Consider the following 104,944-nt stretch of genomic DNA (forward strand, 5'->3'; position numbering starts at 1 on the left):
ATCCCGCAGGGCGCCTACTGGCGTGCCATCGACACCGCCAAGGACCTCACCGAGGCGGCGAAGGAGCTCGCGGCCCTGGGCCGCTAGAGACCGCGCCCCCGCACCCTTCCGGCCTCTCGGGAGCCGCCCACGCGCGGCACCCACGACGGCGGGGCCCCGCAACAGGAGTTGCGGGGCCCCGCCGTCGTGGCGTCCGGCCGGGGGCCGTCCGCGCGTGGGCGCTGCCTCAGCCCAGCAGACCGCCCACCAGGCCCGGCTGGCCGGTCGACGAATTCCCGCCGGAGGTACCGCTCCCGGTGCCCGTGCCGCCGGTTCCGCCCGTGCCCCCGCCGCTGCCCCCGCTGCCGCCGCTTCCGCCGCCGCCGGTCGACGTGCCGCCGCTGCCGGAGGGGCCCGCGGTGGTGCTCGGGGCCCGGCCGACCGGCGCGGACTGCTGCGGCGGGGCCTGGCCGCTGCCCTGGGTCTGGCTGGGCTGCTGCTGCCCGCTGCCGGACGGCCCACCGGTCCCCTGGGTCGCGCCCGGCGTACCGGCCGTGTGCGACGGGGTCGCGGAGCTGCTGCGGGTGGGCGGGACGGAGGCCGAGGGGGTGGCCTTCCGGTGCCGCTCGCCGGGCGTCTCCGGGAGCGGGGAGCCGGGCAGTTCGTTGCGCGGGGCCTCGCCGGGGCCGGGGACGACGACCCGGCTGGAGTCGCGGACGGCGCCGCCGAGGAGCGAACCGATCAGCAGGGTCAGCCCGACGACGACGGCCGTGAGCAGGGCGCCGCGCCGCAGCACACGGGCCCGCAGGTCCCAGATGTCGGCGCGCGGACCGAGCGTCCGCCAGGCCTCACTGGAGAGCCGTCCGTCGGCGGAGTACACCGGGGCACCCGCGATGACCAGCGGGGACCAGGCGGCGAGGATGATGATGTCGGGCGCGTCGTAGACCGGCACCGTCTTCCAGCTGACGGTGACGATGAGCGCCGCCGACAGCATCGCGCCGACGACGGCCGCCACCCGCTGCCACAGCCCGAGGACGGTCAGGACGCCGACGATGACCTGGAAGAAGGCGATGACGAGTCCGGAGCCGATGGGGTGGTGGAGCGCGAACTGCCGCAGCGGCTCGGCGACTTCCCACGGGTGCAGCGTGTTGAGCCACTTCACCATGGAGCCGCGCTTGCCGCCGTCGAAGTAGACGGGGTCGCAGAGCTTGCCCATGCCGGCGTAGACGGAGATGAACCCGAGGAAGACGCGCAGCGGGAGCAGGACGACGCCGAGGTTCATCCGGCGTCCCGGGTGATAGGCGTGCCGGACCGAGTCGGAGCCGCGCCGCCTGACGGGGGCGGCGCCCGCCGTCTCGTCGAAGCGGTCGTCCCCGTAGCCGTCGTCGTCCCCGAAGTCGGCGTCCGTGTAGGCGTGTTCGCCGTAGGGCGGCTCGCCGTACCGCGGTTCGTCGTAGGCGCTGCCCACGCCGCGCGTCTGCGGCAGCAGCCGTTGCTCGTCGCCGAGGGGTGCGCGCTGGCTGCCGACGAGGGGGGTCCGGACCGTGTCGGCGGCCGGACCTCCCGCGTAGCCGGGCTGTCCGCCGATCCGTGGGATGACCTGGGTCGAACCGGCGTCGGCGGCCTGCCCGGCGGGGTCATGGGCCGCGCCCGCGCTCCGTGCGGCCTGGAGCAGGCGGTGGGCGCCGGTGTCGTCCGGCGCGGACCTCCCGCTCCAGACGACGGGCGCCCGGCGGCGGGCCCCGCCGGCCGGACCGGCCCCGCCCGCTCGGCCCGGCGCGCCGGCGCCGGGAGAGCCCGGGTGCCGCGCGATGCGCGGGGACTGGCCCCGTGACGCACCCGCCAACTGGACGCGGAAGCTGGCATGGTTGACGATGACCTGCGCCGGATCGCTCGGCACCTTCACCATGCTCAGCGCGGGAGCGTCGTCGAATCCCGACGAGCGGTCCCCCGTGGGTGTGCGGGGTGTTCTGGTGTCCACACTCATCTAACCGAGTGACGTGTGGTTAGGACACTGCTTTGACCGCGCCCAACTGTCCGGACCGCGTCAAGATCGTTACCGGCACCCCGGCCGCACCACGGGAGCGACCTCCCCGGCGCCCGTTCAGGCGCGGCGGCGCGCCGCCTCGTAGAGCACAACTCCCGCCGCCACACCGGCGTTCAGCGACTCGGCGCCACCGGGCATCGGGATCCGCACCCGGAAGTCGCAGGTCTCGCCGACGAGCCGGGACAGGCCCTTGCCCTCGCTGCCGACGACGATGACGACCGGGCCGCCGAGCGCCTCCAGGTCACCGACCTCGGCCTCGCCGTCCGCGGCCAGACCGACCACCACGAGACCGGCCTTCTTGTACGCCTCCAGGGCACGCGTCAGGTTGGCGGCGCGCGCGACGGGCGTGCGGGCGGCGGCACCGGCCGACGTCTTCCAGGCACCGGCGGTCATGCCGGCCGCGCGGCGCTCGGGCACGACCACGCCGTGGCCGCCGAACGCGGAGGCGGAACGGACGACCGCGCCGAGGTTGCGCGGGTCGGTCACCCCGTCGAGCGCGACGATCAGCGGGTCCTCGCCCTCGTCGTACGCGGCGGCGGCGAGGTCCTCGGGGTGCGCGTACTCGTACGGCGGGACCTGGAGGACGAGGCCCTGGTGGTTGAGCCCGTTGGTCATGCGGTCGAGCTCGGGGCGCGGGGCCTCCATCAGGTGGATGCCGCCGCGGTCGGCGACGAGCTGGAGCGCCTCGCGGACCCGCTCGTCGTTGTCGATGAACTGCTGGACGTAGAGCGTCGTCGCGGGGACGCCCTCGCGCAGCGCCTCGACGACGGGGTTGCGGCCGACGACCATCTCGGAGGTGCCCTTGCCGCCGCGGCCGCGGGGCGCGGGACGGCGGACGGCCTGCTTCGCCTTGGCGTTGGCGATGCGGTTCTTCTTGTGGCCCTTGCGCATCTCGGCGGGCGGGGTCGGGCCCTTGCCCTCCAGGCCCCGGCGCCGCTGGCCGCCACTGCCGACCTGCGCGCCCTTCTTGCCGGACATGCGGCGGTTGTTAGCAGCCATGACCTACCTGTCTGTGAGACGTGCGTACGTACGTACATGAAGTGTGCCGCCCGGAGGTCCGGGCGGCACAATCGATCAAGGCCGACCGGGGTCGGCCGGAATCACCGGAGCGGGTGCTCAGCGCGGTCCGAGCGTCCAGCGCGGCCCCTGCGGGCTGTCCTCGATGACCAGGCCGGACTGGTTGAGCTGGTCGCGGATGGCGTCCGCGGCGGCCCAGTCCTTGCGGGCGCGGGCGGCCTCGCGCTGGTCGAGGACCAGGTGGACGAGGGTGTCGACGACGCCGTGCAGATCGTCGCCGCGGTCGCCCTCCTCGGCCCACTGCGGGTCGAGCGGGTCGAGTCCGAGGACACCGAGCATGGCCCGTACCTCGGCGAGGCGTGCCACGGCGGCTTCCTTGTCGTCGGCGGCCAGGGCGGAGTTCCCCTGGCGGACCGTGGTGTGCACGATGGCCAGCGCCTGCGGCACGCCCAGGTCGTCGTCCATCGCCTCGGCGAACGCGGGCGGCACCTCGGCGGCGGGCTCGACGGCACCCGCCTTCTCCACCACCCGCTGCACGAAGCCCTCGATGCGCGCGAACGCCGACTCGGCGTCGCGCAGGGCCTCCTCGCTGTACTCGATCATGGAGCGGTAGTGCGGAGTGCCGAGGTAGTAGCGCAGCACGATCGGGCGCCAGTCCTTGACCATGTTGGAGACGAGGACCGAGTTCCCGAGGGACTTCGACATCTTCTCGCCCTTGAGGGTGACCCAGGCGTTGTGCACCCAGTACGTCGCGAACTCGTCCCCGAAGGCCTTGGCCTGCGCGATCTCGTTCTCGTGGTGCGGGAAGATCAGGTCGAGCCCGCCGCCGTGGATGTCGAAGGCGCTGCCCAGGTACTTGTGGGCCATCGCGGAGCACTCCAGGTGCCAGCCCGGACGGCCGCGGCCCCAGGGCGTCTCCCAGCTCGGCTCGCCCGGCTTCACGGCCTTCCACATGGCGAAGTCGCGCGGGTCGCGCTTGCCCGTCTCCCCTTCGCCGGACGGCTGGAGCAGGTTGTCGAGCTCCTGGTTGGAGAGCTTGAGGTAGCCGTCGAACGACCGCACGTCGAAGTAGACGTTCCCGTCGGCCGCGTACGCGTGACCGCGCTCGATGAGCCCGCGCATCATCTCGATCATCTCGGGGACGTGACCGGTGGCCCGGGGCTCGTACGTGGGCGGCAGGCAGCCGAGCACGTCGTAACCGTCGTTGAAGGCACGCTCGTTCTCGTAGCCGATGGACCACCAGGGACGGCCCTCCGTGGCCGACTTCTTGATGATCTTGTCGTCGATGTCCGTGACGTTCCTGATGAACGTCACGTCGTAGCCGCGGTAGGCGAACCAGCGGCGCATGATGTCGAAGTTGAGGCCCGAGCGGATGTGCCCGATGTGCGGTGCGGCCTGCACGGTGGCGCCGCACAGGTAGATCGAGACGCAACCCGGCACGAGCGGGGCGAAGTCACGGATCTGCCGGGCGCTGGTGTCGTACAGGCGAATAGTCACGAGTCCAGGGTAGTGGGCCCCGGGCAGTGCCCCGAGCCCCTTCCCCCAGCCTTGCCACGTATTCGTGACATACGGGGGAGCCAGGGGTGTATGGGGGAGCGCCCGGGGGACCGGCCGGTGGCCCCCGGCCACCCGGACGCCGGTGCTCCGGACGACCACTGCCTCCGATCACCCGGACGGCCGGTGCTCCCGATCACCCGGGCGACCGGTGCTCCCGGCCACCCGGACGGCCGGTGTCTCAGCCCGCCCGCACGACCAGTGCCGTGGCGACCGCCATCAGACCCTCGTCGCGGCCCGGGAACCCGAGCCCGTCCGTCGTGGCGCCCGACACCGAAACCGGCGCCCCCACCGCCTCCGACAGGATCTTCTGCGCCTCGTCCCGCCGCTTGCCGATCTTCGGACGGGGTCCGACGACCTGGACCGCGACGTTGCCGACCACGAAGCCGGCCTCGCGGACGATCCGCGCCGCCTCCCTCAGCAGCACGACCCCCGGCGCCCCGGACCACTCCGGGCGCCCGGTGCCGAAGTGGGCCCCGAGGTCACCGAGTCCCGCCGCCGAGAAGAGCGCGTTGCACGCGGCGTGCGCGACGACGTCGGCGTCGGAGTGCCCGGCGAGTCCGGGTCCCTCCCCCTCCCACTTCAGGCCGGCGCACCACAGCTCCCGCCCTTCCTCGAAGGCGTGGATGTCGGTGCCGATCCCGACCAGCGGGAGCACCGGGCCCGGGACCGGGCCCTGACCCTCCGTCCGCTCCGGTGTCTCAGAACCCATCGTTCAGCCTCCGCCGCGCGAGAACCGCCTCGGCCAGCACCAGGTCCAGCGGGCGCGTCACCTTGAACGCCTCCTCGTGGCCCGGCACGACCACGACCCGCACGCCCAGCTGCTCGACCATGCTCGCGTCGTCGGTCACGTCGTCGGTGACGGTCTCGTGGGCCCGCAGAAGGGTCTCGCGGTCGAAGCCCTGGGGCGTCTGCACGGCACGCAGCCGCGCCCGCTCGGGGGTGGCCACGACCGGCTCGACCTCCCCGGCGACGGCCGCGGGCTCGACCTCCTTGACGGTGTCGGCGAGCGGCAGCGCCGGCACGACGGCGGGAGCGCCGTCCCGTACGGCCTCGATGACGGCGTCGACCGTGTCGACGGGGACGAGCGGCCGGGCCGCGTCGTGCACCAGGACGATGTCGATACCGGGCGGCAGCACGTCGAGCCCGTACTTCACGGACTCCTGGCGGCTGTCACCGCCCGGGACGACGACGAAGTCGGTGCGGTCGGGCAGCGCGTGGGCGTCGAGCAGCGTCTTGACCTCGGCCGCGCCGTCCGGCGGGGCCACGACGACGACCAGGGAGACGGCGCGCGACGCGGCCATCGCACGGACCGCGTGGATGAGCATGGGCGTGCCGTTCAGCGCGCGGAGCGCCTTGGGGGCGCCCGGACCGAGGCGCACGCCTCGTCCGGCGGCCGGGATCACGGCCGCCGTGCGGGCTTCCGGCGGCGAAGGGAGCGAAACGTCAGACATCGGTTCCTGTCAGGTTTGTGTGCTCGACCGGGATGGGTATGGCCTGGGGGTACCCCCTGCTCGGAGAGCTGGGGGAGTGCCGGGCGCGACGCCTTGACCGGACCCTTCCGTGACATCCGGTCAGGTCGAGTGTCCGGATCGGCATCCCGAGTATCGGATACGCCGGTATACCTCGGGAAAGCCGATGCCGGATGAACGTCCGGTTTACCGAATGGGTGCGGGTACGAACATGCCGCAGCGCCCGGCGACAGCAATACGGTAATTGCGTCATCGGGCACCGCGGCATTTCATTGCGCTGCTGCGCGGGCTTGGGCGTACGTCAAGACGGTCCGCGTCTCGGCGACTGAGCCGGCGTCAGGACGCGAGGACCTCGTCGAGCAGGGCCTCGGCCTTGTCCTCGTTGGTGTTCTCCGCGAGGGCGAGCTCGCTCACCAGGATCTGGCGCGCCTTGGCGAGCATGCGCTTCTCACCCGCGGAGAGTCCGCGCTCGCGCTCACGACGCCACAGGTCACGCACGACTTCCGCGACCTTGATGACATCGCCGGAGGCGAGCTTCTCCAGATTTGCCTTGTAGCGACGCGACCAGTTCGTGGGCTCCTCGGCGTACGGCGCGCGCAGCACCTCGAAGACCCGGTCCAGCCCGTCCTGACCGACCACATCACGCACGCCGACGAACTCCGCATTGTCCGCTGGCACACGTACCGTCAGGTCACCCTGGGCGACCTTCAGCACCAAGTAGGTCTTGTCCACGCCTTTGATCTGACGAGTTTCGATGGCCTCGATCAGCGCGGCCCCGTGATGGGGATAGACCACGGTGTCGCCAACCTTGAACGTCATGTGACAGGTACCCCTTCCGTGGCTATCCAGAGTAACACGGAAACGGCGTCTTCTGAATGGCGTTTTCGCAGGTCAGGGCATATCTCGGGGCTTGACAACCGCAACAGGAACGTGCTGCGAGGGGCGAGCGGAAGAGGGTATTCGCAGGTCGGAGCGGCTGTCCATGCGGAGTGAAACGCGTACGTTACACACACCCGGAGCCCCCCGCCAGGGTGAAAACATCCCGTTTTGTCCTGCTCCAGGAGCGCGACTTCCGCTACTCCGTTCGACGGACGGAGTCGAGTGCGAGACGAATCTTGAATTGATCAAGGAGTTCGATGATCACCCGCTCATCGCCCCTCGATGACCTCGTGATCCTTTTCCTGGAGAGCCGGGCATTCATTCCACGAAATGCGCAAGCCGAAGTCGGTGGAACAGTCTGCGGAACTTATGTGAATGACGGACGGGCGCGATCAAAGTAGCGGACGCGCCGCCGGAGCGGGGCACGGCCGACGGGGCGCACACCCGGCGCAACGGAGCCCGCGGGCGCATGTCCCGCCGACCCGCCCGGCCGTCCCGGGCACCCCCGTTTCCCCTGGGGAGAGCAAAGTCGGCGGCTTGGGGAGGGTCGGGTGCGGTCGCGCGGGAACGGATCGGTAACCTAAGGCCGCTGACAGACCCTTAGGGCGGCTTTACACAGAGGCCGTCCCGATTCGCCCACGTTCAAGGAGTTGCCGCCGCCGTGAGCAGCAGCCTTCGACGCGGCACTCTCGCCGCCGCCGTCATCGCGTTCTCGATCGCCTCGCTCGCCGCGTGTGGTGCCGGCAACGACGCCCAGACGAACGAGATCAAGCCGGACAACGCGGCCACCTCCGTGGGCGCCATCAAGGTCCAGAACGCGCTCGTCATCACCCAGCCCGACGTGAAGGCCACCGGTCCGGCGGTGATCTCCGCGACGCTGTTCAACAACGGCACCACCGCGCAGACCCTGGACTCGATCAGCGTCGAGGGCGAGGGCACCGCCCAGCTCACGCCCGCGAGCGGCAAGGGCAAGCTGACCGTCCCGGCCGGCGGCTCGATCGTCCTCGGCGGCAAGGGCAACGCCTCCGCGGCGCTGTCCAGCCCCTCCCAGACCGTCCTGAACGGCAGCCTGCAGAAGGTCACCTTCTCCTTCAGCGAGACCGGTGACGTGAGCCTGGGCGCCTTCGTCGTCCCGGCCGAGAGCTACTTCACCAAGTGGGGCCCGAGCGACATCCCGTCGGCTCCGGCCTCCCCGTCCACCTCGCCCTCCGAGTCGGCCACGGGTTCCCCGTCGCCGTCGGAGTCCGCGTCGGGCAAGCCCGGCAGCACGGAGTCGTCCAGCGCCGGGGCCACCGCGTCGGAGTCCGCGGAGCAGTGACGCCGGGCGCGCGCCGAAGGCCCGTACACGGCCCGGCGCGCACCCGCCGCGCGGCTCGTGCGCACGCGCGGCAGTCCTACGCCGAAGGGCGGGACCCCCGGAAGAGGGGTCCCGCCCTTCGGCGTACCGCCGTGCCGTGCCGCCGGGCGACGGGGCCGGTCTACGGCTCGAACTTGTAACCGAGACCGCGGACCGTCACCAGGTAGCGGGGCGCGCCCGGGTCCGGCTCGATCTTCGCGCGCAGGCGCTTGACGTGGACGTCGAGGGTCTTGGTGTCGCCCACGTAGTCGGCGCCCCAGACCCGGTCGATGAGCTGCATCCGGGTCAGCACCCGGCCCGCGTTGCGCAGCAGCATCTCCAGGAGGTCGAACTCCTTCAGCGGCAGGTCGACCTTGCCGCCGGAGACGGTGACCACGTGACGGTCGACGTCCATCCGGACGGGACCGGCCTCCAGGGCGGCCGGGGCGACCTCCTCCGGCTCCCCGCGGCGGCGCAGGACGGCCCGGATGCGGGCGACCAGCTCACGGGAGGAGAAGGGCTTGGTGACGTAGTCGTCGGCTCCTATTTCGAGTCCGACGACCTTGTCGATCTCGCTGTCCTTGGCGGTGACCATGATCACCGGGACGTTGGAGCGGCCCCGCAGCTGACGGCAGACCTCGGTGCCGGGCAGCCCCGGCAGCATCAGGTCGAGGAGGACGAGGTCGGCGCCGTTGCGCTCGAACTCGTCCAGTCCGTCGGGCCCGGTGGTCGCGATGGCGACCTCGAAGCCCTCCTTGCGAAGCATGTACGACAGGGCGTCGGAGAACGACTCCTCGTCCTCGACGACGAGCACACGGGTCACGGAAGGACCTCCGGGGCAGGAAGCGGTTCGTACGGGGATGTGACGGTGGTCGTCCCGTCGGGCTGCCCGGTCTCGTCCTCTTCGTCGAGTCCGGGCATGTGGTGATCGGTGACGCGCTCGCGGGCCGCACTCGCCTCCGGCAGCCGCAGGGTGAACGTGGAGCCCTGACCCTCGGAGCTCCACACCGTGACCTCCCCGCCGTGCGAGGCGGCCACGTGCTTGACGATCGCCAGCCCGAGACCCGTGCCGCCGGTGGCGCGGGAGCGGGCGGGATCGACCCGGTAGAAGCGCTCGAAGATGCGCTCCTTGTCCTTGTCCGAGATGCCGATGCCCTGGTCGGTCACGGCGATCTCGATGTGCTCCCCGCCGGGCGCGGTCACCCGGCGGGCGGCTATCCCGACGCGGGTGCGGGCGGGTGAGTAGTTGACGGCGTTCTCGACGAGGTTGCCGAGGGCCGCGGCGAGCTGGCCCCGGTTCCCCCACAGGCTCAGGTCGGCGGTGCCGCCGGCGGCCATGGTGATCTGCTTCGTGCCGGCCTGGTGGCGGCAGCGGTCGATCGCCTCGGCCACCAGCTCGTCGACCCGGACCGGCTCGGCGTCCTCGAGGGGATCGTCGTTCTGCACCCTAGACAGGTCGATGAGCTCCTGGACGAGGTTGGTGAGCCGGGTGGCCTCTATCTGCATGCGTCCGGCGAAGCGCTCGACGGCCTCCGGGTCGTCCGAGGCGTCCATGACGGCCTCGGAGAGGAGGGAGAGCGCTCCGACGGGGGTCTTGAGCTCGTGGCTCACGTTCGCGACGAAGTCCCGCCGCACGGCCTCGATGCGGCGCGCCTCCGTCAGGTCCTCCACGAGGAGGAGGACGAGCCTGGAGCCGAGGGGAGCCACTCTGGCCGAGACGGCGAGTGCCTCGCCCCTGCCCGTTCCCCTTCTCGGCAGGTCCAGTTCCACCTGGCGTATCTCCCCGTCACGGCGGGTGTCACGCGCCATGTGGAGCATCGGTTCGACGGCCAGTTTCCCGCCGCGCACCAGTCCGAGGGCGTACGCCGCCGAGCTGGCCTTGACCACGGCGTCCGCTTCGTCGAGCACGACCGCCGAGGACCGGAGCACGGAGAGCACGGTGTCGACACCGGGCGGAAGCACCGCGTCCGTGTGCAGGGAGGTGCGGGTGGGGCGTTTCTGGTCGCGCTCGCTCCAGCGGAACGCCAGCATGGCGATGACGCCGGTGAGCACTCCGGCGATCGCTGCCGCTGCGGCGACCGCCGCGTTCACGTCCATGCATCCAGGTTAGGCACGGCGTAGCTCGTGCCCACAGCCATCAACGTGCGAGCTCGAACACTCGTCGCCCAGAGTTCACCCAGGAGCCAGTACCGATTCACTTGAGATGCCGGAAACGGACGCGTACGGCCCCGAACGTGGGAGCGTGGGGTTCACGGGTCCCTCCGGCGGCCGCGGCTGCCAGGTCCCGGACCCCGGACCCCGGAAGCTGACGTACGAGAGGGACGACCACATGCGTGACGCGTATCACGAGGAACTTGACTCGATCGGCGACGGCCTGGTCGAGATGGCCCGGCTCGTCGGGTCGGCGATCGGGCGCGCCACGACGGCCATACTCGACTCCGACCTGAAGCTGGCCGAGAGCGTGATCGCCGCGGACCAGAAGGTCGACGATCTCCAGCACGAGCTGGAGGCCCGCGCGATAGCCCTGCTGGCCCGCCAGCAGCCGGTGGCGACGGATCTGCGGATCGTCGTCACCTCGCTGCGGATGTCGGCCGACCTGGAGCGTTCCGGTGACCTGGCCCAGCACGTGGCCAAGCTGGCCCGGCTGCGTTTTCCCGAGCGCGCGGTCCCGCACGACCTGCACGCCACGATCCTGGAGATGGGCCAGCTCGCCCAGCGCCTGATGGCCAAGGCCGCCGAGGTCATCATCACCAAGGACGTCGACCTGGCGATGCAGCTGGAGCAGGACGACGACGAGATGGACCTCCTGCACCGCACGCTCTTCCAGCACCTGCTGGACGACAAGTGGCAGCACGGCATCGAGACCGCCGTCGACGTGACCCTCCTCGGCCGCTACTACGAGCGCTTCGCCGACCACGCCGTCTCGGTCGCCAAGCGCGTCGTCTACCTGGTCACGGGCGAACACGCCGACGAGCTCCAGTCGGACATCAAGCAGTAGCCCTTGCCGGGCGGGGACCAGGAGGGGGGCCTGCCCCTTGCCGGGTACCGAACGGGGGGAGTCCCGGCCCCGGCGGGCGCGGGCCGGAAGGGGTGCCTGCCCCCTGTCGGGCACTGACCGGGGGCCCGGCCCGGCGGACACAGACCGGGAAGGATCCTGACCTCGGCAGGCGCGGGCCGGGAGGAGTGCCTGCCCCTCGCGCCGGGCACTGACCGGGTTGCCCGGCCCGGCGGGCGCGGGCCGGAAGGGGTGTCTGCCCCTCGCCGGGCACTGAGCAGGGGAGCCCCGGCCCGGCGGGCGGGGACCAGGGAGTCCCGGACCCGGCAGGCCCGGGCCGGGCCGGGCCGGGAAGGATCCTGACCGCGCCGGGCACGGGCCGGAAAGGGTGCCTGCCCCTTGCCGGGCGCTGACCGGGGGAGGCCCGGCCCGCCGGGCGGGGACCGGGGGAGGCCCGGCCCCGGCGGGCGCGGACGGTGGGCGAGCCGTTCGGCGCCGGGCGTGGCAAGCCTGTCTCCGCCCGGGGGCACGGCTGTCCTCGTTCGTGGGCGTGGGCGGCAAGTCTCCGGGGGCGGTCCGGTCGGCGCGGGTGGGGGGTGGCGTGGTCCGGTTCCGGTCCGCCCGGCGCGGGATTCGCGTTCCGGGCGCGTGGGACGCCTCAGTGCGCCGTTGATGCGCCCGCCGGACAGGGCATGAGATGGGCGACAGGAGCCGTGCGGCGCGGGGTGCGCCGGACGCCCCGTGCCTGAAGGAGGGACCCATGGCCGAATCCCCCAGCACGCCCGACCCGACCCAGGACCGCGACACCCAACAGCCCGCCGAGATCAAGAGCCTCCCGTTGTTCGGCGCCTGCGGCTGCGGCTCAGGCTGCGGCTGCGGCTGCCAGTCGGGCAACCCCTGCCAGTGCGGCTGATCACCTACGTACGTCCGGAAGGGCCCCGCCGTCACGACGGGGCCCTTCTTCTTCGTCCGTTCCTCTTCGTCCGTTCCTCTTCTCCGCCCCTTCTCCCCGCTGGCGATCGGCCGGCTCGGCCTGACGTACGAAGAAAGGGCGCACGGGACCGGATCTGCCCGGAGCAGACCGAAATCTGCGCGATTGTGGAGCTGTTGTCCGATTGACCGTGGTCCGACCGGCGAACTCTGCTACCTCTGAGACAGGGGAGGCGGGCCCTGGCCCGCGGCGGCGCGAGGGGCGCCGTCAGGAGGGGACACACGTGAGCACGACACCACGGGACGCGGTCATCGCCATCGAGCAGAAGGCCGTCGACCGCGCCTACGACTGCTACGAGGCCCGGCTCGCGGAGATGACGTCACCGTCGGCGGCCACGGCTTCCGCCAGCGGCAAGGACGGCATCGCGGTCCGCGAGAAGGCGGAGAGCGCGGCGGAGGAGTACGGCGGCCTCGGGGGCGAGGCGCTGGTCATCAGCCGCGTCGACGTCCAGGAGGCGAACGGCGCCGGGGCGGAGACGTTCTACGTCGGACGACGCCACGTCTTCGACACCGAGACCCGCGACCAGGTGGTGGTCTCCTGGACGAACCCGATCGCCGTGAGCTGGCACAACGCCCGGCCGGAGACGCCGGGCGACGTGCTCCTGCGACGCCGGTTACGCTGCGCCGGCCGCCGCGTCGAGGACTTCCTGGACGAGATCACCCCGGCCGCGGACCCGTACGCCGGCTCGCCGGGACCCGGTCGGGAGGCCGCCCCGTCCCCCGCCTTCGAGGACGAACCCGCCCCGTCCGAGACCCCGGACCGCACCGGAGCCTCCGCGGCCCCCGAAGCCCCGGAAACCCCTGACGCTCCTGACGCTCCTGACGCCCTCGACGGTGAGGAACCCCCGGAGGAGGCGGAGGACGCCACCGCCCCGCCCGCCGGGGGCCGCCACGCACGGCCGCGCGCGATCCCGGCGCAGCGGCAGCCCGCCGGCCGGCGCCGTCAGAAGCCGCAGCCCGTCGACGAGTTCCTCCTGCGGGAGCTGCGCCGGTCCCGCAACGGCCGGATGCGCGACATCGTCGAGACGATCAGGCGGGACCAGATGGCGCTGGTCACCGGTTCCCCCGCGGACGTCCTCGTCGTCCAGGGCGGACCCGGCACCGGAAAGTCGGCGGTGGGTCTGCACCGGGTGACCTGGCTCGTCAACAACGACCACTTCCGCGCGCAGGACATCCTGGTCGTGGGACCGCACCAGAACTTCCTGGAGTACGTGGGGCGCGTACTGCCGACCCTCGGCACCCGGAACGTCACCGCCGTACAGCTGGCCCGCCTCTGGGAAGGGGACGTCCGGGGCTCGGACTCCACCGCCGCGCGGCTGGTGAAGTCCGGCGAACGGATGGCCGCCGTCCTGCGCAGGCGGGTGGAGGGCGAGTGCCGGCCCGAGGCCCTGGACGCCGTCGTCTCCGCTCCCTCCCACGCCCAGGACGAACCGGCCTTCGTCGTCGTCGTGGGCGGCGCTTCCCTGCGTCTGCCGCGCTCGGAGGTGCTCGGTCTCCTCCAGGACGCCCGGGAGGGCACCGAGGGCCACCGGGCGCGCAGGGACCGGTTCCGCACCCTGCTGGTGGACCGCCTGCTGGGTGAACTCGCCGGGATCGCCCCGCACCGAGGCAGGGACGCGACCGTACGCCGCGACCTGGAGCGCAACCGGCAGGTCACCACCCTCGTGGACCGGATCTGGCCCCCGTTGAGCCCCGAGGAGGCGCTGCGCGGTCTGCTCAACTCCCCCACCAGGCTGCGCGAGTGCGCCGACGGGATCCTCGACCGGGACGAACAGGCCTGTCTGCAGCGGCGGAAGGCGGACAGCGCCGCCGAAGAACCCTGGACGGCGGACGACTTGGTGTGCCTGGAGGAGCTGCGGTTCCTCATAGCGGGCGAGAGTCCGCGGAGGTACCGACACATCGTGGTCGACGAGGCGCAGGACCTCACCCCGATGCAGGCGCGGTCCCTGAGCAGACGGTGTCCGACCGGCTCGATGACCGTGCTCGGCGATCTGGCCCAGGCCACCGGACCGCATTCCCCCACCAGTTGGGAACAGCTCGGCGGAATCCTGTCCGGCCGGGGAGGGTGGCGCGTGGCCGAGCTGAACACCAGCTACCGCGTCCCCGCGGAGATCATGGAGTTCGTGGCGCCCCTGGCCCGGGCCGTCGCCCCCTCCCTGCCCTACCCGACCGCCGTACGGCGGGCCGGCGACGGGGCCGTGCGGCTCGTCTCCACGACTCCCTGGGAGCTGCTGGACGACGCGGCGACCCGCACGGCACGGCTCGCGGGCACGAACGACGGCCGCACCCCGCGGTCGATCGCCGTCATCGTTCCCGACGACTCCGACTGGCTGGAGGAGGTCCGCCGACGCGTCGACCTCGTGGACGGCATGACCGAGGAGACCCTGCGGACCGTGTCCGTGCTCCCCGCCGCCCAGGCCAAGGGCATGGAGTTCGACCACGTCCTGGTCCTGGAGCCGACGACCATCGCCGACCGGGGCCCCGCCGGGCTGCGCCAGCTGTACGTCGCCCTGTCCCGCAGCACCCAGACGCTGACGGTCCTCCACACGACACCGCTGCCGGCCGAACTCGGCGCGACGGCCGACGGCGCGGACGGTGAGACCGCCTCCGCCTACGCGTACGCGGCACCCGTCGCGGCGCTCCCGGAGGACGACATCGGAACCGGCGATTCCGACCCCCGCGCCTCCGCCGCCGACGGTTCCCGGGGGAACGGCTCCCCCGGCGACGACCTGCCGGTCGGCACGCCCGTCGAGGTGCGGGTGCTCGGTCCCGGCCCGGGTTCCCACCTGAAGGTGAAGGTCCTCTCCCCCGTCACGGAGCGGACCGTCCTCCTCGTCCTCCGCCACGGCGAACCCGCCCCCGCCACGGGCTCCCGGCTGGACGGCTGGGTGACCCGGAACGAGGGCCGGCTGAGCCTGGTCTCCGTGGGCGACTTCGGCCGTCGGCCCATCTCCGCCCGGACGGCTCCCCGTTACCAGGCCGCGCTCGGCGTCCTGCGGGACCTCGCGCACGGCGACGGCACGGCCCCGCCGGAGACGACGGCCCTCCTCTCCGAGCTGAAGGGCATGGCCGCCCGCTGCCTGAGGCGCGACCGGGTCGACTGGCTGAGCGTCTGGCGCCTGCTGGGTTCCGCCGACCGCGACCGGCTGGGCGATCTGGCGGACCTCGCCCGGCGCACCCGGCAGGCGGTCGGGGCGAACGATCCCGGCCTGCGCGCCGCCCTGGCGGACGACCCCGCGTTCCGGCACTGGGCCGACGCCCTCGACCGGGCCCGGGACGAACTCCGCGACCTGATCGGCACCGGACCGCGGACGGGGCGGACGGGGCCGGAGGCCGGGCCGGAACGGGAGTTGCCGGTGTCCGGGTCCAGGACCACACCCGAGCCCGGGACCACGTCCGGGCCCGGGACGATCACGGCCCCGTCCACCGGGCCGCGCGGAACACTCGAGCAGAAGGACACCGACCCCATGAACACTGCCGCTCTCCTGGAAACCGGCTCCTCCCCGTCCGAGGGACGGACGGCGTGGAGCGAGGCACTCGCGGGCCAACTGGCCGTCGAGGCGCAGACCGACCGGGACTGCAACACGCACGAGGCCGTGCGCTTCGAACTGAAGGCCGCGCTCCTGCGGGCGGGGCTGTGGCCTTCGGACTCCCGGATCTCCGACGCGGTCCTGGAGGGACCGGACGGTTTCTTCCGCTACGAGGTGCTCGGCACCGGCCGTTCCGACTACCCGCACCTGCGCGCGGGAGCCGTCCGCCTCATGGAACTCGACCGGGTGGAGACGCGCTCCGCGGACACCCGGTACCTGGTCCTGTCCGAGCCGCCCGCGGAGGACTGGGCTCCCGACGCGATCCGGGAGGCCTTCGGCGTGCACGTCGTGTGGCGGACGGCGGCGGGCTGGCACGGCCCGGACGTACGGACCGCCCTGCGCCTGACCGACGGACCGACGGACCGGGACCGACAGGCCGATCGACCGACGGATTGACCATGGATCGGCCGGCCGCTTGACTGGTCTGCCGGGGACGGCGGCCCGCCCTCCCCGGCAGACCAGGGAACCCACGATGGAACGCCCGATCCCGATCCTCTTCCTCGACGTCGACGGCCCCCTCATCCCGTTCGGCCCCTCGTACGACCGTCACGAGACCTCCGGCCCGGCGTCCGGCGCCGAAGCGCCCCCCGGCGGGGAGAATCCGCTGCTCGGTCGGCTCGACCCCGCCGTGGGCCCGTGTCTGACGGCGCTGGGGTGCGACCTGGTGTGGGCCACGACGTGGATGGACGAGGCGAACGAGTCCGTCGGCCCTCGGATCGGACTGCCCCGACTGCCCGTGCTGGAGTGGCCCGAGGGCCCCGCCGAAACGGGTCCGCGGGGGCTGCACTGGAAGACCCGCGCCCTCGTCGAACGGGCCGGCGGCCGCCCGTTCATCTGGGTCGACGACGAGATCGGCGCCATGGACCGGCTCTGGGTCGCCGCACAGCACGGGAGTCCCTTCCTGCTCCACCGCGTCGACCCGTCGAAGGGCCTGACCGAGAACGACTTCTCCGCGCTCACCCACTGGCTCCGGACCGCCGTACCGGACCGCTCGCGCGGAACGGACGGATAGGCCCCGGTCCACCGCGCCCGGACCTTCCGAGGACGACGCCGAAGGCGTACGCGCGACACCCGAGGTCCCGCACGGGACCCAGACCACGAAAACGCCCCCGCCCCGCGCCGTACGCGCAGGCCGGGGGCGTGGTCGCGAAACCTACTTCTTCTTGCCCTGGTTCTTGACCGCCTCGATCGCGGCCGCGGCCGCCTCCGGGTCGAGGTAGGTGCCGCCCGGGTTCACGGGCTTGAAGTCGGCGTCCAGCTCGTAGGAGAGCGGGATGCCGGTGGGGATGTTCAGGCCCGCGATGTCGGCGTCGGAGATGCCGTCGAGGTGCTTGACCAGAGCGCGCAGCGAGTTGCCGTGGGCCGCGACCAGGACCGTACGGCCGGTCAGCAGGTCCGGGACGATGCCGTCGAACCAGTACGGGAGCATGCGGACGACGACGTCCTTCAGGCACTCCGTCTGCGGGCGCAGCTCCGGCGGCAGCGAGGCGTAGCGCGCGTCGTCGAACTGGGAGTACTCGGAGTCGCGGTCGAGCGCCGGCGGCGGGGTGTCGTACGAGCGGCGCCACAGCATGAACTGCTCCTCGCCGAACTCGGCGAGCGTCTGGGCCTTGTCCTTGCCCTGGAGGGCGCCGTAGTGACGCTCGTTCAGGCGCCAGCTGCGGTGGACCGGGATCCAGTGGCGGTCGGCGGCCTCCAGGGCCAGCTGCGCGGTGCGGATCGCGCGCTTCTGGAGCGAGGTGTGGACGACGTCGGGCAGCAGGCCGGCGTCCTTGAGCAGCTCACCGCCGCGGACTGCCTCCTTCTCGCCCTTCTCGTTGAGGTTGACGTCCACCCATCCGGTGAACAGGTTCTTCGCGTTCCATTCGCTCTCGCCGTGGCGGAGGAGGATCAGCTTGTACGGTGCGTCGGCCATGACTCCGAGCGTAATCGAACCCCACGACCGCCCGCTCCTTCGGCCATCAGTCGGACACGAGAGGCCCCGTACGGCCGTCCCCCACCCGCTCCGGCGCCCTTCAGTTGACGGCATCTGTTAATCCAGTGGCTCTCGGACGAGGCTGGATCGTAAGTTGTGCCCACCGCCCGAGCCGCTTACATCTGTGGGGGATCCATGCCAGCCGCCGTCATGAGACGTGCCGTCCGGGAGACCGTCTCAGGGCTCCCCCGCGAGTTCTGGTGGCTGTGGACCAGCACCCTCGTCAACCGGCTCGGGGCCTTCGTCGCCACCTTCATGGCCCTGTACCTGACCCTCGACCGCGGCTACTCCGCCTCCTACGCGGGTCTGGTCGCCTCGCTGCACGGCCTCGGCGGGGTCGTCTCCTCGCTCGTCGCGGGTGTCATGACCGACCGGTTCGGGCGGCGCCCCACCCTGCTCGTCGCGCAGGTGTCGACGGCGGCCTCGGTCGCGCTGCTCGGCTTCATGCACGACCCGGTGGCCATCGCCGCGGTCGCCTTCCTCGTCGGCATGGCCAGCAACGCCTCCCGGCCCGCCGTGCAGGCGATGATGGCCGACATCGTCCGGCCCGAGGACCGGGTCCGCGCCTTCTCCCTCAACTACTGGGCCATCAACCTCGGTTTCGCCGTCTCCTCGATGGGAGCCGGCTTCATCGCCGAGTTCAGCTACTTCGCGGGCTTCCTCATCGAGGCCGGCATGACCCTCGCCTGCGCGCTCGTCGTCTTCGCGAAGCTCCCGGAGTCCAGGCCCGCGCAGGTCGCCAAGGAGACGGAACCCGCGGTCGGGCTCGGCACCGTGCTGCGCGACGGACGCTTCATGAGCGTGGTCGGGCTGTCGTTCCTCGTCGCCCTCGTCTTCCAGCAGGGCGCCGTGGGACTGCCGGTCGCCATGGGCAGGGCCGGTTTCACCCCGGCCGACTACGGCACGGCGATCGCCGTCAACGGCTTCATGATCGTCGCGCTCCAGATCCCGGTCGGCCGTTTCATCGAGCACCGGGACCCCAAGTGGCTGCTCGTGATCTCGTCGCTGCTCGCCGGGTACGGGTTCGGGCTCACCGCCCTCGCCGGGTCGGTCGGGGCCTTCACGCTCACCGTCTGCGTGTGGACCCTCGCCGAGATCGTCAACGCCCCGACGCAGACCGGTCTCGTCGTCCGCCTCTCGCCCGTCCACGGGCGGGGCCGCTACCAGGGGATGTACACCCTCTCCTGGGCCCTCGCCTCGCTCGTCGCCCCGGTGATGTCCGGCGTCGTCATCGACCGCTTCGGCGCGGCCTGGCTCTGGGGGCTGTGCGCGGTGGTCGGCACGGCGGCGGGGATCGGGTACGCGCTGCTCATGCGGGGGCTCCCGGCGGAGGAATCGGTACGGGAGTCCTCACGGGGAGCCGTCGGCTCCGGCGCCGGGCCCACCACCGGGAGCGCCGCGGGGACCGCCGCGACGGACACTCCCACCGGAACGCCCCGCACCGAGGTCACCCGGGCCTGACGGGTCCGGGACCTGGCAGGCACGGCCCCGGGCCCCAGGGGCACGGGTTCTACGGGCCCGGGCCCGACACAGGTCTCACGGGTCTCACGGGCACGAGCCTCGGTCCGAACGGTCCCCCGCCCGAGGGTCCCCGGCCCCGGGGAGACCGTCGGAAGCGTCGGTGTCCGCGGGCCCCGGACCACACGGGAGCCCCTCGCCGAGGGCTCGGAGGGCAGCCTCACGGATGCATCCGTGCCCCCTTCACCACCTTGTCCACCGCGTTCCGCGGCCCGTACACCGCGAGTCCCACCAGGTCCAGCTCTCCGGTCGGCACGGCCCGTACGGCCGCGCGGTTGTCCCGGTCGTTACCCGTGGCGAAGAGGTCCGAGGTGAAGACCGCCCGCGGCAGCGCCCGGGACAACGCGCGGCCGTGGGCGGCGGCCAGCGTCTCCTTCGAGGCCTCCAGGACCAGGACCGGCTGCCGGAACATCGGCAGGTAGGAGACCCCGTCGGCGTCCTCGTACGGCTCCCCGACCACCTCGGGGACGGTCGCCCCCAGGCCGCTGACGAGGAAGGCGGTCACATTGAGGCGCTGCCAGGGCTCCAGGTCGTCGCGCAGGACGACGGTGATCTTGGTGTCGAAGCGAACCGGTGCGGCGTCCGGGAGGCCCGCTCCGCCCACCGCGTCGTCGCCGGCGGGGCTCGTCTCGTTCTCGCTGTTCATGGGATGAGACTGCCGACCGGCGTCCGCCGTCGTCTTGTACGTTCTTTGCGTGACCCCTCAGCGTGAGATGTCCGCGTGGCGCCCGAGCGTCCCCGGCATCGTCGAGGTCTTCCACGCGCACTACACCGGGTACGCGTACCCGATGCACGTGCACGAGGCCTGGACCCTGCTGATCGTCGACGACGGCGCCGTCCGCTACGACCTCGACCGGCACGAGCACGGCACCCCGCGCGACACGGTGACGCTGCTGCCGCCGCACGTCCCCCACAACGGCGCCCCCGCCACCGAGCACGGCTTCCGCAAGCGGGTCCTCTACCTCGACGGCTCACGCCTGGCCGACGACCTCATCGGCCCCGCGGTGGACGGGCCCGCTCTGGCGGATCCCGTACTGCGGCGCCGGGTCGCCCGGTTGCACACGGCGCTCGCCCACCCCGGGGACGAGTTGGAGGCCGACAGCAGGCTGACGCTGATCTCGGACCGGCTGCGCGGGCTGCTCCGCCCCGAGGCGGCCCTCCGGACCCGGCACGCCGACCGGCCGCTCGCCCTCCGGCTGCGCGAACTCCTCGACGAACGGGTCGTGGAGGGGATCGCCCTGGAGGAGGCCGCCCGGCTCGTGCACGCCCATCCCGCGCACCTGGTCCGGGCGTTCAGCGGCGCGTTCGGCATCGCCCCGCACCAGTACCTGATGTCCCGTCGGGTGGACCGCGCCCGCCGCCTGCTCCTCGACGGACGGCCGCCGGGCGAGGTGGCCGCCCTGACCGGCTTCTGCGACCAGTCCCATCTCACCCGGCATTTCCGCCGGTTGGTGGGGGTGACCCCGGGGCGCTACGCACGGCCGTGAGCCGGGGAGCGCCTCGCCCGGTGCGCGGGGGTCAGGTGGTGGGGCGCCGGGTCAGGTTCGCGAACGCGTCCAGATTGCGGGTCGACTCGCCGCGGGACACCCGCCAGGCGTACTCCTTGCGGATCGCCGAGGCGAAACCGAGTTCCAGGAGGGTGTTGAAGGCGCCGTCGGCGGCTTCGAGGACGGACCCGAGGATGCGGTCCACCTCCTCCGGGGTGACGGCGGCCAGCGGCAGCTTGCCGGTCAGATAGACGTCCCCGAGGGGGTCGACCGCGTAGGCGACCCCGTAGAGCTTGAGATTGCGCTCCAGAAGCCAGCGGTGGACCGCTTCGTGGTTCTCGTCCGGGTGGCGGATCACGAACGCGTTCAGCGACAGGGAGTGCTTGCCGACGATCAGCGAGACCGTCGTCGAGAGCTTGCGGGTGCCGGGCAGTTTCACGACGTACGAGCCCGCCCCGGGGCTCTCCCACTCCAGCTCGGCCTCGGTGAGGACCCGCTCGATGATCGACGCTGCGTCAGCCATGGGCCGAGCGTACGCGACCCGTTCCGGGGGTGAGGCGTGCGGTCGGACGCCGGGAGGCCCGCGTCAGGCGTGGTGGGCCCGCAGACGGCGCCGGTGGTCCTGTGCCGCCGCCGTGTACACGTCCGCCGTGGCCGCCGCCGCGGTGTCCCAGCCGAAGCGCTCCGCGTGCCGCGCCGCGGCCGCCCCCATACGGGCCACGAGGGTCTCGTCGTCGGCGAACTCGCGCAGCACGCGCGCGTAGTCGGCGGGGTGGTGGCCGTGCACGAGGAAGCCGGTCTCCTCGTGGCGTACGGCCACCGGCAGGCCGCCGACCTCGGCCGCGAGCACCGGCGTACCGGCCGCCTGCGCCTCGATGGCGACCAGCCCGAAGGATTCGCTGTACGAGGGCATGACCAGCACGGACGCGGCCCGGAACCAGTCCGCGAGCTGGTCCTGTCCGACGGGCGGACGGAACCGCACGACGTCGGCGATGCCCAGCCGCGCGGCCAGCTTCTGGAGCCCTTCGGGCTTGGCGAGCCCGCTGCCGCTCGGACCGCCCACCACGGGGACGACGATCCGGCCGCGCAGCTCGGGCCGTTCGTCGAGCAGCACGGCGACCGCGCGCAGCAGCACGTCGGGGGCCTTCAGGGGCTGTATGCGGCCCGCGAAGAGGGGGATCAGGGCGTCCTGCGGGAGGCCGAGCCGCGCGCGGGCGGCGGCACGGCCGTCGGCGGGCCTGAAGCGGTCGAGGTTGACCCCCGGGTGGACGACGGCGACGCTGCCGGCCTCCGCCCCGTAGTGGCGCACGAGTTCGTCGGCCTCCTCCGCGGTGTTCGCGATGAGGCGGTCGGCGGCGCGCACGATCTGGGTCTCGCCGATGACACGGGCGGCGGGCTCTGGGGTGTCGCCCTCGGCCAGCGCCGCGTTCTTGACCTTGGCCATGGTGTGCATCGCGTGCACCAGGGGCGCCCCCCAGCGCTCGGCGGCCAGCCAGCCGACGTGGCCGGAGAGCCAGTAGTGCGAGTGCACGAGGTCGTAGTAGCCGGGGCGGTGACCGGCCCAGGCCTGCATGACGCCGTGGGTGAACGCGCACAGCTGGGCGGGGAGGTCCTCCTTGGCGAGGCCCTCGTAGGGACCCGCGTCGACGTGCCGGACGAGGACGCCCGGAGCCAGTTCGACGGCCGGCGGGAGCGCCCCGGTCGTGGCCCGCGTGAAGATCTCGACCTCGATGTTGATCGCGGCGAGCCGCTGGGCGAGTTCGACGATGTACACGTTCATGCCGCCCGCGTCGCCCGTGCCGGGCTGGTGCAGGGGCGAGGTGTGCACGGAGAGCATCGCGACGCGGCGGGGCCTGCGGTGCAGCCTGAGCCGCGAGGATGCCGTCGGGGAGCGGCGCCCGAGCCTGCTGACGTACTGGCTCACGTGGCGGTCCTCCTTGCTGCGGGCATGCCGGTCGGAGGACGTGTCACGCCCTCCACGAGGTGGAACGCCGGAGCCGTCCACCCCATTTCCCCTTTGCCGAATCATTGCCATCAGTCGCTCAACCGTTCGATCCGTGGATGCGTCTGCTTCCGTGCCCGGACTCCCCGTCCGTTCCCCTGCCAGGATTCCCCGTCCGTCCCGGTACACCGGGTTCTCCACAGCGGTCCGGGGGGCGGACGCAGGTTGTCCACAGGGTCACCAGGCCGGGCCGGGGCCGCCTACTCTCGTACGCATGACAGCCCGCACAGCGTCCCTCCCCCACTCTCGGCTTCGCTCGAGCGGGGGCACCCCCGTCGTGGGCACGGTGACGCGCGGGACGACGAACCCCAACCGCCTGCGCCGCATGGACCGCTGGATCGCGGCGGTGCACGGCGCCGAACTCCGCCGGACACCGGAGCCGGTGGCGGTGGACCTCGGTTACGGCGCCGCACCCTGGACCGCGGTCGAACTGCTGGCCCGTCTGCGCACCGCCGCGCCCCGCACCCATGTCTTCGGAGTCGAGATCGAACCGGCCCGGGTCGCCGCCGCCCTCCCGTACGAACGCGAGGGCCTCGCCTTCCTGCACGGCGGCTTCGAGGTCCCGGTGCCGGGCCGGCCGCACCTGATCCGGGCCGCGAACGTGCTGCGCCAGTACGACGAGGGGCAGGTGGCCGAGGTCTGGCGGCGGCTCTGCGCACGGCTGGCACCGGCGGGTCCCGGCTCCGGGGGCGGCCTGCTCGTCGAGGGGACCTGCGACGAGATCGGCCGTCGGCACGTCTGGGTCGCCCTCGGCCCGGAAGGCCCGCGCACGGTCACCTTCGCCACCCGGCTCGGCTCCCTGGACCGTCCGTCCGACCTGGCCGAGCGGCTGCCGAAGGCACTCATCCACCGCAACGTCCCGGGCGAGCCCGTCCACGCCTTCCTGCGCGACTTCGACCGCGCCTGGGCGGCCGCCGCGCCGTACGCCTCGTACGGCGCGAGGCAGCGCTGGATACGCACGGTCCGCGACCTGACGGCCGACTGGCCGGTCGTGGACGGGACCGCCCGCTGGCGCCAGGGCGAAGTGACGGTGCGCTGGGCGGCGTTGGCGCCCAGCGCCTGACGGGGCGCCGCGGGTCCGGCGGGTGGCGCCGACGAGTGACACCGACGGCCGGTACCGGGCCGACCGGACCCGTCCGGACCGATCCGGAAACGCTCGGCCCGGGTGACCCGGGTGACCCGGGCGGCCTGTGCGACCGGTAGGCGACCGGCATGTGACCCGCGGGGAACGATCTCGGTGAGTCGCACGTCACACAGGCGGGGAGATGGGATCGTCATGCCGGAGCGGGCACCGGGGAAGGGAATTCCTGCCTGCCTCGCGCGCGAGGAGAGGGGAGTTCCCGCCCGGCTCTGTCACATTGCGCGCCGACATGGCACGATCCCCCAGGCATCCGTATGTTACTGACGGTAAATCAGTTGGGGGGCGGAGTAATGGGATCCGGCAAGCGGAGCCTGACCACGGCGGCCATGGCCCTGGCCTGCGCATGCGTCTGCGCGGTACTGGCGTCATCGGGGACGGCCTACGCGAGTCCGGAACCCAGACCGGCGCCGACCAGAACCCCCTCGGCGACCCCGCCTCCCGTGAGCAACAAGGACCTTGAGGAGGTCCGCAAGAAGCTCGACAAGCTCTACCACGAAGCGGCGGTCGCCACGGACGCGTACAACGCCGCCGAGGAGAAGGCCGAGAAGCAGTCCGCCGAGATCGTCGGGCTGGCCCAGGAGATCGTCAAGGGCCAGGCGAAGCTGGACGAGTTGAAGGACCGCGCGGGTGCCGCGGCCCGCGCGCAGTACCGGGGCGGCGGGCTGCCGCCCGAGGCACGGCTGTGGCTGAGCGACGACCCGCAGGAGTTCCTGGACGGCGCGGGACGGGTGCGGCAGGGCGAGCACGCCACCGACGGACTGCTGGACGAGATGGCGCGCACCCAGCAGGACCTGCAGCAGTACGCGCAGGACGCCTCCGCGCAGTGGCGGAAGCTGGAGGCCGACCGCGAGACCAGGGCCGAGGCCAAGAAGAAGATCAAGCAGCGGATCTCCGAAGCCGAGAAGCTGGAGTCCCGGCTGGAGAAGAAGGAGAAGGAACGGCTCGCGAAGCTGGAGGAGGAGGCCGCGCGCCAGGCGCAGTCGGCATGGCTGGGCTCCGGCGTCCTCGCGGACATCAAGAGCGACGCCTCCGAACAGGGCAAGAAGGCCGTGAAGTACGCGACCGACCAGATCGGCAAGCCGTACGAGTGGGGCGCCGAGGGCCCGAGGACGTTCGACTGCTCGGGGCTCACCTCCCAGGCCTGGGCGGCCGCCGGTCACCCCATCCCCCGTACCTCGCAGGAGCAGTGGAAGCAGCTCCGGCACGTCGACATCAAGGACATGCGCCCCGGCGACCTGATCGTCTACTTCGACGACGCCAGCCACGTCGGGATGTACATAGGGGACGGCGCGATCGTGCACGCCCCGCGCCCCGGACGCACGGTGACGATCACGGGGGCGGGTTCGATGCAGATCCTGGGCGTCGTACGGCCCGACGCGTGAGCCGCCCCGCCGGGGCGTCCGACGCCGCGCGCCGCGGGAGGCGGCAGGTGTGACGGTTCGGGCGTGACCGCTTGAGCGTGACCGCGCGGGCACGGCACGGGCGTGACGGCACGGGCGTGACGCACCGCACGTGACCCACCGCACGGCCGCCCCGGCTCCCCGGAGCCGGGGACGTGACCTTCGTCATCCCCGGTGGGAGCGCGTCCTGTCCAAATGCGTTACGGGATGCGGCATATGACACGGGCCCTTTGCCCGACGCCGCGCCGTACGCCATTCCGCTGCGGCACCGGCGGGCGCTATGGTCCCCGTCGGTGGGTCGAGGTCCTTCGCCCACCACGCCCTCGGGGGGAGGGAAGGAACCCAGACGATGCCCGCACCCGTACCGCGGCAGAGAGCGATCCCGGCCGTGGAGAGTGGTCAGGCTCAAGCCGTGTTCTCACCCGGCGGCCCATCCGGAGACACCACCGGCGGCCCCGCCGGTCCGGCTCCGGAAGCCCGCGCCACGGCCCCGACCCCCGGCGCCACCCATCTGACCCTGCTCGTCATCGAGGACGACCCGGCGGGTTCGCTCGGCGTGCCCGAAATGCTCGACGCGGCCGGCAAGCCGGTCCGGGTCCGTACCGCCCGCAACCTCACCGAGGCCGAGCGGCTGCTCACCGACGACGTCCACTGCATCCTGCTCGACCTGGCGCTGCCCGCGCCCGGCCGGGCGGAGAGCGCCGACGAACTGGCGACGCTCAAGCACGTGCTGCGGCTCGCGCCCGGCCACGCCGTCCTCGCGCTCACCGCGTCCGGTGACGCCGAGCGCGGCACCGAGGCGGTGCGCGTCGGCGCCCAGGACTACCTCTTCCGTGACGAGCTGGACAGCCGGCTGCTGAGCCGTGCGATCCGGTACGCGGTGGAGCGGAAACGTTCCGACAAGGCCGAGCGGCGGCTCACCGAGTCCAAGCTCCGGGCCCAGGAGAACGCCCGCCTGGAGCGCGGCCTGCTGCCGACCCCGCTGCTGGAGGGCTCCCCGCTGCGCTTCGCCGCGCGCTACCGTCCGGGCCGCTCCCGCGCGCTGCTCGGCGGCGACTTCTACGACACCGTGCGCACGGCCGACGGCACGGTGCACGCGATGATCGGCGACGTCTGCGGACACGGACCCGACGAGGCGGCGCTCGGCGTGGAGCTGCGCATCGCCTGGCGTGCCCTGACGTTCGCGGGCCTGTGCGGGGACGAGCTCCTGTCCACGCTGCAGCAGGTCCTGGAGCACGAGCGCGAGAACGACGAGATCTTCGCGACGCTGTGCACGGTGGACATCGCGCCGGACGGCCGCCGCGCCGGGCTCTGCCTGGCCGGTCACCCGTCGCCGCTGATCGCCCGTCCGGGCCGGCCCGCCGAACTGCTGCCGTACGCCAACAACGGGCCCGCGCTCGGTCTGCTGCCGAACGCCCGCTGGCCGCGGATGCAGGTGGAGCTGGGTGCCGCGTGGAGCCTGATGCTCTACACCGACGGCCTGATCGAGGGTCACACCGGCGTGGGCAAGGAACGTCTGGGGCTGGACGGCATGGTGGACATGGTCCGGCGGCAGCTCGCGCAGGGGCTCCAGGGTGAGGACCTGTTGCGCGCGGCGGTGAACGAGGCGCGCGAACTCAACGGTGGGGAGCTGGCGGACGACGTGGCGGTCGTGTTGCTGGACCGGAATCCGTAGCGGGGTCGCTCGCGCGGGCCGTCGCGGGGGCGGTTCGGGTCCGGTGGGTGGGGGGTCGGGGCCGCGCCGGTACATCCGCCCGCATCCGAACGGATCCCGCCGGGGTCGAGAGGCGCGGGTCGGTTCCGATCCGTCCGGCCTGCGGGCATTCGATGTACCGGCACGCCCCCTCCCGCGCGTACCCGGCTGCGGGTGCGTCGTGGCGGCCGACCATTTCAGCCCCGGCCGGGGAAAGGTTCAGCCCCTCCGGCGTTTGAGGAGCGGGGTCTGGGGCGGAGCCCCAGGGGTGATGGGGGTCCCCCTGGTCGAGCGAAGCCGAGACCTTGGGGGAGGGTAGGGGCGAAAGACGCTGGGCCGGAGGGCTACCTGCCGCCGTTGTACGGGCCGTACGGGCCGTCGCTGCTGCTGCCGCCCCGGCGGCCGCCGCCGGAGACCTGGCGCAGCGCGGGGCGGACGTCGACGAAGAAGACGATCGTGGCGACCAGGCCCGCGAGCTGCAGGAAGAGCATCGGCACCAGCAGGTTCACCGCCACGGTGATGCCGAGGATGATCAGCCAGAACATCTTGTTCTGCTTGTCGGCGGCGCGATAGGCGTCCTCGCGCGCGACCGCGGCCAGGACGAACGCCACCACGGCGAGCACGAGGATGGCTGTGAAGATCAGCCACATCAGACCGCCGAATGCCGTCATCAGCACAATGCCCACCGCCCGGATCGAGTCGTCTCTACGGCCACCGTACCCGGAGAACGGGCCGGGAACTCAGAGAGTGCCCGGCCCGTCCGCGCACGGCGGAATCACTTTTCCCCACGCGCCTACTTCGCGGGCGGGGTCGTCTTCTTGGCGACCGGCTTGCGCGTCGTGGCCTTCTTCGCCGGGCTCTTCTTGGAGGGGGCGTCCTCGGCGGCGGCGACCGTCGGCTTCTCCTCTTCCTTGACCTCGACCGGCTCGGCGCTCGGCTCGACGGCGATGGCGAGCTCCTCGATCTCCTCGGCGGCCTCGCCGCGCCAGGTCCGTACGGTCTGCTCGCCGTGCTCGGCGACCTTCTCGTACGTCTCGCGCGCCTTGACGGCGTACTCGGCGGCGACGCCGACACCGCGCAGGGCGAGGTCCTGGGCGGACTCACCGAGCTTCTTCAGGTCGGTGTCGAGGGTGCTGAGGAGCTCCGTCACCTTGGCCTGCAGGCTCTCCTGCGCCACCTTGGCGCGGGCGGTGGCCTTCTCCTGGACGGCGTTGGGGTCGATGTTCTTCACGGTGTCGATCCGCCCCGGGGCCTCGGCGCGGATCTGCTCCACGATGCCGGGGACCTTCTTCGCCTGCTGCACGGCCAGGTCGGCGGTGCCGGCGAGGAAGTAGAGCGGGGTCGGGTCCGTGGCGGCCTTGCGGATGTCGTCGGTGATGGCCATGAGGATGGTCCTCCCGTAATCGCTTTCGGCTGAGGTTTCTGTGGTCCGCGAGGTGGTCAGCTCGCGGTCTGCTGCGGGCCGGCATCGCTGCCGTCGGCCGTGCGGGGGCCGCGGACGGCGGTGTCCTGCGAGGGCTGGGTGTCCGGTACGTCCTGAGCCCCGGGTATGCCGGTGCCGGGCGCCCCGACGCCGGGAGCGGTCTCGTCCGCCGACGCGACCTCGAATCCGTTCTCCTTGCGGAAGGACTCGTAGATCTGGAGCAGCACCTGCTTCTGCCGCTCGTTCAGCGTGGGATCGGCGAGGATGACGGCACGCGTCTCCACCTCGTCCCGGTCCCGTTCGGCGTCGAGGATGCCGGCTCGCACGTACAGCGTCTCGGCGGAGATCCGCAGTGCCTTGGCGACCTGCTGGAGCACCTCCGCGCTCGGCTTGCGCAGCCCGCGCTCGATCTGGCTCAGATACGGATTGGACACCCCGGCGGCGTCGGCGAGCTGCCGCAGGGACAGTTGCGCGGTGCGCCGCTGTTCCCGCAGGTACTCACCGAGATTGCCGACGTTGAGCGATGCCATGCCCCCACCTTGCCCCACCCTCGCTAACTTTTGCAAGCACCTGCTTGCAAAAGTGTTCCACGCCACGGAGGTACGGCGATGTGACTCGTGGTGAACCCGGCCGTCCGGGCATCCCCGTCAGCGGCCCCGGTCGCTCTTCGGCCCGACGCCTTCGGCCCCCGCCGGAGTCCCGTCCGGGGCGAACGAGCGGTGGAAGGTGAAGGCGTGCGGCGCGGGGCCGTGGGCGTGGAGGTGCTCCAGCCGGGAAACCCCGTCCTGCCAGACGGGTGTCACGTCGTCGCAGACCCACCAGAACACGTGAGCCGGGTACCCCGTCCTCTCGAACCAGTCGTGACGCCTGTTCAGCGCCTCACGGTGCAGGCCGGTGTAGACGGCGTCGAAGGCGGGGCGCAAGCCGGTCCAGAGCGAGAGGGTCGTGGCCAGGGCGGTGGTCTCCGCCGTACGGCCTTTGTCGTACCAGGCCGGTACGGCGAACTCTCCCCATGCGCCCCAGTCCGCCTCGAAGTGCGAGCCCCGGTCGCCCTCCGCCGCCACGGCGTGCGCGAGGTATCCGGGGTGCCCGCCGATCTCCCGGTAGACGGACTCACCGATGTCGTAGAACTCGTGCGTGAGAGGTGCGGGATCGGCGAGAGGCGACTTCAGGACGCCGAACGTGTACAGAGCAAGCTGGGGCATGCGTCTCTCCCTGGTCGGGGGTGCCTGGTACCGCCGCGGACCAGGTGAAGTTAGCCGCCTCCGCGGACCATGTCGAAGTTGCGTTTTCCCTGGACAAGTGGCCTCTCGTGCAGGTCATCGCGGGGCCGGCTCCCGCGCCGCCGCCGACCGCGTGACGCCGGGCCGTCCCGGCCGGGACGGCGGGTCGCGGATCAGGAGCGCCCCGTCGGTCCAGGTCTCCCGGGAACGGGTGGTCACCAGGGCAGCGGGCGGGCGTGGACCACGTCCAGGCGCGACACCGCGCGGGTCAGGACCACGTAGAGCCGGTGCAGTCCCCGTTCCTCGGCCTCCGCCACGGCCGCCGGTTCCACGACCACGACATGGTCGTACTCCAGCCCCTTGGCCAGACTCGCGGGCACCACCGCGATCCGGGCGCCCGGTTCGTCGGCTCCGGCGGCGTCGATGCCCGCGGCGCCGAGCGCCTCCCGCACCTTCGTGACGTCCGCGTCGGCAGCGATGACCCCGACGGCCCCCTCGTGCGCGAGCGCCTCCCGCACGGCGGCGACGGTCTCGGCCGACGGGTCGGTGGTCGGCCGGATCCTCAACTCGCCGTCCCCGCGCAGGGAGCGGGCCGGCGGGACGCCGACGTCCAGGCGGTCCAGCACCCGGTTGGCGAGTTCGACGATGACCCCGGGCACCCGGAAACCGGCGGTCAGGGGGACGACGGCCGCGTCCGGCTTGCCCAGGTGGGCGAGGAGTTCGCCCCACTCCCGCGCCGCCCAGGGGGTCGTGCCCTGCGCGAGGTCCCCGAGCACGGTCAGCGACCCGAAGGAGGCCCGCCGCGCGATGGCCCGGCACTCCATCGGTGACAGGTCCTGCGCCTCGTCGATCACCAAGTGCCCGTATCCCTCGGGGTGTTCGATCAGCCCGGCGATCTCGTCGAGGAGGACGAGATCGGCGGCCGACCACCGCGCCGACTTCCACGACCTCGGCGGCTTCGCCCACAGGAGCGCCTTCCGCTCGTCGGCGTCGAGGATCCCCTCGGCCACCCGCTCCAGCGCCCCGGCGTCGGTGAGGAGCCGGGCGAGCAGTTCCTCGGGGCGCACCCGGGGCCACACCGCGTCGACGTACGCGCCGACCGGCCGGGCCCGCGAGATCCGCTGCGCCCAGGCGTTCGTCTGCGGCCCGGCCCGCAGTTCGGCCCGCTCCCGCACGTAGCGCACGACCCGCGTGCGCACCCGCTCCCGCCCGACGGCGTACGGCGGCTCCTCGGCGCGCACGTCGTCCACGATGCGCCGCAGTACGGCGACGGGGACGCGCCAGCGGTACGTCCCGTCCGGCACGGCGAGGTCGTCGGCCGGTGCGCCGATGTTCCCGTACAGGGCCCGGCGCAGCACCCGCGCCATCCGGGCGTCGTGCTTGACGGCCGCGGCACGTTCGCCGTCCTCCCCGGTCACCGGAGGGCCGGCGATCTCCTCCCCGACGGTCGACTGGCGCACGCCGGTCTCCCCGAGCGCGGGCAGGACCTCCGCGATGTACGACAGGAAGGTGCGGTTGGGACCGAGGATCAGCAGGCCGCCGCGCCGGACGCGCTGCGGATGCGTGTAGAGGAGGTAGGCGGCCCGGTGCAGGCCGACGGCCGTCTTGCCGGTGCCCGGGGCGCCCTGCACACAGACCGAGGCCGCCAGATCGCCCCGTACGAGATCGTCCTGTTCGGGCTGGATGGTGGCGGCGATGTCCCGCATGGGGCCGACGCGGGGGCGCTCGATCTCCTCGGTGAGGATCGAGCCCGCCCGGGCGGCGGCCACGTCCTCGGCGGTCCCGGCTCCGGCCGGCTCCGCCCCGAGGGGTTCGTCCTCCAGTCCCGTGAGGTCGGCGGAGTCGCCGCGGCTGCCGGGGGCCCAGCCGAAGCGGCGGCGGACGGCGACGCCCTGGGGGTCGTGGGCGCCCGCCTGGTAGAAGGCGCGCGAGACGGGTGCCCGCCAGTCGACGACGAGGGGCGGGGCGGCGGGGTGTTCCCTGATCCGCAGCCGCCCGATGTGATAGCTCTGCCCGGCGTGGTCGCCGGCCGCCGGAGCCGAGTCCTGGAAGTCCAGCCGGCCGAAGAACAAGGGGCCCTGGGGCAGTTCCCGCATCTCCTTGGCCCGGCTGCGCAGCTGGTACCCGAGCACTTCGGCGTCGGCCCCGGAGGCGGAGACGTCCTCACCGGTGACGACCTGCTCCTCGGCGCCGTCGACCATCACGGCGAGGGCGGCACGGCAGGTGTCGTGGAAGGCGCGTTCGCGGGAGAGGGAGCGGGTGAGCGGCAGGTCCGGGGCGGGCTGGCGGGCGGGGTCGGGTGACGTCATTCCACCCAGGGTACCGGAATATTTAACTGAGTAATATTTTTAACCAGGTTGCATTCTCTTCGCACGCATCGATCGCGCGCACCGATCGCACGCACCGACGGCCCCGGGCGTTCCCGCCGGGTGGGCCCGCGGGCCCGGCGCTCATGTCGGCGAACCCGCCGCCCGGGGTCGGCCGAGGCCGGGGAACCCGGCCGCCAGCCGCGCGAAGGCCCGCTCGGCCGCCGCCTCGGCGTCCGGCCGTACGGCCGCCGGCCGCTCCCCCTCCGCGATCCGCCGCAGGTTCTCCTCGGCGAGGATGCGGCGCACGGCCGTGATCTGTCCGGCGGCGAGCCGTGCGTCGAGCCCTGCGCCCAGCGGCTCCGCGAGGGCTTCGGCGAGCGCGGCCTCGGACCGCTCCAGATATCCGTACATCCGCGCCACCAGCGACGGCGTCCCGTAGAGCAGCCGGTGGAAGGCGAGGACGCCGGGGTGGTCGTTGAGTCCGGTGACGGGGTCCTCCCGGCGCAGACCGTCCAGGAAGTGCTCGCGGAGCGCGTCGATCGCGGACCGCCCGGCCGCCCGGCCCTCCTCGACGACCCGCGCGGCCTCGGTCTCGTGGTCCGCGAACCGGTGCAGGACCAGGTCCTCCTTGGACGGGAAGTACCGGAACAGCGTCGGCTTGGAGATCTCGGCGGCGGCCGCGACCTCGGCGACGGACACGGCGTCGAACCCCTTCTCCAGGAAGAGGCCGATGGCGGTGTCGGAGACGGACTGGTACATCCGTCGCTTCTTGCGTTCGCGCAGTCCGGTGTCGCTCATGGTCACGAGCCTACGCACCGGCCGGGGCACGGGCCGCGCCGTGCGTCACGGACGCTTCGCACGCTCCTCGCGCCAGCCGTTCCTCGCGCCAGTCGCCGAGCGCGGCCGTGACGCCCTCCACGGTCGGCGCCGCGATCCCGAGCGGTTCCGTCGCGGCTCCCAGTACCTTCCGGAGCCCGTCGCCCGCCGCCGCGAGAACGCTCCGGCCGGACGCCCCCTCGGCCCCCTCGATCGACAGGGCCGTCCTGATGACGTCGGTGAAGACGGACTGGGCCCGCTTGAAGGCGAGCAGCTTCGGCAGATCCGTCTCCCAGCCGGCCGAACTGCCGGGGGCGACCCTCTCGACGGCCTCGCACCACTGCTTGGTCATCCAGCGCTCCTGGTCCGCCGGATACCGCATCAGATAGAGGTGGGTGGCCAGGTCGTACAACGGGTCGCCGAACATCGCCAGTTCCCAGTCGATCGTCCAGAGCCGCTTCTCCTCGTCGACCACGAAATTCTCGCGGTGGAGATCGGCGTGCAGGAGACAGAAAGGGCGGCCGGTCAATCCCGACACGTGCTCGCGGAGCTTTCCGAAGGAGGTGTCGTCCAGTCCGAGGTCATGGAACAGGCCCGCGAAGTCACGCATATTCCGTTGGTATACGTCCCGTTCCGTGAACAGGACGAGCCGCTCCAGAAAGCCGGCGGTGTCGCCTTCGGCGGGCCGGTCCTCGGGCGTGCACGTCCGGTCCACGGTGAGGGAATCGGCTTTGACGCGGGCCAGCTGCTCGAAAAGGGAGACGATCTGCTCGAAGAAGGCGTGGGGGATCTCGGTGCCGGATCCGTGCAGCGCCCCCAGCGTGCTCCCCTCGATGAACCGCTGGAGACCGGGGTGAACCGTTTCGGTGAGTTCGGGGATCAGACCGGGAATGCCCTCGATCCGTCCCTCCAGCGCACGCAGCAACTGCTCCTCGGACGCGAAACAGCGCCGGTCGAACCACAGCAGCCCGGGTCGCGGCTCACGGCATTTCCAGCGGACCTGTCCGGCTTCTCCTGCCACACCCGGCAGCGGGACGACATACGTCTCATGGTGGTAGCCATGAAGCGGTCCTTCGACCGCTCCCGCGTCGCCACTCAACTCAACGGCTCGCTTCAGAGCCGGGGAATCCGATTCGGGTGACATTGACCGTTCTCTCACACAGCCGCGAGCCAAGAACCAAGGTGTAAAGAGGGGAGAACGGTAACTCCACGCGCTCCGTCGCCACTCGTGAATCGGCATAATTCCAGAACGGCGACGACCATCGCGTGACCCGGCCCGTCGTTCACCCCCTCGGGGCAGCGCACGCCCCCTCAGCCCTGCCCCCGCAGCACCCGGAGCACCGTCTCCAGCGACACCACCACGTGCTCGGCCCCGGCGTCCCGGAGTTCCTTCTCCTTGTCCCCGTTACGCGCGTAGCCGAGGAACGGAACACCGGCCCGCTCGGCGGCGTACAGGTCCGAGGGGGTGTCGCCGATCATGAGCGCCTTCGACGGATCCGCGCCGAGGGCGTTCAGCGCCCGGTTGAGGCAGTTCGGGTCCGGCTTCAGATGGCGCAGCTCCTGGGTCCGGCCGTAGATGTGGGGCGCGAAGCAGTCGGCCAGCCCCCGGCCGTCCAGGTAACGGGCCGCGGTCAGGGGCGAGTTGTTGGTGGTGATGGCCAGCCTGGCGCCGACGGCCCTCCAGGTCCGTATCACCGCGTCGGCGTACGCGGTGGGCCAGGCCTTGTCCACCGCCTTGAGCTCCTGCTGGGTGAACCTCGCCTCCAGCTCGACCACCAGGTCGCTGCGCGGGCGCCGCCGGTCGACCGCGTGCAGAACCACCAGCGGATCGGGGTGCCGACGCTCCTCCGAGGTCAACAGGCCGCGCATTCCCTGCCGTTCGAGCCACTCGACCAGGTCCTTGGCCACCCTCTCGGCGGCGTGCCCCGCGTACAGCCGGCAGACCGGCCCGTCGAAGTCGAAGAGCACGTAGCGCGCTCGGGTGATCGTGTCCCGCAGGTTCTCCGTCTGTGTCGCCACCACATCAGTCTGCGTCGTATCAGAAGTCACTAGGAGAGTTTCAGGTCCGTGGTGATGGTTTCCCAGAGGGCGTCGAACCACTTCTGGGACTCGTCCACGAACACGGCGTCCCGGCCACCGGTCAGCTTCTCGAAGGAGAAGAGCAGGGACTCGGCACCGAGGGTGTCGTACATGTCCAGCGTCTCGTCGTCCGAGATCTCCTCCTCCCGTCTGGCGATCATGTAGTAGGCGATCAGCGCCTCCGTCCCGTTGAGCAGGTACAGCTTCACCGGCGGGGTGAACGGCAGTGCCCGGAAGGTCACGTGGACGTCGATGCCGTGGGAGGAGCGCAGGGCCTGGAGGTTGTGGCGCAGGACGTGGCCCTGGGCGTTGCGCTGCTCCAGCCAGCGCTTGTGGACCGGGTCCTCGTCGCCGCCGGCGTCGACGGAGACGGGGAACGCCAGGTTGATGTCCCTGCTGGGCAGGAGGATCCGGACGTCGATGCGCTCCGGGCGGATGCTTCCGTCGTGGATCTGGCGGACCGGCTCGCTGAGCGCCATCATCAGCGTCTCCGCGGTGAGGCAGGCCGCGTCGATGCGTACACGGGGTACGGAGAACGCCTCGGCGAGACGCGGGGCGAGGCCCACCATGGTCGGCTGCGGCCCGTTGCGCCGGTGAGTGACGTCCGCGATCCGGGGCGGGCTGCCCTTGCTGACGTCGCTGAGCAGTCCGCCTTCCTGCAGTTCGCGCAGGGCGAGGCGGACCGTGCCGCGCTCGACGCCGAACTCCACGGCCAGCTCCGCCTGAGTGGGCAGACGGTCCCCCGCCTTCAGCTCGCCGGTACGGATGCGCTCCCGCAGGACGTCGGCGATCTCCTGGGGCGGACGCCTTCTGGTGCTGTCACTCGCCACAACGTTCTCCTGAGTCACGACCAAACGGTACAACTCTCCCCCATCTTTGGGGAGTTACTCGAAAGTTGTTTATGGATACTTACCAAGTGGGGACAACATAACCAGAGTTGGTTACCAACTCGGCCAAGATGGCGGAAGTTTTGCCTCCCCCTCGCCCATCCATGGCAGCGATCGTCCCGAGCACGTCACCGAAGAGAAGCAGGAGGAACCACCATGCCCGCCATCACCCTCCTCTCCGCCGTCTTCGTCGTCGGCTTCGAGCAACTCGTCCACTGGCGGTACGGACCGACGGGCGTCGTCGGACTGCTGCTGCTCGGCATCGGGATCAAGGCGAAGAACGCGACGTGCAGCTCCATCGGGGCCGTCGTCCTGGCCCTGCTGGTCGCGGGGCCGGCCGTCAGTTCGTGATCAGCAGCTCCGAGCTGATGGTCTCCCACAGCGAGTCGAACCAGAGGCGGGACTGCTCCACGAACACGGTGTCGCGCGGTCCCGCCCCCTGGCCGAAGGGGAACAGCATCGACTGCGTGCCCTCGGCGTCGTACATCTCCAGGTACTCGTGGTCGATCTCCTCGCCCCGCCGCGTGAGCGTGTAGTACGCGAAGAGCGCCTCCGACCCGTTGAGCAGGTACAGCTTCACGGGCGGGGTGAAGGGCAGCGCGCGGAAGGAGACCCGCACGTCGATGCCGTGCGTGGCCCGCAGCGCCAGCAGGTTGTGCCGCAGCACCCGCACCTGGGCGTTGCGGTGGACCAGCCAGCGACGGCGCGGACGGTCGTCCGCCAGGTCGTCGACCAGCGCGGGGAACGCGAGGTCGATGTCCCGGCTGGGAAGCAGCACCCGGACGTCGACCTTGGCCGGTTCTATGCGCCCCGCGTGAATCTCGCGCAACGGCTCGCCCATGGCGAGGGTGAGCGACACCGCGGTCAGGCACAGCGCGTCGATCCGCACGTGCGGGGCCTCGAAGGCCGCCGTGATCCGCGGGGCGAGCGCGACCATGGTGGACCGCGGCAGGGCCTCGGGTCCGGCCGGATCCCTCTCGGGACGGTCCGCGACCGTCGCCGGGCTGCCCTTGGACACGTTGACGAGCAGGCGCTCCGACTGGAGGATGCGCAGCGCCCGGCGCACCGTGCCCCGCTCGACGCCGAACTCGTGGGCCAGTTCCGCCTGGGTCGGCATGCGCCGGCCGGCCGGCAGCTGACCGGACCTGATCCGGCTGCGCAGCTCGTCGGCCACCTCGCGGTGCGACCTCGGCGGCCGTGGTGACCCGTTCCGTCCGTTGACGACGGAGTGCTTCGGCTCCACAACCAGAACCCTACAACTTCCCGCCATCTTTTGGCAGTTGCCGGACCGGTGGTTATGAGTCGCCCCAACACGGAAATAACTAGAAGCAAGTTGGTCGCCAACTTGCACAACATGGTCAAACTTCAGGAGGGTTGGCCGCCGAAGCGCCGCCTGGACACCAGGTGAAGGGGCGGACGGTCCTCACAGCGGAGGTCCGCCTCCCTGTCCCGAGGAGGGACCGTCATGCCACTCGTCGCCCTCACCGTCGCCGCCCTGGCCATCGGATTCGAACAACTCGTCCAGTGGGAGTACGGGCCGATGGGCATCATCGCGTTCGTCGCGCTGTCCGTCGGGCTCAAGGCCCGGAACACCACCGTCAGCGGCATCGGGGCCGTGATCCTCGTGATGCTGCTCGCCCAGTCCGGCTGACCGGACGCCACCGTCCGGCCGGTCCGGCTGACCGCGCTCCCTTCCGGAGGGGAGCCGGGAGCCCGGTCAGTCCGCACCACCACAACCGAATCGCTACGGATCGACAGTCTCGGCAGTCGGCACCCGCGCCCGCACGAAAGGAGAACCTCCCTACAGACAGCGGCAGTTCAGAAGATGTCCGGGCACCACGGTCGCCTGGACGTCCGCAGCAGGGCGTCGGCCAGCGCGGCGGCGCCCTCTTGTCGTTCCCGGACCCGGCCCAGCGCCGCCAGCCGTACCGCGGACTCGTCCCCGAGCCACAGCGTCGCCAGATCGGCGATGGACAGCGACAGGTCCGCCTCCTCGGTGGCCGGCACGCAGGTCGCCGTGCCGTCCGGCGCGGCCCGGAGCCGGAAGCGGCCTCCGTCCGGCCCGCTCTCGTCCGTCACGTCCAGCACGAGCGTCCCGGCGGCCCCGTACGTCCGCGCCTCCAGAGCCCGTACGACGTCCAGGATCCGCACCCAGAGCCAGTCCGACTGGTTGGTGAGACGGGCGGCACGCGGGTCCGGCAGGAAGTGCGGCAGCAGGTCGTCGGGGGCCAGACGGCCCGACTTGACCCGGGTGACCCAGTCGATCGAGCAGAGGTAGCTCCACAGGGCGCGCTCGGCCGTCGGCGTCACCGCGAGCAGCCACTTCACCTCCGCCGTGTTCCGGGGCTGGTTGGAGTCTCCCCAGTCGTCGTCGGCCGTGTAGGAGACGAGGCCCTCGACCTCGCCCGAGGCCGAGCGGTACGCGGCGTAGAACGGCTCCTTCCAGGGGCCGTTGCCGATTCTCAGCAGGCCGGTGTTGATCTGCCACCACCGGTCGTCGCGGTCGATCACGCCGGGCCGGCCGCGCCGGAGCCGCTCGTGCAGTTCGGGGCCCGCCTTGCGCACGTCCTCGGCATCTATGAGGTCGATGCGGCCACCGTCGGCCGGACCCGCCCAGCGGGGGTCGAGTCCGGTGCGCGGTACGTCGACGGTCCACTCGGTGGCGGTGGTGGCGGGGCCGAAGCCGTAGCGGCCGTAGATCGGGTACTCGGCGGCGATGAGCGTCGCGACGACGTCGCCGCGCTCCCTGGCCGCCGCGAGGTCGGCCTTCATCATGCGGGTGAGCAGGCCGCGGCGGCGGTGCGTGGGCGAGACGGTCACGCTGGAGATCGCGTCGGCGGGGACGGCCGCTCCGCCGACCGCGGTGAGCTCCTGCGGGAACGACCGGAACGTCGCCACGCAGCGGGAGCCGTCGAACGCGCCCAGGGTTCTCGCCGGGATGACCCCCGGCGCCCGCTTCTCGACCTCCTGGTCGGAGACGGCCGGCTGCTGCAGGAACCCCGTCTTCACGGCGCGCAGCCAGTCGGGGAGTTCGGAGAGGGTGATCGGCCGTACGTCGATCGGGTCGGCGGCGGCCGTGCCGTCCACGCCGCTGGCATCGCTGGCATCGTGCGGGGTCATGGGCCCACGCTAGGCGGCCCCCGGCCGGGGTGTCGCGCGGATTTCCACCCGCCCTCCCCGACCGGTCCCCCGCTCACCACACCCTGGCCCCGGACACCCGCCCCGGTCCGGGGGGCGGGCCCAGCCCGACCCGGGGGCAGCACTCGGTCCGGTTCGGGGAGCCCGGGTTCGGTGACGGGGGCCGACCTGGTTCAGAGGCGGCACCCGGCCCGGTTCAGGGGACACCCCCAGTCCGACCCAGGTATGACGCCCGGCCCGGTCGGAGGCGGTGTCCGTATCGGTCCGGACGCCGTTCCCGGCCCGACCCGGACACCGTGGCCGGATCCGGCCCGGGCACTACGGCCGGACCCGGTCCGGTGCCCCGGCGGTACCGGTCCCCGGCGGTTCCGCGTGGCCGGTTCAGAAGGCCGCCCGGATCTCTCCCACCTCGCGGCCGCCGCCCAGCAGGGGCGCGCTGCCGATCCTCGTCACCACCGGCGCGTCGACGCCCAGGAGACCCAGCCCGCGGGCCAGGACGGGGCCCAGTGCCCGGCCCCCGCCGTCGTCGATCTTGAAGGCGAGGGCGCGGCCGTCGGGCAGCGCGACCGCCTGGACGGCCTCGGCGCCCATCTTGGAGAGGGCGCCCGGGACCTCGCGCATCAGCCAGGTGTCGGGACGCCGGGTGCCGGCGACGTACTCGGGGTGGGCGCGCATGGCGTCGGCCACCCGGCGTTCGGCGGAGCCGGGGGCCGCGAGGACGAAGGAGCGGAAGGCACGGGCGAGGCCCGTGAGGGTGATGGCCATCAGGGGCGCCCCGCAGCCGTCCGTGCCGACCGCCGCGACGGGCTCCCCGGCGGCCTCCTCGACCACGGAGTGGATCAGCTGCTGGAGGGGGTGCCCGGGATCGAGGTACGACTCGGTGGGCCAGCCGCGCCGCGCGCACACCGCGAGCATCGCCGTGTGCTTGCCGGAGCAGTTCATGGTGACCCGGTCGCGGACGGCACCGGAGGCGAGGTAGGTCTCGGCCTCGACGGGGTCCAGCGGCAGGTCCGGCGGGCACTGGAGCTGTCCGGCGTCCAGCCCGTGCTCGACGAGCATCTTCTGGACCAGGTCGCGGTGGAAGATCTCGCCGGAGTGGCTCGCGGCGGCGAGGGCCAGGCGTTCCCCGGCCAGGTCCAGGCCGGCGCGCAGGACGCCGGCCGCCTGCATGGGCTTGTTCGACGAGCGCGGGAAGACCGGCGCCGTCACCTCGCCGAGCGCCAACTCGACCGTGCCGTCCGCGGCCAGCACCACCAGGCTGCCGCGGTGGCGCCCCTCGACGAAGCCGGAACGCACGATCTCGGCGAGGACCGGGAGCACGCCGGGGGCTCCGGTCCCGCCAGGGGAGCCGGTCCCGCCGGGGGTTCCGGAGACGCCCGGCGCACCGGTCGCGCCCGGTATACCCGGTATGCCGTCGGACAGGGGCGGGCCTTCGGGGGTGCGGGGAGCTGCGGACATCGGCGGTGGCCTTCCGGAACGGGGACCCGCTCCGAAGGCCGCGGCCGGGTCGTGCCCCGGGCCGCGCCCCCGCCCGCGCGGAACGGAAGCGCGCCTCCTGGATTCCGGCACGTTCCCCGGCCCCGGGATCGCCGGGGCCGCCACGTCACATGAGCAGGTCGTCTACTTGTGCTTCCCCTTCACGGTACCTGCGGGCGATCTCGGCACTGCAATCGTCGGCCGTGCGCTGGAGCTGCTGGCGCCGCCGGGAGACCTGCTGCTCGTAGCGGACGAGACGGCCGAGCCCCGCGCCCAGCTCGTCGTCCGTGCGGGCGTCCAGGTCCGACAGCTCCACCTCGGCGAGCATCTCGGCGGCCAGCGCCCGGTACTCCTCGCCGTGCGGCGTGCCCACGGTCACGTGGCGGGCCGAGGAGCGGTACCGGGCCGGCGCGTCCGTCAGGATCTCCGAGAGCCGCTCGACGACGGAGGGCTTGGCCCGGTCCACGGGCGAGAGGTGTCCGGAGACCGGGTGGGGCGTCCGGCGCTCCCCGCGGCGGGCGAGCTCCGCGCGCAGGATGTCGATGCGCCCCTGGAGCAGCCGCCGGACGTAGCTGAGGTCGGCCTCGTCCCGCTGGGCGTCCCGGCGCAGCGTCCGCAGTTCGGGCAGCCGGAGCACGGCGATGCCGGTCGGGGCCGGATCGGCCGCCAGCGGGCCGCTGTCGGTGCGCTGCACCGGCGGCCTGGCCGTCATCGTTTCCGCCCGCGCGCCCGTGCGGGTCAGTGACACGACCGCGGTCTGCTGCCCGGTCCTCGATGTGCTCATGTACCTCTACCGTCCCCTCGACCGGCGCGGTCCGCCCAACGGCCGGACCGCAACACCCCGCATGGTGCCACCCCAGATGGCCGCTATGTGACCGAGTGACCCGATCGGCCCCAGATGGCGGGTTGGTTACCTCCGATGGCGGGTCGGTCACCTCCGGAAATCACGCGAAGGGCCCGCGACGCACGACGGAGTCATGACACGGCATCATGGTCCGCATGCGTGCGGTGGTGCAGAGAGTGGACGGCGCGAGCGTCGTCGTGGACGGCGAGACGGTCGGCGAGATCAGTGGCGAGGGCCTGTGCGTCCTCGTCGGGGTCACCCACGAGGACACCAAGGAGAAGGCGGCCCAACTCGCCCGCAAACTCTGGTCCGTCCGGATGCTGTCCGACGAGCGGTCCTGCTCCGACGTCGACGCGCCGCTGCTGGTCGTCAGCCAGTTCACGCTGTACGGCGACGCCCGCAAGGGGCGCCGCCCCACCTGGAACGCGGCCGCCCCCGGCGATGTGGCCGAGCCCCTCGTCGACGAGGTCGTCGCCCAGCTCCGCGCCCTGGGCGCCACGGTGGCCACGGGCCGTTTCGGCGCCCGGATGCGGGTGTCCCTGACGAACGACGGCCCGTTCACCGTCCTTCTGGAGATGTGAGCCGCGGGGGCCGGCCGGTGTGAGCCGCGGGGACCGGCCGGGGTCAGCCGCAGGGACCGGCCGGAGTGAGTCCTACGGCTCGACCACGACCTCCTGCGCCGCCGCCGTCGAGTCCGCCATCAGCGGGGCGTCCACCGGCACGTTGCGCTTCACGAGGGCCAGGGCGATCGGGCCGAGTTCGTGGTGGCGCACGGACGTGGTGATGAAGCCGATCTTGCGGCCGCCCGGGTCCTCGTCCGCGAGGCGCAGTTCGGTGCCGTGCGGGGGCAGGACGACCTCGCTGCCGTCGAGGTGGAGGAAGACCAGGCGGCGCGGGGGCTTGCCGAGGTTCTGGACGCGGGCGACCGTCTCCTGGCCGCGGTAGCAGCCCTTCTGGAGGTGCACCGCGGTACCGATCCAGCCCAGCTCGTGCGGGATGGTGCGGTGGTCGGTCTCGAAGCCGAGGCGGGGCCGGTGCTGCTCGACGCGCAGGGCCTCGTGGGCGAGGAGCCCGGCGGGCGGTCCGGCCTTCTCGGCGTAGGACTCCAGGTCGGCGCGCGGCAGGAAGAGGTCACGGCCGTACGGCGTCTCGCGGACGACGGCCCCCTCGGGGGCCTCGGTGATCGAACCGGCCGGAAGCTCGACGACCGCGAAGTCGGCGGTGCGGTCGGCGACTTCGACGCGGTAGAAGAACTTCATCGACTCCAGGTAGGCGACCAGCGCCTCCTGGGTGTCGGGTTCCGTGTGCATCCACACCGTCGTGCCGTCGTCGACGAGGTACAGAGCGTGCTCGATGTGGCCGTTCGCGGAGAGGATCAGCGCCTCGGTGGCCTGGCCGGCCGGGAGGTCGGTGACGTGCTGGGTGAGCAGCAGGTGCAGCCAGGCCAGCCGGTCGTCACCGGTGACGGTGACGACACCGCGGTGCGAGAGGTCCACGAAGCCGACGCCGTCGGCGAGGGCGCGCTGCTCACGGAACAGGTCGCCGTAGTGGGCGGCGACGCCTTCGTCCACGCCCTCGGCGGGAACGGCGCCGGGCAGGGACAGGAGGGGGCTCTTCATGGACATACACACTACGACCGAGCGGTCGCCGTTTTTATTTCGGTCACTTCTGCCGGGCCCGGCAGTCCTCGCACAGGCCGAAGATCGCGAAGTGCTTCATCTCCGTCTCGAAGCCGAAGGACTCCTGGAGCTTCGCGGTGAACTCGGCGGCGACGGAGACGTCGGCCTCGATGACGTTCGAGCAGTCGCGGCAGACGAGGTGGATGTGGTGGTGCCGGTCGGCCAGGTGGTAGGTCGGCGCGCCGTGCCCCAGATGGGCGTGGCTGACCAGCCCGAGCTCCTCCAGGAGCTCCAGGGTCCGGTAGACCGTGGAAATGTTGACCCCCGACGCCGTCTTCCTCACTTCGCCGAGGATGTCGTCGGGGGTCGCGTGTTCCAGGGTGTCCACTGCTTCGAGGACAAGCTGGCGCTGGGGCGTCAGCCGGTAGCCGCGCTGCCTGAGGTCGCTCTTCCAGTCGGTGCTCACCACACTGGAAGTCTAGGACCATTCCCGTGGGCGCCGCCCTGAGGAACGGCAGGGCGGCACGGGAGCGCGCGGTGGAGTCCTACTTGAAGAAGGCGATCCCGTCGTCCGGCATGTCGTCGGGCAGGGCCTTGGCCCAGCGCTCGACGTCCTCCGCGGTGACGACCTTCTTCAGGTGCCCGGACATGTAGGGGCGCAGCTCGACCTCGGGGGTCTGCTTCTCGCCGACCCACATGAGGTCGCTGTTCACGTAGCCGTACAGGCGCTTGCCACCGCTGTAGGGGCCGGAGGCGGCCGTACGGGCCACGGCGTCGGTGACCAGGTCGATCTGCGGCTTCTTGTCGGCGATCTCGCCGTACCAGATCTCGACGACGCCGTCGTCGCGGGTCATCACGACCTCGACCTTGCGGTCGGCGTCGACGCGCCAGAAGCCGGTCTCCGTCTCCAGCGGCCGGACCTTCTCGCCGTTCTCGTCGAGCACCCAGCTGTGCGAGCGGTACTCCAGGAAGTCCCGCCCGTCGTGCGTGAAGCTGACCTCCTGCCCGAAGTTGCACTTCTCGGAACCGGGGAAGTCGTGGACACCGACTCCGGCCCAGTCGCCGAGCAGGAAGACAAGGGGGACCAGGTCCTTGTGGAGGTCCGACGGGATCTCGATCATGAGCTGAACAGTTCCTTGGTGGGGGTCAGCGCTGGCCCTGGTACAGCTTCTTCACGGTCAGCCCCGCGAAGGCGAGCACGCCGACGCAGACCAGGACCAGCAGGGTTTCGAAGAAGATCTCCACGGGGTGCTCCTCGGTGAGCGGAACGGGTCCCCGCCCGGGCGCGGCCGGGACTGGGGAGGTACACAAAGGCCGGGCCCCAGCTTACGCGGCCGGGGCCCGGCGCTCTCTTCCAGGTGGGCCCTGCCGGGCCGTCACGCTCAGCCGAGGAGCTGGCTCTGCAGGACGACGGTCTGCTGGAAGGGGATCTCCGGCGTCTTGCCCTTGCGGGTCTGCACGATGAGGGCGACGGTGTCACCGGCCAGCAGGTACGCCTCCCGGGCCTGCTCGGCGCCGTAGGGCTTGCTCTCCGTGTACGCGAACCGGACGACCTCGTCGACCGACACCTTGTCGGGGAACAGTTCGTCCCGCTCGGTCAGGTCGGCGCCCCGCAGCGCGTGTGTCGGTGAGTCGTAGTTCGCCAGTTGGTCGGTGACGAGCTCGTAGGCGGCGGTGGCAGTGCCGAACTGAAGCAGGTAGACCCGTGTCCGGGTGCCGTCGGCGACGGTCCAGCCCCGGGCGGCGACGTGCCGCAGGCCGTAGTCGGTCAGCATCTGGTCGACGCTCTCCCCGTTTGCCTTCCCGAACTGCGCCAGGAAGGTCTTCCGGGGGAGCCAGCCGTCCTCGCCGCGCAGTGCGGCGTCGGCCTTCGCGCCCTGCGGGGCCGGCAGCAGGAGCTTGCGCAGGTCGGCGTAGTGGGCACCGGCCTTGTTGGCCTCGGCGAACGGCCCCGGGCTGCCGGACGGCAGGGGCGGCTTGACGATCGTCGGGTAGTCCCAGCGCCCGTCGGACTTGGTCGCAAGACCGGGTACGTCGGTGCGCTCCATGCCGGTGATGCCGTAGGCCGCGGCGGAGCCGACGGCGGCGAAGACCACGGTGGCGGCGGTCCAGCGCAGGACGGCGCGCAGCACCCGCCGGTTCTTCTTCGCCTTGGCCGGCGCCGCTTGGACCTCGACGGCATCGCCTTCGACCGCGGCGACGGGCGGTGCCCCAGGCGACGGAAGCACACCGGCTTCCGGCCCGGCCAACGGCTGTTCGGCCGACGGCCGCTCGACGGCCTGCGGTCCTGCGGCCTCCAGCTCGGCAGCCCCCGCTTCGGATGCCGGTCCGGCGACCCGCGGTCCGGCCTGCGGTCCGGATTCCGGCTGGATCTCCTCGACCGATGTCGTCTGCTCGGTCATACCGCTTCCCCCGGCTCCTGGATACGGTCCAGCTGCTCACCGAAGAGCTGGGCGATCCTCTCCTTGTCCAACGGCTTGGCCGCATAAGCCGTGACACTGACCAGTACGTCGCCCTGGTAGCCGGAGCAGATCATCATGTCCAGCTTCTCCTTCTTGTCCGTGGGCGGCAGGAAGCACTTGGCGTTCTTGTGCCCCTCGACCTTCGGGCCCGAGCGGAAGATCTCGAGGGCGGCGAAGAACTCGTTCTGGAACGCCGACATGTTCCGGACGGCCCGCCTGTCCTCGATCTGGGACAGCTCGATCTCGGCGGTGTAGGTGGCGGCGCCGCCGACCGTGCTGCCCACGTTGAGGTAGCTGCGCATGGCGATGCCCTTGGTGTGCTGCTTGTCGATCTGCTTCTCGATCCGCCGCCGCTGGGAACGCGGCAGATCGCGGAGCGACTCCTTGCGCAGGGCCGTGGCCGCCCGCCCGTCGAGCGCGACATCGGTGCCGAACCCGGCGATGTCCGGACCACGGCTCAGGTGCCGGTCGTCGTACGGCACGAGCATGGCGGCGAGCGACGACGCCGGCTTCGGCGGCTTGGTGTCCTCGCCCACGGTCTTCGGGAACTTCCAGGACGGCGCGCCCGCGTCGCGGTCGGCGGCCTGAACGGTCACGACGGTGTAGGTGCTGCCCACGAGGACGGCGCCGACGAGCAGTACGGCACCGGTGACGGCGGCGGCACGGCCACGGCGGACGCGCTTCTTCGCCGGCGGGCCGATGGCGGCGGCGAACTCGAGCGCGACCGCCTCGGGCGGGACCGTTTCCGTGTCCTCGGGGTTCACAGGTCGCTCGTTCACAGCCGCTCCAACTGCCGCTCGGCCAGGTCCATGATCTTCGACTTCGGGATCGGCTTGGTGTCGTAGATCCAGATCTCCATGGCGATGTCACCGCGCGAGGCCGCCGCCTGTGCCTTGTACATCGGCAGGTAGCCGGCCTTCCGCTCCGGCCCGGAGAGGTAGACCATGCCGTCGCTCGCACCGGGGACGGGCCAGCTCCGCGTATCGCTCACGTCCCACCCGTCCGCCCGGCCCGCCGCACTGAGGTACTCCTCCTGGCGGTACTGGACCAGCCGGATCTGGACGCTGCGGGCGCTGCCCTCGGTCCAGCTCACCCCGACCGCCCGGCGGAACTCCGCCTCGATCAGGTCGCCGAACTCCTGGTCCGCGTTCCTCAGGGAGTCCGCGTAGGCCGCCAGGGTGAGCCAGCCGTCCCGCTCGGGCGCCCAGTCGGGCACCTTCGTGCCCTTCGGCCGGTCGATCAGCAGCTTGCGCAGATCGCCGTTCGTCCGGGCGCCGCGGTCCTGGGCCGCGGACAGCGGTTCGGGGCCCGGGCCCTTCGCCTGGTTCACCACCGGCTGGGACAGCGAGGGCAGTCGGGTCGGCGCGCGGTGGGCCTGGACCAGGAATCCGGCGCAGGTGCCGGCGACGAGGCCGAGCACGGCGGCCGTCGCGACGATCAGCGTCGTACGGCCACGCCTACGGGGCCGGGGCCCTGACGGAGCGTCCGACGTCACGGCCGGGTCGGCAATCGGCGCGCCGTCGGGCACGCCCGGTCTTTCCGGTGTTTCGGATCCTTCGGGTACTTCCAAGACGTCCCCCCACATAAGGTGAAGCGCGGATTCCGAATCCGCGCACAGGAGACCCATGGCCCGTACACGGGGTTGCGTCGTCGTTGATCACGATTCGGACTACGATGGCGGCCATGGCGAACAAGCTCGTGATCAAGGTGACGGCGGGGGCCGACGCCCCGGAGCGCTGCTCGCAGGCGTTCACCGTCGCCGCGGTGGCCGTGGCCAGTGGCGTGGAGGTCTCCCTCTGGCTGACCGGTGAGTCCTCCTGGTTCGCGCTGCCGGGCCGTGCCGCCGAGTTCGAGCTGCCGCACGCGGCACCGCTGCCCGATCTGATCGACTCGATCCTGGCCGCCGGGCGCATCACCCTGTGCACCCAGTGCGCGGCCCGGCGCGACATCACGGAGAAGGACGTCCTGGAGGGCGTACGGATCGCGGGTGCGCAGGTGTTCGTGCAGGAGGCGATGGCGGACGGGACGCAGGCGCTGGTCTACTGACCGCCGCCCCGCCCCCGGAGTCGGCGCACCCGCCGGCGACCGCCTTCCCCGGCGCTACTGACCCCGTCTGCGCCGCGTACGCGTGTCCACCCAGAGGCAGAAGGGGTGGCCCGCCGGGTCGAACAGCACCCGCACGTCCTCCTGGGGCTGGTGAACGGCGAGCCGGGCGCCCTGTTCCACGGCGCGGACGGTCTCCTCGGCCAGGTCGTCGACCTCGATGTCGAGATGGAGCATCATCCGCTGGTCGCCGGGGCCCGCGGGCCACACCGGCGGGGTGTAGTGCGGCTCGGTCTCGAAGGCGAGCGCGATCCCGCCGAACGGCGGGCCGATGAGCACCCAGTCGGGCTCCTCGGCACGCACCTCGTAGCCGAGCAGCCTCCGGTAGAAGCCGGCCAGCTCATGGGCGTCGGGCGCGTCGAGCACCACGGTGGACAACCTCGTTCGCGACATAGACGCTTTCCGCTCCTACTGCTGCCGCCGCTTCTTGCCGTCCAGTTCGTCCCACCACTCGTCGGACTTCGGGTCCCCGGACGGATCGTCCCACCACCGGTCCTCGGGCCCCCGCCGGTTGGCCACCATCGCGGCCACCGGCGGGATCAGCATGGCCACCACGCACATGGCGACGGCTGCGGGAACCGACCACAGCCGCACGACCGACCAGGCGAGGACGAACAGCACGATGCACGTCCCCATCATGGCGAAGTACTGATGCCGCCTGCGCGCGTACATACCACCAGCGTAGGCCCGGACAACCCGTCCGGCGCAGTGCCGACGGGCCCGGAGGGCCCGGAGCGCGGACCGGGGCGGCCGGGACGGGAGAGCCGGACGCGCCGAAGGGCCGCACCCCGATCCGGTAAGCGTCCAACCCCCGGGGGTGCGGCCCTTCGGCCGTTCAGTCGACTGCCGTCAGCGACGGCGGTCCGCCGTTCAGACGGCGATCGCGACCTCGGAGAGGCCGCCCGTCTGGGCGACGACCGTGCGGTCGGCGGTGCCACCGGGCACCAGCGCGCGGACGGTCCAGGTGCCCTCTGCCGCGTAGAAGCGGAACTGGCCCGTCGCGGAGGTGGGGACCTCCGCGGTGAACTCGCCGGTCGAGTCCAGCAGACGGACGTAGCCCGTCACCGGCTCGCCGTCGCGGGTCACCTGACCCTGGATCGTGGTCTCACCGGGCTTGATCGTCGAGGCGTCGGGGCCGCCGGCCTTCGCTCCACACATATTTCGATTCCGTCCTTCAGGCCTTGGGGGGTTACTTGTTGGCGCCGAGCTCGATCGGCACACCGACGAGGGAGCCGTACTCGGTCCAGGAGCCGTCGTAGTTCTTGACGTTCTGCACACCGAGGAGCTCGTGCAGCACGAACCAGGTGAGCGCGGAACGCTCACCGATGCGGCAGTAGGCGATCGTGTCCTTGGCGAGGTCGACCTGCTCGGCGGCGTAGAGCTCCTTGAGCTCGTCGTCCGACTTGAAGGTGCCGTCGTCGTTGGCGTTCTTCGACCACGGGATGTTGCGGGCGCTCGGGACGTGGCCCGGACGCTGCGACTGCTCCTGCGGCAGGTGCGCCGGGGCGAGCAGCTTGCCGCTGAACTCGTCGGGCGACCGGACGTCGACCAGGTTCTGCGAACCGATCGCGGCGACGACGTCGTCGCGGAAGGCGCGGATGGAGGTGTCCTGGGCCTTGGCCTTGTACTCGGTGGCGGCGCGCTCGGGGACCTGCGAGCCGTCGACCAGGTCGCGGGAGTCGAGCTCCCACTTCTTGCGGCCGCCGTCGAGGAGCTTCACGTTCTCGTGGCCGTAGAGCTTGAAGTACCAATAGGCGTAGGACGCGAACCAGTTGTTGTTGCCGCCGTAGAGGACGACCAGCGTGTCGTTGCCGATGCCCTTGGCCGAGAGGAGCTTCTCGAAGCCCTCCTGGTCGATGAAGTCACGGCGGACCGGGTCCTGGAGGTCCTTGGTCCAGTCGATCCGGATGGCGTTCTTGATGTGGTTCTTCTCGTACGCCGACGTGTCCTCGTCGACCTCGACGATCGCCACGCTCGGGTCGTCCAGGTGGTCCTGGACCCAGTCGGCGTCTACCAGGACGTCGTTGCGGCTCATGCTCGTTCTCCTCCGGGGCAGTTGCGGCGGGGTGGTGCGTTGGAGAGGGTGCGCGGTGCGGTGCATGCCGGTGAGGGCGTGCGCGGCGCAATCGTGGCCCGGACAAGAGAGGTCCAGGGGCCCGGCTCGCGGAAGACGGGACGCTTCCGCTCAGAAGGTGCGACAGAGCATGGCGGCGACGCGGCACAGGTCTACTGCCCGCCGCTTCGTGAGATCCGCCTGTCGCTTCATGGGTCCGATCGTAGGGACGGACAGGCGGGCATGTCACCGGTGTGTCGTATGGTGAGACGCGATCGTCCGTATTGCGAAACGGGAATGCCGCCGACGCCCGGATCGCACGGCTTCCGGGGGCCCGGACCCGTCCCCGTCGCATCGGCCCATCTGCGGTACGGACGGGGCTGTCTCGCCTTTCGGACAGCCCTCCTCCGAGGGCCCTTCGACGGGCCCACCGGATCCCCGTGACGTGCCTGTCCGGCTCGCGGACCGACGGGCCCCGGGGCTCCGGTGGGGCCTTCTACCCGACCAGCCTGACGTCCGAACCCTTCACCGAGATCTCGACGCCGTCCGGGGCGGCCTCGACCTTGTCGAGCTTGACGCCGCCCGGCAGTTCCTCGATCTTCTGCTGGAAGTCGGTGATCGAACGGATCCGTCCCTCGGCGAGCTGGACGCCCAGCTTGGGCAGGGAGTCGGCGTGCACCTTCACCGTGTCGCCGGAGACGCTCACGGAACTGAGCACCGAGACGGGCTCGGGCAGCTTGGCGCCCAGGACGGTCCCGGAGACGGTGACCTTGATCTTGCCGTTGCCGCCGTCGGAGAGGCCGATGACCTGGGCCTTGACCCCGGGCGCCACCTCCACGGGCTCGGACTTGGCGGCCTTGAGCAGCTCGGCGTACGAGATCGACGCGGTGCCGGTGGCGCTGTCGGCGGTGGCGGAGCTGTAGTCACCGCTGAAGGTGACGCCGTGCATCTCGGCGTCGAGGTCGTCGATGCGGATGGTGCCGGCGGATGAGCCCGTGCCGCCGGTCGGCGCCTCGTAGTCCTTGATGCCGATCTTCACGTCGTCGAGTTCGCCCGAGGCGACCTGGGTGAGGAACGGAAAGCCCCCGATGGACACGTCGGGGGTGGAGGCGAGGCCCTCACTGCTCTTGATCCGGCCCGCCGCCTCGTCCTCCGCGAACCAGACCGCCACCCGGTCGGCGAGCACGAACAGTCCGCCGAGAACGATTAAGAGGATCAGGGTTATTCGCAGTGCGCGCATGCTCGTTGTTCCCTCACCTGGGACGGCCCCGTCTGGACGGCCGAGTGGCCACCGAACGCGAGCCTAACCCCGAAGGGCCCCCGGATCGGGGGCCCTTCGAGGTGGTTGTCGATCACTTGTGACGAATCGGCGGCGGCCGGACGACCGGAGCCGACCGCCCGACCGGAGGGTCAGCCCAGCGCGCGGCCCAGCAGGTAGACCGCCGGAGCGGCGGCGGCCAGCGGCAGCGCCACGCCCGCGGTGAAGTGGACGAAGCGGGACGGGTAGTCGTAGCTGGCGACCCGGTGCCCGATCAGCGCGCAGACGCCCACGCAAGCGCCCAGGAAGGCGCCCTGTGTGCCCAGGTCCGTCATCCCCCCGACCCCGAAGCCGGCGCCCGCGGCGGCCAGCAGCGCGACGCCCACGGAGGCCGCCGTGGGCAGCGGCAGCGCACGGACCAGGATCGCCGCGGCGACGGCCGCCGCGCCCACCGTGACGGCGTCCGGCTCCGCCGCCAGGTGCCCGGCCGCGATGATCGCCAGCGCCGCGGAGGCGACGGTCGCCATCAGGCCGTACATCCGGGTGTCCGGGTCGGCGTGGCTGCGCAGCTGCAGCACGAGGGTCAGCAGGACCCACACGCCGAGGGTGCCGAGGATCGCGGCGGGCGCGTTCCCCCGGCCGGCCGCGAGCAGCGCCACGTCGGCGGTCACCGCGCCCAGGAACGCCAGCGCGATGCCCTGCCGGGCGGGCCACATGCCGTTCAGCCGGAACCAGCCCGCCGCGGTGACGGCCTGGAGCAGGACGAGCGGGGCGACGAGCGCGTACTGGCCGACCGCCGCCGTCCCGGAGAGCAGCAGCGCGAGCAGCGCCGTCAGCGCGGCCGGCTGGATCCCGGGCTCGATGATCGGCGACCGTCCCTCGGCACGGGCGCGCTGCGCGTCGGTGAGCCGGCTCTGGCCGGCGACCGTGGCGGGCCCGTAGGCGACGTCGGCCCCGCTCTCGGGGAGGGCCCCGCCGTCGGGCGCCGGGACGTCGGCACCGGCTGCCCCGGCACCGGCCGGAGCGCCCTCCGGGTTCCACGGCCGGTCCGGAGCCTCGGGCGGCAGGGTCGCCCCCGCGACACCGCCGTACCCCTGGGGCTCGCCGTAGGCCTGGTAGCCCCCCGGAGGCAGGTACGACGGGTCGGCCCCCTGGACCGGCGCCTGCGCCTGCGTCTCCCAGGTCCGCCCCTCCCACTGCTGGGTGTGCTGCGGCCAGTCGGCCCCCTGCTGGGGCTCCTGGCGCGTCTGCGGCTGCTGATACGGGTCGTACGCCTCGCGGCGACCCTCGTACGGCTGGTTGCTCATCGTCTCGCTCACCCTCCTGCGAACGGCGGGAGCACCTCGACCGTGCCGCCCTCGGCCAGCCGTACCGTCTCATGCCCGCGGGTCCCCACGGGATCACCGTCGATCAGGAACGAGCATCGCCGCAGGACGCGGACGAATTCGCCGGGGTGCCGTTCGCGGGCCGCGTCGAGTGCCTCGGCCAGCGTGCCCGCGTCGTACGGCTCGGCGTCGACGCCGGCCGCGGCCTTGGCGGCGGCCCAGTAACGCACCGTGCCCTTTGCCATCTCGTTCCTCAATCAGCGATCTGGTGTGCTCTGGTGTGTGGTGTCCGCGCACCTGTTTGCGTGAACCCCGCCAGGCTAGCCCGCGTGGGCGGCGCCCCAGTCCCCGATCCGGGTGAGCAGGCCGTCGGCGGCCGCGTTCTCGGCGTGCCCCATCCCGTGCTCCAGCCACAGCTCGGCGTGGCCGCCGGAGGCCTCGGCCAGCGCCCGCGGGTGGTCGAGGGGGAAATAGCCGTCCCGGTCGCCGTGGACGACGAGGAGCGGGGTCGGCGCGATGTACGGGACGCACTCGACCGGGGACGCCGGCACCGGGTCCCAGTCACGGTGGTGGATACGGGTCCGCAGACCGACCCGGCCCACGATCCGGCCCTCCGGACGGGTCACCAGCCAGTGCAGCCGCCGCATGGGGGCCGTACCCCGGTAGTACCAACGGGCCGGCGCGCTCACCGAGACCACCGCGTCCGTGCGGGCCCGCGCGCGCTCCTCGCGCTCCCGGGCGGACTCCCGCCCGCCCGTCCCGTCCCCGGGCCACTTCTCCCCGTAAAGCGCCGCGTGCCGCAGCACCACCGAGCCGCCCATCGAGAAGCCGACGGTCACGATCCGGGTGTGCCCGAGTTCACGCGCCCAGGCGACCGCCGCCGCCAGGTCGAGGACCTCGCGGTCACCGACCGTGGAGCGGCCGCCGGAGGCTCCGTGACCGCGGAAGGAGAAGGTCACCACCGCCCCGTGGCGGGCGAGGACACCGGCCGCGCGGCGGACGTGCGGACGGTCCAGGTCACCGGTGAACCCGTGCGCGACGACGAACGCGAGGTGACCGGACGGATTCGCTCCGGGGTCGTGGGCCGCGTCGATCGTCACCCCGTCGGTCGTACGCAGAAACCTCCGTGAGGGGGCGCGCGACGCCGTCTCAAGGCGTGGAATCTTGGAGGATCGCGTCATGTGACCTGCCGGACCTGGGCTCATGTGGGCTATTCTGCTGGGCATGAGGACTCGGGCAGAGTAGCCCCCGGGTCCTTTTGTGCTTTCAAGAGCGTTGTATACGAAGCGGGAAACCGCAGGTGTACGGGGTTTCGGAGGCACGGCGGATCCCTGGGATCGCGGGAGCCGCACGTACAGAGCAGTGCCGCAAACGTCCTCGCAGGGACCGAGGAGGAACCAGACGTTATGGGCGAGCGAACCGTGCACGAAGGCAGGACGACCCGGGCGGGTGAGGCTCGATGAGCTCTCTGCTGCTCCTGACCAACGCCCTCCAGCCGTCGACGGAGGTGCTTCCCGCTCTCGGCCTGCTGCTGCACAACGTGCGCGTGGCTCCGGCGGAGGGCCCGGCCCTCGTCGACACCCCCGGTGCCGACGTCATCCTGATCGACGGACGGCGTGACCTCCCGCAGGTCCGCAGCCTGTGCCAGCTGCTGCGCTCCACGGGCCCCGGCTGTCCGCTCGTCCTCGTCGTGACCGAGGGCGGTCTCGCGGCCGTCACCGCCGACTGGGGCATCGACGACGTCCTCCTCGACACGGCGGGTCCCGCCGAGGTCGAGGCGCGCCTCAGACTCGCGATGGGCCGTCAGCAGATCGTCAACGACGACTCCCCCATGGAGATCCGCAACGGCGACCTCTCCGTGGACGAGGCGACCTACAGCGCCAAGCTCAAGGGCCGGGTGCTCGACCTCACCTTCAAGGAGTTCGAGCTCCTGAAGTACCTCGCGCAGCACCCGGGACGGGTCTTCACCCGCGCCCAGCTGCTGCAGGAGGTCTGGGGCTACGACTACTTCGGCGGTACGCGCACGGTCGACGTCCACGTGCGACGCCTGCGCGCGAAGCTCGGGCCCGAGCACGAGGCGCTGATCGGAACCGTCCGGAACGTCGGTTACCGATTCGTTACCCCGGAGAAGGTGGAGCGCGGGGCCGACGAGGCGAAGGCCCAGGCCGCCCGGCCAAAGCCGGAGGATGCGGACGAGACGGCGCACCCGGAGGGGACCGCTCCCACGCGGGCCGCCGCGCAGCCCCAGGAAGCTGCCGTACGCCCTGCCCAGAGGTAGGTCCATCCGCGTAGACTCCGCGCGTGGCCAAGGTGACTAGGGATGATGTGGCACGGCTGGCGGGTACCTCCACCGCCGTCGTCAGTTACGTCATCAACAACGGACCCCGGCCGGTCGCCCCGGCCACGCGCGAGCGCGTTCTCGCCGCGATCAAGGAACTGGGATACCGGCCCGACCGGGTCGCCCAGGCCATGGCCTCGCGGCGGACGGAGCTCATAGGCCTGATCGTGCCGGACGCGCGCCAGCCCTTCTTCGGGGAGATGGCGCACGCCGTCGAACAGGCCGCCGCCGAGCGCGGGAAGATGGTCCTGGTCGGCAACTCCGACTACGTCGCCGAGCGCGAGGTCCACTATCTGCGCGCCTTCCTCGGCATGCGGGTCTCCGGGCTGATCCTCGTCAGCCACGCGCTGAACGACCACGCGGCCGCCGAGATCGACGCCTGGGACGCCCGGGTGGTGCTCCTGCACGAGCGCCCCGAGGCGATCGACGACGTCGCCGTCGTCACCGACGACATAGGGGGCGCCCAGCTCGCCACCCGGCACCTCCTGGAGCACGGGTACGACTATGTCGCCTGCCTCGGCGGCACGGCCGAGACCCCCGCCGTCGGCGACCCCGTCTCCGACCACGTCGAGGGCTGGCGGCGCGCCATGCAGGAGGCCGGCAAGCCGACCGAGGGACGCCTCTTCGAGGCCCCGTACAACCGCTACGACGCCTACAAGGTCGGCCTCGAACTGCTCGCCGGACCGCACCGGCCGCCGGCCATCTTCTGCTCCACCGACGACCAGGCGATCGGGGTCCTGCGCGCCGCGCGCGAGCTGCGCATCGACGTGCCGGGGCAGCTGGCGGTCGCCGGGTTCGACGACGTCAAGGAAGCGGCCCTGACCGACCCCCCGCTGACGACGATCGCGTCGGACCGCTCGGCGATGGCCCGCGCGGCCGTGGACCTCGTCCTGGACGACGGGCTGCGGGTGCCCGGCTCCCGCCGCGAGCGGCTGAAGCTGTTCCCCTCGCGCCTGGTGGTGCGCCAGTCCTGCGGCTGCGAGTAGGCCCCCGGCGGCCCGCGCCCCTCACCCCTCCACCCCGCACGACAGCGCGGATCCCCGCGCCCCTGAGGGGACGCGGGGATCCTCCTTGCGCCGTACCGGGCCTGGCGGGACCTAGAACAGCAGGTTGTACTGGTTGAAGCCGGTGCCGAGGCTCTTGCGGGTACCGAAGAGGCTGCTGGAGGCCTTGTTCGTGCCCGGGTAGAGCCAGAGCGTGCCGCCCGGGTCGCGGGCGATCACGTCGGCGATGCCGTCACCGGTGACGTCGCCGTTGGCCACGTACGAGGTGAAGTTCCAGCCCGTACGGGCCTGGATGCGCGCCGCGAACGGAGCGTGCTCGACCTGCGTTCCCCGGTAGAGGTACAGGACGCCCGAGCTGTTGCGGACCAGCAGGTCGGCGCGGCCGTCGCCGGACAGGTCGCCGTGACCGAAGATCCTGACGTTCTTCCACGCCCTGTCGACGATCTTGACGCGGCCGTAGAACTGGCCGGTGCCCTTGCCCGGGTAGAGGTAGACCGATCCGTCCGCGTCCACCGCGACCAGGTCGGGGCGGGCGTCACCGGTCAGGTCGCCGGGGACCGCGTACGACTTGTAGCCGCCCCACACCGAGCTGATCTGCATCCACTCGAACTGGCCCGAGCCGTGGTTCATGTAGCTGCGGTAGAGCTTGCCGTCACCCTTGTCCCGCATGATCAGGTCCTGGTAGAAGTCCCGGTCCAGATCGGCCTGCAGGACCCAGCTCGCGTTCTGCCAGCCGTTGCCCTGGTAGGCGCGCGTGGTGAGCGAGGTGCCCTTGCTGTCCTGCTCGAACAGCCCGCCGGAGGGCGTGCGCTCCAGCAGGTCGGCGCGCCCGTCGAACGTCAGGTCCGTGTCGTCGATGCGGGGCTGGGCCGCCCAGGTGTACGAGGACACCTTGGTGAACACCGGGTAGGCGCCCTTGGCGGTGCAGCCGGAGACACCCCACGAGACGATGCCGATGATCTTGCCGCCGAACATGACCGGACCGCCGGAGTCACCGTTGCACGGGCTCTTGGTGCCCTCGTCGACACCGGTGGCCGGGGTTCCCGCGCAGAACATGGAACCCTCGATGAAGTCGTCCTCGCCGAGGACGGTCTTCATCGCGCTGTCGCAGGTCGCGTCCTTCACCAGCGGCAGGGTGACCTTGCGCAGGTTCGCCGACAGACCGGCGTCCGCGGCGCCCGAGGTCAGGCCCCAGCCGTAGACGGTGGCGTTGTTGCCGGGCTGGTAGTAGGCGGTGTCGCCCGCGGCCGCCAGCTTCGCCCACTGCTGCTCCAGCGGACGGTCCAGGGTGAGGACCGCGACGTCGTTCTGGAGGGTCGAGCCGTTGAAGTGCGGGTGGCTCCACTGGCGCCAGACGCCAGCGACGGTGCCGTTGGCGCTGTCCAGCAGACCGGTGGCACCGGCGACGACCGCGCCGTTGTCCGTCCAGTCCAGACCCGCGACGCAGTGGGCCGCGGTCAGGACCTTGTTCGGGGCGACGAGGGTGCCGCCGCAGAAATAGCCGGTCCCCGCCGTGCTGTCGTAGTAGGAGAGCTGCACCATCCACGGCGCGGAGGAGATCGTCGTCTCGCTGCCGCCGATGATGAACGGCGTCTTCCTGGGCGCGGTGCCAGGGGTCGCCCGGGTCTTGGCGGCCTCGACGACGCGGTGGCGCAGCTCCTGGTCGGAGGCGGTCGGCGCGGGTGCCGCCGCCGTGGACCGGGCGACGCTCGCGCCGGGCGGTCCGGCCGGGTCACCGGCCGCGGAGGCGGGCTGTGCCGCGAGGGCGCCCGCGCAGGTCAGCGCCAGCGCGAGAGCGGCCGTCGGCAACGCCGTGGCGGGGCGTCTCCAGCGGTCGCGCAGGGCAGGTATCACTCAGGACTCCTGGTGTGGGTGCGTGGGTGTTCCTTCTCGTCCGAAGCCCGGGAAGGGCGTACGACGCACCGGCCCGACCGTCGACGGCGAGCGCGCGCATCGACATCGGGCGTAACCGCGGAGCCCCCCTCCGGCCCGGGAATGGTAGGCACCAGCCGCCCCCGGACACACGGCCTTCACAGCGGTCAAAAGAGTGTTCGCCCCCGGCGTTCCGGGACATCACCCGGACGCAACCCGCCGTTCGCCGGAGCGGGACGGGACCACGCGGGGTGCACGGCCGGATACACGGCGAAAGCGCGGCACGACCGCCCGGCGCGCACCCCGCGTGGACGCACAGGTGGTTCTCACGTTGCCCGCAGGGGTCTCTCAGACGGCTCGCAGGAAGCGTCTTTATATCGGGCATACGAGGTTCTGTCGGGCTTCTCAGAGGCCACTCAGGGAGCTCTCATGATCGGGCGACAGTCTTTTTTCATGACCGAGAGCTTCCGCCGCAGCGGCGAGTACCCCCAGGGCGACCACCACGGGTCCGCGTACCCCGAGCAGCAGTCGCACCCCTCCTCCCCCGTGAACCCCGAGTGGCCCCCGCCGCCGGCGTACGACCCGGCCGGGCCGGTCCACGTCGAGCCGGGCACCACCGTGTGGCCGGGGGCCGGTCACGGCGGCAGCGGCGGGGGCGGCGGTCACACCGCCGGCCCTTACGGCGGCTACCCCGAGCCCGACCCCGTCGGCACCACCGCGGTGTTCGCCACGGTGGCCCCCGGCGGCCCCGGCGGCCCCGACACCCCCGCGGCCCCGGCCGCCCCGGTCGGCCGGAGGCGCGCCAAGGGGCCGTTCGCCCTGCTCGCCGCCGTGGCGATCGTCGCCGCGGCGATCGGCGGCGGCACCGCGTACGCCTTCCAGGAGCTGACCGGCAACGACACCGTCGCCACCTCCAGCACCACCAGCGCCAACGTGGTGCCCACCAGCCAGCGCGGCACGGTCTCCGGCGTCGCCAAGGCGGTCAGCCCGAGCATCGTCGAGATCGGCGCGACCTCGAACGCGGGCTCGTCCACCGGCTCGGGCGTGATCATCACGACCGGCGGCGAGATCATCACCAACAACCACGTGATCTCGGGCGCCTCCCAGATCAAGGTGCAGCTGAACGACGGCAAGTCGTACACCGCGAGCGTGGTCGGCACCGACAGCAAGAAGGACCTCGCGCTGATCAAGCTGGACGACGCGCCCTCCGGTCTGAAGCCGGCCACGCTCGGCGACTCCGACGGCGTCCAGGTCGGCGACCAGGTCGTCGCGATCGGGTCCCCCGAGGGCCTGACCGGCACCGTCACCAGCGGCATCGTCTCCGCCCTCGACCGGGACGTGACCGTCTCCACCGACGAGAACCAGGGGCAGCAACAGCAGGGCGGCGGCAACGGCCAGTGGCCGTTCGAGTTCGGCGGCCGGCAGTTCAACGGCGACACGGGCTCCTCCACGACGACGTACAAGGCCCTGCAGACCGACGCCTCGCTCAACCCGGGCAACTCCGGCGGCGCCCTCATCGACATGAACGGCAACATCGTCGGCATCAACTCCGCGATGTACTCGGCCGCCTCGGACTCCTCGTCCTCCTCGTCGAGCGCGGGCAGCGTCGGCCTCGGCTTCGCCATCCCGATCAACACCGTCAAGTCCGACCTGGCCGCGCTGCGGGCCGGCGGTTCCGACAACTAGGTCAGGAGGCCGCCATGATGATCAAGAGCGTCCAGCACACCGCCGCCGCGGGGGACGCGGCCGCACTCGGCCTCGCCCTGGCGGTCGCCCGCGAGCTGCACCCGCCCGTCCGGCGCGCCGCCGAACTGGCCCCCGCCGTCTCCCGTCCCAAGCAGCACCGGGCCTCCGGCCGCCGCCGCACCGTACGAAGCTGATCCATTCCGGGACGGCCGAGGAACGTGCGAGGCTGAAAGCACCCGATCACGCCCCATCCCAACCGAGGAACCCGACGCCCATGAGCTCCGCCGAAGGCGACCGTGACACCCAGCGCATCCTGATCGTCGACGACGAGCCGGCCGTGCGCGACGCACTCAAGCGCAGCCTCGCCTTCGAGGGGTACGACACCGAGGTCGCGGTCGACGGCGCGGACGCCCTGGAGAAGGCGATCTCCTACCAGCCCGACCTGGTCGTCCTCGACATCCAGATGCCCCGCATGGACGGCCTCACCGCGGCCCGCCGGATGCGCGGCGCGGGCACCACCACGCCGATCCTCATGCTGACGGCCCGGGACACGGTCGGCGACCGGGTCACCGGGCTGGACGCCGGGGCGGACGACTACCTCGTCAAGCCCTTCGAGCTCGACGAACTCTTCGCCCGCATCCGGGCGTTGCTGCGGCGCAGCTCGTACGCGGCGTCCGCGGGCGCGGCCGTCGAGGACGACGCGCTGGCCTTCGGCGACCTGCGCATGGACCTGTCGACGCGCGAGGTCACCCGGGCGGGGCGCCCGGTGGAACTCACCCGCACCGAGTTCACCCTGCTGGAGATGTTCCTGGCCCACCCGCGCCAGGTCCTCACCCGCGAGCAGATCCTGAAGGCCGTCTGGGGCTTCGACTTCGAGCCGTCGTCGAACTCCCTCGACGTCTACGTCATGTACCTGCGCCGCAAGACGGAGGCGGGCGGCGAGCCCCGCCTGGTCCACACGGTGCGGGGCGTGGGGTACGTGCTGCGGTCCGGCGGCGCGGAGTGATGCGCAGGTTCAGGACCCTGCCCCTGCGCTCACGCCTGGCCCTGCTGGTGGCGTCGGCGGTGGCGTTCGCGGTGGCGGCGGTCTCGGTGACGTGCTGGTTCATCGTCCAGGGCAAGCTGTACGAGCAGGTCGACAACGACCTGCGCAGGGGCATACGAGCCCCGGGGCCGGAGATTTTCAACGCCCTCAACTACTGCAGCGCGACCCCGGACAAGAACCTTCCACCCTTCCGGAACAACTATGTCCAGGTGGTCAAGGAGGACGGAACCGCCTGCGCCCTCGAGAACTCCGTCGGCAAGGTCAAGGTCACCCGGTCCGACAAGAACGTGATCAAGAACGGCGATCTCGACAAGGCCTACTTCCGTGACGGCACCGACGAGGACGGCGACGCGGTGCGCGTGATGGTCAAGCCGCTGGCCACCACCACGGCCGACGGACAGCCCGGCCCCGACGTGGGGCTGATGATCGCCGTCTCCCTGAAGAGCACCCAGTCCACGCTCAACGACCTGGCGCTGGTCCTGCTGCTCGTCTCCGGCCTTGGAGTGATGGGTGCCGGAGCGGCGGGGCTCTGGGTCGCGCGGGCCGGGCTGCGCCCGGTCGACGAGCTCACGGACGCCGTGGAGCACGTCGCCCGCACCGAGGACCTCACCGTCCGCATCCCCGTGGACGAGGAGAGCGACGACGAGATCGCCCGGCTCTCCCGCTCCTTCAACTCGATGACCGCCTCCCTCGCGAGCTCGCGCGAGCTGCAGCAGCAGCTCATCGCCGACGCCGGGCACGAACTGCGGACACCGCTCACCTCCCTGCGCACGAACATCGAACTCCTCACCCGCAGCGAGGAGACCGGCCGCCCGATCCCTCCGGCGGACCGCAAGGCGCTGCTCGCCTCGGTGACGGCGCAGATGACCGAGCTGGCGGCGCTGATCGGCGACCTCCAGACGCTCTCGCGGTCGGACGCGGGGCACACGGCCGACCGGGTGGAGGTCGTGGCGCTCCGGGACACCGTGGAAGCGGCCCTGCGCAGGGCCCGGCTGCGCGGCCCGGAACTGACGATCACCGCCGATCTGGAGCCCTGGTTCGTCCGGGCGGAGCCCTCCGCCCTGGAGCGGGCGATCGTGAACGTCCTCGACAACGCGGTGAAGTTCAGCCCCGCGGGCGGCACGGTCGACGTCCGGCTGAAGGACGGCGAGCTGACCGTGCGCGACCACGGCCCCGGCATCCCCGACGACGAACTCCCGCACGTCTTCGACCGCTTCTGGCGTTCCCCGGACGCGCGGGCCCTGCCCGGCTCGGGCCTCGGCCTGTCCATCGTGGCCCGCACGGTCCAGCAGTGCGGCGGCGAGGTGGCGCTGCGTCCCGCGGAGGGCGGCGGCACGATCGCGGCCGTACGGCTCCCGGGGGCTCCGACGGCCCCGCCCGACGTGCCCTGACCGGCTCCCGGTCGCGAGCGAGCCCCCACCCGGCCACGGGTGGGGGCTCGCTCGTCCTCGGCGCACGGGCCGGTCCGGCGTCCGGCGGACGGACGCCGGACCGGCCGAGGGACCCGCCTAGGGGTCCGCCGAGGGGTCCGCCGACGAACCGGTCGGGGGGACCGGCCGGCGGTCCTCGGCTACTTCACGATCGTGATGCGGTCCGCCGCCGGGACCGGGTACGGCGTCGTGGCCGAGGAGTTGGCCGTCAGGTAGGCGCCCAGGGCCGCCAGGTCGTCTCCGCCGACACGGACGTTGCCGCCCTTGCCGAGCTCGGCGAAGCCGTCGCCGCCGCCCGCGAGGAAGGAGTTCATCGCGACGCGGTAGGTGGCGGCCGGGTCGATCGCGGTGCCGTCGAGCTTGACCGAGCCGGCGACGACACGCGCCGCGCCGGTCTTGGTCAGGTCGAGCGTGTACGTCAGGCCCTTGGAGATCTGGAGGATCTTCGGGGATGCCTCGTTGGCGCCGCTGACCTGCTGCTGGAGCGCGGTGATCACCTGTGCGCCGGTGAGGTCGGCCAGGTTCACGGTGTTGGCGAACGGCTGGACCGTGTACGCCTCCCCGTAGGTCACCACCCCGTCGCCCTCACCGCCGCTCGCCGCGTAGGTGAGTCCGGCGCGGATGCCGCCCGGGTTCATGAACGCGAGGTCGGCCTCCGGGTCGACGGACCTGGCGTACGCGAGCTGCGCGTCGGCGATCAGGTCGCCGGCCGGGGACTCGGTTCCGGTGTTGCCGATGTCGCCCGCGATGTAGCCGAGGGGGCGCGAGGCGACCGGCGCGGCGAGCGCCTTCCACTTGGTGACCAGCGTCGTCATGTCGGCGGCCTTCGCGACATCGCGCGTGACCACGTGGTTCGCGGACTTCACCGCCGTGCGGGCGATGTCACCGGTCCAGCGGTCGTACGTCAGTGTCGTGTCCGTGTAGAGCCGGCCGAAGGAGGAGGCCGAGGTGACCATGCGGGGCTTGCCCGCCGGGTCGGGAATGGTGCACGCGTACGCCTGGTGGGTGTGGCCGGTGATCAGCGCGTCCACCGCCGGCGTGACGTTCTTCGCGATGTCGACGATCGGCCCGGAGATGCCGTCACCGGCGCCGGGGCTGTCGCAGTCGTAGTTGTACGCCGTCGACGCGGGCGACCCGCCCTCGTGGATCAGCGCGACGATCGACTTCACGCCCTGGCGCTGGAGTTCCCTGGCGTACTTGTTGATCGTCTCGACCTCGTCGCCGAACTTCAGGCCCTTGACGCCCTCGGCGGACACGATGTTCGGCGTGCCCTCCAGCGTGACGCCGATGAAGCCGACCTTGACGCCGTTCTTCCTCCACACCCAGTAGGGCTTGAGGATCGGCTTGCCGGTCTTCTCGTCGGTCACGTTCGCCGCGAGGTAGGGGAAGTCCGCGCCCTCGAACTTCTTGCCGTCGTAACAGCCGTCCGTCGGGTGGCAGCCGCCCTTCTGGAGCCGGGCCAGTTCCTTGGCACCCTCGTCGAACTCGTGGTTGCCGACCGAAGTGACGTCGAGGTCGAGGCCGTTGAGCGCCTCGATCGTCGGCTCGTCGTGGAAGAGGCCGGAGATCAGCGGGGAGGCGCCGACCATGTCACCGGCGGCCGCCGTGATCGAGTACTTGTTGCCCTTGCGGGCGTCGCGCAGATGCGTGGCCAGGTACTCGACACCACCCGCGTCGACGGTCTTCGTCGTGCCGTCCGCCTGCAGCTCCGTGACCCGGCCCGAGGAACCGGTCGGCGGCTCCAGGTTGCCGTGCAGGTCGTTGAAGGACAGCAACTGGACGTCCTGGTAACGGCCGCTGCCGTGGTGGTGCGTCGGTGTCGCCCTGTCCTGGTGCGCGCTCGCCGGCATCGCGGCGGCCAGCGCCCCGACGGTGGCGAGACCGGCGGCGGCCGCGAGGAGGCGATGAGTGCGTCTGGACAGGATCGTGGGCGGCATGGTTCCCCCTGGAGAACGGTGAGAGGTCGAAACGGTGTGCCGTGCGTGAGCCGAGCGGGTGGTGCGAACCGTGTGCGGGCTGATGAACAACCCTGGTTTTGCACGCACTTTAGAATCAACGCGCGTAGCGCGGAAGGGGGTTCGTGGTTACGGGCTGATTGCCATCACGACACCGGAAACCGACCATCACGTCACCGCCGTCCGCCGGGTGCCACCGGGCGCGCCTCGATCTCCCGCCCCGGCCCGCGAAGACACCCTTCGGTCTCCCCGGCCGGCCCTTCCCCGCCACGCCCCGTGTCCACGTCGCCCAACTCCTTGTCCCCCCACCGCCGGGCCGTACCCTCGTATGCATGACCAGCGACGACGCGGCACCCTTCGCCTTCTCCCGCTCCATCGAGGCCTGCTCCGCGCTCTCCCCGGCCCAGGCCGAGGACGTGCTCCGGCTGCTCTCGGACTCCGCCCGGACCGATGGACAGCAGGCCGTGTCCGAGCAGGGACGGCTTCAGCTGAGGGGCGGGAGCCGTGAGGGCGTCCGCCATCTGCTGCTGACCGTCGGCGGCGAACTGGTCGGCTACGCACAGCTGGAGGACACCGACCCGGTCGAGGCTCCGGCCGCCGAACTGGTCGTCCATCCTGCGTACCGGGGGCACGGTCACGGACGCGCGCTCGGTACGGCGATGCTCAACGAGTCCGGGAAACGGCTGCGGGTGTGGGCGCACGGCGGTCACTCCGCCGCCCGGCACCTCGCGCAGGTCCTCGGCCTCACCCTCTTCCGCGAACTGCGCCAGATGCGGCGCCCGTTGGAGGGCCTCGACCTGCCCGAGCCGAAGCTGCCGGAGGGGGTGACCGTCCGGACCTTCGTACCGGGCCAGGACGACGCCGCCTGGCTCGCCGTGAACGCCGCCGCGTTCGCCCACCACCCCGAGCAGGGCTCCCTCACCCAGCGCGACCTGGACGACCGGACCGCCGAACCGTGGTTCGACCCGGCCGGCTTCTTCCTCGCCTTCCGCGACGAGGAACTCGTCGGCTTCCACTGGACCAAGGTGCACGCCGAGGAGGGACTGGGCGAGGTGTACGTCCTCGGCGTGCGTCCCGGTGCCCAGGGCGGCGGCCTCGGCAAGGCGCTGACCACGATCGGACTGCGCCACCTCGCCGCCCAGACCCTGCCCACCGCGATGCTCTACGTCGACGCCGACAACAAGGCGGCGGTCTCCGTCTACGAGCGCCTCGGCTTCGTCACCCACGAGACGGACCTGATGTACCGGACCGAGTCCTGAGCCCTCGGTGCGCGAGCACCGCTCCGGAGGCCGAGGTCAGCGGTGGGCGAGGACGGCCGTCCGGCGTCGCCGCAGGGGTTCGGCCAGGGAGCGGGCCCCGACCAGCGACGCCACGACCAGGACACCCGCCCAGCGCCGGTGCGCGTCGTCCCAGTGCGGGTCGGACGGCCCGACGAAGAGCACCCAGCGTTCGGGGAGCAGCAGGGCGGCACCGAAGAACACGCCCAGGAGGCCGGCGGATATCGCGATCCCCGGTTCACCGGCCTCCGAGTGCCGCACGGCGACGAGCGCCCAGGCCAGCGCGAGGACCATGAGGGCGGCCGCCTCCAGGGTGATCCCGCCCATCGGGGGCCGGCCCTCGGCGGGCACGAGGAACAGCGCGGCCGTCCAGCACAGCGCCATGAACGGCACGACGAGCACCAGCCGCAGCCCGGTCCGCACCGGGCGCCTGACCGGCACCGTGGCCGTGGTGTGCCGGGCCGGGTCGTCGAGCAGGAAGGCCAGCCCCAGCGCGAAGGCGAGGGCGGAGGCCCGCAGCAGATTCAGACACAGCCACGGGTCCGGTGGACCGGAGACCGTCCTGGACGCGCCGGCCAGCAGCAGCCCGAGGACGGCCCCTGTCGCCAGGGCCCACAGGGGCAGGCTGCGCCACACGGGGCGGAGCAGTGCACGGGCCACGACGTGCACGGGAGGTGCCTCGGCGGCTTTCACCGGCCGACCGGGACCGCCAGGACCACCAGGACCACCAGGACCACCAGGACCACCTGCGGAAGTCTCTCTCACCCTCTTCACTACTCCTCGCACGAGCCACTCCCCGAGTCGGCCGCGGTGCCCTTGCCACTGACCGGGACGCCGAGCAGTTCGGCCACCCGTGCCGTGGACGTCTTCGGGGACGTCAGCTCCGTCCAGTGCGCCTTCACCTTCGCGGCGACGCTGTAGTGCGGCTTCCGGAGCAGTTCGCGCACCACGGTGGTCTGCTGGGCGGACATGGAGACGGGGCCTGTGGGGGCCAGTGCGACGGCGGAGCCCTTGATGCTGTCGTCGAGCCGGACATCGCGCAGGGACCGCATCGGGTCCGGCTGTGCGCTCAGCGCGAGCCACATGGTGGTCACCACGCGGGCGTCGCACACCCTTCCGGCCTCCTCCTCGGTGCCCGTGACCAGGACCGAGGCGACACCGACCGCGAACTCGGGCAGGCGGTTGCCGCCCCAGCGCGTGCCGACGGTGACATGTCCGGGAGTGGTGGAGGGGGAAATCGCGGCGTCGCTCTCGAGGCCGTCGCGGGCGTCGATCCGCTGGCGCACGGTCAGCCGCTCGCCCCCGGCGGAACCGCCCGCGCGGGACTGGATGCGGTCGACCGCCTCGGCCCAGTCGGCGGTGCGGCCGCTCCACTCCGGGAAGGCGCAGTACGTGGACCGTCCGTGCCGTACACAGGTCTGTTCCTTCTCCGGGCTCACGGACGCCTTGGTGCGGGCCTCGACAAGCGAGGCCGGCACGTCCGGGGACTGCCCGGTCACACCGACGGCCGTCGCGGCGAGGGCGAGGGCGGTCACCGCCTTGACCAGTCTCGTCCGGCCACCGCTCACCAGCACGGCGACGCAGAGCAGCAGGACCACGAGTCCCACCAGATAGAGCGCGTGCCAGGCGGCCGGGCGGCCCAGCAGCTCGGAGGGGAACGGGCTGGCACCCTCCTCCGTGACGACCGGCCCGAGCCAGCGCACCCAGTGCTTCCCCTGGGTGAGCGCGGAGACCAGGGTGCTGAGGACGAACGCGCCGATCACGAAGGGCGGTGCGATGAACCCGACCGGTATCACCCGGGCGAGCAGGACGCCCAGGACACCGGCCAGCAGGACCAGCAGCGGGCCCACGACCAGTTCGGCGGGCGAGCCCTGGCCGACCGCGCCCGGCTTCAGCGCGGCCCAGGTGAACTGGAAGCCGACGACGAGCGCGGTGATCGCGGCGAAAGGCAGGACGGACAGCGCGTGCGCCACCGTACGCCGCCAGTGCTCCATGGGCAGGATGTCGAAGTTCTGGTCTGTGGACTGCCTGCGGGAGCGCAGCACGGCGCGGTTGACGCAGACGAACACGGCGATGGCCAGCAGCAGGGGCGCCTGCTGGGTGTTCCGGTCGACCTCATGGAGGATCGGGAAGTCGTCCTGGCCGTCACCCCCGAGGAACAACCTCCAGCCGGTGTAGCCGACGTACAGAACGAGGAAGAGCAGGACCGGGATCTGGAGCAGCAGTTCGCGTGCCTCGAAGCGGGCGAGGGCCAGGACCGCGGCCGACCGGGACTCCCGGCCCCCGGCAGGCGGCTCCACCCCCGTGGGAGCCGCCTGCGTGATCGTGTCCGTGCCGGCGCTCATGCCGCCACCTCCGCGGTCCGGGTGTCGAGAGTGAGCAAGTAGCCGTCCTCCAGCGTCGGTTCGAGGAGGTCGGCGCCCTCGGGCGGATCGCCGACGTTGCGGAAGGCTCCCGTGCCGGTGCGCCATCCGGCCCGGGCCGAGGGATCGCGCTCCGTGCTGCTCCACACCCGGCCGGCGGCTCGCTCGGTCAGCTCCGCGGGGGTGCCCTCGAAGCGGATGCGGCCGGCGTCCATGACGATCACCCGGTGGCAGAGCATCGCGACGTCCTCGGTCTGGTGGGTGGAGAGCAGGACGGTGCGTCCTTCTCCCGCCTGCGCGATGAGTTCCCTGAAGCGCATGCGCTGTTCGGGGTCGAGGCCGACGGTCGGTTCGTCGAGGACGAGGAAGCCGGGGTCGCCGACGAGTGCGGCGGCCAGCGCGACCCGCTGGCGCATACCGCCGGACAGCCGCTTGATGCGCTTGCCCCGCACATCGGACAGGCCGACGGCCTCCAGCACCCGGCGCACCTCGCGGTGCCGGGCGGTGCGGTCGGTCAGCTCCTTGAGGATCGCCACGTAGTCGACGAACTCGAAGGCGGAGAAGTCCTGGTGGAACCCGGGTGTCTGCGGGAGGTAGCCCAGCGCGCGCCGCACGTCCAGGCGTCCGGCGGTGGTGCCCGGGTCGTGGCCGAGGACCGTGAAGGAGCCCCGGTCGGCGGGCACGGCGGTGGCGAGCACCCGCAACAGGGTCGTCTTTCCGGCGCCGTTGGGCCCGAGGAGTCCGGTGACTCCTTCCCCGAGGCGGAGCGAGACGTCGTCGAGCGCGTGCGTCCCGCCGAAGCGGAGGCTCAGGCCGGAGGCCGAGACGGTGGGAATCATGCTGCGTTCCTGTCGGTGAAGTCGGTGAACGGAAGGCGCGACGCGTCGAACCGGTCCCGCGCGAGATAGAGGAGTACGGCGGCCAGTACCGCGACGGCCCCGGAGACGCTCTGCCCGGCCGCGGTGAACGGGGCGAGCGTGGCATCGGGCTCCGTGGTCGCCCGGGCCACCGCCAGCAGGCCGACCCAGCCGCCGGCGACGAGCGAGGGGGCGAGGACAGGACCGAGCCGGGAGGTGAGCGCGAGTCCGGTCGCTGTGAGTGCGAGGGCGGGCAGCAGCCAGGCCAGGGCGTGCAGTCCGTAGGCGGGGAGGGCGAGGGTCGCCAGGCCGTTGAGTCCCAGGCACACGGTCAGCACCGCGACCGTGCGGATCATCAGGAGCCGGAAGCCGTGCAGGGGCGAGACCACCGCCATCTCGTAGGTCGGGTCGATCCCCGGGCCGTAGGACACCGCGACCCCGGCGAGCGGGAGCAGCGGCGCGAGGGCCAGGAAGAGGATGGGTGTGGCGCCGGCCCGCACCGCGTCGGCGGCGACCACGGTCATGACCAGCAGGGCGCCGATCGAGCCCAGCCAGGAGCGGCGCAGAGCGGGGGAGGCGGTCAGCAACCGTGCCGTGTGGTCGGCGACGCCGAGCCGGACGAGCAGCCACTCGACCGGACCCGGCCGCGGGGCGTCGAGCTCGGCGTCGAGCCGCTCCCAGCCGGCGTCCAGGGCGACTGGGTCGCTGACCGAGGCCAGCGTCTGCCGGCAGCGCGCGCACGCGGCGAGGTGGGTGTCGGCGGACCACAGGCGGGGTGCCGCCAACTCGCCCCGTACATAGGCCCGGAGGTCGTCCTCCGGCACGTGCCAGGTCGTACGGCTTTCTCCGCTCGTCTCACTGCCGTCGCTTCCGTGACGGTCGTCGCTCATGCCAACGCCTCCCGCAACTGCTTGCGCGCACGCAGTGCCCGCGTCTTGACCGTGCCCGGCGGAATGCCGAGCAGGACGGCCGCTTCCCTGGTGGTGAGCCCGTCGATCACCGTGGCCTGGAGCACCGCCCGGAGTTCGGGCGAGAGTCTGGTCAGCGCGCCCGCCAGGTCGCCGTGTTCGACGCCCGCCAGCACGCGTTCCTCCGCCGAGGCCTCGTCACGGTGCCGGAGCCGGGCCAGCGCGCTGCGGAGCCGGCCGCGCGCGCCGTCGCCGCGCATCGTGTCGACGAGGCGCCGTGAGCCGATGCGCCACAGCCAGCCGGCCGGGTCGCCCTCCTCGCGGTAGCGGGCGGTGCCGCGCCACACGGCGAGGAAGGTCTCCTGGACGACGTCGTCGACGATCCCGGCGTCGGCGCACCGGCCGCGCAGGCGCGCCGCCAGCCATGGCGCGTACCTCCGGTACAGCTCTTCGAAGGCACGACGGTCCCCGTCCGCCGCGATGGCCCGCAGCAGCTCTCCGTCGCTTCTCGTTTCCCTCACATCCCCTCATCGGACGAGCCCGGCCGATCGGTTCACACATCGGCCGGGAATTTTCCAACGCCCTCGCACACCTGACGGACGGTCGGCTCCATCACCGCGTCCACCAGCGGGTTCGCCACCCGAGCACGCTCGGATCCAGTACCGGAACGCGCCCGGATCCGACGCCGGAGCAACGCCTTCCGCCCGCCCTCGACTTGACCCCGGCCACCACCTTCCACCACCCTTTCACTACTCAATTAGTGAAAGGGTGGTTGTCCGAGTGGTCACGTACCGCATCGACCGGCGCAGCGGCGTCGCCACCTACGTCCAGATCGTCCAGCAGACGAAGCAGGCGCTCCGGCTCGGCCTCCTCGAACCGGGCGACCGGCTCCCCACGGCCCGCGAGGTCGTGGAAGCCACCGCCATCAACCCGAACACCGTCCTGAAGGCGTACCGCGAACTGGAGCGCGAGGGGCTGGTCGAGGCCAGGCGCGGTCTCGGCACCTTCGTCCGCAGAACGCTCGGCGCGGCCCCGGCCGACTCGCCCCTGCGCGAGGAGCTCGACGCCTGGGCCCGCAGCGCCCGCACCGCGGGCCTTGACCGCGAGGACGTGGCGGCGCTGTTCGCCTCCGTACTGGACGCACATTTCCCGAAGGGGGACCAGTGAGTTCCACCAGCACCACCCGATCCGCCGTCGCCGTCGAGGCGCGCGGTCTCACCGTGCGCCACGGCCGGCGCTCCGCCCCGGCCCTGGACGACTGCTCCTTCCGCCTCCCGGCCGGGCGGGTCAGCGCCCTCGTCGGCCCCAACGGCGCGGGCAAGTCGACGCTGCTGGCGACGGCGGCCGGGCTGCTGCGGCCCGCCGCCGGCGCCCTCACCGTGCTCGGCACCGGGCCGGCCGAGGCACGCGAGCGCATCGCCTACCTGGCCCAGGACAAGCCCCTGCACCCCCAGCTCACGATCGCCGAGACGCTGCGCCTGGGCGCCGAGCTGAACCCCTCCCACTGGGACGCCGCGTACGCCGCCGCGATCGTGGAGCAGGGTTCGCTCGACCCGGGGACCAAGGTCAGGAAGCTGTCGGGCGGCCAGCGGACCCGCGTGGCGCTCGCCCTCGCGCTGGGCAAGAGGCCCGATCTGATGCTGCTGGACGAACCGATGGCCGACCTGGACCCGCTGGCCCGCCACGAACTGCTGGGCACCCTGATGGCGGACGCGGCCGAACGCGGGACCACGGTGCTGATGTCCTCGCACATCGTCACCGAACTGGCCGACGCCTGCGACCACCTGCTGCTCCTGGGGGGCGGACGCGTCCGGCTCGGCGGCGGCCTGGACGACCTGCTCCTCGCGCACACCGTGGTGACCGGCCGCGGCACCCCCGCCGACCTCGCCCCGCACCTTGTCGTCGAGTCCCGCCCCGCCGGCCGCGGCCTCACCGCCCTGATACGCGACGACGGACCGGTGGACGAGCGCTGGCAGGCCGAACGCCCCTCCGTGGAGGAACTGGTCCTCGCCCATCTGCGGTCCCCGGACGTCCCCGCGCTGCTCACCCCCGGCACGACCCCGGCCCCCGAGGCGGTGGCCCGATGAGCGCCGCCGCCCCGACGGCTCCCGCACTCCGCGCCCTGCCCGCGCCGCGCGGCCTGGTCTGGACGGTCCTGCGGCTGCACCGCACCGCGCTGTGGATCTGGACCGGCTTCGTCGTGCTCACCGCCGGACTGCTGCTGTGGCTGTACGGCCCCGGCGCCGACCACACGCAGCACCTGCTCGACACGTACGGCTACGCGGGTGTGCAGCAGGACGCCTGGACCTCCGGCATCATCGGCTCGCCTTTCTCGGGCTCCTACAACGACCTCTTCCAGGACCCCGTCTCCCTGCTGAACATCGCCTCCTTCGCCGTCGCCGTGTTCGCGGCCGGCTCGCTGACCTCACGCGAGCTGGAGAACGGCACCGCGCGCCTGGCCTGGACCCAGTCCGTCACCCCGGCCCGCTGGCTGGCCGCCAAACTGGCGGTGCCCGCGCTGGTGGTCACAGCCGGCACGGGTCTGCTGGTCGTGCTGTACCGGATGCTGTGGAGCGCCCACGCCAATCTCCTGCTGGCCGGCATCGGACCGCGCGCCCTGTACTTCGCCATCGGCCCGGCCACCGTCGCCGCCCCGCTCCTCGGACTGGCCGTCGGCGCCGTCGCCGGTCTCGCGCTGCGCCGCACCCTGCCCGCCCTCGCCGTCGCGGGCACCGCGCAGTACGCGGTCATCGCGTTCCGCGCGAACTCCTGGCCCTTCCAGGGCAGTTACCAGCAGCCCGAACTGTCCGTCCGGAGCCGGGCGATCACCTCCACGGGCAAGGAGATCCCCGACCCGGGCTGCTACGACAGCCACGCGTGTCTCGCCCGGCACGACGTCGTCCGCTTCACCCGCCAGTACCTTCCCTCCCCCGACTACTGGCCCCGCCAGCTCCTGGAGACCGGCGTCCTGCTGGCCGCCACCGTGATCCTGGTCGCCGTCGCCTTCGGCGTCCTGAGGAAGAGGTCGACCTCATGAGCACCCTGACCGGCCGGCGCCCGTCCGGCCCGGCCCCGTACCGCCCGTCCGGCCTGACCTGGACCGTGCTGCGCCTGCACCGCACGGCCCTGTACGTCTGGGGCGCCGCCCTGCTCATCGTCGCGGCGGCCCTGATCTGGATGCACTCCGCCGGACCCACCACCCGTTTCGTCGGCGGCTGCGAGGCGGGGGAGCCGTTCCCGCTGGACTGCGGACCCTTCCGGGAGACCACGGCGCACAAGGTCTACAGCTACAGCCTCGCCCTGGTCTCCGGCTGTGTCACGTACCTGATGTACGCGGTCGCGGCCTGGGCGGGTGCCGCGCTGACCGGCCGCGAGCTGGAGAGCGGCACGGCACGGCTGGCCTGGACCCAGTCCGTCACCCCGGCGCGCTGGCTCGCCACCAGGCTCGCCGTCCCCGCGGTCCTGCTCACGGCGGGCACGACACTGGCGTTCCTGCTCGGCAACTGGACCCGCCATGCCGAAAGCAGGGGCCTGTCCGGCGGCTGGTTCAACACGAACGTCTTCATCTCCTCCGGGCCGGTGGCCGTCGCGTACGCCCTCGCGGGCCTCGCCCTCGGCGCGCTCGCGGGCCTGGTCCTGCGCAGGGCCCTGCCCGCCGCCGCGGCCGCCCTCGCCGCGGCGTACGTCCTGCACGAGGTGCTGGACGGGTTCCGGATGAGCCTGTGGCCCGCCGTGACGGCGACCGGGCAGGCCGCGTTCCAGGTCCCGTACGGCTCCCTGGTCCTCGAACACGGTGCCGTCACCGGCGGCGGCGAGCGCCTGGTCACCGACTGGTCCTGCGTCGGAACCGACGGCACCGCCCTCGAAAGGTGCCTGGAGCGGTCGGGGATGGCCGATTTCTGGACGACGTACCAGCCGGAGTCCCGTTTCTGGCCCCTCCAGCTCGTGGAGAGCGGTCTGCTGCTGGCCCTCGCGGGGCTCGCGACCGCCGCGGCCTTCGCCCTGCTGCGCCGGCGCCATTCGTAACCGGCGGCGGTGCCGGCGGACGCGCACGTGACGCGGGCGGGTGTGGACACGGCTCCCTGACATGCAGACGTCCGGGAGCCTCTCCCCGATATCCCGCACGTCATGTCGCCGTAACCATCGATTCAGGTGACCTTGCGACGCTCGGGGAATGCAGCCCGCCGTGCCTGAGCCTTCTCCCTCGCCGGAGAACGAGCCCTCACCGTCGACGCGGAGTCAGCGTACGCCAGAAAAGCGGAACAGGATCTTCCGAATCAACGCCCTGGCCCCTGCCCTCTCCGACGCGCCGGTCTCGCCCTCGGCACGGAAGAATGGGTCCATGAACCAGCGAAGCGCCCAGGCACCCGTGCAGCACCCGCAGCCCTCCGTCGGCTCCATCGCCGCCCACCGCCCGCACACCGTCGCGGCGAACGTGTCCGATCTGGAGCCCGACCTCGACGCCGACCTCGACGCGTACGAGGACGCCTCGCAGGACGGGATCATGCTGCCGCAAGGTCGTTTCCTGGACCGCGAGCGCAGCTGGCTGGCGTTCAACGAGCGCGTTCTGGAACTCGCCGAGGACCCGAACACGCCCCTCCTGGAGCGCGCCAACTTCCTGGCGATCTTCGCCAGCAACCTGGACGAGTTCTTCATGGTCCGGGTGGCCGGCCTCAAGCGCCGCATCGCCACCGGCGTGGCCACCAAGTCCGCCTCGGGCCTGCAGCCCCGCGAGGTCCTGGAGATGATCTGGGCCCGCTCCCGGGAACTCATGGCCCGGCACGCGGCCTGCTACCAGGAGGACGTCGCCCCCGCGCTCGCGGAGGAAGGCGTCCACCTGGTCCGCTGGAACGAGCTGACCGAGAAGGAGCAGGCCCGCCTGTTCACCCTCTTCCGGCACCAGATCTTCCCGGTCCTGACCCCGCTGGCGGTCGACCCCGCGCACCCCTTCCCGTACATCTCGGGCCTGTCCCTGAACCTCGCCGTCGTCGTACGGAACCCGGTCAGCGGCCACCGGCACTTCGCGCGCGTCAAGGTCCCGCCGCTGCTCTCCCGCTTCCTGGAGGCCTCCCCGAACCGCTACGTCCCCATCGAGGACGTGATCGCGGCCCACCTGGAGGAGCTCTTCCCGGGCATGGAGGTCCTCGAGCACCACACCTTCCGGCTCACCCGCAACGAGGACCTGGAGGTCGAGGAGGACGACGCCGAGAACCTCCTGCAGGCCCTGGAGAAGGAGCTCATGCGGCGCCGCTTCGGCCCGCCGGTGCGCCTGGAGGTCGAGGAGTCCATCGACCGCTACGTCCTCGACCTGCTCGTGCGCGAGCTGAAGATCTCCGAGGCGGAGGTGTACCCGCTGCCCGGTCCCCTGGACCTCACGGGCCTCTTCGGCATCGGCTCCCTCGACCGGCCCGAGCTGAAGTACCCCAAGTTCATCGCCGGCACCCACCGCGACCTCGCGGAGGTCGAGTCGGCGTCGCCGCCCGACATCTTCGCCGCGCTGCGCGAGCGCGACGTCCTGCTGCACCACCCGTACGACTCCTTCTCCACCTCGGTGCAGGCCTTCCTGGAGCAGGCCGCCGCCGACCCGGACGTGCTCGCCATCAAGCAGACGCTGTACCGCACCTCCGGCGACTCCCCGATCGTCGACGCGCTGATAGACGCGGCCGAGTCCGGCAAGCAGGTCCTCGTCCTGGTCGAGATCAAGGCCCGCTTCGACGAGCAGGCGAACATCAAGTGGGCCCGCAAGCTCGAGGAGTCCGGCTGCCACGTGGTGTACGGCCTCGTCGGCCTGAAGACCCACTGCAAGCTGTCCCTCGTGGTCCGGCAGGAGGGCGACACCCTGCGCCGCTACTCCCACGTCGGCACCGGCAACTACCACCCGAAGACCGCCCGGCTGTACGAGGACCTCGGACTGCTCACCGCCGACCCCCAGGTCGGCGCGGACCTCTCCGACCTCTTCAACCGGCTCTCGGGGTACTCGCGCCGCGAGACCTACCGCCGTCTGCTCGTCGCGCCCAAGTCCCTGCGCGACGGCCTGATAGCGCGGATCAACAAGGAAGTGCAGCACCACAAGGCCGGGCGTCCCGCCTTCGTCCGCATCAAGGTCAACTCGATGGTGGACGAGGCGCTCATCGACGCGCTGTACCGCGCTTCCCAGGCCGGCGTGCCGGTCGACGTGTGGGTGCGCGGGATCTGCGCCGTGCGCCCTGGCGTCACGGGCCTGTCCGAGAACATACGGGTCCGTTCCGTCCTCGGCCGCTTCCTGGAGCACTCCCGGGTCTTCACCTTCGGCAACGGAGGCGAGCCCGAGGTGTGGATCGGCAGCGCCGACATGATGCACCGCAACCTCGACCGGCGGATCGAGGCCCTGGTCAGGGTCACCGACCCGGCTCACCGCGCAGCCCTCAACCGGCTGCTGGAGACCGGCATGTCCGACACCACGGCCTCCTGGCACCTCGGCCCCGACGGCGAGTGGATCCGCCACGCGACCGACGCGGAGGGCCAGCCCCTGCGGAACGTCCAGGAGATGCTCATAGACGCCCGGAGGCGCCGGCGTGGCACAGCAGCACCTTGATCCCCCCACCGGCTCCGTGGCCGGGACGGCCCCCAGGGCCTCGGCCCCCCTCGACGAGGGAGGTGCACCGATCGGTGACGCCCTCGCGGGCTATCTGCGGGCCCAGGCCACGGAGTTCCTCCGCTCGCTGCGCCAGCACCGGGAGACCGGCGGCGCGGCGAGCGGAGGGGGGGAGTCCGGTGACGCGGCGCGCTCCCTGCGCCGCTCCGCCCGCCGCATCAGCGGCAGCCTGCACACCTTCCGGCCGCTCCTCGACGCGGACTGGTCGGAGAGGATGCGCCCCGAACTGGCCTGGCTGTCGGGCACCCTGGCACGCGAACACGCCTACTCCGCGCGCCTGGAACGGCTGCTCGGCGCGCTGAACCGGCTGTCGGGCACGGTCAGCCTGCCCGGCCAGGGCACGACCGGGTCCTCCAAGTCGGGCGGTCTGACCGTCGGCGCCGCGAAGGCGGGCGCGCTCCTCGACCGCCAGCTGACCCTCGCCCGCACCCGCGCCCACTCGGCGGCCCTCCAGGCCCTCGGCTCCTCCCGCTTCCACGCCGTCGCCGACAGCGTCGCCGTGCTCGCCAGCGAGGTTCCGCTGGTCCCGGCCGCGGACACCGCCGATCTGCGTCCGCTGGCCGCCGCGGCCCAGGACCGGCTGGCCGACGCCGTCACCGCGCTGCCGCTGGTCGTCGCGGGCCGCCCCTACAACGCGGAAGCCCTCGTGCACGGCCTCTCCGCCGACACCGCTCCCCAGCCGCAGGACACGTCCTGGCACCAGGTCCGGCTGCTGCTGCGGCTGCACCGCTACGCCGACGAGGTGCTGCACCGGGGGGAACGCCCCGTCGACGCCCGCCTGCTCGGCGCGGGCAAGGCGCTCAACCGGCACCGGGACGCGGCGGAGGCCGCCGCCGCCGCGGCCGCCGCCGCCCGCACCCCGCGCATCGCGCCGGCGACCGCGTACGCGCTCGGCGTGCTGCACGCCGACCAGCGGCACGAGGTGGAGGCGGCACGGTTCGCCTTCCAGCAGGCCTGGCAGAAGGAAGCCGTACCCACCCCCTGAGGGAGGCCCCATGGCCGACGACGACACCATCCGAGCAGCGGGCTGCGTCCTGTGGCGCCGGTCCCCGGTCGACTCCGCGCTGGAGATCTGCCTCGTCCACCGGCCCAAGTACGACGACTGGTCGCACCCCAAGGGCAAGCTGAAACACGGCGAGGAGTTCCTGGCCGGCGCGCTGCGCGAGGTCGAGGAGGAGACGGGCTACGACGCCGTCCCCGGCGCCGTCCTCCCCACGATCCGCTACGTCGTCGGCGAGCGCCCCAAGGAGGTCCGCTACTGGGCCGCCGAGGCGGCCGAGGGCCGCTTCGTCCCGAACGACGAGGTCGACCGCGTGCTCTGGCTCTCCCCCACCGCCGCCCGCCACCGTCTCACCCAGCCCCGCGACCGCGATCTGGTCGACGCGCTGCTGGACGCGCTGCGTCCGGCCTGACGTGTTCCCCTGTATAGGAGGACGCTGCTCCCGGCATCCGGCGCGGCGTCCCGCCTTGCGCGGAAGCGGCTCCCGGGGAGCCGCAGACGGCCACTCACCGTAGTGGGCGCGCCCTTCGCTGTTGCTCATGAGGAAATCGGGGCGAATGAGCCATGACGGGAACGTGGGCACCACCCATCACGTACACACCCGTTCGATTACCTGGAGTTTCCCTTCCGGACCCCTCGGCCGGGACATGCCCGTGTCCTCGACGTGAGCGTTCCGTGACCTCACCGCACCGCCGTCAGGGGTTCACCCTCCGTTCATTTACGGCCTTCGGCGCCTTCACCTGATCTGCTTAATTTCGGCCTTACGCGGTGCGAAGGACGCCTTCGGACGAACCCTTCACCTCGCTACGGATCGCAGTTCACAGACATCGCACGCCGCCACCTGACGGCGGCTCCTGGAAGGAACTCCCGAAGTGAAGCTTCAGCGCATGAACCGGCGGGCCCTCACCCTCGGTGCTCTCGCCGTCTCCGGCGCCCTGGCCCTCACGGCGTGCGGTTCTGACGACACCGGCAACAGCAACGGTGGCGGCAGCTCGGCCTCGGCCAGCAACAACAGCGCCATCAAGTGTGACGACGCCAAGGGCCAGCTGCAGGCTTCCGGCTCCTCCGCGCAGAAGAACGCGATCGACGCCTGGGTCAAGGCCTTCACGGCCGCCTGCAAGGACGTCCAGATCAACTACAACCCGACCGGTTCGGGCGCCGGCGTCACCGCCTTCACCCAGGGCCAGACCGCGTTCGCCGGTTCGGACTCGGCGCTCAAGCCCGAGGACGCCGCGGCCGCCAAGAAGGCCTGCGGCGGCAACGCCGCGATCGACCTGCCCATGGTCGGCGGCCCCATCGCGGTCGGCTACAACGTCCCCGGTGTCGACAACCTCGTCCTGGACGCCTCGACGATCGCCAAGATCTTCGACGGCAAGATCACGAAGTGGGACGACGCGGCCATCGCGAAGCTGAACCCCGACGCGAAGCTGCCCTCCACCAAGATCCAGGCCTTCCACCGCTCGGACGAGTCCGGCACCACGGACAACTTCACCAAGTACCTGAAGGCCGTCGCCCCGGCCGACTGGAAGTACTCCGGCGGCAAGGCCTGGCAGGCGAAGGGCGGCCAGTCCGCCCAGGGCTCCTCCGGTCTCGCCCAGCAGGTGAACCAGACCCCCGGCGCGATCTCGTACTTCGAGCTCTCCTACGCCACCGGCGACGTCAAGGCCGCCTCCCTCAAGACGGACGCCGCCGCCCCGGCCGCCGCCACCGTCGAGAACGCCACCAAAGCCATCGCCGCCGCCAAGGTCGTCGGCACCGGCAACGACCTGGCGCTCGAGCTGAACTACAAGCCGACCGCCGAGGGTGCCTATCCGCTCACGCTGGTCACCTACGAGATCCTCTGCGAGAAGGGCAACAAGGCCGACACCCTGGCCGCCACCAAGGCCTTCCTCACCTACACCGCGAGCGAGGACGGCCAGAAGCAGCTCACCGCCGCCCAGTACGCGCCGATCCCCGCCGAGATCATCACCAAGGTTCGTTCCACCATCGCGAACCTGAGCTGACCCGAGTGTGCGGCCCGCCTCGCCGAGGCGGGCCGCACCGTCCGGTGCACCGCCGCCTGGAGCCGCCACTCGATCCGGCTCCGCAGACCGGAGACTCACGATGGACATATCGACACAGAGCACTGAAGCACCTCCCCCCACCCCACGATCTTCCGGTGCCGCGCGCAAGCGCGCCGCCCGCGGCGCCACCCGCGCCGGAGACCGCGTCTTCCTCGCGCTCTCCCGGGGTTCCGGCATCCTCCTCCTGGTGATCATGGCCGCCATCGCGGTCTTCCTCACCTACCGCGCCTCGCTCGCGCTCAGCAAGAACGAGGGCAACTTCCTCACCACCTTCGAGTGGAACACCAACCTCGTGCCGCCGGTCTTCGGCATCGCGGTGCTGGCCTTCGGCACGATCGTCTCCGCGGTCATCGCCATGGCCCTCGCGGTCCCGGTCGCGGTCGGCATCGCCCTGTTCATCACGCACTACGCGCCGCGCAAGCTCGGCGGACCCATCGCGTACGTGATCGACCTGCTCGCCGCCGTCCCCTCCATCGTGTACGGCCTCTGGGGCGCCATCGTCCTCGTGCCGCACCTGAACGGGCTGTTCGGCTGGCTCGACGAGTACTTCGGCTGGACCGGCATCTTCACCTGGCAGGACGGTGCGCCCCGCTCGATGCTCACCGTCGGCATCCTGCTCGCGATCATGATCCTGCCGATCATCACCAACGTGAGCCGTGAGGTCTTCCGCCAGGCCCCGCAGATGCACCAGGAAGCCGCACTGGCCCTCGGCGCCACGCGCTGGGAGGTCATCCGCATGTCGGTGCTGCCCTTCGGCCGCTCCGGCGTGATCTCCGCCTCGATGCTCGGCCTCGGCCGCGCGCTCGGCGAGACGATGGCCGTCGCCACCGTGCTCTCCCCGAGCTTCGACATCCAGGCCAGCCTGCTCGACCCGGGCGGCGGCACCTTCGCGCAGAACATCGCGGCCAAGTTCAACGAGGCCACCGTGTTCGGCCAGGACGCCCTGATCGCCTCGGGTCTCGTCCTGTTCGTGATCACCCTGCTGGTGAACGGCGCGGCGCGCTTCATCATCAACCGCCGCAAGGAGTACTCGGGGGCCAACGCATGAGTAACGCACCCGTCCTCCGCAAGCACGCCAGCACGCTGCGCGGCGGCCGCCTTCCCAAGTGGTCCCCCTGGGCCATCGCGGCGGGATCCGTCGCGGCCGGCATCGGCATCTCCCTCGCCGCCGGCCTGGACAGCAAGGTCCAGTGGGGCCTGATCGCCGCGATCGTCTTCGTCCTCGGTACGTACGTGGCCGCCGCGCGCGTCGAGGGCCGCCGCCAGGCCAAGGACCGTGTCGCCACCAGCCTGGTGTGGGTCTGCTTCATCGTCGCCGTCGTCCCGCTGGTCTCCCTGATCTGGGAGACGGTCAAGCGCGGTGTGAAGGTCTTCGACACCTACTTCCTGAGCCACTCCATGGGTGTGGTCGCCGACGCCGAGACCGGTGGCGGCATCTACCACGCGCTCATCGGCACCCTGGAGCAGGTGGGCATCGCCTCGCTCATCGCCGTGCCGATCGGTGTGCTGACCGCGATCTACCTCGTCGAGTACGGCCGGGGCAAGCTCGCCAAGGCCGTCACCTTCTTCGTCGACGTCATGACGGGCATCCCGTCGATCGTCGCCGGTCTGTTCATCCTCAGCTTCTGGATCCTGATCCTGGACATGGGCTACTCCGGCTTCGCCGGCGCGATGGCCCTGTCGATCCTGATGATGCCCGTGGTGGTCCGCTCCACCGAGGAGATGCTCAAGCTCGTCCCGAACGAGCTGCGCGAGGCCTCCCTCGCCCTCGGCATCCCGAAGTGGCGCACCATCCTCAAGGTGGTCCTGCCGACGTCCATCGGCGGCATCACCACGGGCGTGATGCTCGCCGTCGCGCGCATCACCGGTGAGACCGCCCCGGTGCTGCTGCTGGTGTGGGGCACGGGCTTCATCAACAACAACCCGTTCGACGGCCCGCAGGCCTCGCTGCCGCTGTACATCTACCGGCAGTACTCCGCGGGAACCCCGGCGTCCGTCGACAGGGCCTGGGCGGCGGCGCTCGCCCTCATCCTGTTCGTCATGATCCTCAACATGGGAGCCCGCGCCATCGCGCGCTGGAAGGCACCCAAGACGGGCCGCTGACGCGGCCGATCAGCGACCCGATCCTTTCGAAAGAAGCAGTGACTGACATGGCCAAGCGAATCGACGTGAGCGGTCTGACCGCCTACTACGGCGCCCACAAGGCGATCGAAGACATCTCCATGACGGTCGAGCCCCGCTCCGTGACGGCCTTCATCGGCCCCTCCGGCTGCGGCAAGTCGACCTTCCTGCGCACCCTGAACCGCATGCACGAGGTCACCCCCGGCGGCCGTGTCGAGGGCAAGGTGCTGCTCGACGACGAGGACCTGTACGGGAACGGCATAGACCCCGTCGCCGTGCGCCGGACCATCGGCATGGTCTTCCAGCGCCCCAACCCCTTCCCCACCATGTCGATCTTCGACAACGTGGCGGCGGGCCTGAAGCTCAACGGCAGCTACAAGAAGTCCGAGCTCGGCGACATCGTGGAGCGGTCCCTCAAGGGCGCGAACCTCTGGAACGAGGTCAAGGACCGGCTGAACAAGCCCGGGTCCGGCCTGTCCGGCGGTCAGCAGCAGCGTCTGTGCATCGCGCGGGCGATCGCGGTGGAGCCGCAGGTCCTCCTCATGGACGAGCCCTGCTCGGCCCTGGACCCGATCTCCACCCTCGCCATCGAGGACCTGATCGGTGAGCTGAAGGAGCGCTTCACGATCGTCATCGTGACGCACAACATGCAGCAGGCCGCCCGCGTCTCCGACCGCACCGCGTTCTTCAACCTCTCCGCGGTGGGCCAGCCCGGCCGCCTCATCGAGATCGACGACACGGAGCGCATCTTCTCCAACCCGTCCGTCCAGGCCACGGAGGACTACATCTCCGGCCGCTTCGGCTGACCGGACCGCCTCCCGAATCCCCTCGCGGTGCTGCATGGCGGTGCCACCGCGAGGACGAGAAGGGCCCGCCCCTGGCTCCCGGGGGCGGGCCCGTCGTCGTACGGGTGGACGATCCGCACCCGGTCCGTGCCGGACAGGCCCTGGAGGGGGCTGCCGGCGTACTGCTTCTCCCGGCCGCTGCACGTGGCCGTCAGCACCACGCCGTCGTCCCGGAGGCAGACCTTGATGCAGTCGCTGCCGGCCTTCCAGTAGCCGAGGACGCCAGCGCCGTCCGAGTCGTTGTCGCAGACTCCGAAGTGGTCGCCGTAGCTCTCGTAAACGAAATGATCTCCCCTTCGATGAAGGGGAGATCACTTTCACGAAGGGGACTTCACGTTCACAGGAACGCGAGGTTCACGACCCAGAAGCCGACTGCGGCCACGAGCGCCGCGGCCGGCATGGTGATGAACCAGCCGAGGACGATGTTCTTGGCGACGCCCCACCGCACGGCGTTCACCCGCTTCGTCGCACCGACACCCATGATCGCCGAGGTGATGACATGGGTCGTGGAGATCGGCGCCTTGAAGATGTAGGCCGTGGCGAACATGATCGACGCACCGGTCGTCTCCGCCGCGAAGCCCTGCGGCGGATCGAGCTCGATGATCTTCCGCCCGAGCGTCCGCATGATGCGCCAGCCGCCCGCGTACGTCCCCAGCGACAGCATCGTCGCGCAGACGATCTTCACCCAGACCGGGATCGGGTCGTTCGCCCCCTGCTCACCGGCGATGACCAGCGCCATCACCACGATGCCCATCGTCTTCTGGGCGTCCTGGAGACCGTGCCCGAGCGCCATGCCGGCCGCGGACACCGTCTGCGCGATACGGAAACCGCGCTTGGTCTTGTGCGGGTTGGAACGCCGGAACAGCCACATGATCACGGTCATCACGAGATAGCCGACGAGCAGGCCGACGAGCGGCGACAGGAACATCGGGATGATGACCTTGTCGAGGACGCCGCTCCAGTAGACCGTCGTGCCACCGGCCAGGGCCGCGCCGACCATGCCGCCGAACAGCGCGTGCGAGGACGAGGACGGCAGACCGAAGTACCAGGTGATCAGGTTCCAGGTGATCGCGCCGACGAGCGCCGCGAAGAGGATGCCCATCCCCTTCGAGCCCTCGGGCGTCTGGATCAGCCCCTCACTGACGGTCTTGGCGACCCCGCTGCCGAGGAACGCGCCGGCGAGGTTCATCACCGCGGCCATGGCGAGCGCGGCCCGCGGCGTCAGGGCACGCGTGGACACGGAGGTGGCGATGGCGTTCGCCGAGTCGTGGAAGCCGTTCGTGTACGTGAAACCGAGCGCGACCCCGATGGTCACGATCAAAGCGAAGGTGTCCATGAACGGGTCAGGACTCCTTGACGGCGATGGTCTCCACCGTGTTCGCCACGTGCTCGAACGCGTCGGCCGCTTCTTCCAGCACGTCCACGATCTGCTTGAGCTTCAGCACCTCGATGGCGTCGTACTTGCCGTTGAAGAGATGGGCCAGCAGCTTGCGGTGGATCTGGTCGGCCTGGTTCTCCAGACGGTTGACCTCGATCCAGTACTCCGTGAGGTTGTCCATGGTCCGCAGGTTGGGCATGGCCTCGGCGGTCAGCTCCGCGGCCCGCGACAGGACCTCGATCTGCTGCTCGACGCCCTTGGGGAGTTCCTCGACGTTGTAGAGGACGACCAGGTCGACGGCCTCCTCCATGAAGTCCATGATGTCGTCGAGGGACGAGGCGAGGCTGTAGATGTCCTCGCGGTCGAAGGGCGTGATGAAGGAGGAGTTCAGCTGGTGGAAGATCGCGTGCGTCGCGTCGTCACCAGCGTGTTCCGCGGCCCGCATACGCTCTGCGATCTCGGCCCGAGCGGAAGCGTCCGCCCCGAGCAGTTCCATCAGGAGCTTCGAGCCCGTGACGATGTTGTCCGCGGACGCGGAGAACATGTCGTAGAAGCTCGTCTCCCTGGGGGTCAGACGAAAGCGCACGTTGGGGTCCTCGGGGTGCTTCGGTTGGGACAGGCTGATGCTAGGCGCATCATCCAGCCACGGCTAACGGGCCGCCACCCAGTGTCGCCCATCGAGCACGGTGGTCGGCACGGGGTCCGGCACCAGGGCCGGGCAAGAATTCACTACCCCGCAAAGTTCGGTACGATATACCCACCAGGGGTATATGTAAGTGGCGTTTCAGACAGGATCGCCGATCGGATCCAGCAGGAGGACGCGATGACGACCACCGAGGCCGGCGCGGCGACGCCCTCCGGCGAGGCGCAGGAGATCGTGACCGACCACGACCGCGGCATCCACGGCTACCACCAGCAGAAGGACGAGCACCTGAAGCGGCTGCGCCGCATCGAGGGGCAGATCCGCGGCCTCCAGCGCATGGTCGACGAGGACGTCTACTGCATCGACATACTCACCCAGGTGTCCGCCTCCACCAAGGCCCTCCAGTCCTTCGCCCTCCAGCTCCTGGAGGAGCACCTGCGCCACTGCGTGGCGGACGCGGCGCTCAAGGGCGGCGACGAGATCGACGCGAAGGTCGAGGAAGCGACGAAGGCGATCGGCCGCCTGCTGCGCACCTGAGCGGCCCGCCGGTCACGGAAGGCCGGCGGAACCACGCGAAACGTGAGAGATACGACGCATGTGACATCCGCGACGCGCGTGCTCCGGCCACCGGGGACGGGGCCGAAAAGGACTAGTCCTCCACGCCCCGCCGCTCGGGTGCGCGTTCTTCGGCCACTTTCAGCACCGCGTCGATGCTCTCCAGGCTGAGGCGGTCCTCATGGGCCGCCGAGGCCGCGATGATCAGCTCGCCGCACAGGTCGATCTCGGCGAGGGCCACGTGGTCCTGAACTGCCGTACCGCCGAGCGGAGCCACGCGCATCACCTCTTCCTGCCGTCACCGACTTCCTAGGGTAGGGAGCGGCCTACACACCGCGCATGGCACGGAAGGGCCATTTCCGGCCCTCCTGTGAAGCTACGGCTCCGGATGCTCTTGCCCGTCTCCCCGGAAGCCACTACTCCGCGATCTTCCCCGCGTAGATGTCCGAGGGTTCCGGCAGCCGTACGACGGCGGGAGCACCGAAGTCGTACAGCAGGAGCGTCGACGCGACGGCGACGGTGCCCTTCCGCTGTCCGTTGACGAAGCTGAACCGGTACCGGACCTTGCGCAGCCGCCCCTGGTCGTCGACGTAGGCGTCGAACGGCACCGCGGTGGTGGCGAACCCCTTCGCCGCCGCCGTCAGGGCCGGCCGCTGCGCCGCCGAGGCGCCCCGCGCGGCGGCCTCGAGGTCGGCGGTCCCGCGGTGGTGCCGGACCGGGATCCCGGCGACCTCGGTCCTCCCCACGTAGGTCACCGACCGCGCGCCGCGCAGCAGTTCGGCCGCGGCGTACGGATCGGTGGCGCCGCCCGTGACCAGATTGCCGTCCGTGAGCCCGGCCGTCGCCACGCGCACCCATTTGTCGGCCGGCACGCCGGCGCCCCGATTCTTCATGAACAGGGCACCCGGAGTCAGCAGTTCGGTGATCGGACGGTGCTCGGCCGCGCCGGCCGGGTCCTGCGGCAGCACCACCTTCAGCCGCCCCGTCTGCTTCCTGAAGTCGTACACGCCCCGCCCCCGGATGGTGACCCGGGTCCCTCCGGTGGCCATCTCCATCGACGTACTGGCCTTCGCGCTGCCGGCGCGCTCCAGCACGGACACCGCCTCGCGCAGCGTCCCGACGGTGCCGGACCCGGTGCGCGCGTCCTGCGCGGCCGCACCGCCGCCCGAGCACCCGGTACCACAGACCATGAGCCCCGCCGCGACGAACGCGACCAGGGCCGCCGCCCGTTCCTGCTGCTGCGCCACCATCGTCCACCGACCCCCAGCCGGTCCGTCCCGGGCCTTCCCGTCGTTCCGCTTAACGACAGGTGGGGACGCCCGTCACGCGGCAGGAATCCGTTCGCCCGGCATGGGTAACGTTGTGGGTGTGGAGCACCTGGACGAGACGGACCCCCTCCCCGGCCACCGGACGACGACCGTCGAGCAAGGCCCCTTCTGCCTGGCCCGCTGCACCTGCGGCTGGCGGGGCCCGGCCCGCCGCGCCAGAAGCCAGGCCCGCACGGACGCGACGACCCACGCCCTGACGGCCCCCGTCTGACCCACCGGCCTTCCTCGCCCCCTCCGCCCCCACCCTTCCCACCCCTGGGGCTCCGCCCCCGGACCCCCGCTCCTCAAACGCCGGAGGGGCTGGATCTTGCCGACCGGGGCTGAACAGTCACCACGACGCACCCGCGGCCGGGATCCGGCACAAGGCAACCGGAATGGCCACCACCGATCACCCGCAGTCGGCAGCGCGCGGAAGGGGCCGTGCCGGTACATCGAATGCCCGCAGGCCGGACGGATCGGAACCCCCTGCGCTTCACAGCGCCGCTGGGATCCGTCCGGATGCGGGCGGATGTACCGGCACGGCCCCGACCCACCCACCGGGCCTCACCCACCGGGCCCCACCCACCGGACCGGAACCGCACCCGTAGCAGTTCTGCGACATACGCGCGGAACCCCCGGACCCGGGCACCCGTCTCGTTCCAAGGAACCCACGGGAGGCACACATGCAGCGGCGTTCGTTCATCGGCGGAGCCACCGCCGTTCTCGCGGCGGCGGCGACGTCCGCCTGCAACGGCGGCGACAAGGGGGGCAACCACGCCGACGGCAAGGCCGGGAGCACGAGCGGCACCGCCACCGACACCGCGGCCGACACCACCGGCATACGCACGGCGACCGCGGCCAACCGCGCGGCCGCCAACTGGACCGCGCTGGGACACCAGCTGGACGGCGCCCTGATCCGCCCCGGCGACCACAGCTGGCCCGCCGCCCACCAGCTGTACAACACGCGCTTCGACAACCTGAAGCCCGCCGCCGTCGCCTACGTCGCACACGCCGACGACATCCGCACGACCATGGACTACGCCCGCGCCCACGGCGTGAAGGTGTCCATCCGCAACGGAGGCCACTCCTACGCGGGTTGGTCCTCCGGCGACGGCCGCCTGATCATCGACGTCTCCAAGCTGAACAGGATCCGCGCCTCGGCGAACGAGGCGGTCGTCGGCGCCGGTTCCAAGCTGATCGACGTCTACCGCGCCCTGGCCGCGAAGGGCGTCACCATCCCCGCCGGTTCCTGCCCCACCGTGGGCGTCTCCGGACTGACCCTGGGCGGCGGCCACGGCGTCGTGTCCCGGGCGTACGGACTGACCTGCGACAGCCTCACCCAGGCGACGCTGATCACCGCCGACGGCAAGCAGCTCACCGCGAACGCCACCCAGAACAAGGACCTGTTCTGGGCGCTGCGCGGCGCCGGCAACGGCAACTTCGGCGTCGTCACCGAGCTCCGCTTCAAGACCCACCCGGCGCCCCAGGGCGTCTCGGCGTACATGACCTGGCCGTGGGCCAAGGCCGCCGCGGTGGTCAAGGCGTGGCAGGAGTGGGGCCCGACCCAGCCCGACGAGATCTGGTCGTCCTGCCACCTGGCCTGCGCGGCCGGCGGCGCCCCCACCGTCTCCATAGCCGCCTTCTCCCTCGGCACCTACGGCGAGCTCCAGAACGCGGTGGACCGGCTGGCCGACCGGATCGGCTCCCCCGCGCGCAGCGTCACCCTCAAGCGGCGCTCGTACGAGGACGCGATGGAGGTGTACGCGGGCTGCTCGTCGTTCGCCGCGGACGCCCAGTGCCATCTGCCGGGCTCGACGCCGGGCCGCAGCCCGCAGGGCGCCCTCGGCCGCGAGACGTACGCGGCCCGCTCGGACTTCTTCGACCGCTCGATACCGGCGGCCGGGATCCAGACGCTCCTGAACCAGATCTCCGCGGTCCGCGGCGGCGCGGGCAGCATCGCGCTCACCGCGCTCGGCGGCGCCGTCAACCGCGTCGCGCCCACGTCCACCGCGTTCGTGCACCGCCGCTCGCGCATGCTCGCCCAGTACATCGCGTCCTGGCGGGCGGGCACCTCCGGCACCACCGCCCAGTCCTGGCTGACGGGCGCCCACAACGCGATGGGCCGGTACGCCTCGGGCGCGGCCTACCAGAACTACACCGACGCGACGCTGACGAACTGGCGCAAGGCGTACTACGGCGACGCGGCCGCCCGTCTGACGACCCTGAAGCGGCAGTACGACCCGAACCGCTTCTTCTCGTTCCCCCAGGCGCTCTGATCCGACAGGCGCTCTGATCCGACAGGCGCTCTGATCCGAGGAACCCCGGAACGGGACCTACGCGGCGAGGTCCCGTTCCTCCGTGTGCTCGGCCCGCGCCCCCGGGATCAGCTTCTCCTCCCCGGCGGGTGCGGCACCGCGCGCGCGGATCAGCCGGCCGACGCGGGGCGCCGCCTCCACGGCCTTCATGACCGGGGTCAACAGGGCCATGGCGAGCGGCGACAGCAGCAGGACGACGGCCGTGCCGAGCGCGAACCCGCCGATGACGTCCGTCGGGTAGTGCACGCCCATGAAGACCCGGCAGAACCCTTCGAGCAGCGCCAGAGCTATCCCGGCGAGCCCGAACCTCCGGTTGGCGAGGAAGAGTCCGACGCCCATCGCCATCGTGATCGTCGCGTGGTCGCTGACGAAGGAGAAGTCGGTCTTGCCGCCCACGAGGACGTCCAGTCCCTGGTGGTCCACGAAGGGGCGCGGACGCTCCACGAAACCCCTTATCGGGACGTTCACCAGGAGCGCGACACCGGCCGCGAGCGGTGTCCAGACGAGCGCGGCCACGGAGGCCGCCGCGTCGGTTCCGCCCCGCCGCCGTACGGTCGCCCAGCACCACACGACCAGCAGGACCATCGCGAGCAGGAGTCCCCACTCGCCGACGAACTCCACGATCCGGTCGAACCAGTGCGGCGTGTGCTCGGCCAGGCCGTTGATCTCGTAGAGCAGGTCGACGTCGGGGTTCGAACCGGATTCGGCGAGTTGCGCCATGGCGCTGCGGCCCCTTCGTCGTCGTTCACCCGCGGCCACGCCCTTTCGCGCGCCGCTCGATCCCACCCCCGTGGTTGTAGATCACTTCTCTACGTCAAAAGGAACGCACGGTCCCCTTCAATACGTTCCACCCTCCACGGAATGATCACGCACACGTTATCGAAGAGAGATATCGCCGCAGATCAGGGGGTGGATTCATACCGAAGTGGGCAGCGCTTTCGCGCCATCCTCGGTCACCCGGGTGGCCCCGAAGTAGTCGGGCGTGTCGATGGGGTCGAACCGGATGACGGCACCCGACCTGGGGGCGTCGATCATGTATCCGCCGCCCACGTAGATGCCCACGTGCCGGATGGCCCGGGAGTTGGTGAGGTCGTCCGAGAAGAAGACCAGGTCCCCCGGCAGCAGTTCGTCGCGCCCGGGGTGCGGTCCCGCGTTGTACTGGTCGTTGGCCACCCGCGGCAGGGTCACCCCCACGCTTTCGTACGAGGCCTTGGTCAGACCCGAGCAGTCGAAGCGTCCACCCTGGTCAGCCGTTCCGTTGCCACCCCACAGATAGGGAGTGCCGAGCTTCTTCTGCGCGTACGTGATGGCTCCCGCCGCCTGTTGCGAGGGGTCCACACGGGTCACCGGGGCCGCGAAGCTCTTCGCCAGCGTGGTGATCGTCTTCACGTAGTTCCGGGTCTCCGCGTACGGCGGCACGCCCCCGTACTTGATGACCGCGTAGGCACCCGCGTTGTAGGCGGCGAGCATGTTCTCGGTGGGGTTTCCCGGAGCGTTCTTCACATAGGAGGCGAGCTCGCAGTCGTACGAGGCGGCCGACGGAATCGCGTCATTCGGGTTCCATACGTCGCGGACGCCGTCCCCGTCGCCGTCGACTCCGTGCGTGGCCCACGTCCCCGGAATGAATTGCGCTATCCCTTCCGCCTTCGCCGGACTCTTCGCGTTCGGATTGAATCCGCTCTCCTGATACAACTGGGCGGCGAGCAGGGCGGGATTGATCGCGGAGCAGAGATTGCCCCACTTCTGCACGAGGCTCTGGTACGCGGCGGGTACGGAACCCTTGGCGAGCCCGACCGAACCGCCGCCGATGCCTCCCGCGAGGTTCCCGGCGACCAGGTAGACGCCGACGACGAGCAGCATCACGAAGCCCATCCCCGCGCCGACGGCCGCGGTCGCCACGATCCAGGCCTTACGCACCGTCAACCGCCCCTCGCCGACCGGGAGTCCGCCGACGTCAGTGTAGAGGCGGGTCCCCGGGCGAGGGGGTCGTCGCGCGCACGGGCAGGGCGGCATGTCCCGCCGGAGGAACGCTAACCGGCCAGGGCGGCCACGTGGTAGAGCTCCTCGGCCTCGGTGCCGAACACGGCGCTGTACGAGATGTCGTCGGTGTCCCCGCCCTGTTCGTGGCCGCCGATGACGCCGACGACCGCCCCGTCCCCGTTCACCCAGGGGCTGCCGCTGGTCCCGCCGGCGAAGGCGGGGCATGCGACGCGCTGCTGCGTACGGCTGTACGCGGTGGGCTTGTCGGTACAGGTGACGGGGGAGTCGACGGAGCCGGGGTATCCGGTGACGGTGACGGCGGTGGCACCGGTGGCGCGGTGCGCGGCGAACGCGTTCCCGCCCCCGACGACGTCCTCGACCTCCTTGCCGTCGCGGGTGGCGAGGACCGCGAAGGCGACGTCGCTGTCCTCGTCCTGGTCCCGCCTCCACCCCTCGGGGAGGAACACGCCCTGGACGTCCCAGAACCCGTACGGCGCCCTGCCGTCCCGGTAGCCGGGCGCGAAGGAGAGCTGCGTCTCCCCCTCCAGGCAGTGCGCGGCGGTGAGGACGAGGTCGCGTCCCCGGCTGTGCACGACGGAGGCGGTGCAGAAGTGTCCGCCGACGCCGCCGCTCGCGGTGTCCCCGTGGAACAGGGCACCCACCCGGACGTTCCGGCCGTTCTCGGCGGCCCGGACGGTCACGCCGAAGGGTCCGGGGCCGTCGTCGGCCGCGGCGACGGACGAGGACGTCACCGCCAGCAGCACGAGGGCCGCACCGAGCAGTGCCGGCCGCCGGGTCTCCGGGAGACGGGTGATGCGGATGCTCTTCATCGCCCCTCACCTTGCCGCAAGCGGGTGAGAAAAACCTCGGACCCGTCCGAGTATCACCTGTGGAAGCCGACCCCGCCCGGCCACCGGTACCCGGCCACCCCCGTGGCCCCGGGGAGCCCGGATCGTGCGGGAGTCGGAGGGTGCGGGACCGGAGCGGGGATACGGTGGCCGTGGAGGTCTCCGATCACCCGGCGGAAGACGTCGTACCGCCCGGAAGGCGACTGCTGTGTCCGCACGGCGGAAGAGCCCGCCTCCGGCGCGGTCCGCCTCACCGGGACCGGCGCCCCTCGCGCGGCGGTGCCCACCGCCGCCCCGGCGGCCTTCCGCCCGCTCCCGCACGCCCTCAAGGAGGAACACGACCGTGGCTGACATCCCCTCCCGCCTCGACTGGGTGCGTGCCGCCCCCGAGGACGCGACCGGGCCGGGCCCCTGGATCGAGATCGCCTTCGACGAGGACGACCTGGTCCGCATCCGGGAGACGAGCGATCCGGAGAACGTCGTCACGACCACCCGCAGGAAGTGGGACGCGTTCGTCCTGGGGGTCCGGGCGGGCGAGTTCGACCACTTCGTCGAGGGGCTGGAGGACGAACGGCCCCCGGCGCCCGCCGAAGGCCGCTCGTGAGGTCATGAGGTGAGCGCGGGCGGCCTCACTCCGGTTCGGCTCCGGTGTACGCCGCCACGGTCCGGTTCGCCGCGCCCCGGGCGCCGTCCTCCGGCTCGCCGGCGGCGACGTTCGCCTCGTACCAGCTCTCACTGCTCAGCGTGATGAACCGCCTGCCCTCGTCGGAGCCCATCCAGGCCACGCTCTCGTCCGGGTCCAGGAAGCCGCCCGGGGAACCGAGGTGGCCGGCCAGGCCCAGCAGGCCGAGGTCCCAGCCGACGCCGACCGCGCCGGGACCGAACCGCGCCCAGCGTTCGTCGTCCACGTGGGCGATGTGTTCGAGCTCGAGACGGGTGCGGCCGCCCTCCGGGGTCACGCGGACCTCGATCCAGCTGACCTCGCCCCCGTACTCCCAGGTCGCGGCGAAGCTCCGCGGCGGCTCGCAGCGCTCGATCGTGCCGCCCGCGTTGCCCTCCAGCTGGTAGGTGCCGCCGAGGCGCAGGTCACCGGAGACGGGCAGGAACCAGCGGGGGATGCGCTCGGCGCTGGTGCAGGCGTCCCAGACGTCGTCGACCGTCGCGTCATAGGCCTGACCGAGCGTCACCACGCGTGCCACGCCCCCCTTGTACTCGCGCGTGCCGACGGCACGGCGCACGGCGTCGATCTGATGGGTCACGTCGATCACGGTTGCTCCTCCGGAGGTCTTCCCCCGCCGTCGCCGACCCCGCGGGCGACGCTCTCGGCTCCCCCGCACGGGCTCGGCCCCCGGCGCGTTGCCTATCACGGAAGCACTCGGCCGGTCGCGGAGCGCGACACCACCACCCGTGCAATTCCCCTGAACGAGCTGTGAGTTGGGTCAAGCGGCCGTCAACCGCCGACCAACCGCGAACCACGGGGAGGTCACGCTCCCACCGCGTTCAGCAATGCGGAAGTAAGGCTTCCGCGAACCTCTTGTTGTCGCGTACTCAACAAGAGATGGTCGGCGGCGGGCCGCTCCGCCCGCCGCCGGGGAAACCGCACCCGCACCGCCCCTGTCCACCGCTCCCAGGAGGCAGTACGTTGCGCACCCCGCTCCCCCGGAGACCTTCCCCCACCCGCGGCACCCCGCACCGGGCCATTGAGGCCGTCGTCGGCGTCGCCGCCCTCGCCCTCGCGGGCCTCGGCACCGCCGGGTCCGCGCAGGCGCACGGCACCCCCGCCGAGATCACCTCCCACGTCGGCTGGATCAGGGCGCGCGCGACGCCCACGAAGGCAGGCGTCGCGGTGTACGACTCGTACGGCATCACCGCGGGCCGGTACGCGCTCGGCGGCACGAGCGCCTCGGCGCCGATCATCGCGGGCGCCTACGCCCTCGACAGCACCCCGGAGGGAGTCACCGCCCTCGCCGACCGACCTCCACAGTGCGTGCGGGTGCCGGGAGACGTGGGGTTCCCCGGCACCCGCCCGGCGGACGGGCCGCGGCGACCAGCCGCGGCCCGTTCCGCTTCCCGGAGCGGCGCGTCCACCCCGCGCGGACCCGGCGACCCGGGGAACACCGGCGCGACGCACCGTCAGAACCCCTTCGTCGGAACCGCGTCCGTTCGAATTCGTCCCGCGCGCGAGACGTAGAAGGGGACAACGACGGAACCACGCGACAGGTTCCGCTCCCACCTCATTGCCCGGCGTGACCAGCCGTGATACACAGAGTGACGATACGACTCTTCGTATACCGCCGTACGCCTCCCGGGAGGGTCCCGCGTACGCCGGCGGCAAGGAATTCGCACGAATCCCGCCACCAATGACGTCAAGTCGACATACGAAGGCGTCATTGTCGGCGAGAATGGGCCCGACCTCTGCGCACAGTGGGCAGGGGGTGCAGAACTACCCACCAGGGGCGGTGACTTACATGCTTTTCGCAGCCGACAAGGGCGACATCAACACAATCATCGGTGGAATCGCCCCGGACTGGGGCCCCTTCGGCAGCCTGGGCAACGAAGCCAAGGTGATGGTCGAGGTGGTGATGGCGGTCGCCATCCTGCTCTGCCTCGGCATCGCGATCTGGGGAGCGGCCAAGCAGCGCATCGGCGCGACCGCCCTCCGGGACACCTTCAGCGCCGAACAGGGCAAGGGCCTCATCATCGCGGGGCTCACGGGAGTCTTCATCATCGGATCCCTCGGCACGCTCTTCACCATCGTGTACGGCATGGCCGTGTAGCCCGGCCGGGCCGCGCCGCACCCGGCGTACCGTCAGTACCCGGCCGGGCGCGCCCGGATCCTCGCTCCACCGACCCGTCCGTCCGTCGTGCCCACCGGCTGAGGTTGCAACTCCCTGATGTCCAGTCACCACACCGCGCCCGCGCGGGAACCAGCACGGCTACCGTCGTACTACGTGGTTCAGCGAGAGGTTGAGGGGGCGTACGCGGCATGAGTCTCGGTGACGAACCCGGGTACGGCGACGGCCCGCGCGGCGACGACGGGGGGTACGGCGGCTCCGGCCAGACCCGTACCCGCCTGCCCGACCGTCCGGGCGACGTCTACGGCGGCGCGCGACGCGGACGCGGATCCTCCTCGCGGAGCCTGGTCACGGTCGTCGGCGTGGTCGTCCTGCTCATCGCCGCGATCGCCTTCGCGAACCGCGGCGACGACGCGGCCTCCTCGGGCGACGGCGGCGGCGACAAGGCGAAGACGTCCCCCACCGCGGCCTCCGGCGACCACCCGGTGACGACGAAGTCCGCGGGCATCCCGTCGGGCTTCCCCCACACGGAGGAGGGAGCGCAGAGCGCGGCCGCGAATTACGCGGTGGCGCTGGGTTCGGCCGACATGTTCGACAAGTCCCGGCGGGACCGGATCCTCGCGACCGTGATCGCCCCCGCCAAGGTGCCCGAGTTCGAGGCGACGCTGGACCAGGCGTACACGCAGCAGTTCAACAAGAACGTGGGGCTGAACGAGAACGGCTCAGCTCCGCAGGGATACACGTTCGTCTCACGCACGAGTCCCATCGGCACCAAGACCACCCGGTCCTCGGACAACACGGCGACCGTGGAGGTCTGGTGCGGTGGTCTGCTCGGTCTCGCCGGTGAGAACTCGACCAATCCGGTCACCAGCAGCTGGTTCACCATCACCATGAAGCTGGAGTGGACCGGTGGCGACTGGAAGATCGTCTCGCACTCCCAGAAGGACGGCCCCGCGCCCGTCCCGGGCGACGACCGGGCCTCCAGCGCCGACGACATCGCGAAGGCCGTCGAGGAGTACGGAGGGTTCACGTATGCCCGCTAACCACCGCGTACTCAAGCTGACCGCAGCCGTCGGGACCGTACAGGCCACGGCAGTGCTGCTGGCCACGAGAGCGTTCGCCGCGCCCACGCCGTCGCCCTCGCCCAGCGACAACCACTGCAGCCTCATCCACGGCCCCGCGAGGAACTACTGCGAAAGCGGCACCAAGGGATCCGGTAAATCCGGCCTCACCACCGACCCCGGTGTCGGGTCCACCCTGGACCCCCTCTCCTCGCTGGCCAAGGGCTGCGCCGACGCCGCCTCCTGGACCATCGACAAACTCTCCGCCGCCGTGAACGACACCGCCAACGTCGACTTCACGAACCAGAAGTTCCTCCAGCAGTACGCCGTCGTCTTTGCGGCGTCCACGATCCTGACCCTGCTGCTGTGGCTGCTGGCCGTCGCGAAGCGGGCCGTGCGAGGCGTCCCCCTCGGCACCGCCCTGTCCGAGGCGATCGGCTTCCTCTGGCTGACCGTGCTGGCCTCGGCGTTCACCCCGCTGATCCTCTACACGGTCGTCTCGGCGACGGACGGCGTGACGGAGGTGCTCGCCAAGACGACGGGCAACCAGACGGACGCGTTCTTCGGGACGTTCTCCGGCGCGCTCGACAAGGGCAACAGCGTCGGCGGCGGCCCCATCATGCTCATCGTCGTCTCGATGGTCTCGATCCTGGCCGCCGGAATCCTCTGGCTGGAGCTGGTCATCCGGGCCGCCCTGCTCTACGTCGGCGCCCTCCTCGGCACCGTCGTCTACGCCGGCCTCGTCGACAAGAACCTGTGGGGCCACGTCCGCCGCTGGGCGGGCATCATGATCGCGGTGATCCTGGTGAAGCCGGTCATCGTCATCGTGCTCGGCCTCGCCGGAGCCCTCAGCTCCGACAGCGGACCCGACGCGTTCTCCGCCGTCGTCTCCGGGCTCGCCATCATCCTGCTCGCCATCTTCGCCAGCGCGATGATCTACCGCTTCGTCCCCGGCTTCGGCGACGAGATCGCCGGCTCCCGCAACAACCGCATCATGCAGGGCGCCGAGGGCAAGGCCGCCGCCGTGATCAGCTCGCCGGCCACCCTCGTCGCGCAGGGCATCAAGACGCACAGCTCGCGCGCCGACAACAACAGTGGTGGAGGCGGCAGCAGCCAGCCCCGTCCCGCCAACCCCGCGTCCGGCGGTGTGGCCGCGCACAGCAGCCGTACGCCGAACGGAGGCGGCGGATCCGTCCCCTCCGCCGCACCGCCGCCGCGCGGCAGCGCGATCAACACCCCGCACGCAAGCAACACCCGCAACAGCAACCGCACGGGAGGTGAAGGGCGTTGACGACCGAGTCCCACCTGTCCCATCCGGTCACGCCCCGCCGTACATATCTGATCGGCCGCGCCCGGCCGAACGCGATCGTCGGCCGGAACCGCGAGTCCGGCGAGATCGCGCTCATCATCACGGGCGCGTTCCTGGGCATGATGTGCGGTCTGCTCGTCCCGGTCCTGTCCCTGCGGATCGTGCTGCTCATGGGCTTCCCGCTGCTCGCGCTCGCCGCCGTGTACGTCCCGTACAAGCGGCGCACGTTCTACAAGTGGTTCGAGATCAACCGCAGCTACAAGCGGACCCTGCGCCAGGGAACGGCGTACCGCAACCAGGTGATGGAGGCCGGCACCCGCCTCGACGGCAGGGAGGTCGAGATCGGACCGCCGCCCGGCATCGGGCGCATCTCCTGGCTCGCCGCGCCGTTCGGCCCCGACGAGATCGCCGTGCTGCTGCACGCCGACCGCCGGACCGTCACCGCCGCCATCGAGATCGAGGGACCGGGCGTCGGCCTGCGCGACAGCGAGGACCAGGAGGCCCTCGTCGACCGCTTCGGCACGCTGCTCAAGCACGTGGCGAACGGCGACGGCTTCGTCACCCGCCTCCAGATGCTCGCCCGCACCCTCCCCGCCGACCCGGACGCCCACGCCAAGGACGTCTCCCAGCGCGGCGACGACCGGGCACCCGGATGGCTCCAGCAGTCGTACGACCAGCTCCAGTCGATGGTGTCCACGAGCAGCGAGCAGCACCGCGCCTACCTCGTCGCCTGCATGCACTACTCGCGCGAACTGGCCGCCGAGGGCCAGGCCATGGCGCGGGCGGCACGGCCGCAGGGCGGCCGCAAGGTCGACCGGGACGCCGGACTCGCCGTCGTCATGGCCCGCGAGCTGACCGACATCTGCTCCCGGCTCCAGGAAGCCGACATCCGCGTGCGCCAGCCGCTCGGCCAGGGACGGCTCGCCTCCCTCGTGCACTCGATGTACGACCCCGACCACCCGATCGACCACATCCAGGCCATGACCAAGCGCAACGCCTGGCCGGCCGAGCTGGACGCCATGGAGCCGACGTACCTCCAGGCGAAGACCCGCGAGTCCTCCACCCGCGCGCCCTGGTGCCACGCCACGGCCTGGGTGAAGGAGTGGCCGATGACCCCGGTCGGCGTCAACTTCCTCGCCCCGCTCCTCGTCCACACCCCCGACGTCATCCGCACGGTCGCCGTGACCATGGACCTCGAACCCACCGAGATCGCCATCGAACGCATGCTGACCGAGAAGACGAACGACGAGGCCGAGGCCAGCCGCGCCGCCAAGATGAACCGCACCGTCGACCCGCGCGACATCGCCTCGCACAACCGCCTCGACCAGCGCGGCGAGGACCTGGCGAGCGGCGCCGCGGGCGTCAACCTCGTCGGCTACATCACCGTCTCCTCCCGCTCCCCCGAGGCCCTGGCCCGCGACAAGCGCACCATCCGCGCCTCGGCCGGCAAGTCGTACCTGAAGCTGGAGTGGTGCGACCGCGAGCACCACCGCGCCTTCGTCAACACACTGCCGTTCGCCACCGGAATCCGCAGGTAGGGGCTGATGCACTGATGCGGGATCCGCTGTCCGCCGCGACGGACGCCTTCACGTCCTTCCTCTTCGGCAAGGTCGAGACGACCCGCCTGCCCGTACGCACGTCCACGGGCCAGGCACAGGCGGTCTACCTGCCCACCGCCGCACCGGGTCTCGGCGACTCGGGCGTCATCATCGGCCGCGAGGTGTACTCCGGCAAGGGCTACATCTACGACCCCTTCCAGCTGTACGGACAGCAGCTCCCGGCCCCGCACTGGCTGGTCCTCGGCGAGTCCGGCAACGGCAAGTCGGCCCTGGAGAAGACGTACGTCCTGCGGCAGCTGCGCTTCCGCGACCGCCAGGTCGTCGTCCTCGACGCCCAGGGCGAGGACGGCGTCGGCGAATGGAACCTCATCGCGCAGGAGCTGGGGATAACTCCCATCCGGCTCGACCCGACGGCCGCCCTGGACATGGGCATCCGGCTCAACCCGCTCGACCCCTCGATCACGACGACGGGCCAGCTCGCCCTGCTGCGCACCATCATCGAGGTCGCGATGGGCCACGGCCTCGACGAGCGGTCCGGCTTCGCCCTGAAGGTCGCGCACGCCTACGTCAACGAGACGATCGTCGAACGCCAGCCGGTGCTCACCGACATCGTCGAGCAGCTGCGCCACCCCGAACCGGAGTCGGCCGAGGCGATGAACGTCGCCATAGACGACGTACGGGCCTGGGGCCTGGACGTGGCCCTGGTCCTGGACCGGCTCGTCGACGGTGACCTGAGGGGCATGTTCGACGGCCCCACCACGGTCGGCATCGACCTGGACGCCCCCCTCATCGTCTTCGACCTGTCGCACATCGACCGGAACTCCATCGCCATGCCGATCCTGATGGCGATCGTCGGCGTGTGGCTGGAGCACACCTGGATCCGGCCCGACCGCAAGAAGCGCATCTTCCTCGTGGAAGAGGCCTGGCACATCATCAACAGCCCCTTCGTGGCCCAGCTCTTCCAGCGGCTGCTGAAGTTCGGGCGCCGCCTCGGCCTGTCCTTCGTGGCGGTGGTCCACCACCTGTCGGACGTCGTCGACGGAGCGGCGGCCAAGGAGGCCGCCGCGATCCTCAAGATGGCCTCGACACGGACCATCTATGCCCAGAAGGCGGACGAGGCCCGGTCGACGGGCCGGGTCCTCGGCCTGCCCCGCTGGGCGGTCGAGATCATCCCGACGCTGACCCCGGGCATCGCCGTCTGGGACGTCAACGGCAACGTCCAGGTGGTCAAGCACCTCATCACCGAGACGGAACGCCCGCTGGTCTTCACCGACCGGGCCATGACGGAGTCGTCCACCGACCTCGTCTCCGACGACGCCCTGCGCGCCGCCGAACTGGAGGCCGAGGAACGGGCGGCGGCCTTCATGGAACAGCACCTGGGCGATCTCGACGGCTCCGCCGAGTCCACGGTGGCGTGAGATGAGACAGGACGGCGACCGGCGCGAGGGGCCGGGCGGCATCCCCGACGGCCTGCTGATCGGGGTGCTGGGCTTCCTCCTCGGCATGACCCTGATGGTCTGGACGGCGACGGGCCTCGCGGGCTGGTTCTCCCGCGGCGCCTGGCCGGACGCGATCACCTTCACCCGTACGCCCCTGGCCATGCGGCACCTGATCGGCGAGCCGCACGACATCGCCGGCGCCTGGCCCGACACCCCGGCCTCCCAGCTGTCGGGCTACGGCCTCTTCTGGGGCCTGTTCATCGGCCAGTTGATGGTGCTGCTGGTCCTCGCCGTGTTCGTGATGGGCACGGTGGCACGGTGGCGGGCGGGACGGGAGCGAAGGCGGGCGCAGGCCATGGCGGCCAAGGCGTCCGCAGCCCCCACGGACGCTCCGGATCCGGTGGTGCCGCCGGCCAGGACGGAACGCCGGACACTGCCGACCCAGCCGGCCCAGTCGGCCCAGCCCCTGGAAACGGCCCCCAGATCGGCCGAGGGCGACCGGACGGGCGCCGTCCAGCCGCTCCAGCAGGCCCACGGACACACGAGCGCACAGACACTCGGCCACGTGGTCTCACAGCCGCAGGGATACGCGGCCACGCAGGCACCGGGGCACGCGGCCACGCGGGCACCCGGCCACGAGGGCGGCCCGGACGCCGTCGCCTCCGGGGCCGCACCGGCCCGTTCCGCGGCGGCACCCCGGCAGAATCCCGCCTGGACGTCGGGGCGCGCGGTCGTCCTCGCCCCCGCCGAGGCCCGGCACCCCACCGCGGCCCAGGCCGTACGCGACGCCGAGGGCCCGGCCCTCGTCATCACCTCCGACCCCCGCACCTGGTCGGAGACCAAGGACGCCCGCGCCAAACTGGGCCCCGTCCTCCTCTACGACCCGGCCCACCTCTGCGACACCCCGGCCCGGCTTCACTGGTCCCCCGCGGCGGGCTGCGAGGACAAGGAGACGGCGGCGGCCAGAGCGGCCGCCCTGCTCGCCCCGGTGCGTCCCTCCGCCAAGGCGGACCAGGCGATGGCCGATGTCGCGGAAACGCTCATGCGCAGCTATCTGCACGCCGCCGCGGTGGAGGGCAAGGCGTTCCGTCACGTCCACCGCTGGGCCCAGGGCTCACAGGTGCAGGACGCCGTGCGAGCCCTGCGGACGAACCCCAAGGCCGCGTCCGGCGCCGCCGGCGAGCTGGAGGCCGCGCTCGTCTCGCACCCCGAACGCCGGGACATCGCACAGGAGCTGACGGCGCGTGCGCTGTCCTCGTTCGCCGCGGTCAACATCCGCGAATCCTGCACTCCGAACCGAAATGACAGCCTCGCCTTGGATTCCTTCGTCAACGAAGGGGGAACTCTTTATATGATCGGTGAACCCATCGAGGACCCCAAGGCAGGCCCTGGCGCCATGCCCTTCCTGACGGCCCTCGCCTCAAGCGTGGTCGAGCGCGGCCGGCGCATGGCCGAACGGTCATCCTCCGGTCGGCTCGACCCACCACTCACGCTCGTCCTGGACGACGTCGCGGCCGTGGCCCCGCTCCCCCAGCTTCCCGATCTGCTGACCACGGGCCCGGCCCGCGGTCTGCCGACCCTGGCCCTCCTCCGCTCCCGCGAACAACTCCGCTCGCGCTGGCCGCAGTACGAGCTTCCGGTCTGACGTGAGGGCCGGCCGGCGCAGAGAACCCGGTCCGCCCCCGTCGGCCGCCCTCAGCCCTGACTGAAGTCCCGGCCGGAGTCCCCGCTGGAGTCGCCACCGGAGTCCCGGCCGATGACGAACTCCAGCTCCAGTTCGCCGGTGCCGCCCGGCACCGGCGCCGTCCCTCCGGTGGGCAGGAAACCCGCCTTCCGGTAGAACGCCTCGGCACGGCCGTTCTTCTCGTGCACGAACAGCCGCACACGCTCGAGTCCGGCCTCCCAGGACCACGCGAGAGCGGCGTCGAAGAGCCCCCGGGTCACCCCGGCCGCACTCCCCCGGTACTCGGGCCGTACGAACACCCCCACCAGATGCCCCTGCCTGTGCTCGGGCACCGTCCCGAACACATCGGGCACCCCGGCCTCCTCGACCAGCACGGTCACGGAACCCGCCCAGGCCCCGTCCTCGCCCACGGCCACGATCTGCTGTCGCTCGGTGGTCCCGAGGGCCGCTCCGGACGCCCTGTCCCGCCAGAAGTCGTCCGCCTTGGCGACCGCGTCCTCATAGGTCTCCAGGAACGCGAGGTGCGCGACGGGGTCCCGCAGGGCGTCGAGTCTGAGCTCCTTCACCTGCCGCCACTCGTCGGAGCGTATGGAACGGATCTCATGGGTCCTGGAGGTCATGGAAGTCACCGTAGTACGCGCGTCCGACCGCGCTCATCCGGATATCCACCCTGCCGACCACCGCCGACCCGGCCACCGTCATGCTCTTCCCTGTACGGCACGCATCGCCGACCGATCCGATCACGCGCAAGCCCTCCAGGGAGAACATCGCATGGCCAAAGTCCAACTAGAGGAACTCCGCAGCGTCATCCATCCCACGGGAAAGCTGGACAGCCGCGCGGAGCACTGGGCCGGCCGCCTCTACATGCGGTCCCTCTCCCTGCGCGTGACCCGCCATCTCGTCGACGCCCGCATCTCGCCGAACCAGATCACCGTCATCATGGTCTTCGCCGGGATGCTCTCGGGGGTCGCCCTGGTCCTGCCGGGCCTCGGTGGCGCCGTCCTCTCCGTCGTCTTCATGCAGCTGTACCTGCTGCTCGACTGCGTGGACGGCGAAGTGGCCCGCTGGCGCCGCCAGTTCAGCCCGCTCGGCGTCTACCTGGACCGCCTCGGCGCCTACCTCGCCGACGCCGCCGTGATGGTGGGCATGGGCATCCGCGCCGCCCAACTCGGCCTGAACCTCTATCTCGTGGCCGGCCTGGCCGCGGCGATCGGCGTCCTGCTCCTGAAGTCGTCCTCCGACCTGGTGCACGTGGCCCGCTCCGACAGCGGAATGGAGAAGGCGACCGACGCCTCCGTCGTCCCGCGCTCCAGCGGTCTCGCGCAGGTCCGCCGGCTCGCCTCGGCCGTGGGTCTCCACCGCCTGGTCAACGGCATCGAGTGCACCATCCTGCTGCTCGTCACCGCGGTCGTCGACCAGGCGCTCGGCGACCTGACGGCCACGCGCATCGCGACCGTCGCCGTGACGGCGATCGTGTGGCTGCTCGTGCCGGCGCACATCGTCTCGATCGTCGCGTCGTCCCGCCTGAAGTAACGACATCATGAGAAAGGGGCGGCCTCCGCGAGGAGGCCGCCCCTTTCTCATGGAAACTGGACGGAAATGGAGACTGAATGGAATCTGTTCCTGAACGCAGAAAACCCCCGTACCGGTATCCCCGGCACGGGGGTTTTCTTCACAATTTGTTCGGCGGCGTCCTACTCTCCCACAGGGTCCCCCCTGCAGTACCATCGGCGCTGTGAGGCTTAGCTTCCGGGTTCGGAATGTAACCGGGCGTTTCCCTCACGCTATGACCACCGAAACTCTATGAAACTGTCAACCGGAGCCGAGGCCATACGGCTACGACGGTTGTTCGTGGTTTCAGAACCAACACAGTGGACGCGAGCAACTGAGGACAAGCCCTCGGCCTATTAGTACCAGTCACCTCCACCCGTTACCGGGCTTCCAGATCTGGCCTATCAACCCAGTCGTCTACTGGGAGCCTTAACCCCTCGAGGGGGTGGGAATACTCATCTTGAAGCAGGCTTCCCGCTTAGATGCTTTCAGCGGTTATCCCTCCCGAACGTAGCCAACCAGCCATGCCCTTGGCAGGACAACTGGCACACCAGAGGTTCGTCCGTCCCGGTCCTCTCGTACTAGGGACAGCCCTTCTCAATATTCCTACGCGCACAGCGGATAGGGACCGAACTGTCTCACGACGTTCTAAACCCAGCTCGCGTACCGCTTTAATGGGCGAACAGCCCAACCCTTGGGACCGACTCCAGCCCCAGGATGCGACGAGCCGACATCGAGGTGCCAAACCATCCCGTCGATATGGACTCTTGGGGAAGATCAGCCTGTTATCCCCGGGGTACCTTTTATCCGTTGAGCGACGGCGCTTCCACAAGCCACCGCCGGATCACTAGTCCCGACTTTCGTCCCTGCTCGACCCGTCGGTCTCACAGTCAAGCTCCCTTGTGCACTTACACTCAACACCTGATTGCCAACCAGGCTGAGGGAACCTTTGGGCGCCTCCGTTACTCTTTAGGAGGCAACCGCCCCAGTTAAACTACCCATCAGACACTGTCCCTGATCCGGATCACGGACCCAGGTTAGACATCCAGCACGACCAGACTGGTATTTCAACGACGACTCCCACCACACTGGCGTGCGGCTTTCACAGTCTCCCAGCTATCCTACACAAGCCGAACCGAACACCAATATCAAACTGTAGTAAAGGTCCCGGGGTCTTTCCGTCCTGCTGCGCGAAACGAGCATCTTTACTCGTAGTGCAATTTCACCGGGCCTATGGTTGAGACAGTCGAGAAGTCGTTACGCCATTCGTGCAGGTCGGAACTTACCCGACAAGGAATTTCGCTACCTTAGGATGGTTATAGTTACCACCGCCGTTTACTGGCGCTTAAGTTCTCAGCTTCGCCAAGACGAATCTTGACTAACCGGTCCCCTTAACGTTCCAGCACCGGGCAGGCGTCAGTCCGTATACATCGCCTTACGGCTTCGCACGGACCTGTGTTTTTAGTAAACAGTCGCTTCTCGCTGGTCTCTGCGGCCACCCCCAGCTCAGAGTGCAAGACTCATCACCGGACGTGGCCCCCTTCTCCCGAAGTTACGGGGGCATTTTGCCGAGTTCCTTAACCATAGTTCACCCGAACGCCTCGGTATTCTCTACCTGACCACCTGAGTCGGTTTAGGGTACGGGCCGCCATGAAACTCGCTAGAGGCTTTTCTCGACAGCATAGGATCATCCACTTCACCACAATCGGCTCGGCATCGGGTCTCAGACTGTGTGAACGGCGGATTTGCCTACCGTTCGTCCTACACCCTTACCCCGGGACAACCACCGCCCGGGCTGGACTACCTTCCTGCGTCACCCCATCACTCACCTACTGCAGGTCTGGTCCGTCGGCTCCACCACTCCCCTTTGCCCGAAGGCTCCGGGGCGGCTTCACGGACTTAGCATCGCCTGGTTCGATGTTTGACGCTTCACAGCGGGTACCGGAATATCAACCGGTTATCCATCGACTACGCCTGTCGGCCTCGCCTTAGGTCCCGACTTACCCTGGGCAGATCAGCTTGACCCAGGAACCCTTAGTCAATCGGCGCACACGTTTCTCACGTGTGTATCGCTACTCATGCCTGCATTCTCACTCGTGAACCGTCCACCACTGCCTTCCGGCGCGGCTTCACCCGGCACACGACGCTCCCCTACCCATCACAGCACCCGTTGGGGCTTATTGCTGCAATGACACGACTTCGGCGGTACGCTTGAGCCCCGCTACATTGTCGGCGCGGAATCACTAGACCAGTGAGCTATTACGCACTCTTTCAAGGGTGGCTGCTTCTAAGCCAACCTCCTGGTTGTCTCTGCGACTCCACATCCTTTCCCACTTAGCGTACGCTTAGGGGCCTTAGTCGATGCTCTGGGCTGTTTCCCTCTCGACCATGGAGCTTATCCCCCACAGTCTCACTGCCGCGCTCTCACTTACCGGCATTCGGAGTTTGGCTAAGGTCAGTAACCCGGTAGGGCCCATCGCCTATCCAGTGCTCTACCTCCGGCAAGAAACACACGACGCTGCACCTAAATGCATTTCGGGGAGAACCAGCTATCACGGAGTTTGATTGGCCTTTCACCCCTAACCACAGGTCATCCCCCAGGTTTTCAACCCTGGTGGGTTCGGTCCTCCACGACCTCTTACAGCCGCTTCAACCTGCCCATGGCTAGATCACTCCGCTTCGGGTCTTGAGCGTGCTACTGAAGCGCCCTGTTCGGACTCGCTTTCGCTACGGCTTCCCCACACGGGTTAACCTCGCAACACACCGCAAACTCGCAGGCTCATTCTTCAAAAGGCACGCAGTCACGAGGCAAGCACAAGTGCTTGCCCGACGCTCCCACGGCTTGTAGGCACACGGTTTCAGGTACTATTTCACTCCGCTCCCGCGGTACTTTTCACCATTCCCTCACGGTACTATCCGCTATCGGTCACCAGGGAATATTTAGGCTTAGCGGGTGGTCCCGCCAGATTCACACGGGATTTCTCGGGCCCCGTGCTACTTGGGTGTCTCTCCAACGAGCCGCTGACGTTTCG

General features: G+C 71.2%; 102 protein-coding genes and 2 rRNA genes (2 of these 104 only partly in view). 45 read left to right on the top strand and 59 right to left on the bottom strand.

What is annotated here, in order from left to right; genetic code table 11:
* Positions 1 to 87 carry the 3' end of an NDP-sugar synthase gene (locus ACICHK_RS18715; RefSeq protein WP_406837822.1) on the top strand. 645 nt of this gene lie to the left of the window's left edge, so 87 of the gene's 732 nt are visible here — the last part of the coding sequence; its start codon lies off the left edge, out of view; it ends in the stop codon at positions 85 to 87.
* A 139-nt stretch (positions 88 to 226) separates the two neighbouring features.
* On the opposite strand, the gene ACICHK_RS18720 is transcribed toward ACICHK_RS18715, so the two are convergent.
* The 6 genes from ACICHK_RS18720 to ACICHK_RS18745 all read right to left on the bottom strand — a co-directional run bounded on the left by ACICHK_RS18720 (position 227) and on the right by ACICHK_RS18745 (position 6,888).
* Positions 227 to 1,966, bottom strand: a complete 1,740-nt coding sequence (locus tag ACICHK_RS18720) for a DoxX family membrane protein (RefSeq protein WP_406837823.1) — start codon at positions 1,964 to 1,966, stop codon at positions 227 to 229.
* A 117-nt stretch (positions 1,967 to 2,083) separates the two neighbouring features.
* Positions 2,084 to 3,025, bottom strand: a complete 942-nt coding sequence (gene rlmB / locus ACICHK_RS18725) for a 23S rRNA (guanosine(2251)-2'-O)-methyltransferase RlmB (protein WP_151472668.1) — start codon at positions 3,023 to 3,025, stop codon at positions 2,084 to 2,086.
* A 117-nt stretch (positions 3,026 to 3,142) separates the two neighbouring features.
* Positions 3,143 to 4,540 carry a cysteine--tRNA ligase gene (gene cysS, locus ACICHK_RS18730; RefSeq protein WP_151472669.1) on the bottom strand — a complete coding sequence of 466 codons (1,398 nt, stop codon included), beginning with the start codon at positions 4,538 to 4,540 and terminating at the stop codon, positions 3,143 to 3,145.
* A 238-nt stretch (positions 4,541 to 4,778) separates the two neighbouring features.
* On the bottom strand, positions 4,779 to 5,309 hold the full coding sequence (gene ispF, locus ACICHK_RS18735; RefSeq protein ID WP_151472670.1) for a 2-C-methyl-D-erythritol 2,4-cyclodiphosphate synthase: 531 nt from the start codon (positions 5,307 to 5,309) through the stop codon (positions 4,779 to 4,781).
* Positions 5,299 to 6,051, bottom strand: coding sequence for a 2-C-methyl-D-erythritol 4-phosphate cytidylyltransferase (gene ispD / locus ACICHK_RS18740; RefSeq protein ID WP_151472671.1), 753 nt, complete (start codon positions 6,049 to 6,051; stop codon positions 5,299 to 5,301). Before ispD ends, ispF begins: the two co-directional genes overlap by 11 nt.
* A gap of 354 nt (positions 6,052 to 6,405) precedes the next feature.
* A complete protein-coding gene (locus ACICHK_RS18745) occupies positions 6,406 to 6,888 on the bottom strand; it encodes a CarD family transcriptional regulator (RefSeq protein ID WP_003953493.1) in 483 nt (160 codons plus the stop codon).
* Positions 6,889 to 7,609: 721 nt separating this feature from the next.
* On the opposite strand from ACICHK_RS18745, the gene ACICHK_RS18750 reads away from it, so the two are divergent.
* Positions 7,610 to 8,266 carry a DUF461 domain-containing protein gene (locus ACICHK_RS18750; protein ID WP_151472672.1) on the top strand — a complete coding sequence of 219 codons (657 nt, stop codon included), beginning with the start codon at positions 7,610 to 7,612 and terminating at the stop codon, positions 8,264 to 8,266.
* A gap of 160 nt (positions 8,267 to 8,426) precedes the next feature.
* On the opposite strand, the gene ACICHK_RS18755 is transcribed toward ACICHK_RS18750, so the two are convergent.
* Positions 8,427 to 9,107 (bottom strand): response regulator transcription factor, encoded by a 681-nt coding sequence (locus tag ACICHK_RS18755; RefSeq protein ID WP_037622332.1) that lies wholly within the window; start codon positions 9,105 to 9,107, stop codon positions 8,427 to 8,429.
* Positions 9,104 to 10,381, bottom strand: a complete 1,278-nt coding sequence (locus ACICHK_RS18760; RefSeq protein WP_406837824.1) for a sensor histidine kinase — start codon at positions 10,379 to 10,381, stop codon at positions 9,104 to 9,106. The genes ACICHK_RS18755 and ACICHK_RS18760 overlap by 4 nt, the downstream gene beginning before the upstream one ends.
* Positions 10,382 to 10,613: 232 nt before the next feature.
* On the opposite strand from ACICHK_RS18760, the gene phoU reads away from it, so the two are divergent.
* The 4 genes from phoU to ACICHK_RS18780 all read left to right on the top strand — a co-directional run bounded on the left by phoU (position 10,614) and on the right by ACICHK_RS18780 (position 16,871).
* Positions 10,614 to 11,282 (top strand): phosphate signaling complex protein PhoU, encoded by a 669-nt coding sequence (phoU, locus tag ACICHK_RS18765; protein ID WP_406837825.1) that lies wholly within the window; start codon positions 10,614 to 10,616, stop codon positions 11,280 to 11,282.
* A gap of 757 nt (positions 11,283 to 12,039) precedes the next feature.
* Entirely contained in the window at positions 12,040 to 12,192 is a 153-nt protein-coding gene (locus tag ACICHK_RS18770; RefSeq protein WP_167455652.1) for a hypothetical protein, read from the top strand.
* A gap of 301 nt (positions 12,193 to 12,493) precedes the next feature.
* Positions 12,494 to 16,255, top strand: a complete 3,762-nt coding sequence (locus ACICHK_RS18775; RefSeq protein ID WP_406837826.1) for an AAA family ATPase — start codon at positions 12,494 to 12,496, stop codon at positions 16,253 to 16,255.
* 76 nt (positions 16,256 to 16,331) lie between these two features.
* Complete coding sequence (locus ACICHK_RS18780) at positions 16,332 to 16,871, top strand: HAD domain-containing protein (RefSeq protein WP_406837827.1); 540 nt, start codon at positions 16,332 to 16,334, stop codon at positions 16,869 to 16,871.
* A 141-nt stretch (positions 16,872 to 17,012) separates the two neighbouring features.
* On the opposite strand, the gene ACICHK_RS18785 is transcribed toward ACICHK_RS18780, so the two are convergent.
* Positions 17,013 to 17,774, bottom strand: coding sequence for a phosphoglyceromutase (locus ACICHK_RS18785; protein WP_406837828.1), 762 nt, complete (start codon positions 17,772 to 17,774; stop codon positions 17,013 to 17,015).
* A 195-nt stretch (positions 17,775 to 17,969) separates the two neighbouring features.
* Between ACICHK_RS18785 and ACICHK_RS18790 the strand changes: the two genes are divergently transcribed.
* Entirely contained in the window at positions 17,970 to 19,295 is a 1,326-nt protein-coding gene (locus ACICHK_RS18790) for an MDR family MFS transporter (RefSeq protein WP_406837829.1), read from the top strand.
* Between the two features lie 217 nt (positions 19,296 to 19,512).
* Here ACICHK_RS18790 and ACICHK_RS18795 read toward each other — a convergent pair whose 3' ends face one another.
* The gene (locus tag ACICHK_RS18795; RefSeq protein ID WP_406837830.1) at positions 19,513 to 19,998 is read right to left on the bottom strand and encodes a DUF2000 family protein; all 486 of its coding nucleotides are present in this window, start codon (positions 19,996 to 19,998) and stop codon (positions 19,513 to 19,515) included.
* A gap of 67 nt (positions 19,999 to 20,065) precedes the next feature.
* Between ACICHK_RS18795 and ACICHK_RS18800 the strand changes: the two genes are divergently transcribed.
* A complete protein-coding gene (locus tag ACICHK_RS18800; protein WP_406841259.1) occupies positions 20,066 to 20,839 on the top strand; it encodes an AraC family transcriptional regulator in 774 nt (257 codons plus the stop codon).
* Positions 20,840 to 20,870: 31 nt separating this feature from the next.
* Here the strand turns inward: ACICHK_RS18800 and ACICHK_RS18805 are convergent, their stop codons facing one another.
* On the bottom strand, positions 20,871 to 21,362 hold the full coding sequence (locus ACICHK_RS18805; protein WP_406837831.1) for a YbjN domain-containing protein: 492 nt from the start codon (positions 21,360 to 21,362) through the stop codon (positions 20,871 to 20,873).
* Positions 21,363 to 21,425: 63 nt separating this feature from the next.
* Complete coding sequence (gene mshA, locus ACICHK_RS18810) at positions 21,426 to 22,763, bottom strand: D-inositol-3-phosphate glycosyltransferase (protein ID WP_406837832.1); 1,338 nt, start codon at positions 22,761 to 22,763, stop codon at positions 21,426 to 21,428.
* 355 nt (positions 22,764 to 23,118) lie between these two features.
* Between mshA and ACICHK_RS18815 the strand changes: the two genes are divergently transcribed.
* The 3 genes from ACICHK_RS18815 to ACICHK_RS18825 all read left to right on the top strand — a co-directional run bounded on the left by ACICHK_RS18815 (position 23,119) and on the right by ACICHK_RS18825 (position 27,057).
* Positions 23,119 to 23,904, top strand: coding sequence for a class I SAM-dependent methyltransferase (locus tag ACICHK_RS18815; protein WP_406841260.1), 786 nt, complete (start codon positions 23,119 to 23,121; stop codon positions 23,902 to 23,904).
* Between the two features lie 368 nt (positions 23,905 to 24,272).
* On the top strand, positions 24,273 to 25,364 hold the full coding sequence (locus tag ACICHK_RS18820; RefSeq protein WP_406837833.1) for an NlpC/P60 family protein: 1,092 nt from the start codon (positions 24,273 to 24,275) through the stop codon (positions 25,362 to 25,364).
* Between the two features lie 367 nt (positions 25,365 to 25,731).
* Positions 25,732 to 27,057, top strand: coding sequence for a PP2C family protein-serine/threonine phosphatase (locus ACICHK_RS18825; protein ID WP_406837834.1), 1,326 nt, complete (start codon positions 25,732 to 25,734; stop codon positions 27,055 to 27,057).
* A gap of 362 nt (positions 27,058 to 27,419) precedes the next feature.
* On the opposite strand, the gene ACICHK_RS18830 is transcribed toward ACICHK_RS18825, so the two are convergent.
* The 9 genes from ACICHK_RS18830 to ACICHK_RS18870 all read right to left on the bottom strand — a co-directional run bounded on the left by ACICHK_RS18830 (position 27,420) and on the right by ACICHK_RS18870 (position 35,779).
* Positions 27,420 to 27,752, bottom strand: a complete 333-nt coding sequence (locus tag ACICHK_RS18830; RefSeq protein WP_151472766.1) for a DUF2516 family protein — start codon at positions 27,750 to 27,752, stop codon at positions 27,420 to 27,422.
* 116 nt (positions 27,753 to 27,868) lie between these two features.
* Positions 27,869 to 28,459, bottom strand: a complete 591-nt coding sequence (locus ACICHK_RS18835; RefSeq protein ID WP_151472697.1) for a hypothetical protein — start codon at positions 28,457 to 28,459, stop codon at positions 27,869 to 27,871.
* 56 nt (positions 28,460 to 28,515) lie between these two features.
* Entirely contained in the window at positions 28,516 to 29,028 is a 513-nt protein-coding gene (locus tag ACICHK_RS18840; RefSeq protein ID WP_406837835.1) for a helix-turn-helix domain-containing protein, read from the bottom strand.
* 117 nt (positions 29,029 to 29,145) lie between these two features.
* On the bottom strand, positions 29,146 to 29,703 hold the full coding sequence (locus tag ACICHK_RS18845) for a DUF3291 domain-containing protein (protein WP_406837836.1): 558 nt from the start codon (positions 29,701 to 29,703) through the stop codon (positions 29,146 to 29,148).
* A 233-nt stretch (positions 29,704 to 29,936) separates the two neighbouring features.
* On the bottom strand, positions 29,937 to 32,030 hold the full coding sequence (locus ACICHK_RS18850) for a HelD family protein (protein ID WP_406837837.1): 2,094 nt from the start codon (positions 32,028 to 32,030) through the stop codon (positions 29,937 to 29,939).
* Between the two features lie 141 nt (positions 32,031 to 32,171).
* Positions 32,172 to 32,828, bottom strand: a complete 657-nt coding sequence (locus ACICHK_RS18855; RefSeq protein WP_406837838.1) for a TetR/AcrR family transcriptional regulator — start codon at positions 32,826 to 32,828, stop codon at positions 32,172 to 32,174.
* Positions 32,829 to 32,838: 10 nt separating this feature from the next.
* On the bottom strand, positions 32,839 to 33,867 hold the full coding sequence (locus tag ACICHK_RS18860) for a phosphotransferase (protein ID WP_406837839.1): 1,029 nt from the start codon (positions 33,865 to 33,867) through the stop codon (positions 32,839 to 32,841).
* A gap of 290 nt (positions 33,868 to 34,157) precedes the next feature.
* Positions 34,158 to 34,895, bottom strand: a complete 738-nt coding sequence (locus ACICHK_RS18865) for an HAD family hydrolase (protein WP_225860827.1) — start codon at positions 34,893 to 34,895, stop codon at positions 34,158 to 34,160.
* Complete coding sequence (locus ACICHK_RS18870; protein ID WP_406837840.1) at positions 34,895 to 35,779, bottom strand: GntR family transcriptional regulator; 885 nt, start codon at positions 35,777 to 35,779, stop codon at positions 34,895 to 34,897. Before ACICHK_RS18870 ends, ACICHK_RS18865 begins: the two co-directional genes overlap by 1 nt.
* Positions 35,780 to 35,968: 189 nt before the next feature.
* Here ACICHK_RS18870 and ACICHK_RS18875 point away from each other — a divergent pair, with 189 nt between their 5' ends.
* Positions 35,969 to 36,163, top strand: coding sequence for a hypothetical protein (locus tag ACICHK_RS18875; RefSeq protein WP_151472705.1), 195 nt, complete (start codon positions 35,969 to 35,971; stop codon positions 36,161 to 36,163).
* Here the strand turns inward: ACICHK_RS18875 and ACICHK_RS18880 are convergent.
* A complete protein-coding gene (locus ACICHK_RS18880) occupies positions 36,153 to 37,061 on the bottom strand; it encodes a winged helix-turn-helix domain-containing protein (protein ID WP_406841261.1) in 909 nt (302 codons plus the stop codon). The two genes, ACICHK_RS18875 and ACICHK_RS18880, sit on opposite strands and share 11 nt — an antisense overlap.
* A gap of 216 nt (positions 37,062 to 37,277) precedes the next feature.
* Between ACICHK_RS18880 and ACICHK_RS18885 the strand changes: the two genes are divergently transcribed.
* Complete coding sequence (locus ACICHK_RS18885) at positions 37,278 to 37,463, top strand: hypothetical protein (RefSeq protein WP_151472706.1); 186 nt, start codon at positions 37,278 to 37,280, stop codon at positions 37,461 to 37,463.
* A gap of 167 nt (positions 37,464 to 37,630) precedes the next feature.
* Here ACICHK_RS18885 and ACICHK_RS18890 read toward each other — a convergent pair whose 3' ends face one another.
* The 3 genes from ACICHK_RS18890 to ACICHK_RS18900 all read right to left on the bottom strand — a co-directional run bounded on the left by ACICHK_RS18890 (position 37,631) and on the right by ACICHK_RS18900 (position 41,210).
* A complete protein-coding gene (locus ACICHK_RS18890; RefSeq protein ID WP_406837841.1) occupies positions 37,631 to 38,932 on the bottom strand; it encodes a GNAT family N-acetyltransferase in 1,302 nt (433 codons plus the stop codon).
* A 399-nt stretch (positions 38,933 to 39,331) separates the two neighbouring features.
* A complete protein-coding gene (locus ACICHK_RS18895; RefSeq protein WP_406837842.1) occupies positions 39,332 to 40,408 on the bottom strand; it encodes an asparaginase in 1,077 nt (358 codons plus the stop codon).
* A 145-nt stretch (positions 40,409 to 40,553) separates the two neighbouring features.
* Positions 40,554 to 41,210 (bottom strand): AmfC protein, encoded by a 657-nt coding sequence (locus ACICHK_RS18900; RefSeq protein WP_406837843.1) that lies wholly within the window; start codon positions 41,208 to 41,210, stop codon positions 40,554 to 40,556.
* Between the two features lie 215 nt (positions 41,211 to 41,425).
* Between ACICHK_RS18900 and dtd the strand changes: the two genes are divergently transcribed.
* A complete protein-coding gene (dtd, locus tag ACICHK_RS18905) occupies positions 41,426 to 41,851 on the top strand; it encodes a D-aminoacyl-tRNA deacylase (RefSeq protein WP_406837844.1) in 426 nt (141 codons plus the stop codon).
* Between the two features lie 72 nt (positions 41,852 to 41,923).
* Here the strand turns inward: dtd and ACICHK_RS18910 are convergent, their stop codons facing one another.
* The 6 genes from ACICHK_RS18910 to ACICHK_RS18935 form a co-directional block, all read right to left on the bottom strand.
* A complete protein-coding gene (locus tag ACICHK_RS18910) occupies positions 41,924 to 42,889 on the bottom strand; it encodes a folate-binding protein YgfZ (RefSeq protein WP_151472710.1) in 966 nt (321 codons plus the stop codon).
* A gap of 43 nt (positions 42,890 to 42,932) precedes the next feature.
* Positions 42,933 to 43,358 carry a Fur family transcriptional regulator gene (locus tag ACICHK_RS18915; protein WP_151472711.1) on the bottom strand — a complete coding sequence of 142 codons (426 nt, stop codon included), beginning with the start codon at positions 43,356 to 43,358 and terminating at the stop codon, positions 42,933 to 42,935.
* A gap of 76 nt (positions 43,359 to 43,434) precedes the next feature.
* A complete protein-coding gene (locus tag ACICHK_RS18920; protein ID WP_103552303.1) occupies positions 43,435 to 44,010 on the bottom strand; it encodes an FABP family protein in 576 nt (191 codons plus the stop codon).
* 261 nt (positions 44,011 to 44,271) lie between these two features.
* On the bottom strand, positions 44,272 to 45,291 hold the full coding sequence (locus tag ACICHK_RS18925; protein ID WP_406837845.1) for a hypothetical protein: 1,020 nt from the start codon (positions 45,289 to 45,291) through the stop codon (positions 44,272 to 44,274).
* Complete coding sequence (locus ACICHK_RS18930; RefSeq protein WP_406837846.1) at positions 45,288 to 46,130, bottom strand: hypothetical protein; 843 nt, start codon at positions 46,128 to 46,130, stop codon at positions 45,288 to 45,290. The genes ACICHK_RS18925 and ACICHK_RS18930 overlap by 4 nt, the downstream gene beginning before the upstream one ends.
* Complete coding sequence (locus ACICHK_RS18935) at positions 46,127 to 46,879, bottom strand: hypothetical protein (RefSeq protein ID WP_406837847.1); 753 nt, start codon at positions 46,877 to 46,879, stop codon at positions 46,127 to 46,129. The genes ACICHK_RS18930 and ACICHK_RS18935 overlap by 4 nt, the downstream gene beginning before the upstream one ends.
* A 155-nt stretch (positions 46,880 to 47,034) precedes the next feature.
* Here ACICHK_RS18935 and ACICHK_RS18940 point away from each other — a divergent pair, with 155 nt between their 5' ends.
* The gene (locus ACICHK_RS18940; RefSeq protein WP_151472712.1) at positions 47,035 to 47,397 is read left to right on the top strand and encodes a DsrE family protein; all 363 of its coding nucleotides are present in this window, start codon (positions 47,035 to 47,037) and stop codon (positions 47,395 to 47,397) included.
* A gap of 54 nt (positions 47,398 to 47,451) precedes the next feature.
* On the opposite strand, the gene ACICHK_RS18945 is transcribed toward ACICHK_RS18940, so the two are convergent.
* From ACICHK_RS18945 to ACICHK_RS18985, 9 genes are all read right to left on the bottom strand, one after another.
* Positions 47,452 to 47,847: a VOC family protein gene (locus ACICHK_RS18945; protein WP_151472713.1), complete on the bottom strand. Its 396-nt coding sequence runs from the start codon at positions 47,845 to 47,847 to the stop codon at positions 47,452 to 47,454.
* 15 nt (positions 47,848 to 47,862) lie between these two features.
* The gene (locus tag ACICHK_RS18950; RefSeq protein WP_103552296.1) at positions 47,863 to 48,126 is read right to left on the bottom strand and encodes a DUF3099 domain-containing protein; all 264 of its coding nucleotides are present in this window, start codon (positions 48,124 to 48,126) and stop codon (positions 47,863 to 47,865) included.
* A gap of 198 nt (positions 48,127 to 48,324) precedes the next feature.
* Positions 48,325 to 48,612: a DUF1416 domain-containing protein gene (locus ACICHK_RS18955; RefSeq protein WP_003953525.1), complete on the bottom strand. Its 288-nt coding sequence runs from the start codon at positions 48,610 to 48,612 to the stop codon at positions 48,325 to 48,327.
* 31 nt (positions 48,613 to 48,643) lie between these two features.
* On the bottom strand, positions 48,644 to 49,489 hold the full coding sequence (locus ACICHK_RS18960; protein WP_406837848.1) for a sulfurtransferase: 846 nt from the start codon (positions 49,487 to 49,489) through the stop codon (positions 48,644 to 48,646).
* Positions 49,490 to 49,639: 150 nt separating this feature from the next.
* Positions 49,640 to 49,720 (bottom strand): putative leader peptide, encoded by an 81-nt coding sequence (locus tag ACICHK_RS18965; protein WP_350310325.1) that lies wholly within the window; start codon positions 49,718 to 49,720, stop codon positions 49,640 to 49,642.
* Between the two features lie 283 nt (positions 49,721 to 50,003).
* Positions 50,004 to 50,747 carry a DUF2993 domain-containing protein gene (locus tag ACICHK_RS18970; RefSeq protein ID WP_406837849.1) on the bottom strand — a complete coding sequence of 248 codons (744 nt, stop codon included), beginning with the start codon at positions 50,745 to 50,747 and terminating at the stop codon, positions 50,004 to 50,006.
* A 170-nt stretch (positions 50,748 to 50,917) separates the two neighbouring features.
* Entirely contained in the window at positions 50,918 to 52,072 is a 1,155-nt protein-coding gene (locus tag ACICHK_RS18975; RefSeq protein ID WP_406837850.1) for a hypothetical protein, read from the bottom strand.
* A gap of 8 nt (positions 52,073 to 52,080) precedes the next feature.
* Entirely contained in the window at positions 52,081 to 52,335 is a 255-nt protein-coding gene (locus ACICHK_RS18980; RefSeq protein WP_151472717.1) for a MoaD/ThiS family protein, read from the bottom strand.
* A gap of 75 nt (positions 52,336 to 52,410) precedes the next feature.
* Positions 52,411 to 53,295, bottom strand: coding sequence for an alpha/beta hydrolase (locus tag ACICHK_RS18985; protein WP_406837851.1), 885 nt, complete (start codon positions 53,293 to 53,295; stop codon positions 52,411 to 52,413).
* 254 nt (positions 53,296 to 53,549) lie between these two features.
* Here ACICHK_RS18985 and ACICHK_RS18990 point away from each other — a divergent pair, with 254 nt between their 5' ends.
* Complete coding sequence (locus ACICHK_RS18990) at positions 53,550 to 54,368, top strand: winged-helix domain-containing protein (protein ID WP_406837852.1); 819 nt, start codon at positions 53,550 to 53,552, stop codon at positions 54,366 to 54,368.
* Between the two features lie 23 nt (positions 54,369 to 54,391).
* A complete protein-coding gene (locus ACICHK_RS18995; RefSeq protein ID WP_151472720.1) occupies positions 54,392 to 55,414 on the top strand; it encodes a LacI family DNA-binding transcriptional regulator in 1,023 nt (340 codons plus the stop codon).
* A 111-nt stretch (positions 55,415 to 55,525) separates the two neighbouring features.
* Here the strand turns inward: ACICHK_RS18995 and ACICHK_RS19000 are convergent, their stop codons facing one another.
* Positions 55,526 to 57,286 (bottom strand): trypsin-like serine protease, encoded by a 1,761-nt coding sequence (locus ACICHK_RS19000; protein WP_406837853.1) that lies wholly within the window; start codon positions 57,284 to 57,286, stop codon positions 55,526 to 55,528.
* Between the two features lie 471 nt (positions 57,287 to 57,757).
* Between ACICHK_RS19000 and ACICHK_RS19005 the strand changes: the two genes are divergently transcribed.
* From ACICHK_RS19005 to ACICHK_RS19020, 4 genes are all read left to right on the top strand, one after another.
* Complete coding sequence (locus tag ACICHK_RS19005) at positions 57,758 to 58,990, top strand: S1C family serine protease (protein WP_406837854.1); 1,233 nt, start codon at positions 57,758 to 57,760, stop codon at positions 58,988 to 58,990.
* Positions 58,991 to 59,004: 14 nt separating this feature from the next.
* Positions 59,005 to 59,184, top strand: a complete 180-nt coding sequence (locus ACICHK_RS19010) for a hypothetical protein (protein ID WP_406837855.1) — start codon at positions 59,005 to 59,007, stop codon at positions 59,182 to 59,184.
* An 80-nt stretch (positions 59,185 to 59,264) separates the two neighbouring features.
* On the top strand, positions 59,265 to 59,996 hold the full coding sequence (locus ACICHK_RS19015; RefSeq protein WP_151472723.1) for a response regulator transcription factor: 732 nt from the start codon (positions 59,265 to 59,267) through the stop codon (positions 59,994 to 59,996).
* Entirely contained in the window at positions 59,996 to 61,426 is a 1,431-nt protein-coding gene (locus ACICHK_RS19020) for an ATP-binding protein (RefSeq protein WP_406837856.1), read from the top strand. Before ACICHK_RS19015 ends, ACICHK_RS19020 begins: the two co-directional genes overlap by 1 nt.
* Positions 61,427 to 61,605: 179 nt before the next feature.
* Here ACICHK_RS19020 and ACICHK_RS19025 read toward each other — a convergent pair whose 3' ends face one another.
* Positions 61,606 to 63,402: a bifunctional metallophosphatase/5'-nucleotidase gene (locus tag ACICHK_RS19025; protein ID WP_406837857.1), complete on the bottom strand. Its 1,797-nt coding sequence runs from the start codon at positions 63,400 to 63,402 to the stop codon at positions 61,606 to 61,608.
* A gap of 350 nt (positions 63,403 to 63,752) precedes the next feature.
* On the opposite strand from ACICHK_RS19025, the gene mshD reads away from it, so the two are divergent.
* Positions 63,753 to 64,679 (top strand): mycothiol synthase, encoded by a 927-nt coding sequence (gene mshD / locus ACICHK_RS19030; protein WP_406837858.1) that lies wholly within the window; start codon positions 63,753 to 63,755, stop codon positions 64,677 to 64,679.
* Between the two features lie 36 nt (positions 64,680 to 64,715).
* On the opposite strand, the gene ACICHK_RS19035 is transcribed toward mshD, so the two are convergent.
* The 5 genes from ACICHK_RS19035 to ACICHK_RS19055 form a co-directional block, all read right to left on the bottom strand.
* Positions 64,716 to 65,357: an ABC transporter gene (locus ACICHK_RS19035; RefSeq protein WP_406837859.1), complete on the bottom strand. Its 642-nt coding sequence runs from the start codon at positions 65,355 to 65,357 to the stop codon at positions 64,716 to 64,718.
* Between the two features lie 113 nt (positions 65,358 to 65,470).
* Complete coding sequence (locus ACICHK_RS19040; RefSeq protein ID WP_406837860.1) at positions 65,471 to 67,042, bottom strand: ABC transporter permease; 1,572 nt, start codon at positions 67,040 to 67,042, stop codon at positions 65,471 to 65,473.
* The gene (locus tag ACICHK_RS19045; protein WP_406837861.1) at positions 67,039 to 67,899 is read right to left on the bottom strand and encodes an ABC transporter ATP-binding protein; all 861 of its coding nucleotides are present in this window, start codon (positions 67,897 to 67,899) and stop codon (positions 67,039 to 67,041) included. The genes ACICHK_RS19040 and ACICHK_RS19045 overlap by 4 nt, the downstream gene beginning before the upstream one ends.
* Positions 67,896 to 68,807: a zf-HC2 domain-containing protein gene (locus tag ACICHK_RS19050; protein WP_406837862.1), complete on the bottom strand. Its 912-nt coding sequence runs from the start codon at positions 68,805 to 68,807 to the stop codon at positions 67,896 to 67,898. Before ACICHK_RS19050 ends, ACICHK_RS19045 begins: the two co-directional genes overlap by 4 nt.
* On the bottom strand, positions 68,804 to 69,346 hold the full coding sequence (locus ACICHK_RS19055; RefSeq protein ID WP_406837863.1) for an RNA polymerase sigma factor: 543 nt from the start codon (positions 69,344 to 69,346) through the stop codon (positions 68,804 to 68,806). Before ACICHK_RS19055 ends, ACICHK_RS19050 begins: the two co-directional genes overlap by 4 nt.
* Positions 69,347 to 69,605: 259 nt before the next feature.
* Between ACICHK_RS19055 and ACICHK_RS19060 the strand changes: the two genes are divergently transcribed.
* The 11 genes from ACICHK_RS19060 to pstB all read left to right on the top strand — a co-directional run bounded on the left by ACICHK_RS19060 (position 69,606) and on the right by pstB (position 81,449).
* Positions 69,606 to 69,992: a GntR family transcriptional regulator gene (locus ACICHK_RS19060; protein ID WP_406837864.1), complete on the top strand. Its 387-nt coding sequence runs from the start codon at positions 69,606 to 69,608 to the stop codon at positions 69,990 to 69,992.
* A complete protein-coding gene (locus tag ACICHK_RS19065; RefSeq protein WP_406837865.1) occupies positions 69,989 to 70,912 on the top strand; it encodes an ABC transporter ATP-binding protein in 924 nt (307 codons plus the stop codon). Before ACICHK_RS19060 ends, ACICHK_RS19065 begins: the two co-directional genes overlap by 4 nt.
* Positions 70,909 to 71,862, top strand: coding sequence for a hypothetical protein (locus ACICHK_RS19070; protein WP_406837866.1), 954 nt, complete (start codon positions 70,909 to 70,911; stop codon positions 71,860 to 71,862). The genes ACICHK_RS19065 and ACICHK_RS19070 overlap by 4 nt, the downstream gene beginning before the upstream one ends.
* Complete coding sequence (locus tag ACICHK_RS19075) at positions 71,859 to 72,851, top strand: hypothetical protein (protein ID WP_406837867.1); 993 nt, start codon at positions 71,859 to 71,861, stop codon at positions 72,849 to 72,851. The genes ACICHK_RS19070 and ACICHK_RS19075 overlap by 4 nt, the downstream gene beginning before the upstream one ends.
* Before the next feature lie 316 nt (positions 72,852 to 73,167).
* Complete coding sequence (locus ACICHK_RS19080) at positions 73,168 to 75,399, top strand: RNA degradosome polyphosphate kinase (RefSeq protein ID WP_151472735.1); 2,232 nt, start codon at positions 73,168 to 73,170, stop codon at positions 75,397 to 75,399.
* Positions 75,380 to 76,444, top strand: a complete 1,065-nt coding sequence (locus tag ACICHK_RS19085) for a CHAD domain-containing protein (protein WP_406837868.1) — start codon at positions 75,380 to 75,382, stop codon at positions 76,442 to 76,444. The genes ACICHK_RS19080 and ACICHK_RS19085 overlap by 20 nt, the downstream gene beginning before the upstream one ends.
* Before the next feature lie 10 nt (positions 76,445 to 76,454).
* Positions 76,455 to 76,871: an NUDIX hydrolase gene (locus ACICHK_RS19090; RefSeq protein ID WP_406837869.1), complete on the top strand. Its 417-nt coding sequence runs from the start codon at positions 76,455 to 76,457 to the stop codon at positions 76,869 to 76,871.
* A gap of 460 nt (positions 76,872 to 77,331) precedes the next feature.
* A complete protein-coding gene (pstS, locus tag ACICHK_RS19095) occupies positions 77,332 to 78,462 on the top strand; it encodes a phosphate ABC transporter substrate-binding protein PstS (protein WP_406837870.1) in 1,131 nt (376 codons plus the stop codon).
* Positions 78,463 to 78,562: 100 nt separating this feature from the next.
* On the top strand, positions 78,563 to 79,570 hold the full coding sequence (gene pstC / locus ACICHK_RS19100; RefSeq protein WP_406837871.1) for a phosphate ABC transporter permease subunit PstC: 1,008 nt from the start codon (positions 78,563 to 78,565) through the stop codon (positions 79,568 to 79,570).
* Positions 79,567 to 80,625 carry a phosphate ABC transporter permease PstA gene (gene pstA / locus ACICHK_RS19105; RefSeq protein WP_406837872.1) on the top strand — a complete coding sequence of 353 codons (1,059 nt, stop codon included), beginning with the start codon at positions 79,567 to 79,569 and terminating at the stop codon, positions 80,623 to 80,625. Before pstC ends, pstA begins: the two co-directional genes overlap by 4 nt.
* A gap of 47 nt (positions 80,626 to 80,672) precedes the next feature.
* A complete protein-coding gene (pstB, locus tag ACICHK_RS19110) occupies positions 80,673 to 81,449 on the top strand; it encodes a phosphate ABC transporter ATP-binding protein PstB (protein WP_151472740.1) in 777 nt (258 codons plus the stop codon).
* Here pstB and ACICHK_RS19115 read toward each other — a convergent pair.
* From ACICHK_RS19115 to ACICHK_RS19125, 3 genes are all read right to left on the bottom strand, one after another.
* The gene (locus tag ACICHK_RS19115; protein WP_406837873.1) at positions 81,425 to 81,649 is read right to left on the bottom strand and encodes a hypothetical protein; all 225 of its coding nucleotides are present in this window, start codon (positions 81,647 to 81,649) and stop codon (positions 81,425 to 81,427) included. The two genes, pstB and ACICHK_RS19115, sit on opposite strands and share 25 nt — an antisense overlap.
* Positions 81,650 to 81,825: 176 nt before the next feature.
* The gene (locus ACICHK_RS19120) at positions 81,826 to 82,824 is read right to left on the bottom strand and encodes an anion permease (protein ID WP_406837874.1); all 999 of its coding nucleotides are present in this window, start codon (positions 82,822 to 82,824) and stop codon (positions 81,826 to 81,828) included.
* Between the two features lie 7 nt (positions 82,825 to 82,831).
* Entirely contained in the window at positions 82,832 to 83,452 is a 621-nt protein-coding gene (locus tag ACICHK_RS19125) for a DUF47 domain-containing protein (RefSeq protein ID WP_103554218.1), read from the bottom strand.
* A 237-nt stretch (positions 83,453 to 83,689) separates the two neighbouring features.
* Between ACICHK_RS19125 and ACICHK_RS19130 the strand changes: the two genes are divergently transcribed.
* The gene (locus ACICHK_RS19130; protein WP_151472742.1) at positions 83,690 to 84,046 is read left to right on the top strand and encodes a metal-sensitive transcriptional regulator; all 357 of its coding nucleotides are present in this window, start codon (positions 83,690 to 83,692) and stop codon (positions 84,044 to 84,046) included.
* 112 nt (positions 84,047 to 84,158) lie between these two features.
* Here ACICHK_RS19130 and ACICHK_RS19135 read toward each other — a convergent pair whose 3' ends face one another.
* Both ACICHK_RS19135 and ACICHK_RS19140 read right to left on the bottom strand, forming a co-directional pair.
* Entirely contained in the window at positions 84,159 to 84,347 is a 189-nt protein-coding gene (locus tag ACICHK_RS19135; RefSeq protein WP_103554216.1) for a hypothetical protein, read from the bottom strand.
* Between the two features lie 133 nt (positions 84,348 to 84,480).
* Positions 84,481 to 85,314 (bottom strand): hypothetical protein, encoded by an 834-nt coding sequence (locus ACICHK_RS19140; protein ID WP_406837875.1) that lies wholly within the window; start codon positions 85,312 to 85,314, stop codon positions 84,481 to 84,483.
* 100 nt (positions 85,315 to 85,414) lie between these two features.
* Between ACICHK_RS19140 and ACICHK_RS19145 the strand changes: the two genes are divergently transcribed.
* The gene (locus ACICHK_RS19145) at positions 85,415 to 85,603 is read left to right on the top strand and encodes a hypothetical protein (protein ID WP_151472744.1); all 189 of its coding nucleotides are present in this window, start codon (positions 85,415 to 85,417) and stop codon (positions 85,601 to 85,603) included.
* A gap of 451 nt (positions 85,604 to 86,054) precedes the next feature.
* Positions 86,055 to 87,647: an FAD-binding oxidoreductase gene (locus ACICHK_RS19150; RefSeq protein ID WP_406837876.1), complete on the top strand. Its 1,593-nt coding sequence runs from the start codon at positions 86,055 to 86,057 to the stop codon at positions 87,645 to 87,647.
* A 57-nt stretch (positions 87,648 to 87,704) separates the two neighbouring features.
* Here the strand turns inward: ACICHK_RS19150 and ACICHK_RS19155 are convergent, their stop codons facing one another.
* From ACICHK_RS19155 to ACICHK_RS19165, 3 genes are all read right to left on the bottom strand, one after another.
* Positions 87,705 to 88,406 (bottom strand): phosphatase PAP2 family protein, encoded by a 702-nt coding sequence (locus ACICHK_RS19155; RefSeq protein ID WP_406837877.1) that lies wholly within the window; start codon positions 88,404 to 88,406, stop codon positions 87,705 to 87,707.
* Positions 88,407 to 88,601: 195 nt separating this feature from the next.
* Complete coding sequence (locus ACICHK_RS19160; protein ID WP_225860832.1) at positions 88,602 to 89,609, bottom strand: bifunctional lytic transglycosylase/C40 family peptidase; 1,008 nt, start codon at positions 89,607 to 89,609, stop codon at positions 88,602 to 88,604.
* 107 nt (positions 89,610 to 89,716) lie between these two features.
* Complete coding sequence (locus ACICHK_RS19165) at positions 89,717 to 90,496, bottom strand: trypsin-like serine peptidase (protein ID WP_406837878.1); 780 nt, start codon at positions 90,494 to 90,496, stop codon at positions 89,717 to 89,719.
* Positions 90,497 to 90,857: 361 nt separating this feature from the next.
* Here ACICHK_RS19165 and ACICHK_RS19170 point away from each other — a divergent pair, with 361 nt between their 5' ends.
* On the top strand, positions 90,858 to 91,118 hold the full coding sequence (locus ACICHK_RS19170; protein WP_406837879.1) for a DUF397 domain-containing protein: 261 nt from the start codon (positions 90,858 to 90,860) through the stop codon (positions 91,116 to 91,118).
* A gap of 25 nt (positions 91,119 to 91,143) precedes the next feature.
* Here the strand turns inward: ACICHK_RS19170 and ACICHK_RS19175 are convergent, their stop codons facing one another.
* On the bottom strand, positions 91,144 to 91,782 hold the full coding sequence (locus ACICHK_RS19175; RefSeq protein ID WP_406837880.1) for an SRPBCC family protein: 639 nt from the start codon (positions 91,780 to 91,782) through the stop codon (positions 91,144 to 91,146).
* A 374-nt stretch (positions 91,783 to 92,156) separates the two neighbouring features.
* On the opposite strand from ACICHK_RS19175, the gene ACICHK_RS19180 reads away from it, so the two are divergent.
* The 7 genes from ACICHK_RS19180 to ACICHK_RS19210 all read left to right on the top strand — a co-directional run bounded on the left by ACICHK_RS19180 (position 92,157) and on the right by ACICHK_RS19210 (position 100,322).
* Positions 92,157 to 92,705 (top strand): hypothetical protein, encoded by a 549-nt coding sequence (locus ACICHK_RS19180; protein WP_406837881.1) that lies wholly within the window; start codon positions 92,157 to 92,159, stop codon positions 92,703 to 92,705.
* A 277-nt stretch (positions 92,706 to 92,982) separates the two neighbouring features.
* On the top strand, positions 92,983 to 93,291 hold the full coding sequence (locus ACICHK_RS19185; protein ID WP_037622434.1) for a hypothetical protein: 309 nt from the start codon (positions 92,983 to 92,985) through the stop codon (positions 93,289 to 93,291).
* A gap of 209 nt (positions 93,292 to 93,500) precedes the next feature.
* On the top strand, positions 93,501 to 94,352 hold the full coding sequence (locus ACICHK_RS19190) for a hypothetical protein (RefSeq protein WP_406837882.1): 852 nt from the start codon (positions 93,501 to 93,503) through the stop codon (positions 94,350 to 94,352).
* Positions 94,342 to 95,661, top strand: a complete 1,320-nt coding sequence (locus ACICHK_RS19195) for a hypothetical protein (RefSeq protein ID WP_406837883.1) — start codon at positions 94,342 to 94,344, stop codon at positions 95,659 to 95,661. The genes ACICHK_RS19190 and ACICHK_RS19195 overlap by 11 nt, the downstream gene beginning before the upstream one ends.
* A complete protein-coding gene (locus ACICHK_RS19200) occupies positions 95,658 to 97,217 on the top strand; it encodes an SCO6880 family protein (protein WP_151472753.1) in 1,560 nt (519 codons plus the stop codon). The genes ACICHK_RS19195 and ACICHK_RS19200 overlap by 4 nt, the downstream gene beginning before the upstream one ends.
* A 14-nt stretch (positions 97,218 to 97,231) precedes the next feature.
* The gene (locus tag ACICHK_RS19205) at positions 97,232 to 98,656 is read left to right on the top strand and encodes an ATP-binding protein (protein WP_151472754.1); all 1,425 of its coding nucleotides are present in this window, start codon (positions 97,232 to 97,234) and stop codon (positions 98,654 to 98,656) included.
* A 1-nt stretch (position 98,657) separates the two neighbouring features.
* Positions 98,658 to 100,322, top strand: a complete 1,665-nt coding sequence (locus ACICHK_RS19210) for a type VI secretion protein (protein WP_406837884.1) — start codon at positions 98,658 to 98,660, stop codon at positions 100,320 to 100,322.
* Positions 100,323 to 100,372: 50 nt separating this feature from the next.
* Here the strand turns inward: ACICHK_RS19210 and ACICHK_RS19215 are convergent, their stop codons facing one another.
* Positions 100,373 to 100,981: a GNAT family N-acetyltransferase gene (locus ACICHK_RS19215; protein ID WP_406837885.1), complete on the bottom strand. Its 609-nt coding sequence runs from the start codon at positions 100,979 to 100,981 to the stop codon at positions 100,373 to 100,375.
* A gap of 151 nt (positions 100,982 to 101,132) precedes the next feature.
* Here ACICHK_RS19215 and ACICHK_RS19220 point away from each other — a divergent pair, with 151 nt between their 5' ends.
* Complete coding sequence (locus ACICHK_RS19220; protein ID WP_406837886.1) at positions 101,133 to 101,894, top strand: CDP-alcohol phosphatidyltransferase family protein; 762 nt, start codon at positions 101,133 to 101,135, stop codon at positions 101,892 to 101,894.
* 148 nt (positions 101,895 to 102,042) lie between these two features.
* On the opposite strand, the gene rrf is transcribed toward ACICHK_RS19220, so the two are convergent.
* Positions 102,043 to 102,159, bottom strand: a 5S ribosomal RNA gene (gene rrf / locus ACICHK_RS19225).
* Between the two features lie 89 nt (positions 102,160 to 102,248).
* Positions 102,249 to 104,944 (bottom strand): 23S ribosomal RNA (locus ACICHK_RS19230) (it continues 425 nt past the right edge of the window).

Origin of the sequence: Streptomyces sp. AHU1 (genome assembly GCF_045343905.1) — a bacterium.
GTDB lineage: Bacteria > Actinomycetota > Actinomycetes > Streptomycetales > Streptomycetaceae > Streptomyces > Streptomyces triticiradicis.

Bases quoted from the DNA above. Each gene is read 5' to 3' on its own strand.
- ACICHK_RS18720 (WP_406837823.1), bottom strand. From the start codon at position 1,966: ATGAGTGTGGACACCAGAACACCCCGCACACCCACGGGGGACCGCTCG.
- rlmB (WP_151472668.1), bottom strand. From the start codon at position 3,025: ATGGCTGCTAACAACCGCCGCATGTCCGGCAAGAAGGGCGCGCAGGTC.
- ispF (WP_151472670.1), bottom strand. From the start codon at position 5,309: ATGGGTTCTGAGACACCGGAGCGGACGGAGGGTCAGGGCCCGGTCCCG.
- ispD (WP_151472671.1), bottom strand. From the start codon at position 6,051: ATGTCTGACGTTTCGCTCCCTTCGCCGCCGGAAGCCCGCACGGCGGCC.
- ACICHK_RS18745 (WP_003953493.1), bottom strand. From the start codon at position 6,888: ATGACGTTCAAGGTTGGCGACACCGTGGTCTATCCCCATCACGGGGCC.
- ACICHK_RS18760 (WP_406837824.1), bottom strand. From the start codon at position 10,381: ATGGACGTGAACGCGGCGGTCGCCGCAGCGGCAGCGATCGCCGGAGTG.
- phoU (WP_406837825.1), top strand. From the start codon at position 10,614: ATGCGTGACGCGTATCACGAGGAACTTGACTCGATCGGCGACGGCCTG.
- ACICHK_RS18770 (WP_167455652.1), top strand. From the start codon at position 12,040: ATGGCCGAATCCCCCAGCACGCCCGACCCGACCCAGGACCGCGACACC.
- ACICHK_RS18780 (WP_406837827.1), top strand. From the start codon at position 16,332: ATGGAACGCCCGATCCCGATCCTCTTCCTCGACGTCGACGGCCCCCTC.
- ACICHK_RS18785 (WP_406837828.1), bottom strand. From the start codon at position 17,774: ATGGCCGACGCACCGTACAAGCTGATCCTCCTCCGCCACGGCGAGAGC.
- ACICHK_RS18790 (WP_406837829.1), top strand. From the start codon at position 17,970: ATGCCAGCCGCCGTCATGAGACGTGCCGTCCGGGAGACCGTCTCAGGG.
- ACICHK_RS18795 (WP_406837830.1), bottom strand. From the start codon at position 19,998: ATGAACAGCGAGAACGAGACGAGCCCCGCCGGCGACGACGCGGTGGGC.
- ACICHK_RS18800 (WP_406841259.1), top strand. From the start codon at position 20,066: ATGTCCGCGTGGCGCCCGAGCGTCCCCGGCATCGTCGAGGTCTTCCAC.
- ACICHK_RS18805 (WP_406837831.1), bottom strand. From the start codon at position 21,362: ATGGCTGACGCAGCGTCGATCATCGAGCGGGTCCTCACCGAGGCCGAG.
- ACICHK_RS18820 (WP_406837833.1), top strand. From the start codon at position 24,273: ATGGGATCCGGCAAGCGGAGCCTGACCACGGCGGCCATGGCCCTGGCC.
- ACICHK_RS18825 (WP_406837834.1), top strand. From the start codon at position 25,732: ATGCCCGCACCCGTACCGCGGCAGAGAGCGATCCCGGCCGTGGAGAGT.
- ACICHK_RS18835 (WP_151472697.1), bottom strand. From the start codon at position 28,459: ATGGCCATCACCGACGACATCCGCAAGGCCGCCACGGACCCGACCCCG.
- ACICHK_RS18840 (WP_406837835.1), bottom strand. From the start codon at position 29,028: ATGGCATCGCTCAACGTCGGCAATCTCGGTGAGTACCTGCGGGAACAG.
- ACICHK_RS18845 (WP_406837836.1), bottom strand. From the start codon at position 29,703: ATGCCCCAGCTTGCTCTGTACACGTTCGGCGTCCTGAAGTCGCCTCTC.
- ACICHK_RS18850 (WP_406837837.1), bottom strand. From the start codon at position 32,030: ATGACGTCACCCGACCCCGCCCGCCAGCCCGCCCCGGACCTGCCGCTC.
- ACICHK_RS18855 (WP_406837838.1), bottom strand. From the start codon at position 32,828: ATGAGCGACACCGGACTGCGCGAACGCAAGAAGCGACGGATGTACCAG.
- ACICHK_RS18875 (WP_151472705.1), top strand. From the start codon at position 35,969: ATGCCCGCCATCACCCTCCTCTCCGCCGTCTTCGTCGTCGGCTTCGAG.
- ACICHK_RS18885 (WP_151472706.1), top strand. From the start codon at position 37,278: ATGCCACTCGTCGCCCTCACCGTCGCCGCCCTGGCCATCGGATTCGAA.
- ACICHK_RS18890 (WP_406837841.1), bottom strand. From the start codon at position 38,932: ATGACCCCGCACGATGCCAGCGATGCCAGCGGCGTGGACGGCACGGCC.
- ACICHK_RS18895 (WP_406837842.1), bottom strand. From the start codon at position 40,408: ATGTCCGCAGCTCCCCGCACCCCCGAAGGCCCGCCCCTGTCCGACGGC.
- ACICHK_RS18900 (WP_406837843.1), bottom strand. From the start codon at position 41,210: ATGAGCACATCGAGGACCGGGCAGCAGACCGCGGTCGTGTCACTGACC.
- dtd (WP_406837844.1), top strand. From the start codon at position 41,426: ATGCGTGCGGTGGTGCAGAGAGTGGACGGCGCGAGCGTCGTCGTGGAC.
- ACICHK_RS18910 (WP_151472710.1), bottom strand. From the start codon at position 42,889: ATGAAGAGCCCCCTCCTGTCCCTGCCCGGCGCCGTTCCCGCCGAGGGC.
- ACICHK_RS18920 (WP_103552303.1), bottom strand. From the start codon at position 44,010: ATGATCGAGATCCCGTCGGACCTCCACAAGGACCTGGTCCCCCTTGTC.
- ACICHK_RS18925 (WP_406837845.1), bottom strand. From the start codon at position 45,291: ATGACCGAGCAGACGACATCGGTCGAGGAGATCCAGCCGGAATCCGGA.
- ACICHK_RS18940 (WP_151472712.1), top strand. From the start codon at position 47,035: ATGGCGAACAAGCTCGTGATCAAGGTGACGGCGGGGGCCGACGCCCCG.
- ACICHK_RS18945 (WP_151472713.1), bottom strand. From the start codon at position 47,847: ATGTCGCGAACGAGGTTGTCCACCGTGGTGCTCGACGCGCCCGACGCC.
- ACICHK_RS18950 (WP_103552296.1), bottom strand. From the start codon at position 48,126: ATGTACGCGCGCAGGCGGCATCAGTACTTCGCCATGATGGGGACGTGC.
- ACICHK_RS18955 (WP_003953525.1), bottom strand. From the start codon at position 48,612: ATGTGTGGAGCGAAGGCCGGCGGCCCCGACGCCTCGACGATCAAGCCC.
- ACICHK_RS18960 (WP_406837848.1), bottom strand. From the start codon at position 49,489: ATGAGCCGCAACGACGTCCTGGTAGACGCCGACTGGGTCCAGGACCAC.
- ACICHK_RS18965 (WP_350310325.1), bottom strand. From the start codon at position 49,720: ATGAAGCGACAGGCGGATCTCACGAAGCGGCGGGCAGTAGACCTGTGC.
- ACICHK_RS18970 (WP_406837849.1), bottom strand. From the start codon at position 50,747: ATGCGCGCACTGCGAATAACCCTGATCCTCTTAATCGTTCTCGGCGGA.
- ACICHK_RS18975 (WP_406837850.1), bottom strand. From the start codon at position 52,072: ATGAGCAACCAGCCGTACGAGGGTCGCCGCGAGGCGTACGACCCGTAT.
- ACICHK_RS18980 (WP_151472717.1), bottom strand. From the start codon at position 52,335: ATGGCAAAGGGCACGGTGCGTTACTGGGCCGCCGCCAAGGCCGCGGCC.
- ACICHK_RS18985 (WP_406837851.1), bottom strand. From the start codon at position 53,295: ATGAGCCCAGGTCCGGCAGGTCACATGACGCGATCCTCCAAGATTCCA.
- ACICHK_RS18990 (WP_406837852.1), top strand. From the start codon at position 53,550: ATGAGCTCTCTGCTGCTCCTGACCAACGCCCTCCAGCCGTCGACGGAG.
- ACICHK_RS19005 (WP_406837854.1), top strand. From the start codon at position 57,758: ATGACCGAGAGCTTCCGCCGCAGCGGCGAGTACCCCCAGGGCGACCAC.
- ACICHK_RS19010 (WP_406837855.1), top strand. From the start codon at position 59,005: ATGATGATCAAGAGCGTCCAGCACACCGCCGCCGCGGGGGACGCGGCC.
- ACICHK_RS19015 (WP_151472723.1), top strand. From the start codon at position 59,265: ATGAGCTCCGCCGAAGGCGACCGTGACACCCAGCGCATCCTGATCGTC.
- ACICHK_RS19020 (WP_406837856.1), top strand. From the start codon at position 59,996: ATGCGCAGGTTCAGGACCCTGCCCCTGCGCTCACGCCTGGCCCTGCTG.
- ACICHK_RS19025 (WP_406837857.1), bottom strand. From the start codon at position 63,402: ATGCCGCCCACGATCCTGTCCAGACGCACTCATCGCCTCCTCGCGGCC.
- mshD (WP_406837858.1), top strand. From the start codon at position 63,753: ATGACCAGCGACGACGCGGCACCCTTCGCCTTCTCCCGCTCCATCGAG.
- ACICHK_RS19040 (WP_406837860.1), bottom strand. From the start codon at position 67,042: ATGAGCGCCGGCACGGACACGATCACGCAGGCGGCTCCCACGGGGGTG.
- ACICHK_RS19045 (WP_406837861.1), bottom strand. From the start codon at position 67,899: ATGATTCCCACCGTCTCGGCCTCCGGCCTGAGCCTCCGCTTCGGCGGG.
- ACICHK_RS19050 (WP_406837862.1), bottom strand. From the start codon at position 68,807: ATGAGCGACGACCGTCACGGAAGCGACGGCAGTGAGACGAGCGGAGAA.
- ACICHK_RS19070 (WP_406837866.1), top strand. From the start codon at position 70,909: ATGAGCGCCGCCGCCCCGACGGCTCCCGCACTCCGCGCCCTGCCCGCG.
- ACICHK_RS19075 (WP_406837867.1), top strand. From the start codon at position 71,859: ATGAGCACCCTGACCGGCCGGCGCCCGTCCGGCCCGGCCCCGTACCGC.
- ACICHK_RS19080 (WP_151472735.1), top strand. From the start codon at position 73,168: ATGAACCAGCGAAGCGCCCAGGCACCCGTGCAGCACCCGCAGCCCTCC.
- ACICHK_RS19090 (WP_406837869.1), top strand. From the start codon at position 76,455: ATGGCCGACGACGACACCATCCGAGCAGCGGGCTGCGTCCTGTGGCGC.
- pstC (WP_406837871.1), top strand. From the start codon at position 78,563: ATGGACATATCGACACAGAGCACTGAAGCACCTCCCCCCACCCCACGA.
- pstA (WP_406837872.1), top strand. From the start codon at position 79,567: ATGAGTAACGCACCCGTCCTCCGCAAGCACGCCAGCACGCTGCGCGGC.
- pstB (WP_151472740.1), top strand. From the start codon at position 80,673: ATGGCCAAGCGAATCGACGTGAGCGGTCTGACCGCCTACTACGGCGCC.
- ACICHK_RS19120 (WP_406837874.1), bottom strand. From the start codon at position 82,824: ATGGACACCTTCGCTTTGATCGTGACCATCGGGGTCGCGCTCGGTTTC.
- ACICHK_RS19130 (WP_151472742.1), top strand. From the start codon at position 83,690: ATGACGACCACCGAGGCCGGCGCGGCGACGCCCTCCGGCGAGGCGCAG.
- ACICHK_RS19135 (WP_103554216.1), bottom strand. From the start codon at position 84,347: ATGCGCGTGGCTCCGCTCGGCGGTACGGCAGTTCAGGACCACGTGGCC.
- ACICHK_RS19140 (WP_406837875.1), bottom strand. From the start codon at position 85,314: ATGGTGGCGCAGCAGCAGGAACGGGCGGCGGCCCTGGTCGCGTTCGTC.
- ACICHK_RS19145 (WP_151472744.1), top strand. From the start codon at position 85,415: ATGGGTAACGTTGTGGGTGTGGAGCACCTGGACGAGACGGACCCCCTC.
- ACICHK_RS19150 (WP_406837876.1), top strand. From the start codon at position 86,055: ATGCAGCGGCGTTCGTTCATCGGCGGAGCCACCGCCGTTCTCGCGGCG.
- ACICHK_RS19155 (WP_406837877.1), bottom strand. From the start codon at position 88,406: ATGGCGCAACTCGCCGAATCCGGTTCGAACCCCGACGTCGACCTGCTC.
- ACICHK_RS19165 (WP_406837878.1), bottom strand. From the start codon at position 90,496: ATGAAGAGCATCCGCATCACCCGTCTCCCGGAGACCCGGCGGCCGGCA.
- ACICHK_RS19185 (WP_037622434.1), top strand. From the start codon at position 92,983: ATGCTTTTCGCAGCCGACAAGGGCGACATCAACACAATCATCGGTGGA.
- ACICHK_RS19190 (WP_406837882.1), top strand. From the start codon at position 93,501: ATGAGTCTCGGTGACGAACCCGGGTACGGCGACGGCCCGCGCGGCGAC.
- ACICHK_RS19195 (WP_406837883.1), top strand. From the start codon at position 94,342: ATGCCCGCTAACCACCGCGTACTCAAGCTGACCGCAGCCGTCGGGACC.
- ACICHK_RS19205 (WP_151472754.1), top strand. From the start codon at position 97,232: ATGCGGGATCCGCTGTCCGCCGCGACGGACGCCTTCACGTCCTTCCTC.
- ACICHK_RS19210 (WP_406837884.1), top strand. From the start codon at position 98,658: ATGAGACAGGACGGCGACCGGCGCGAGGGGCCGGGCGGCATCCCCGAC.
- ACICHK_RS19215 (WP_406837885.1), bottom strand. From the start codon at position 100,981: ATGACCTCCAGGACCCATGAGATCCGTTCCATACGCTCCGACGAGTGG.
- ACICHK_RS19220 (WP_406837886.1), top strand. From the start codon at position 101,133: ATGGCCAAAGTCCAACTAGAGGAACTCCGCAGCGTCATCCATCCCACG.